Genomic DNA, 115343 nt, shown 5'->3' on the forward strand with positions numbered 1-115343 from the left:
AATTGCCCGTTCTCCAGCTGGACATTGGTATTCGTCGTCCCGCGCAATATAGATGAAGTCTGCCTTATCGAACCGGCCATGGAATTTCGCACCTGACGTCGTGGGCTTCGGTAGCATGACCGCAATCCCTGCATCCGAACACTTCTTGATCTGAGGCCCACTATAGTAGCCACGATCGGCGACGGCCCGCAGTCTGGTCCTACCCATAGCGTCGCGCGCAGCTTTAGCTATCGGACTGAGCTGTGCCCGGTCACTGCCAGAGTTTGTGACCTCGTGAGCCACGATGAGGTGGTGTTTCGCGTCAACTGCCACCTGTACGTTGTAGCCGACCATACCTGATCCTCTTCCGCTCGTCGCCATGGAACGTACGTCTGGATCGGTCATCGAGAGTTGGCCGTCTGGCTGCGTCTTGAGCTGCTCCTTGATCTGCTCAAGGTTTCGCATCTGCTCGCGCAAGCGTGCGATCTTGTCCTGCAAGCAGGTTGTCTTTGCTTCCAGCTCAGCGGGTTGCGTACGATCGGCGGTCTCCAGGGCGTTCAGATACCGCTGGATGCTCTCCTCGATCTGCTTCTGGCACTTGTCGACCTTACTCTCGGTGAAGTTGCGATCACGCGTATTGACTGCCTTGAACTTGCTGCCGTCAATGGCAACCAGTGCTTGCGAGAACAGCTTCAGTTCACGGCACAGCATCACGAAGAGGCGACACACGTTGCGAATGCCGAAGTCGTTGTCGCGACGGAAGTCAGTTATGGTCTTGAAGTCCGGCGCCAGACGGCCGGTGAGCCACATCAGTTCAACGTTCACCTTCTATGAATCGCTTCATCCGGTCACCCATACTGAATGAGTTAATCCAGTTTAGGCGATCAACGCGTTTTCACACGGGCTCGACCCACTCCGGACTCTGGACTAGGCGCCATCTAATCGGCAGCTTTCAAGGTACAACGGTCGTAACTGTTTAGGCTCCCCCCACGCCAGGTGAAATTCACTCTTTCAGTTCACAACGATGACAATGAAAAATTGACAACCTAAATTCGCGTTTAGATTGTTACCGGGACCGCCCGACAGCGCCACTCGCATGAATTGAACGGGCGCGATGGTCAATAGATATGACCGTTGAAAGGAACCCTGTTCGATCAAACAAAAATGTAGGATGCCTTATCACGTGAATCCAGAAAAATCCGATGGCCCCGGTGGTCGGAACGAAGCTCACGCCATATTGATGCATCCGCGAAGTGGCATGCGAGGCGACGACCTTACAAGACAGTGGCACATTCACATCGGAACAGATTATGAAATTAAAGCCTCTCTCACTCGCCGCCCTCGTTGTGGTTTCATCCGCAGCGCACGCCCAAAGCAGTGTCACCTTGTACGGTACGATCGACACGGCGGTCGCCTATTTTAGTAACCAGAAGGGAACGCACGGGTCGGGTGGAACGTTTCAGATGGTATCGGGCACGCTTACAGGCGATAACTGGGGTTTGAAAGGTAACGAAGACCTCGGTGGCGGCCTGTCCGCTATCTTCAATCTGCAAGCCGGATTTAACGTGAACAACGGCGAAGCCGGCCAGGGCGGGCGTATGTTCGGTCGTACCGCAATGGTTGGTCTTGCTGACAAGAGTTTCGGCACCGTCACCATCGGCCGTCAATACGACCCGCTCGTTGACCTGATCCAACCGCTGACAGAGGACGATACATACGGCTCGGCCTTTGCAACACCGGGTGACATGGATAACTACGACAACAGTTCCCGTGTCAACAACTCGATCAAATACACCAGCCCGACTTATGCCGGCCTCCAGGTGTCAGCCATGTATGCCTTCGGCGGGGAAGCCGGCGAAACTAGCGGCGGACAGACTTACGCGATTGCGGCGGCCTATAACCATGGCCCCTTCAATTTGGCTGCCGGTTATCTTCGCGCGAACAACGATGGTACGTCCTCGACATACGATGGCTTTACGTCGACCGGTCTTGACTCGACGGCCATCAATGGCGCGTTTATTTCTGCGACCACGCTGCAAATCATCCGTGCCGCCGGTACCTATGCAATCGGTCCGGTTACGCTGGGCGCTGCCTATAGCAACGTTGACTACGGCAACTACGCGGCTGCCCCAGGCTCGAACAACGGCACCAGGTTCAACACGGCGCAGGCGTTCGTTAACTACCAGTTGAACGCTGCCATCGAGCTCGGGCTCGGCTACAACTACACGAAGGGCAGCGGCAACAACGTCGACGCCAGCTACAACCAGGTCAGTCTTGGCGCGGCCTACTCGTTGTCCAAGCGCACTGACTTGTATGCTCTGGCGGCCTATCAAAAGGCCTCCGGCAACACAATTGACGCGGAAACCGGTCAGTTGGTGGCCGCAACGGCATCCATTGCCGACTTTGGCAATGATGCCAGCACCAACAATCAGACAATGGTAATGCTTGGCATTCGCCACCACTTCTGATTCGTCTAACTGAGTCGTATCGACGACCGACTCCCTTGCGGCCGCGACACAAAGGGCCCTGGGGGAGTTGCAACTGGCAACCGGTTTCATTTCCCGCCGCGTTGCTCCACGACGACGCACAGCCGGAGGCCGCGCACGCGCAGGTGCGTGAAGACGACAACGGCCGGATCTTTCGTTCTGGACTTGATGTTGCGATGGTCCTGCTCGATCAGATTGTTCAGGTACTTCGAGCACCGACCCTTCGTGTCCGCAGGCAGCAGACCATCGGCTTTCATCTCACGTACCGCCCGGTGTGAGGCGGCATACCCATCGAGCGTGATCGTCTCCGGTGGCTGGCCCTGATGCTGGATGGCCTTGCTAAAAAAGGCTTTTGCCGCAGCCACGTCGCGCTTTGCCCTGAGCGTGAAGTCCTCCGTCTGGCCAGCCCGATCCACCGCCCGGTACAGATAAACCCATTTGCCGCGAATCTTCAGATAGGTCTCGTCAACGCGCCATGACCGCCCTGCGGGTATGGCAAAGCGATTCCAGCGCTTCACGAACTCCGGTGTAAAACGCTTCACCCAACGCATGACCGTCGTGTGCGCCAGCGACAAACCCCTTTCGGCCATCATCTCGACGAGATCGCGCAGGCTGAGCTTGTAGCGCAGATACCAGCGCACACAAAGAATGATCACGTCACGATCAAAGTGACGGCCGGCGAATAGCCCGTCCAGACCCTTAAGCTTGCTCATCGCGGCCCTCGAATCGATCAGATCGACACTCTAACCGATTCGTTGATCGCGCTATTTGCACCACAGACCTCGCCCGCGTCGATGCGCGCGCGATAGAAGCGGGTTTTCTTTCGCGCCTCGGAGAGCGTCAGTTCCGGATAGCGGCCAAGGGTGATTTCACGCCGGCGACGGCCGCGGCTATACCGCAATATCCACGTCGCGGCACGGGTGTCCGAGAGTGTAAAGGTAAGTCCGTCACCATCGGCTTTGGCAACTGGTTCACCGGCGGCGATCCAGCGGCGCAGTTGGAGCTCGTCTAGAGCGTGATGCTTGCGTGCCATTTCGATTGATTCCGGAGTGTCGGCACGCGGATTATGTGAGCCCTCCAGCTACCAGTCTAGCTACCATTTGGCGGCTTAATGTACTGATCCGTCGTGTTCCCACGCGAACCATTTATCCCTAGGAAAATCAGGGGTTTGCTCGGAACCCTTGTTCGAACTGATTCGTTGTGATTCGACCTTGGACTTAAGGTTCTCTTAAGGAGGCGGCCCACATAGTTTGGCCACTCGCAGATCGCCCCGCCACGCGCGGCGACAACCTTCCCCGACACTTCTTTGCATTGACAGGCGGTCCTGGTACGTCAGACCGCCTGCTTTGCGTTGCCATCACGTCCATGAACACTTACCGAATTCTGGAGCGTGCCGGTTTGCGGCCTACGTTTCCACGCGTCCTCCTGCTGGAATTCTTTCAGCAGCACGCCCATGAGCACTTCACCGCCGAGCATCTCTACAAACGTCTGAACGAGGACGTGCGCAATTTGAGTCTGGGCACCCTCTACCGGGCGCTCGGGCTGCTGGTGGACGCGAAACTGCTGCACGGCGTAGCTTTCGGCGACGGACGCATGGTCTACGAACTGAACGACGGCAAGCAGCACGATCATCTGGTGTGCACGGCGTGCGGCGCGATCCGCGAGTTTTTCGACGAGGAGATCGAGAAGCGCCAGCAGGCGGTCGCGGACAGCTTCGAGTTCGAGGTGTCCGGGCGACAACTGGTGGTGTTCGGCCTGTGTGCCGAGTGCAGAAAGAGTGCGGTGCGGGTGAGGACGGTGATCAGGAAATAGCGCGTCGCGTGGCCGAACGTTCGCCGCATGGGCAATGCCATTTGCGCAGGGTCAACTGCGCGGCACACCTTGTCGTTCTGCACGACCATTGCCGTTTCGCGAAGCTGCCGTCGGTCTCCGAAGATAGGTGCCGCGCGCATGCTGTCGCCGTCAATGTTTGTTCCAGCGGCTAAAAGCGTTGCGGTTGTCCAGTTTCCGGACACGTGCAGTCGCACAGGCTTCCCAGCGTCGCGTTGGAACGACCGTATCACCCATAACGCATAACTTGTTGGAGTTTCCACACAAGCCATAAATGACGGGCTCACTATGGACCCGCTGTCCGCTACGGCAGCTAACCATATGGAGCCAAAAATGAAAAACGTACTTGATCTGACTGCACAGGGGCATCGCCGGCCGACATTGCCGGCTTTCGTCGCAACGCGTGTCGAACGCTATTACCGTGAGCGAGTGCAGGAAACCTGGGGCGGAGGGCATATCATGCGCGGCCGCACGGCTGGAGCCGATGCGCTGCATCTGTCGAGCAATGACTATCTCGCGATCGCTCGGCACCCGGACATCATCGGCAGCATGGCTGACACGCTGTTAGAGAACGGCAACGGCCTGTTGATGTCGGGCATCTTCCTGCACGGCGACTGTCCGCAGTTGCAGTTCGAAAACCGGCTGGCCACGTTCATGCACGCGGAGGCAGGTGTCTTGTGCCAGTCCGGCTATGCGGCGAATACAGGGCTGATCCAGTCGATTGCGTCGGCGCAGACGCCGGTCTATGTCGACATGATGGCGCACATGTCGTTGTGGCAAGGCATTCGCAGTGCGGGCGCGGTGCCGGTCGCGTTCCGGCATAACGACATCGCGCATCTGGAGCAGCAGATCGGGCGGTATGGGCAGGGCGTGGTGCTGGTCGACTCGGTGTACAGCACGACCGGTGGCGTTTGCCGGCTCGCCGCCATCGCGGACATCTGTGATCGGTACGGCTGCGTGTTCGTCGTCGACGAGTCGCATTCGCTCGGCACGCACGGTCCGCGCGGCGCTGGGCTCGTGGTCGAACTCGGGCTGGAGTCGCGCGTCGCGTTTCGCACGGCTAGTCTCGCGAAGGCGTTCGCCGGTCGCGCGGGCTTCATCACCTGCCCGCTGGAGTTCCAGGAGTACTTCAAGTTCGAGTCGAATCCCGCGATCTTCAGCTCGACGCTGCTGCCGCACGAGATCAGTGGACTCGACGCGACACTGTCGGTGATCGAACGCGCTGACGAACGCCGCGCGAGACTCACTTCGAGTGCCGCGTGGTTGAGGCAGCGGCTGACGGAACTGGGGTACAACCTGAACGGCAGCGAGAGCCAGATCATCGCGCTCGAGGCGGGCACTGAGCAGCGCACGATCGTGTTGCGCGACGCGCTGGAGTCCCGCGGCATTTTCGGCTCGGTGTTCTGTGCGCCCGCGACGGCGCGCAACCGCGCGCTGATGCGCCTGTCGATCCATGCGGCGCTGTCCGACGCTCAGGTCGAAAAGATCGCGAGCGTGTGCCGCGACATACGTAGCGAGGTCGAACTCGACAAATGGGCGTCCACGCGGCGTCTCGGTGACGAATTGTCGTCGCGCAGACGCAAACGCGAGAGCCATGAAGAGCGGACTGCCGTGACCGCCTGATAGGCAGTTCGACATGGAGTCCGCTTGCGCGGACTCCATGTCTTTTTCTTGCGCTTTACTTCTTGCCGTCGAGCCGTTCGAGGTACATGTCGTAGCTGAGCACCTGGCTCAGATCCAGCCCCGGCGGGTTTGGCACGATTGAGTACACGTAGTCCTGGCGCCCGCTGAACTGCGTCGCCGGATGCATGTAGCTTTCCCACGCCACGCTGTCCGCGGGGTAATGGCCGTCGGTTTGCCAGAAGTACGGCAGGCTCCGGCGGCTATCCAGCGCGTTCAGAAAGCCTGCGGGCGCGCCTTGTTCGACGGCGATTTCGCGCAGACCCCGCAACGTTTCGTTCGTGTGGACGATCAGCAGATACGCGCTGCCCGCGCTATCGAGCATCAGCAGCCCGCTCGGACAGTACGACAGATAGTGCTCTACGATACCCAGCGAACTGGACAGCTCGGCCACCCGTGCCGCCAGCGCTTCATCGCGCAGAAACGCGTACTCCGAGTCCGCGAGCGTGTCCAGGATCGACTGGCACACGTTGTCGAAATAGGCATTCTGCAGGTCGCGCACCGTGCGATTGAGCGTCGCGACCGCCGACGCATCCTGCTTGCGGATGAAGCGGTGAATGATGCCTTCGTTGAAACTCTGCACCGCGATGTGTTCGTCCGCCTTGCCGGTCAGCATGATCTTGCGCACCGCCGGGTCGGTCATGCGGCGGCAGAACTCCAGCCCGTTCATGCCGGGCATGTCGTAATCGACTACCACCACCGACGTCGCCAGAAACCGCTGCGCGTTGTGAACCTGTTTGCGGACCGTGTTCACGCTCAGCGCGATCACCTGATGCGCGACATCCTCGTCGGTGCGGTCACGAAACGGTGCGAACAGCGGCTCGTCCGAGGGGCCCGGCCGCGGGCGGCTGTTCACGTACTCGAGCGCTTCGCCCGGCGAACTGAACAGGCGGAACGCGAGCTGCGGGTCGAGCTGAAGGCACAGATTCGACAGGAACGTCGCGCTGTCGTCGACGAAGGTGACCGTGGTCGGAAAGTAGAATGGTTTGATCGTGTGCATCGTTAGGGCCGGGGAAAGGTCAATGCAAACTCGGTAAACATCCCTTCGACAGACCTGCAGTCGATGGCGCCGCCCACCGCGCGCATCACGTCGCGACAGAAAGCGAGGCCGATGCCGGTACCGATCGACGCGTCGTCGATACCCGCCGACGACGTATAGAAGCGGGTGAAGATGTGCGGCAGAACATCGGGCGCGATGCCGGGGCCGGTATCGCGGAACAGCAGCTGGCTGGTGCGCGGGCCGCTGACGAGCCGGATCGAGATCAACGCGCTATCGACGCTCGCGATCCCGCGCAACGCGTTTTTCAGCAGATTGAACAGCACGTGGACCATCAGCATTTCCGAACCGTGGAAGGTGAAGTCCGTAGCGAGGTCGGTGAGCACCCGTTCGCGCTCGCCGTCGCGAAACGGGTACCGTTCGAGCGCGCTTTTGACCGACTGCGCAATCGAGCACGTAGTGGCACCGTGCGAGAAACCGCCGGTCAAGCGCGCGTTCGCGAGCAGCATGTCGATGATCGCGTTCGAATGAATGGCTTCCTGCTCGATACGCGAGAGCACGCCATCCATCGACTGGAGATGCACGAGGCGGATCTTCGGCACCGGCAACTCGCCCTGTTGCGCGATGGAATACGTTTCGAGCAGCGACGGCAGATAACGGCCTAGACCCGACGCGCCGGAGCGAATCGCAAGAAGCGGCGTGCGCAGTTCGTGCGCGATGCTGCCGGCGGTGGCGAGCATCGCGCGCTCCTGTTCGATCCGGATGCGGTCCATGTCGTAGTTCGCCACCACGCCGATTGCGACCGCGAACGAGAAAATCGCCAGGTGGGCCGAATAGGCCGCATGGAGGACGACGGGGTCCGTGGTCAGCCAGTACGCGAGGAACGCCACGCCGATGCCGATCACGAAATTGAGCAGCAGCATGAACCAGTCCAGCAGCAGCACCATTACGAAGGCCGCGATCAACGCGCTTTCGATCCATACGTTGGAGCCGTTGTTCTTCAGTAGCATGAATGTGAAGAAGAACGGCAACGAATAGAAGATCGTTGCATACCAGTAGTAGGGCAAAAACTTTTTGGCCCGCGCCGGCCAGCGCTCGGAAAACAGAATGGGGATGAACAGCGCGGAGCCGATGAGCCGCAGCGGCAAGTTCTCGTAAGGCTGCGGAAATAGCTGGTGCCAGATGAAGAAATAAAGCGGGAAGCCGACGATCGCAACAATCGCGAAGGGGCGCATCCTGCGATGCATGTATTGCAGGTTGCGTGCGGCAGGGACGAATGCCTGGGCAATCAGCGGGCGCATCGACATCAGTCTGCGAATGCCCCACGGCGGTAATCTGGTTGTGCTCATTTGTGCGGAGTCAGCAATCTACCTGGAATGTCCAGAGCGGCTCTTGTCCCGACGATCGCTCCCCGTTCGCACGCTGCGTCTGAAACAGCAACGCATCCGGCGGCACTGCGCGACTCGGCCATTACGTGATGGCCGTTGGCGCGACATGCACGCAAATTCTGACCGACGGTGCCGTTAATGTCACGGTAAATGAGCAAATTCCGGAGAGGGTTGCAATGGGACATGCATGTACAGGATGTAGTAAAGGTCAATGAAGCGGCCGTCAATTATGCAAATTGGATCGGATAACCAGCATCGGAAATCTGGGCAAGCCGGATCTAATCGCCTATTGCCGGCCATTCAATAAGCGGGAAAAACCCCATTCTAAATGAGCTGTTCAGATTCGCCATGCTTGAATGAATCCGATTAAAGCACGCCCCCGAAGTCAGGCCGCGCGACGAGAGGTTCGCATTGAGCGAGGTGCGGCAGACAAGCTGCGTCGCAAACAGAATTACGACCGATCCGCGTTGTTTTTGAAGGGCTATCGGCGAAAACTCATGCCACAATACAAGCGAGCTACGACCAGAGTCGCCGGTCGTCAGGCAGTGCGTGTTACGTAGCCACGGGCTTGCAACATGACGATGAAGACTACCTGCGCGCTTCTCATCGCCGTCGCTGCCTTTTGCGTGGCACCGCCCCGAACGTTCGCCCAGGAGCTTGCGCTATACGCCGGTCCATTGACGGGGGAGCATAGCCATTCCTACTCATGGGCGCTCGACTATACCGAAGGATTCGGCCGTTACTTCGCGGGCAGCATCACGTGGCTCAACGAAGGACATATCCCCGATCATCACCGCGACGGCCCGATGGTTCAGTTGTGGGGCCGGCTGCCGCTATTCGAGCGGCGCTTCGTTGTCGCGCTCGGCGTCGGGCCGTATCGCTACTTCGACACCGAAGCTGCCGAGCAGGGCGGCGGCTATTCGAACACGCATGGTTGGGGCGTTGTCTATAGCGCGCGTGCGACCTGGTACTCGTCGCAGCGCTGGACGGCCAATCTGCAGGTCAATCATGTGCAGGTGACCAACGGCTCGTCGACCACCGCCGTGATGCTAGGCGTCGGCTATCAGCTTGACGCACCGGACACGCCGGGTCCGCGCGACTTCGCACTGCCGCGCACGAGCAAGGTCACGAACAACGAGATCACGTTGATGGCCGGCGTGACGATCCTGAACAGCCTCGATTCGCAGACCGCGGCGGCGCAGGCGATCGAATACCGGCGCGGGCTGACCAACTATCTCGACGCGACGCTCGGCTATCTGCACGAAGGCAGCAGCCTGTCCGCGCGGCGCGACGGCGCGACGGCGCAGCTCTGGCTGACGCGGGCTTTCTTCGACGAGCGCCTGACGCTGGGCATCGGCGCGGGCGCCTACGCGGCGATCCATCACGGCAATTCGGACGACAACAACGGCTCGGGCGACGGCGTTCTGTCGGGACTCGTGTCGATGTCGGCGTCGTATCGCGTCACGCGGCACTGGTCGGCGCGTCTGACGTGGAACCGCGTGATGACGCGTTATAGCCGCGACACGGACGTGATTCTGGCTGGCGTGGGCTACCGGTTCTAATGCACGGGCCGGGCCGCGCCAACAGCGAAAGTCAGCGCATGAACAGCCTGGTACGTGCGTCGCGAATCATAAATTATTCATTCACTCGCGCATTGCTATTTGGCCGGATTATTTAAAAAATCAATCTAATATTAGTAATAAAAAGCAACAGCGGTAACACATTCGCATGTCATGAAATCTGGCGATAATTCCGGTGATTTAGGTGCTGAATGTATTGGCGACCAGGCGTTAAAGGCTTTGAACTGCCATTCACTTTAATTAACAGACGCCATTCAGCATAAAAGCATTGAATATTAGTAAAAATACCGATGCTGTAGTCAGACTACATTCTTACATTACCTCACACGGAGGATCGCTAACAGCCAATCCGGCTGGCCCGATTCTCCGCTGGCAGGCATTCGTGTTCGCAGTCACCCTGCGTCGCCGGCCCTCGCGTCCGCTGTCAACCCATTCGACGCGCTCCGCTTTCGCATCGCCCCATCCAAGCTGAATTTCGGAGACACAGATATGCAGATCAAACTATGGCCGGCCGTCGCGTTAGCGGCGACCGTGTGCGTTGCTGCCCGAGCGGAAGCGCCCAATTTTCCACTCGATTTCGCGCCTACTTCAGCGGTGCTGAGCGCATTCGAATCGGCGGTCGCGCATCGGCGCGCCGACTCCCTCGTCGGCAAAATGACGCTCGACGAAAAGCTGCAGTTCATTCACTCGCAGTACGCGATGTCCAGCGTGCCGGGCGGCGGCGCGGGCTACATTCAAGGCGTGCCGCGTCTGGGCATTCCTGATCTGAACATGGTCGACTCCGCGACGGGCTCCGGCAGCACGACGCAGGCAAGCACGACCTTCCCCGCGACGATCGCGGTCGCGGCAAGCTGGGACCGCCGGCTGTCGTCCGAGTTCGGCAAACAGGTCGCGGTGGAACTGCGTGCGCAAGGCTTCGGCATGGGCCTCGGCGGCGGCACAAATCTCGCGCGCGAGCCGCGCGGCGGCCGGCTGTTCGAGTACCTCGGCGAAGACCCGGTGCTCGCCGGCGAGATGCTCGCCGAGCGCACCGACGGCACGCAGAGTCAGAAGGTCATCGCCACCATCAAGCACTACGCTGGCAACGAGCAGGAGCACAACCGGGGCGGCGGCAACAGCCAGATCGACGAGCGCACGCTGCGCGAGTTGTATCTGTTGCCATTCGAAATCGCCGCAAGGCGCGCCCAGCCCGGCAGCGTGATGTGCAGCTACAACCGGCTCAATGGCGACTATGCATGCGAAAACTCGCATCTGCTGAACGACGTGCTGAAGAACGACTGGCACTTCGAAGGGCAGGTCCAGTCGGACTGGGGCGCGGCGCACAGCACCGCGAAAGCGATCAACGCCGGACTCGACGAGGAAGAAGATGTCGGCTCGACCGTCTATCTGACGCCTGACCTGGTTCGCCAGGCGATCGCGAACGGCTCGGTGTCGACCGCGCGCCTCGATGACATGGTGCGCCGCAAGCTGTACGTGATGATTCGCATCGGCGTGATGGACGATCCCGCGAAGGGCGGCGCGACCATCGACTTCGCCCGCGCGAACGCATTCGTGCAGGCGACAGCCGAACAGTCGATGGTGCTGCTCAAGAACGACAACCAGCAGTTGCCGCTTTCGGCAGCGTCGCTGACCCGCATCGCGGTGATCGGCGGCCACGCCGATGCGGCCGTGTTGACGGGCGGCGGCTCGGGCAATACGCGCGATCCGGTCACCGGCTCGTTCGCCGGTTGCGGCGGCCTGACGTTCGGCACGTCGACGGGTTGCAGCTGGTGGACCAATCCGTGGCTGAAGCTGAATACGCCTATCGTCGCGGCGATCCGCTCGCTCGCGCCGTCGGCGCAGGTGAGCTTTGCCGGCAATAGCGATCAGCAGACGCCGTTCCGCACGTACACGCAAACGGAGATCGACCAGGCGGCGGCGCTCGCGAGCCATTCCGATGTCGCGATCGTCGTCGTCGCGCAGCCTGCCGGCGAGGACTTCGGCGATCTGCAGAGTCTGAGCCTCGCGAATCCGTCGAACCAGGACGCGCTCGTCGACGCTGTGGCGCGCGCCAATCCGCGCACGATCGTCGTCGTGGAAAGCGGCAACCCGGTGCTGATGCCGTGGAAGGACCGCGTGGCCGCGATCGTCGAAGCGTGGTATCCGGGCGAGGCCGGCGGCCAGGCGATCGCCAACGTGCTGTTCGGCAAGGTCAATCCGTCCGGCAAGCTGCCCGTCACGTTCCCGCTGCGCGATCAGGACACGCCGACGTGGGGGCAGAACGGCACGTTCGAACCCGATCCGGTCTACGCGGAGAAGCTGGACATGGGTTACCGCTGGTACGACGCGAAGAACATCACGCCGATGTTCGAGTTCGGCTATGGGTTGTCGTACACGCACTTCTCGTACTCTGGGCTGTCGGTTTCGCATCGGCATGACGGCTCGATCGACGTGTCGTTCACCGTGCGCAACGACGGGCGAGTGGCGGGCGCGGAAGTGCCGCAGGTGTATCTCGGCGTGCCTTACAGCGGCGAACCGCCGCGGCGTCTCGTCGGCTGGGAGAAGATCGGCATGAATCCTGGCGAAGCGCGCCACGTGCGCATCACCGTCACGCCGCGTATGCAGAGCGTGTGGGACACGTCGCGCAACGGCTGGCGGTATGTGCCGGGCGGGACGGTTTATGTCGGCGCGTCGTCGCGTGATATTCGCTTGCAAGGGAGTTAAGCGCCGTACTCTCGTTACGCAGCCGGGCGCGGGACGCTCCGCGCCCGGCGTAGTCCCGGCTTAAGGGCGTGCGAGCAGGAACGCAAACCATCTCGCTAGCGCGAGCCGGAATTTGATTCGGTAACCGAAGTAAAAGGCGGACTGCATTGCACTCCGCCTTTTTTCCCTGGGCGTGCACTGTCTATTTCAGATGATATCCTCGTCGCATTGCTCGATGCGGATGAGCTGTGACAACGTTCTCCGCGATTCGCCAACGACGAAGAAACAGGCTTGAAAGTCATGAACGACAAGCGAGATGCGGCGCCGGACAGCACGGCAGCGCGAGTCGCCCTTTGGCGCGCTCTGCATGTCGAGGCCGATGCGCCGCCACACGTGCTGGAAGACAAAGTCGGCCTGCAACTGCTCGCGCCTGACGACGGCTGGCGCAGTCGCGGTGACATGGACCCGCAATTCACGCGTCCTTTCCGCGCTTCGATTGTGGCTCGCGCGCGCTTCATCGAGGATCTGGTCGTGGAGCAGGCCAGCCGCGGGCTGACACAGTACGTCATTCTCGGCGCGGGCCTCGACAGCTTCGCGCAGCGCAGGCCGGAGATAGCGTCTCGCCTCACGGTGTTCGAGGTCGATCAGCCGGGGCCGCAGGCATGGAAGCGTCAGCGCCTGATCGAGCTTGGCTTCGGCGTTCCGGATTGGTGCGCTTCGTGCCGGTCGACTTCGAGGCGGGAGAAACCTGGCGAGACCGGCTCGCGACTGCCGGCTTCGACGGCAGGCAGCCGGCGATCGTGGTCTCCACCGGCGTCAGCATGTATCTGACGAAAGAAGCGAACGCGGCTGCGCTGCGGCAGGTTGCGGACCTCGCACCAGGCTCGACGCTCGCCATGACGTTTCTGTTGCCGCTGGAGATGGCGGACCCCGAGGTGCGACCCGGACTCGAAATGGCGGAGCAGGGCGCGCGAGCGTGCGGCACGCCTTTCCTGAGCTTTTTCACGCCGCCGCAGATGTTGGCGCTGGCTCGTGAAGCAGGCTTTAAGGAAACGCAGCATGTGTCGGCGGCCGATCTTACGCAGCGCTATTTCACTGGCAGACCGGATGGTCTGCGTCCGCCGAACAATGCGGAGGAACTGCTGGTCGCCAAAACCTAGCTGTTTTTGCGCGCGTTCCGCGCCGGCATGGCAATTCGAATGAGCGTTTCGTCCTGGAGCCGGCCGCGCGGCTATCGCGCCATCATTGCCGCCGGCTGTTGTTCTTCATCAGAAAGAACGTCAGTGCGGCAATTATCAGTGCTAGCGCGCCGCCAAAAGCAGCGATTTCACGCGTGCCGTCCCAGGCGACCGCCTCGCGCAGAAACAGAACGGCGAGGACCGCAATCACGACGCTGACCAGATTGCCCTTCAGGTCTTCGAGATTGTTGACTTCGAGCCACTTGGGCAACGGCAGCTTGTCGTCGATGAATAGCGAATAGAGGCCGATGCTGATGATGTAGACCGCGATAGCGATCAGAAAGACATCGACCGCCTCGACGATCCCGACCGCGAAGATCTTCACCGATTTAGCCGCCACGGGGCCGTCGCGCATCGCAAAGATGACACTCGAGAACAACACGATTGACTCGTACACGATCAACGTCAGCGCACCCAGAAACGTCCCGACGACGGGAATGATCATGATGTAGCGGCTCGAAGCCAGGATACGTCGCAGCATCGAAGGAACCTCTGTCTGGTAAGCATGATTGGGCAAGCCGCCGACCCATTAGATCCGCTAGACCTTCCCGATCCGATCATTGGCCGTATCGCAGAGTATAGGTCCCCGAAATGCGATGCTAGTCCATTGCGTCGATTTGGAAATCGCCGGTAGTGCCACTTTGGACCACGCGCGCGCAACAGCGGCTGCCACCCAATCCATCTGGCCATAATTTGTCGACCACAACCGGGAACTCATCCTTCGATGTCGAGTATCGCCAAGCTTCTTTCCATTCTCGAACTGTTTTCAGAGGCGCGGCCGTTTCTCTCCGCCGAAGAAGTCGCGGCGCAACTCGATTGCTCGCTGCCCACCGCCAATCGCTATGTGCGTGAACTGGTGGAGTCCGGCATGCTGGTGCGTTTCCCAGGCGGCGAATACGGGCTCGGCCCGCGCATCATCAAACTCGACTATCACCTGCGCGTGTCGGACCCGCTGCTCAAAGTAGGGCAGCCCATCATGCGCGAGCTGAGCGAGCATTCCGGTTTCGACGTGGTGATGTCGCGCTGGTACGGCGACGAACTGGTTGACACGCGGCACGTGGGCGTCGCTGCTTGCGGATTTCTTTCCGGTGCAGGTGCGCTTCAGCGGGATCGCGCTTGCTTATAACGTGTCTGTCGTCGTCTTCAGCGGCTTTGCAGCGCTGTTTGCGTCGACGGTGATCCGGGTCACCGGCTCCGCCGCGTCGCCCGCGTGGTATGTGATTGGTTGCTCGCTCGTCACGCTTGTCGCGAGTCTCGTGCAATACCGGTCGTGGCGTGCAGCGCATGCGCAGGCAAGCCTCAAGCACTCCGGCTGAACCCCAATCCTGTTACGCGACACCGCCGGCCCGGCTGCAGCGCATGCGCTGTCCGTGGCCGGCGGTGCGCTGTCCATTGGTCGGACGGCTGGTTTGAAAGCATCATCCCAGTGCGACGCCCCTCGCAACGAGAAACACTCCGCCGCTGACAACCATCGCGCCGACCACACGCGCGACGCGCTGGCCACCTGGCGCCAGACGCTCGCACGTAATGGCCGTTGCTACGACAGCCATCGCGCGCAGATCCATCACGCCGATGACCAGCAGCATCATCGTCAGTCCCGCACAGCAGTGGCAGCAGTGAAGACCGAGGCGCACCCCGTGCCGCCATGCGGCGAGCGCATCCGCCGGTAGCTTGCGGCAGTGGCCCCGCGACGCGCGGCAGCATGCGAGGTGGCGGGCCTTCCACGCGGTGAACTGCAGCGCGCCGGCGAGCAGCACGACCATGCCGACCGCGACCGGCACGGCGCGCGCCAGCGCGGGCAACCGCATCACGAGCACGGCAAGCGTGACGCCGAGCGCAAAAACGGCGATGCCAAACACGGCCCACACGCCAAAATATCCCGCGCTAACCAGCACGGTGAGCCGCCCGACGCGTGTCCCGCCAACTGCTTCGCGATAGCGCCACAGCATCGGCATGAGGGACGGCAGCATCATCGTCACCATCATGACGACCCACATACCGGCTAACGACGCAGCGACACCGGCCCACGTCTGTCCGCACATCGGCATCCACGCCCTCGACATCGTCCAGCCGCCGGGCATCGGCAATTCGCCCATCGCGGACATCGACGCGCTCCCCGCGATCGTCGCCGCCGTGCTGGCGGCGAAGCACAGCGCGGACACGCCGACGAAAACCGCGTCGGATGTCACGCGCCGCGCGCGTGGCACGGTCCCGGCAGCGTGAACGGTACGCGCGAGCGGGCTCATCGTTCGTCGTACTCGTCGTGGCGGCGCCACCAGATGCCCGTCTCGTTACGCCCTTTGGGCGCGCGGTCGAGCCACTGGTACATGCCCCACAGCGCGTCCACGCCGCGCGCGTAGGTGGAGTAGGTGTGATAGACCACGCCGTCCTCCAGTACGAACGCGCTCACGCCCGGCCGTTCGCGCGAGTAGGTGGCCGCGTCGGTACCGGACATGGCCGCGAATTCGGCGACGGGCGGCGGCACCGGCGTCACGTCCATCGCGTGGCCGCCGCGCGCGAAGTTGTATTCGATATCGCCCGTGCGCTGCTGTTCCTCGGTGAACGAGACGTTGAAGTCGAAGTTGAAGTCGGCGCCTGCCGACGACGCCCACGGAAATGTCCAGCCCATCCGCCGCTTGTACGTCTGCAGCTTCGCGAGCGGCGCGCGCGACACCGCGCACAGCATCACGTCGTGATTCGCCAGATGCACGGCGAAGCCGTCGAACCCGTCCGCGATCGACGAGCACGACGGGCAACCCGCCTTATAGTCCGGCCCGAACATGAAGTGGTAGACGAGCAGCTGCGAGCGTCCTCTGAAGAGCTCGGGCAGCGACGCGCGGCCTTCATCGGTCTCGAACCGGTAGTCCTTGTCGACCTTCACCCACGGCAACGCCTGGCGTTGCTGGGTCAGCTCGTCGCCGCGCCGCGTGAACTCCTTCTCCGCCTTGAGCAACTCGCGCCGCGCGGCCAGCCACTCTTCACGTGTTCCGGTCATGTGTGTCGTCATCATGGGTTCCTCCGTTGGTTGTGCGTCGCCGTGCGAGCCATTCCCGCTACGGCGTCGTGTACCGGTTGATGGCCGTGCTAGATTAGTACCGGACGTCCAGTGGATGGGAGTGACAAGTGTGGCGGGATTGGAATCACCCATGGACTCGCTGATCACGGCCGCGGCGCGAGCGCTCGCGGCGGGTGATCCGCTCGGCGCATTGAACCGTGTCGCGTTGCGCGGCGACGCGCCGGCGCTCGCGTTGCGAGGCATCGCGATGGCGCAACTCGGCGATTTCTCCCGGGCGAAGCTGCTCGTGCGAAGCGCGGCGCGAGCGTTCGGGTCCGGCGACGCCGCGGCTCGCGCGAGATGTGTCGTCGCCGAGGCCGAGATCGCGCTCGCCTCACGCGACCTGGGCTGGCCCACGAAGGCGCTCGACGCCGCGAGGGCGACGCTCGAGGCGCATGGCGACCGCGTGAACGCCGCGCATGCGCGCTATCTGCAGGTGCGGCGTCTGTTGCTGGTCGGGCATCTCGACGACGCAGAACGGGCGCTTGCCGGCCTTGTCCCGACACTTTTCCCGCCCGCCTTGAGGGCCGCTCACGAACTGGTCGTAGCAGGCGTCGCGCTGCGGCGCCTCAACACGAAGACCGCGCGCGCGGCGCTGGCACGGGCCGCGCGCGCCGCGCGCCAGGCCGGCATCCCGGCGCTGATGGCGGAGGTCGAAAGTGCCGCGCTCGTGTTGAACACGCCGGCGGCGCGTCTGATTGCGCGTGGCGAGGAGCGGCTCCTGCTGCTTGAAGAGGTCGAAACGTTGCTGGGGTCGAAAGCGCTCGTTGTGGATGCGTGCCGTCATGTGATGCGCGACAAAAGCACGATCGTTTCGCTCGCCAGCCGACCGGTGCTATTCGCGCTCGCCCGCGCGCTCGGCGAAGCGTGGCCCGACGACGTGCCGAGGGACACACTCGTCGCACGGGCGTTCCGGGCGAAGCGCGCCGATGAATCGCATCGCGTGCGCCTGCGTGTCGAAATCGGGCGGCTGCGCGCGGCGCTTGGAACGCTGGCTGGTGTGAGCGCAACGAAGCGCGGATTCGTGCTGATGCCGCGCCGCGCAAGCGAGGTCGTCGTGCTCGCGCGGCCGGTGGACGGCGCGCATGCGCAGGTGCTCGCGTTCCTCGCCGACGGCGAGTCGTGGTCGAGTTCGGCGCTCGCGCTGGTGCTCGGCGCGAGTCAGCGCACCGTGCAGCGCGCACTCGACTCGCTCGCGGCGGCGGGCAAAGTGCAGTCGTTCGGCCGCGGGCGAGCGCGGCGTTGGACCACTCCGCCCCTGCCCGGATTCGCGACGACCTTGTTACTCCCCTCTCCACTACCCTTTGATTAGGATGGCGACATGAAGCGATCGGCGGCTGAAATCATCCGTGAATATGGGCCCTTTCCGGATGTCGATAAAGTGCATGGGGTCACGTTTGACGGCCAGCAAGTCTGGATTGCCGGCGGCGACCGGTTGAACGCCTTCGATCCCGCGACGGGCAAAGCGCTACGCTCGATCGAGGTCGCCGCGGACGCGGGCACGGCCTTCGACGGCGAGCATCTGTTCCAGATCGCTGGCGGCCGCATCCGGAAGATCGATCCGAACACCGGCCGAGTGCTCGCGACCATCCCAGCGCCTGGCGGCGGTGCCGACTCGGGGCTCACCTGGGCCGAAGGGACACTCTGGGTGGGGCACTATCCGGAGCGCAAGATTTATCAGATCGATCCCGAAACGGGCGCGATTCTCCGCACGATCGAGTCCAATCGCTTCGTCACCGGCGTCACGTGGGTCGACGGCGAGCTGTGGCACGGCACCTGGGAAGATGACGCGAGCGAGCTGCGAAGGATCGATCCTCGAACGGGGGAAGTGCTGGAGAGCGTCGAGATGCCGGACGGAGTGGCCGTGTCGGGGCTGGAGTCCGATGGTGACGAGCGTTTCTTCTGCGGCGGCGGAAGCAGCGGCAAGGTGAGAGCAGTCCGGCGGCCAAAACGAGGGGACGCGGACAGTAGCGGCTCCGAGGTGCCTGTCGATTCGACGAGCGAGTGATCGAGCGTATTCGGCCTTGGCCGGAAGGTCAGTGACTATTGGCGCAACTTGTCGGCCGCGCACTCGTTCTATCCGCAAGGCGGCGTCCTCGTGCAATGTAGAAGCAACACGGCCCGTTCGAGAAACTCGAACGGGCCGTTCAAACAGATGTGTCAACGCAAGCTTCAGCATCAGTGCGTGCAGCCTTATTCACGCTGCACGCCATCGCTCACCCTGCTTACTGCGACGAACCCGTCCACGTCTGACCGGACGGCGACGAATCCCCAATGCCCGGAAAATCGACGTATGCGCTGCTGCAGTCCACCGCGCTCGCGGTGCTCAGCGACTGCGATGCGGTGCCGTTCAGCACGACCCGGTTCGCGGTCGACGGGAAGATCGGCAGGTTCACGTTGTTCAGCGTCAGGTTCGCGTCGGACGTGGTGACCGCCACGTTGCTCGGCGAATCGGCGAGAACGTTGGTGAGCGTCATGCCGAGCGGGAGCGCCGCATGGGTGATGCCGCCGCTATTCGCCTCGAATCCCTCGAAGATCGCCGACGTGCCACCGATGATGTGGATGTTCGACAGCGAAATATCGTGGAAGTCCGGATACAGCGGCGAGGTCGGATTCGGCAACGCCTTGGTGCTGTAGTACGGCGTGAAGAGCAGCGCCTGACCGCTATTGCGAATACAGATGTTGTTGTAGTTGATGTTGGTCACGATGCCGCCGCGCGCCCAGTCGGACTTGATGCGCAGCGCCTGTTCCGAGCCGTCGAACGAATTGTCGTAGACCTGGATGTTGGTGACGCCGGCATTGGTTTCGCTGCCGATCGAGATGCCGTGGCCCGCATAAATATGGTTGTGGGCGATCACGAAACCGTACTTCCGGTCGCTCGCGACGTCGCGATTACCGTCGATGCCGAACAGTCCTGAGCCAGCCGGGCTCGGGTTGTTCGATCCCTTCGGGGAAATGTCGTCGTCGCCGGTGCTGATGTAGTTGTAGGCGAACACGGCATTCTTCAGGTACCCGTCGAACGAGATCTTGCCGGCCGTCGAGGTCTTCGTGCTGCCGATCGTCAACGCCTGAACCACTGGCTTGGACGATGAACCCGGATCGAACGCGTCGGTGTTCTTGGCCGTGTCGATGGTCGGCACCATGCCCAGATAGTTGGGATTGCCGTTACCCGCCGGGTTCGCCGAGGCGGACAGCGACGGCGTCTGAACCTTGACGTTCCAGACCGTAAGGCCGTCGACGCCGCTAGGCACCACGTGGAAATTGGCGCTGTTGTTCAGCGTGATGCCGAACAGCGTCAGATTCTTCGCGTAGTTGAACACCATCATGCGGAAGTTCGACTGCGAACCAACGCCGCTCGTGCCGTTCTCGATCATGTTGCCGAGCCAGGCCAGATCCCACCAGGTCATGTGCCGGGCCGAGGCCGACGTGTTGACGAAGGTGCCGCCGTCGTCGCAAGGCGTGCCGGTGGTGGCCTGCAGACCCTTCGAATAGGCCGCGTAGGTGTTCGTGCAGGTCAGATCGACTCGCATCAGCGGATAGAGGTTGTTCGAGCTGACGATCTCGGACGCGGCCCGGCTGTCGATGCTGCCGCCGCCGACAACCGCCGAATTCACGAGGTAGCTGCCGCCGATCAGCGGCAGACAGTTACTGGAACTGCCGGCCTTGGTAGAACTGACGGCCGTGTTAGCGCAATACGGGCCGGCTGCATTGGGCGCGTAGGCCATCACGTCGCGCGTCGCGTAGACGGTCACGCCGGTGTCGACCCACAGCGTGACGCCGGAGGGCAGCGTGAGCGGTCCGGTGATGAACGCGTTGCCCGCGCCGGTGCTCGACACGACCAGACGCACGACGAACTGCGACGCGCGGTATTGGGGGGCGGCCAACTGTTGCGCGGATGCGCCGGCAATGTTTTTGTTGGGCACTGCAGCGGCAGTCTGCGATGCCGCTGCGGCGGCGTCGGCGGCGGAGATGGCCGCGCCGACCTGGGCGTCGACCGCGGCGCCGCACGCGTCGAGCGCAGCCTGGATGCGCGCCTGATCCGGGTTGAGAATGGCCGATGTCGTGCCGTTATCGGCCTCGGGTCCGAGCGCGCCGCTGGGCTGGCGCACCAGCGAGTTGCTTGCTTCGAGCGTGCTGCAGACCTGGGCGTCCGTAGGCAGTTGCGGCGCCGGCGGAAGCGCGGCATCGCTCGTCGTCACACCGACCTTGAACGGAGCCGGTGGCGCTGCGGGCGTTGTGGCGGTGTTGCCGGTCGCAGCGGACGGCGAGTTGTCACCGCTGCCGCAAGCGGCAAGCGAGGCGGCGAGTGTGACGACTAAACATGGGATAACGCCAAATCTGTAAAGCATGGACCATCCTTTTAATAAAGAATACTAACTATTTAGATGCTTCGTCGATTCAGTTCAACGGGGTTGCGGAGGCTCTATTTTTTGTTCTCGGCAAGTCCGGCGATCAGGGCCGTCGCCCGAAGTGATCGGTGGCTCTGGTCAGTTGTCGATCAAACCGGAGTCCACTTTGCAGCGCCGGTACGCGAGTCGGCGCATCGGTCACGTTCAAGAAAGCGCGCTAGATGTGACGACGCGAGGCGGGCTGATTGCCCCTTCGGGACATTGCCGGTCCCAGTCAGTGAATGGGGAGACTTTGCGTCCGTGCACGCGCCGTTCGGCAGAATCCCGCCCATAATGTCTCCACATGCTTGTTATACGATGACGTATAAATTCTATTGGACGCGAGCGCTGCCGTACATGCGGTATTTACCCGGAGTGTAAGACAGTTATTTGTTACATATCTGTAAATATGCGGTTCACGGCGGATTGATGCGTCTTTGGAAAGTTATTGAAGAATTGGTAAGTGGTAGGATGACATATAAGTAACCACCGCGCTAACGCCACGGGGCAGCCTCGTGACGTGACGATCGCAACCGGATTTGCACCTGGACCTTCAGCGGCCTTTCAATGGCCCTTCAGCGCTCAATGGCCGTCGTCGCGACAAGACAATCTGGTATCGTAAGACCGAGGAAGCGGAAGAATTGAGCGGCCGCAATGAACTCGAAAGCATGAACTCGAAAGTGGTGGCTCAACATGATCGAGCGGCTGCGTTATCCGGTTTCCTGCTCGACATGACTGGCGAGGCGACAAGCCACACGCGTGAGGCGATGAACATCACCATGTTTCGGCGAGTATCAGCGGCGCTGCACAACAACGCTTGCCCCGAGCCAGTCCACCTAGGGGAAGCCTGACGAGAGAGGGCTTGCGATGGCCAGACACAATCCGGCGCTTCATCGTGTCCAGAAAGCCCGCATGACGCGGGAGCGCCGGCGGCTTCTCATCATCTGCATGACCGTACTGTTGGTCGTGCTCGGCTGGGCGCTGGTGGCGGCGCTCAAACCCGCTCTTCAGCGCACGATAGTCATCACGACCGGTGCCGACAATGGTATCTACCGCGGCTTTGCGGATCACTATGCGCCGCTCCTGAAGCGAGCAGGCATCGCGCTCGATATCCGCAGTTCTTCCGGTTCGGTCGAAAATTATGAGCGGCTGACGAATCCCGACAGCGAATATCAAGTGGGCTTCATCCAGTCCGGCACCACGAGTCCCAAAGAAACAGATCAGTTGCAGACTATCGCCGCCGTTTCATACGAACCGATCTGGGTGTTCTATCGCGGCGATACCGTCATCAACAAGCTCGCGCAACTGCGCGGCAAGAAGGTTGCCATCGGCATTCCCGGCAGCGGGCTGCTTCATGTTTCGCTGGTCCTGCTCGGCTATAGCGGCGTCACCCGCGACAACACCACGCTGGTGGAAATGGATGCGTCCAACGCATATCGAGGCCTCGAAAGCGGTCAACTGGATGCTGCGTTCTTTATCGGCAGACCCGACGCTTCGATGCAGAAAACGCTGCTGAACAGCGACCTCAAGCTGATGAGCTTCGCGCAGGCCGAAGCGTTGGTGCAGAAATTCCCGTCGCTCTCGAAAGTTATCTACCCGCGTGCGTCGACCAGCATCGTCAACGATTTGCCGCGCGAGGATGTCACGCTGCTCGCCGCCACAGCTTTGCTGGTCTCGAAGGACACGCTGCACCCGGCGCTGGTCTATCTGCTGCTGGACGTGGCCAAAACGGTCCACGGCGGCGAAGATTACTTTACGCCGCTGGGCACGTTTCCCAATCTGAATACCGAGGAATTTCCCATCTCCGACGAGAGCACGCGCTATTTCAAATCCGGGCGGCCGTTCCTGCAACGTTACCTTCCCTTCTGGCTGGCCAGCCTGATCGAAAGACGATTCCTTATTCTGCTGCCGTTCATGGCCTTGTTGGTCGGTTTGCTGCAGGCGTTGCCGGGCATGGTAGAGACGCGGATCAAAAAAAGATTGGTCGTGTGGTATCGGGAAATCAAATCGCTGGAAGATGAAACGTGGAAAAACACGCAGCCGACCCTAAGCGAGATTGCGAAGTGGCGCGATGAAATCGACAGCATCGATGCGCATGCGAGCGAGATACGGATTCCGCATCGCTACTTTCAGGATGTGTATGCGCTCAAGCAGGCGATTGGCGTCGTGAGGGATCGGATTTCCCAGGTCGCGGCGAAGGTGAAGACATAGCCGCTGTGCCGAAACGAATGGCCTGAACCCGGCGCCGATGTGCCAATTGACATCGCAATGCGCTAAGGTGAGTGGCTCGCGCAGTCGGCGCAGGCGATAATCGCGGCTATCGGATTCGGCGATACCCCAACGCGAGCGGTTCGCAGATCAATGGAGCATTGACACATGACCGACAGATTGCAGGCGTCCGTATGCGTTGTCGTACTGCTGCTGATTGTGGGCTGGGTGCTCTACATCGGGCGCACCGTCTTCGTTCCCATTGTGTTCGGCGTCATTGCGGTCTATGTGATCGTCGGCTTCACGCGATTGCTGGAGCGCATACCGGTTATCGGCGAGCGGATGCCGATCCAGTTGCGTTATGCGCTGTCCGCGTTCCTGATCGCAGCCGGAATTTTCTTTGCTGTCGACATGCTCGTCGAGAACTACGACGCTCTCGTCGCGCTGGCGCCTCGCTATCAGGAGTCCGTGCTTACGCTGATCCAGAAAGCGGCGGTGCTTCTGCATCTGGAAACCGAGCCCACGTGGGATTCGCTGCGGCGTGACATGCTCGCACAGTTCAACGTTCAGGCGCTCGTGGCGAGCATGCTGACGTCGCTGTCGGCGGTGATAGTCAACGTCTTCGTCGTGCTGTTGTATGCAAGCTTTCTGCTCGTCGAGCATCGAACCTTCAACGAGAAGCTGGCGAACATATCGGCGAATTCAACTAACGCCGCGCGTATCAAGAGCGTCGTCACCGACATCAACCGGCGCATCGGCGCCTATCTCGCACTGAAGACGCTGCTCGGCGTGGTGCTCGGCGCCATATGCTGGGGCGCGATGCGCAGCGTCGGGCTCGAATTCGCCGGGCTGTGGGCGGTGCTGATTGCGCTGCTCAACTACGTGCCTTATATCGGCTCGGTGTTGGGCATCGTTTTTCCGACGCTGATGTCGGTGCTGCAATTCGGTGAGGTCAACGAAGTACTGATCGTGCTGTTGTCGCTGACCGCCATTCAATTCGTGATCGGCAACATACTCGATCCTTACCTGATGGGCAACTCCCTGAATCTGAGTCCGTTTGCGATCCTGGCGAGCATGGCGATCTGGTCGGCGATCTGGGGCGTCTCCGGCGCGTTTCTCGCGGTGCCGATCACCGTCATCGTGATCATCATTTTCTCGGAGTTCGAAATGACGAGGCCCGTCGCGGTCCTATTGTCGAAAAACGGCCGGCTGGATTACGGTGGAAATGCGCCGCTCGCGTGAGGCGGGCGAACAGTAACGAACGTTTTGTTGCGCGATATCGCGCGAGCCGGATGGAATCGGCAGACCGTCGGCGGTGATTCTTTTCATGAACGCGCATCATGACCAAAGGCGCAGCACCATGACTCCTTACTCCGCAGGAATAGACGCCAGCAGCCTGAATCTGGTCCAGATCTTCGGGCTGTTGATCGGCGGCCTCGCCCTGTTCCTTCTCGGCCTGGAGTTCATGACCGGCGGCCTGAAGGCGATCGCCGGATCGAGGTTGCAGGCGCTGCTGGGCATGTTGACCGCGAGCCGGTTCCGTGGCGTGCTGGCCGGCGCCGTCGTGACCGCGTTGCTGAATTCATCGACCATCACCACGGTCCTGATGGTCGGGTTCGTTTCCTCAGGCTTGATGACGCTGACCCAGTCGGTGCCGATGATCATGGGCGCGAACATTGGCTCCACCGTCACCGCGCAGATCATCGCTTTCGACGTATCGAAGCTGACGCCGTTCATGCTGGCGATAGGTTTCACGCTGCATGCGTTCGGCGGGCGCGATCTGTTACGGCAGGTCGGCCGGGTGCTGCTGGGGCTCGGTCTGCTGTTCCTCGGCATCGAACTGATGGGCGACGCGACGCGTCCGCTGCGCACGTTCCAGCCTTTCATCGACGCGATGCAGGACATGGAGAATCCGGTGGTCGGCATCATGGTCGGCGCGATTTTCACCGCCGTCGTGCAAAGCTCGGCGGCGACGCTCGCCATCGTGATCGCTCTGGGCGCCCAGGGTCTGATGCCGCTCGAAGTGGGCATCGCGGTGATCCTCGGCGCCAAGGTGGGCACGTGCGGCACGGCGCTGCTCGCGTCGATCGGGAAGGCAGCCGAGGCGGTCCAGGTGGGTGCCGTGCATCTGATCTTCAATCTGCTGGGCGTGCTGTTCTTTGTGTTCTTTATCCCGCAGATGGCGGACGTGGTGCGGCATGTCTCGCCGTCGTATCCGGAGCTGCAAGGCGTGGCGCGACTGGCGGCCGAAACGCCGCGCCAGGTCGCCAACGCTCACACGATATTCAGCGTGGCAAGCACGCTGATCCTGATCTGGTTCACCGGACCGATTGCCCGGCTTGCCGAGTTCATCGTGCCGAAGCGCGCGCACGAAGTCAGGCGGACAGGCGACCCGGTTTATCTCGACAAGTCGTCGCTGACAGTCCCTTCGGTCGGACTTCAACGGGTGCGCATCGAGCTGATGCGACTGGGCAAGGAGGTATTGAAGATCGTCCGGCGCGGCACCCAGATGGTGTCCAACGGCACCATCGAAGAGATCAACCTGCTGCTCGATCACGACAAGGAAACCGACCGGCTGGCTTCGGAGATTCTTCACTATATCGGCCACTTGTCGCAGGTGGAGCACTCGGAGGATGAAGGCCAGCAGATGGTCGGGTTCACGCAGGTCGCGTCCAACCTGGAGAGCATCAGCGGCATTGTCGGGACTAACCTGGTGTCGGCCAGCCAGCAGAGGCTGATGCACCAGATCGACCTCACCCGTTTGCGCGATCCGGCGACCACCCAGTTTACGGACGCCGTGATGCGCAATCTCGAACAGGCGATTCGCACGATCGACGAGGCCGGCGCGAGCGAAGCGTCCGAGGTCATCGCGGCGAAAGGCGAGATCGAAAAGCTCGCGTCGGCGGCCCGCCAGGTGGTGCTGGCTAAACTGCAACTCGCGGACAAGGCCGATGTGCAGACCTTCCGGCTGGCGATGGATCTGATCGAACACGGCCGGCAGATCGCGCAATTCGCAAGGGCGATAGCGAAAACGGCCGAAGAGTTGCGCTAGGGCGTTAGGGAGAGGACACGCAACCGGGGGCCGCGATCAGCGCGGTCCCTAACGTGCCCAACCGCCGCCAAGCCCCGTGCTGGCAAAATAAATCGCCAGAAAATAGCCGAGCACGTAGAGCGCGTAGGTCTGCGCGTCGCCGGTATAGACCCTGCGTATCCTACCCGCGGCGGCGAGCGCGAAATGCGACACGCCGCGCCAGAACATCATCGCAAATGGCGGCACCGTGCGCGCGAGGATCGGCCGGTAGAACCTGAAGAAGCCGGGGACGTTGTTGTCCTTTCGGCGCCGGCTGCGGTAGAACAGCACGAACAGCGCGAACAGCACAGCGGCCACGGCCAGCACGACGAGCACGACGGGTGTCGGATTCCAGAAACCGTAGATGCTCTCCAGCGACATGCCTTCCCACACCAGCGTCGAGGCAAACTGCGGATCGATCGCCGCCGAAACCGGTTCGATCAAAAGCTTCGGGAAAAAGGACAGCACGATGATGCCGACCACCAGAACCAGTTGCGGCACGAGCAGCAAAAGCGGCGCTTCGCTCACTTCGGACTGAACGGTCCGGCGACGCCCGAGGAACAGACCGCTGACAAAGCGGATCATGTAGAGAAAGCCGATGAACGTCGCCATCAGTCCGCACACGGCGAGGCCGTACCAGCCCTTGCTCGTCATCGCACTCAGCAGCAGCCACTTGCCGCCGAAGCCCATCAGCGGCGGTAAGCCCGACATCGAAACGAGGGCGACCAGCACCAGCGCGAAGGTGAACGGCATCGCGCGGGCAAGGCCACCCGTTTCGGCGAAGTTGTGCGTGCCCGTGCGCAGGATGATGCCCGCCAGCGCGAGGAACAGAATCCCCTTCACCAGCATGTGGTTGGCGACCAGATACAGCGCCGTGACCCAGCCGAGATGGCTCATCAACGCTATCGCAGTGACGACATAGCCGAGCTGGCTCATGCTGGAGTACGCGAGCAGCCGCTTGAAGTCGTTTTGCCGTAGCGCCATCAGTGCGCCTGCGAGGGTCGTCAGCATGCCGATCCACGCCATCACATGCGCGAGATCGAGTCCGACTTCGGAGCGTATCGTCAGATAAGTGCCGATCAGCAGGCCGAACATCGCCACCTTGCTGACGACCGCCGACAGCATCGCGGTCACGTCGTCTTCCGCTTCCGTGTACGCGCCCGGCAGCCACACATGCACGCCGATGGCGCCCGCCTTGATCAGAAAACCGGTGGCCAGCAACACGAATGCACGGCTCGCGTCCGGGCCCGATCTGACAAGCGCCGCCAGTTCGATAGTGCCGTCGAGCGCCGCGACGGCGGCGAAGCCGGCCAGCAGAAAGAACGCCGACAGCAGCGAGAACAGCAGGAAGGTCAGCACATGTGGTCCGGCGCTGCGGCATTTCGCGATCAGGAAGCAGGACGACAGCGTGATGATTTCCCAGCTATAGAAGAATTCGAGCGTCGTGGTGGAACGCAGCAGCGCCGGGATCGACAGCAGTAGAACCACCAGCATCGGATAGAAGCCCGAGCGCACATCGTTGCGATAGAGGCTCGCCGCCGCGATCACGAAGCTGCCGGCGAGCAGCAGCCACGCAAACAGCTGGGCGATGCCATCTGCGGCTTCGGCGAGCCACGGGCCCACTAGCGCGACGGCGATCAGCGTCAGCACGCCCTTGAGCCGGCCCGGCAGACGATCGCCCGCATAGAGCAGCGCGCCCGCGACGAGCGGGGAAAACATCCATGCCGATCCCGCGCCCGAGAACGAAGCGCCGGCGTAGCCAGCGGCAATCAGGAGCACCGCCACGCCGAATAGCGGCAGCAGCGCGGCCAGATCGGGGCCGGCCGTGATCTCGTCGTCGGACGGATGCAGCGCGCCCACGAACCAGTGGAACATGTAGGCCGCTTCGAGCAGCGAGCCGGTCAGAATGAGCACGATCCAGTAGGGCTTGCCGGCGACGGTCAACTGCATGACCAGTTCCCATTTCGCCCAGAAGCCGGGAAACGGCGGCAGCCCCGCAATCGCGACCATGAAGAGGCCGAGCAGACCAATCAGCAGCGGACTGCGCGACAGGACCGCGCGTGCATGGACGCCATGCCGCCTGAGAATGCCGATAAGCCAGAACAGCCCCGCCTTGGCGAACAGATGGTTGATGAACAGGCCGCCGACCACAAGCGGGATCGAGGTATCGGCGCCCACTTGCCGCAGCAGCGCGAGCGCCAGCATCAGCAGGCCCATCTGCCCGATCGACGAATAGCCGAGCACCCGCTGCGGTTTCGTCTGCTTGAGCGCGAGCAGATTGGAGAACAGGAAGGTCAGGCCGCCGGAGACCGCGATCAGACCGAGCTGGCGTTCGAACAGCGGCAGCAGCTTGAGCAGCGCGAAAAACACCCCAGCCGACACGCCGACCGACACCAGCGCGGCAATGCCGCTCGGCGCGGTTTCGTAGACATCGAGCCCCCACCCGTTCGCCGGAAACGGCTTGAGTTCGATCACGAGGCAGGCGAACACAAGCAGCACTGCCGTGACGGCGATCGGACTGTCGAGGCTCGCGCGGACGGCGATCAGATCGTCGATGTTCAGCGTCCCCGTCACGTAGTAAAGCAGCACCGCGCCGAACAGGAACAGGGTCGACGCGATGACCGTCGCCATGATGTACTTGAACGCGGCGGCCAGCGCGGCCGGCGTGCGATCCAGTCCGAGCAGCCCGTACGTGGCGATCGAAACGATCTCCAGAAACACGAACAGATTGAACAGGTCGCGCGTCATCACCATGCCGTCGATGCCCATCACGAGAATCAGATACAGCAGCAGCGCGGCGTAATTGCCGCGCAGACGGTCCCACAATTGCAGCGCGCCGAGCAGCGCCACCACGTTGACGCTCAGCGTGAAGAAGCCTTCCCACACGCCGAAGCGCAGATTGATCGAAACCGGCGGCTGCGCGCCCGCCGTCAGCACTTCGATCGTCTGGCCGCCGTCCAGCAGACCGAAGAACGACACGCCGCTCACGAGCACGATGCCGGTGAGCGCGATGAAGAAGCCGGCCGTCAGCCACGGCTTGCCGAGCCGGTACAGCAGCGGAATGACGAAGCCGCCCCCCAGGCCGAGAATGAAGATATGCAGCGGATGAAACAGCGCGGCTACCATTTCGACTCTGTGAACGCGTCGATGGAAAGCGTCTTTTTCGCCGCATACAGGCGGATCGCGAACGCCAGCATGACCGCCGTGACCGAAAGGCCGATCACGATCGCGGTGACCACCAGCGCCGACGGCACCGGGTCGATCGCGCGCCGCGCGGCGTCCGCCTTGCTCAACGCGGCGTCGATGATCGGCGCTGTGCCGCCGCGGATATAGCCGGTCGCGACCATCACGATATGCAGCCCCGTGTCGATCAGCGCGAAGCCGATGATGATGCGCAGGATATTGCGCTGGGTCAGCATCCCCCACAAGCCGATCAACGCGAGGCAGAAGCCCGTGATCAGCAGGATGGTCGAAACCGGCAGGCCCGTGGTCATGCGCTGTTCTCCTCGCTCAGCTTCTGAACCGGTCGATGATGACGCTCAGCTCCGCGCCAACCTTCACGCCGAGCAACGCCGAAATGAGGGGTATCGCGCCGGCGCTGAAAAACGCGCCGAACTCGCCGCGCGGCAGAAAACGGGCATCGAGAAAGCCACCCGCCAGCACCAGACCCAGAATGCCGATCATTACGTAGATCACGCCGGCAAACGATTCGACGACGCTCAGCAGTGCGACGTTCAGCGCCGCGCCGGGCCGCGCGAGCAGCATCAGCATCGCGCCGGAAGCGACGATCGCGCCGCCCTGGAAGCCGCCGCCGGCCGACAGATGGCCGTTGACGATCACGTACGCGCCGAAGGTCAGGATCATCGGCAGCAGCACCTGCATGCCGGTTCGCACGATCTCGCCGGGTTGCCTGCGCGGGACGCTGTCGTCGTCGGCTTCGGCTTCTGTTGCGGCTTCGGTTGCAGTTGCAGTGCTTTCGCTTTTCAACAGCAAGCCGACGCTCGCCGCGACCATGAACAGCACTGCGACTTCGCCAAGCGTATCGAAGCCGCGATAAGTGATCAGAATGCCGGTGACGATGTTCGGCGCGCCGAGTTCGATCGGTCCCTGCACGACGTAGTATTGCGCGAGCGGCCGCAGCGCCTGCAACTCGCTGTAGGCATCGATCAGGCGCCAGAACACCAGCGCGAACAGCGCGACCGTCACGATGACAAACACGCGGCGCATCACGACTCCTTCGGCGCGGCGCCGCGCTCGTCTTCGGCGGCGAGCGCGTCTGTCACGGTGGACGATGTCATCGGCGTGCGGATCAGCCACGCCGCGCGCGATAGTGCATGCGACGACACCGGGTTCGTCACCAGCACGAAATAGATGACGAGGATCAGCCTGAACGTCCAGCTCGGGTGATAGAACGCGAGCCCGATCAGCACCAGCATGTTGCCGAGCGTCGAGGCCTTGGTGCCGGCCTGGATGCGGGTGTACGCGTCCGGCATGCGCAACAGGCCGAGGCCGGCGGAGAACAGGAATATCGCGCCCGCCAGGATGAACACGCTGCCGATCAGTTCGATCATGCGCTAGCCCTTCTGATAGCCCGTTTTACGAATCGCGTAGAGAAAGATGAACGTCGCGAGTCCCGAGCCGATCGCCGCCTCGGCCATCGCCACGTCGGGCGCGGCGAGCAGCAGGAAAGCCACCGCCGCGAACAGGCTCGCGAGCCCCGAACTGACCATCGCGGCCATCAGGTTAGTCAGGCAGACGGCCAGGATGCCGCTGACGAGAATGCTGGCGCACACCAGCAGCACGAGCAGTTCGAGCACGGTTCAAAGCCCCCTTTCCAGAAAGCGAGCAATCGCGAGAACGGCTAGAAAGCTGAGCAGCCCGTAGACGAGTGCCACATCGATATAGACGAAACGGCCCGACACCTGTGCGTACAGCGCGATCAGCGAGATCGAGATGACGGTGAGCATGTCGATGGCGACGATCCTGTCGATCAGCGTCTTGCCGAGGACCAGGCGGATCACGCCGAACAGGATCGCGAAGAAGATCAATACCATGGCGATCCGCAGCATGATCTCAGCCAAAGACTTTCTCCAGATGCTTTTCGAAAGGGACCACCAGCGCTTGCGTGGCCTCGTCGATATCCGTTGTCTTGACGTCGAGCCAGTGGATGAATAGTGTCTCGTCCCGAATATCCATGACCAGCGAACCCGGCGTGAGCGCGATCGAATTGGCGAGCGCGAGGCGGCCGATCGGCGATTTCAGGTGGGTGCGGACCTTGACGATGCCCGGCTTGATATCGACGCGCGGCGCGTACACATACGTCATCATGTTGATATTGGCGCGCACCAGTTCGACGACGAAGGTGCCGCTATAGGCGACGAAGTGATAAAGCGCGCGAGGCGTCGGGCGCAGCCGGCTCCACGCTTCGCTGGAAGACGCAAAGACGTGGGCAAGGACGAACGTGATCGCCGCGCCGACGAGCGCCGGCTCCACGGCCAGCGACGCGTTGGCGATCATCCAGATGACGAACAGGATGACCCACAGGCCGGGCATGCCCTGAGGAACAAATGACGACACCGGTTTTCCGCTGTTCGAAGTCACGTGTTCAGGATCCAAAAGAGGGCGCCAGCAAAAATTCTAGGTGACAACCTATGGCAAATCAACCGGGGCCCGGATCGCGCGCGGAATTTGATGCCGCTCGAGTGTGACACGAAGGCATAGTGGTCCGACGTCAGTGCTTGCGTCAGTTCGCGCAAAGTGCGGTCTGGGTCTTGCGGGGTAGTGAGCAGTACTTCGTTGACTGCGCCGATTTTCGTGCCGACCGGCATCGGTATCAGGACCAGCGTCAGCAGCGCCAGCACGCCGGGGGCGATGTATGGCGTCATATGCCGGTAACGCGTGCCGTCCAGAATCCATGCTATCGAAAAAGCGAGCGACGGTGCCGAGTCGATGCAGGCCGACATCAGCCAGCTTTCGGTATCGAGGCCGATCACCTCGGATTCGATGCTGCGATTCAGGCTGCGCTGTCTGAAGAACGCGAAGAAGCAGAAGATGCCGATCGCCGCGGCGTACCACATGCCCCAACCGAATTCCAGTTGACGCGCGCCATCGAGCATGCGTTTGACCGCGTTGACGAATGCGTAAAAGCACAGCACCGCTAACAGACTGCCGTTGAAGGTCAGCATCAGCGGTTCGATATGCCAGAAGCCATGCTGGAAACGTCTGCTGGTCTGTTGGCTGAGCAGGCGGGTCACGAGCAGCGAGAGGCTGCACATGGCTGCCTCGATGGCCTAACTCAGATCGCCATCGGCAGACGGGGACCCGTTGGGAGCCGTGGCGCGAAGCGCGGCCAGGTCCGGTTACGGTTCGCTGCACACCCCTCGCACAACGAACCGGTTCCTGCACCACACTCCGGTCAGCGCGGCTTGATTGCCACCTTGAGAACTCCGTCTCTCTGATTCGCAAACAGATCGTATGCCGCGACGATGTCGTCCAGCTTGTAGTGGTGCGTGACCAGCGCGCCAAGGTCGACGCGCCCCGACTCCACCACGTTCATCAGGCGTCTCATGCGCTCCTTCCCGCCAGGACACAGCGCAGTGCTGATCTTGTGATCGCCGAGGCCCGCGGCGAACGCCGCAAGCGGGATCGTCAGATCGGACGAGTACACGCCGAGACTCGACAGCGTGCCGCCTGGTTTGAGGATGCGCAGCGCCGACTCGAACGTGCCCTGGGTGCCGAGCGCTTCGATCGACGAATCCACGCCGCGCCCGCCGGTGAGCTTCAGGATCTCGTCGACCACATCGCAATTCTTGAAATTGAGCGTGACGTCGGCACCCATCTTGCGCGCCATGCCGAGGCGATGGTCGTTGCCATCCACTGCAATGATCGTGGTGGCGCCGAGCAGCCGCGCGCCCGCCGTGGCGCACAGGCCGATGGGTCCTTGCGCGAACACGGCCACCGTGTCGCCGATACGGATGTTGGCGTTTTCCGCTCCCTTGAAGCCCGTCGACATGATGTCGGGGCACATCAGCACCTGCTCGTCGGTCAAGCCGTCGGGGATGGGCGCGAGGTTCGCCTGCGCGTCGGGCACGAGCACGTATTCGGCCTGCGTACCGTCGATCATATTGCCGAAGCGCCAGCCCGCCGTGGCCTTATAGCCGTGGCAACCGCACAGTCCGTTGGCGATCAGATAGCTGCCGTCCTGCGACGCGACCCCGTCTTGCGCAGCATAGGAATTGAAGTTGGGACAAATGGCGCCGGCGATCACCCGCTGTCCCTCCTGATAGCCGACCACCGCGTTGCCGAGCTTTTCGATCACGCCGACGGGCTCGTGGCCTACCGTCAAGCCTTTGGCGACGGGATATTCGCCTTTCAGGATGTGCACGTCGGTGCCGCAGATCGTGGTGGTGGTGATGCGCACGAGCGCGTCGTTGGCGCCCACGTCGGGCAGGGGCTTGTCGGCGAGTTCGATACGGCCTGGTTCGATGAATACGGCGGCTTTCATCATGGCGGTCATGAATGTCTCCTTCCGGTTTGGGTCAACGGCATCTCACAAGGGTGCTCGCACTTCCTTCGACAGACCGGTGCCGACAGCGAACACGGCGCGGCTGATTCGCGACTGCTGACGGACGTAGCCGCGTTTGCATCTTACTCCGCTGGGAATGGTGCTTGCCTTGACGCCGATCATCAAACTGCAAGCTTTGTGATCCACAGAAGTCCTGATGGAAATCAGCGCGCATCTGCAAAAACAGAAGAACGACGCGACGAGAGGCTCGGTGTCCTTCCCGTCGCATCGGCTAATCGAATCCGCATCCTCGCCCGGCTATCCGCAGCCGATGCAAGCGGCGCGCGCAATTGCGCCGAGCCGTCCGCGGCAGATGCCGTTGCCCGCATTGCGCGGTTCGCCGTCCTCCGCGGGCCAGCCGTCTTCGCCGACGAGCGGCACGAATCTCACGTCGCCGAGCCAGCTCCTGTCGAAGTCAGCTTCAGTGCGTCGGACAACCTTGATGAGCCGCTGATAGTGCTGATCGCGACCCACCGGCATGACGATCCGCCCGCCGAGCGCGAGTTGCTTGCACCACGCGTCGGGAACGCGCGGTCCGCCCGCCGCCGCAATGATCGCATCGTACGGTGCGTGTTCCGCGAGGCCGAGCGTGCCGTCGCCGAGATGAACCGTCACATTGGCGATATCCAGCCGTGCCAGGATTTCACGAGCCGTATCGACGAGCCCCGCGTGGCGCTCGATCGAGTGCACGTGAGCCGCGATCGCCGCGGCGACGGCGGCGGCATAGCCCGAGCCGGTGCCGACGTCGAGCACCCGGTCGCCCGGGCTCAGTTCCGCTGCGTCGATCATCGACGCGACCATCGCGGGCTGCGAAATGGTCTGTTCGTTGCCGATGGGTAGCGGCGTGTCCTCGTACGCGAATTGCCGAAGATCGGCGGCGACGAATTCCTCGCGCGGCACACTGCGCATCGCGGCCAGCACACGGGGATTGCCAATGCCGCGCCGAACGATCTGCCACTCGACCATCCACTCGCGGGCCTCCTTGAAGTCAGTCATAGCCACCTCCGTGTTGCGGCCGGCGCGCGCCTGCCCGCGCGCCGCATTCCAGTGCTTCGCCAGATGCGGGCAAATAGCGCGTGGCGGGCGAATGGATTGCCTAGAATCAGTTTACGCGCGGGACGGCCCTGTCAATACGGAAAATGAAATGGCGTCTTGCGGTGCCGGCGGCGCGCGGGTCCCAACACGTTTCAATCGTAAGGGGAATTACTATGGTGACTTATGTGGTTCTGGCGCAGTTTACGGACCAGGGCATCCGCGCGGTCAAGAACAGTCCTCAGCGGGCCGTTCAGGCGGCGGAGATGGCGAAAGGCTTTGGCTGTGAAATGAAAGAGATCTACTGGACGTTAGGCGAATACGACATCGTCACGGTCGTCGAGGCGGCCGACGACCAGAGCTTTACCGCCTTTGGTCTGGCGCTGGGCTCAGCGGGCAATATCCGCACGCAGACGCTACGGGCTTTCAGCAAGGACGAAATCGGCTCGATTATTGCTCGGCTCCCCTAACTCGCGCGACTTTCCTCAGGAGATGACGATGAATGCGGACAACAGGAGCGACACGCAAGCTTTCGTACAGACGGCCGAGCAAACCGGGGGCTTCGTCTGGGTTATCACGCTAGTCGACTTCGGCAGCCGGGAGGTGAAGCGTTCGCTCGTTTCGGACGGCACCTACGAAACGCGTGCCGCCGCGAAAGATGCTGGCGACGCGCATCTGAAAGCGCTGGCAGCAGATCATTAGGCCCGCGCCGGCCAGGTGTCGGCGCTCGCTGTCGCTCGATAAATCACACGCATGGCTACTCCTCGAATGCGCAGCGGCGCTGATTGCGCACCGCGCCACTCGCGGTGAAGCCCTACAGGTTTTGCCAGGCGTGATGCTTCGCACAGGGCGGGGGTACATTCGCGCCGTCCGGCATCCGCACCCGGACGAACGGCTAGCCCGGTGTCCGGGGGCGGGTCGTGTCGTCGTCGCGTGGACCCGCGTGGATTCCGATCTTCCAATGCGGCTTACTCGCATTCCATGAAGCGAACATGAGCCCCAACGGTAACGACAAGGCGTCGAACACCGACGGACAAAACCGCGCGCCCAGCAGCCGTATTCAGAATGAACCGGGCGGCGCCGGCAAACCCGCCGCCATGCGGTCCGCGATCACCTGGCTGGAGCGGGTCGATCCCGGCACGCATCGCCGGATCAAGGGGCTGCGTCTGGTCACCGCTTACGGTCTCGCAGCCGCGCTCGGGACCTTGCAGGACATCATGCACAACCTGCCCGGCGCGATGTCGGTCGGTTCGCTGGCCGCCGGCTTCGCGCTTTGGGCAAGTGTTTCGGAAGCACGCCTCACGCGCCCCGAATCCAGCCGCGACCTGACGCTGCTGTGCGCGGCGGCCGCGCTCGGCGCGGCGATGTTCATCGTCTTGTCACCGCTGTTGCAGCCGCTTGCGAGGGCGGCTGCGGAACTGACGCTCGTGAGCGGCGCGTTTCTGGTCGGCTATCTGAAGCGCTTTGGCATGCTTGGCGCGGGGATGGGCTCGCAGATCTACATCGGACAGCTGCTCGCCTATGGCGCGCATTTGACGCCCGTCGATCTGCCGGCGGTGGCGGTCGCGGGATTGATCGCGATGCTGGCGTCGATCGTTCCGCGCATGCTCAGCGGCCCGGCCGAACATCCCACGGCGGCCGTGCTTTCACCTGCCGACGTGCCGGCGCGTTGGAGACTCTCGCCCGAACTGATCATGGGCTTGCAGGCGGCGAGCGGCGCGCTGGTCGTTGTTGCGTTGAACGAAGCGGTCGGACTCAGGGAGTCGGCATGGGCGATCACCGCAAGCACCTACGTGGTCGCCGGTTCGGCTAGCGGCACGGCGCAGCGGGTGCGTCGGCGGATCGTAGGCACGCTGGTGGGCGTTCCGCTGGGGCTCGTGTGCCTGCCGCTCGTCGAGCACGCGCCGCTGCTCGCGTGGACCGCGGCCGCCGTCGCGATGATTGTCTACGCGATGGCCTTGCCCGAACGCTACGACATCGCGTGCGGAGCGTTTGCCTTTACGCTGATCGTGACATTGGCGATTGGCGGCGTGCACTCGATACCGCTCCTCGCCGCGCGCGCGTGGGAGACGCTCCTCGGTGGCGTGCTCGGGCTGGTGGCCGCGAAGCTGATCTTTCCGTTGCGCTCGTGAAGGAGGGACGCGGAGCCTGCGATCGATCGTCGCGTCGGGCAGCGATGTCGTCAGGCACGCAGCAACATGCCTCGACTCCCGATCGCCTCGCGATGAAGCCGCGAACGCTATCCCGTGGCGAACCATTCCGATCCAGACATCCTATACTGCGTCCGTCTGCGTGCTGCGTGCTGCGTGCTGCGTGCTGCGTGCTGCGTGCTGCGCCATCGCGGTATGCGTTCACATAACTATCCAGCAGCATCGATACGGGGAGCCTCACGGCGTTGTGCTTACCTCGGGTCCATTGCCAGGACCGGCCTTCACTTCATTTGCCTGCTGGACGAAAACCATGCTGACAATCGATGACATCCGGGCAGTCCCGCTGTTCGCCGCACTCGCCGACGACGAACTGGACCATCTCGCGCACACCTCGGCCGACCTCCATCTGTGCGCCGGCGAGTTCGCGGTTCACGAAGGCGGCGAGCGTGCGCTGTACGCGGTGCTCGCCGGCAAGATGGAGGTCATCAAGACCTTCGACGGCGTCGAGCGCACGCTCGGCTGGCGTCTGCCCGGGACCATCTTCGGCGAAGTGCCGCTTGCGCTGAGTTCGCCCTTTCCGGGCGCGTATCGCGCCGCGGAACCGTCGCGTGTGATGCGTGTGGACGCTCAGCGTTACTACGAGCTGGCTGCCGCGGCGCCGGACGTGGCCGTCAAGATGGGGGCACTGGCGCGTGAGCGCATCGGCGGCCTGCAAGGTTTGTCGGCCGAGCCGCCCAAGCCGCGCGTCACGATGGTCGGCAATCGCTGGGACAACGCGTGTACCGCGCTGCGCCAGTTTCTGGCCCGCAACCAGATCAGCTATGACTGGATTACGCCGGATGCGCCCGAACTGCCCGCGCGCTGGCCGGGAACCTGTCCGGTCGACGAGCAATGTCCCGCGGTGCGGCTATTCGATGGCACCGTGCTGAACCGGCCGGCGACGCGCGAGCTGGCCGAATTGCTCGGCTTGCAGACGCAGCCCCGCCTCGCCGAATACGACACGATGATCATCGGCGGCGGGCCGGCCGGTCTCGCGGCAGCCGTATACGGAGCGTCCGAAGGATTGCGTACGATCGTGCTCGAGCGCGAAGCGCCGGGAGGCCAGGCCGGCACGTCGTCGCGCATCGAAAACTACCTGGGCTTTCCCAACGGCGTGTCCGGAGACGAACTCGCGAGCCGTGCATTGCAGCAGGCAACGCGGCTCGGCGCCGAGATTCTGGTGACGCGCTCGGTCGCGCGGATCGCGGTCGAAGATCGTCAGGTTCACCTCGACGGCGGCGACGTGATCCGCGCGAAAACGATCATTCTCGCGACGGGAGTGACGTGGCGGCGTTTGCTGATAGAGGGCTTCGACCGGTTTATCGGCAAGGGCATCTACTACGGCGCGTCACGCAGCGAAGCGAGCGCGACGCATGGGCTCGATGTCTATCTGATCGGCGGCGGCAATTCGGCCGGCCAGGCCGCTTTGTACTTTGCCAATCACGCGCGCATGGTCACACTCATTCTGCGCGGCGATTCGCTCGAGAAGAGCATGTCGCGCTATCTGGTCGAGCAGCTTCGCGGCAAGTCGAACGTGGCGGTGCAACTGCGAGCGGAAGTCGTCGGCGCATACGGCGAAACGCATCTGACCGCGATCGATGTACGCGATGCGTCGAGCGGGGAAGTGCGCCGGCATGACTGCGGCGGATTGTTCGTATTCATCGGCGCCGATGCCGAGACCGGCTGGCTACCCGCGGAAATCGCACGCGATGCGCGCGGCTACGTGCTCACTGGCGACGACGTCGTGAAGGCGGGGCGCTGGTCGTACAGCCGTGATCCGTACCTGCTCGAATCAAGCGTGCCCGGCGTGTTTGCCTGTGGCGATGTGCGATTGAGCCCGGTGAAACGTGTCGCGTCGGCGGTAGGCGAGGGGAGCATGGCGATTGCGTTCGCTCATAAGTATCTACAGCAGGATGCGCGGTAAGGCTGAACGGAAGGTGGCGGAACGAAGAAAGCCGACGTGTTGCCACGCCGGCTTTTTTCCGCGTCGGTCCAACTGTGGATGCCGGTTTCCTTATCGGGCGTGATGTCGCTCGCGACGATCGTTCCGAACGGCGTCTCCAGCTTTGTCCAATGAGGCGGTATTCGGGCGCTTTGCCCGAGTGACGACGAGAATTTGCTCACGTCGCGTGGGACCGTCAATCTTCGTTGCTGCCGCCAGGCGCGAAGCCGAACAGCGTGCGCGGGGTCGTCCACAACACGCGCCGGCGTGCATCGGCGTCGGGAATGAGGCGCTGAACCAGCGTCAACAGCGGCGCGTAATCCATCCGCTGCGGCGCGCGCAGGAACGGCCAGTCCGAGCCCCAGACGCATCGGTCCGGCCCGAACACGCGAAGAAGCTCTCGTGCGAACACTTGCGCATCTTCGTACGGATAGGCGCGCCGCGAAAATTTTTGCAGCCCGGAAATCTTGACCACGGTGCGGCCGTTGTCGGCAAGACGCAGCAGCGCCTGGAAGCCTGGCTGATCGACGCCCGCCGTGAGTTCGGGGCGGCCGCAGTGGTCGATGAGAAGCCGCGTGCGGGTCCGTTCGATCAGCGGCTGCAACGCGACCAGCTGGTCGCCTGTGGTCTGGATCTGCGCGAACATATCGAGGTCGGCCAGCGTGTCAAAGAGGGCGCCAACGCTCTTCATCGAGTCGACACCTTCCATCGCCGGATTGAACGCGGCGCCTATCACGCCCGCGCTTTTCATCTCGACGAGTTCCACACGGCTCACGTCGTTTTCGACCACCGCGATACCTTTGAAGCGATCGCCGCCTCGCGCGATTGCATCGAGCATGCAGCGATTGTCGGTGCGGTAGCCGCTGGTCGGTCCGACCAGCAGCGCATGCTGAACGCCGCACGCGTCCATCAGGTGAGAGAACTGCGCAGCCGTGCCGATCTCCTGCAGCGCGGGCCGGTAAGCGGTGTCGTCCCGATACGCAAAGCGCGCGGGGTCGAACACATGGTTGTGACAGTCGATCTTCTGTTCGTCGAAGATGTTCATTGACGGGACGCTCCGAGTGATTCATCACGACGCCGCGCAACGTCGATAAGTGCGCGCGTGCTCTGGTACGCGAGTTCGAGCCGATCCTTGGCGGGCAACGAAGGCAGCGGCATTTCCACGCCCAGCGTCGTACCGGCAGGCAGTGCGGCCAGCAATCCGGTGAGGGGCAACACGCCGCTGCCTGGCGGCAAGCGGCCCGTGCGCGCTTCGAGGATTGTCGCATCATCGCCGACCGGTTCGTCTTGCGACGCGTCGCAAAGCTGCACGGCGCGTAGCATCCCGTCAGGCAACGCGCGAAGGTCGTCGGGGCTGCCGCCCGAGCGGGCGAGATGCAACGCGTCGACGAGAATCGCGAGATTGGCGCTGCCGGCTCGCTCGACCGTTGCGCGTGCCTGCTTCAGCGTGCCGACATGGCGCCAGCGCATGAATTCCAGATCGACACGCAAGCCATATTGGGCCGCCAGCTCGCACAACGCAGCGAGGTTCGCGGCGAGACGCGCGGCATCGGGATCGTCACCCGAGACCGTGACGCATTGGGCGCCGAGATCGGCCGCGGCATCGAACATCGGCGCGTACGACGCGACATCGATATCGGGCCGCACCGGAATGAACTCCACATCGTGCACCGTCATCCCCTCGTCAGCGAGCAGCCGCCGCAGCGCGAGATGCGCGTCGCTACCTGTACGGGACGGATACGCGATCGCACCCGCGGCGGTCGGGTTGAGCCGCAGTCCCACCGCGCCGAATCCCGCGCGCGCCGCGTGCCGTACCCAGTCCTGCGGCGCCAGTTCCAGCGCGGTCAGATGCGCGACCGCGAGTTTCGGCGCGATTGTTTGCGTGACCGTTGGCGCGTTCAATATGTAGCTCTCCCGCCGGTCAGATCGAACGTGAAGCCGGTCGTGAAACTGCATTCAGGACTGGCGATCCAGCTGACCATCGCGCCGACCTCGTCGATCTGAAGGAAGCGGCCCATTGGAATTTTTGCCTTGCTCGCCTCGATGTGCGTGTCCGACATCTCGCTGAACAGTTCGGTTTCGACCATCGCCGGCGCGACGCAATTGATCAGCACGTTGTCTTTCGCGAGTTCCTTCGCGGCGGACTTGGTGAACGCGATCACGCCCGCTTTCGCCGCCGAATAGCCCGAGATGAACTGCACGCCTTCCTTGCCCGCGATCGACGCCACGTTGACGATCCGGCCGCCGCCGCGCGCGCGCATGTGCGGAATCGCAACGCGGCAGCAGTAGAACACACTGTTCAGATCCACCGCGATCACGCGTTGCCACGCATCCAGCGAATACTCCCAGCACGGTGCCACCGGTCCGTTGATCCCCGCGTTGTTGACGAGAATATCCACCTGGCGCAATGCGTCGAGCGTGGCCGCGAAGGCTTGTTCGACGGACTCGGCGGACGCCACGTCAACCTGCTGGATGTGGTCCGGCGTGAAGCCGAGCCGTTGCGGCTTGCAGTCGCCGACATTGAGGTCCCACACGGCCACGCGTGCGCCATCGGCTTTCAGCTTTTGCGCGATGCCCAGACCGATGCCGCGCGCCGCGCCGGTGACGATGGCGACTTTACCGTCGAGAGAGCGAGTCATTGTTCGATGTTTCCTTGCGTTAAGAAATGGTGTTGCGCAGTTCGATGCGTTTGATGTCGCCGACTACGAAGAGGTATGAGAGCGCGCCAGCCAGCGTGACGGCCGAAATGAAGGCCAGCGCGTACACGAACGAACCCGTGGCGTTGACGATCAGGCCGATCACCAGCGGGGTAACGATCCCCGCTGCATTGGCGAACAGATTGAACACGCCGCCGCTGAGTCCCAGCAAACCCTTCGGCGCGATGTCCGAGACGATCATCCACGCGAGCGCCGACATGCCCTGCGCGAAATAGGCGACACAGAGAATCGCGATCACGGCCGCGGTGGATTCGACATAGTTCGCGAGCACGATGCTCGACGCCGCGAGCAATCCGACGATGACGGGCAACTTGCGCGACCAGTTCAGCGAGATGCCACGGCGCAGCATCGCGTCGGAGATCCAGCCGCCGGCGAGCGTGCCGACCGACGCGGCAATGAACGGCAGCACCGCCACCAGCCCGACTTTCAGCCAGGGCATATGGCGCTCCGCCACGAGGTAGGTGGGGAACCACGTCAGGAAGAACACATTGGTGGAGTTGCATGCGAACTGGCCGAGACAGATGCCCAGCATGCTGCGCCGCTTGAGCAGCGCGCCGAGGTCCGACCAGCGAAAGCGCGTCGCCTGCTGGCTGCCGTCCACGACGCCGCCGCCAACGGCGATGTAATCGAGTTCGGCCGCGTTCGCGCGCTTCGACAGATGCGGCTCGTGAAAGCGCGCGAGCCACACCCACGCGAACACGACCCCGACGGTCCCGACGATGCCGAACAGCGCGCGCCATCCATATTCCTGCTGCAGCCAGAACAGCAATGGACTCAGGAAAGCCAGCCCGACATACTCCGCGAAGGTGTAGACGCCCGTCGCGCGGGCGCGCTCGCTCTGCGGAAACCACACGGCGACCACGCGGCTGTTGGTGGGAAAGCACGGTGCTTCCGCGACGCCGATCAGCAAGCGCATGATGAGCAGCGATACGAAGCCGGCCGCGAGCCCTTGCAATCCCGTAAACAACGACCAGAGCGTCAGCGCGAAGAAATACGTCCAGCGGGTGCCGACGCGGTCCAGCATCACGCCGCCGGGAATCTGCGCCGCCGTGTAGGTCCACGAAAACGCGGAAAAGATCACGCCCATCAACGCCGGATTGAGGCCGAGTTCGTGGCTCATGCTCGGCGCGGCAATGCCGGCGACGCTGCGGTCCAGATAGTTGATCATCGTGCCGACCGCCAGCAGCGCGAGGATGCCGAAGCGGGTGCGCGTGCGCCGCGCGCTGATGCCGGCGTCGATTGCCGCGACGCCTGACCTGGTTGCCTGATTCATCGTGTCTCCTTCATTTTGCTTGTCGGCGGACTTCACGGCTCGCCGGTTTGCCCATGTCGAGTTGCGCTTCACGCGAGGCGAAGCGGTGCCCGGCGGGCAGTTCGGGAGGGCTGTCTCCCTGTAAGCAGATACTAGATAGATGTCGTCCGGCTGTCGTATGCCGAGTTTCAGTTACCCTATAACTTTTAGTTAATACCGACGGATACGGGTTCTGGAGGCCGCATGCGGTTCAAGCTCAGGCAGATGGAGGTGTTTCGGGCGGTCATGCTGACCGGCTCGATCAATGCGGCGTCGAAGATGCTTTATGTGTCGCAACCCGCGGTCAGCAAGCTCGTTGCTCACACCGAGACCACGTTGGGGCTGCGTCTGTTCGAACGCGCCAAGGGCAGGCTCGTGCCGACGGCGGAGGCGCAGGCGCTTTTCAGGGAAGTCGAGCAGGTGTATCAGGCGGCGTTGCGCGTGGATGAGTTTGCGCGGGCGTTGTCACTCGGACCCGCGAGCCTGCTGCGCGTGTCCTGCAGTCCGTCATTGGCGATGTCGATCGTGGCGCCCGCGATCGTCGAATTGAAGCGGCAATTGCCGGGCCTCAGCGTGGACTGGCACACCACGCTAATGGCCGAAATGCCGCTCGAAGTGCTGAGCAAGGCCGTCGATGTCGCGGTGTCCTCCACGCCGATGGAACATGAACATCTCGACGTGGTGCCGTTCATGCGCGGCCGGATGGTATGCGCGGTGCCGCCGGGCCATCGTCTGGCCGACCGGGAGCGCATTGCATTAGCGGACCTGGTGGACGAACCCATGATCCTCTTCAGGCGCGACATTCCGTTCGGCACGATGATCGCGCAAGCGTGTCAGCAAGCGAATGTCGAACTGCAGTCGATCGTGGACGTCACGCGTGCCGATCAGGCCATGGCGCTCGTGAAAGGCGGCCTCGGACTCGCGATCGTCGACGAGTTCGCAGCGCACGGACAGGATTGCGTGATCCGTCCGCTGATTGAAGAACTCGAACTGGTTTCGACTTTTGTCTATTCGAAGTTCTCTCCGCCTTCGCGCAATACCGCACTGCTGATGCAGGCGGTCTACAGGCAGGCGCAACGGATGAAACGGCATATCACCAGTGCATCATTACCGGCCTGAGCTTGCATCGCGCGCATGTTGTTGCAGCGCAAGTCTTGATTTGACAGTTCCGCGATTGACAGCGGTGCTAACAATCGAGCCAGATACCAGGACCGCCAAAAAACTTCGCGTCACGATGCGGATATAGGCTATAAAGTTTAAAGGATAGGTATCCATCGGCGAAAGCCTGATGAGAAGATGGAATGCGAACTCGCTCTCATGGTAAATTGCCAGCGCCACTGCGCTGACTGCGCGAGCGTCCATAGCGGGTGACCATACGTAGATATTTTGTTACGCCTTTCAATCGCAATCCGAATGACTGGAGAACAAGAATGCTCTTTGACGGTGGTTTCACATTCCCGAATTTTCTGGCCGACATCTTTTCCGTTTTCATGTTCATCCTGTGGTTCTGGTTGTTCATAACGGTGGCGAGCGACCTGTTTCGCCGTCATGATGTATCGGGATGGCGCAAAGTTCTCTGGGTGATCCTGCTTATCGTATTGCCCTATATCGGCATCTTCGCTTACCTGCTGACACAACACCGTGGCATGGCCGAACGCGAGCAGGCGCGAGCCAAACAGATGAGGGAAGATCTGCGCCAGGTGGTTGGCTTCAGCGCTGCGGACGAAATAGAAAAACTCGAGCGGTTGAAGGCGGCAGGATCAATCTCGGACGAGGAATACTCGCGCCTGAGGTCCCGGCTGGTGCAGTAATCGCAATTCATCCACGAATGCGGCTGGCGATCATCAGGCTCCGACCCTGATCAATGGCGTCACTCCGGACGTCACCCCGCGACACTCATGCAGTGCGGGGTGACTCGCGAACGGAACCGGCGACGCGGATGTTTTGGGTGTGATTACACCGCTCATCGCGCTACTCGACGTAACGGGAGGAACTCATGCTCGCCTTCTTTGCTCGTGTTGCCGACTCCACCGCGCCGGCGGCGCGTGCGTCGTTGCCTGTGCGCCGCGCCGCGGCGATCTGTGTTGCGGCGCTGACGCTGGCAGGGTGTGTACAGCCGTGGCAGCAATTTCACGCCGGCCAGGATCAGTCGGCGATCATTGCCCGCATGGGGCCGCCGCGCGAAGTTCATCAACTGCCGGATGGCGGGCGGCGGCTCATGTGGCCCACCCAGCCGATGGGCACGACGACAGTCGCTGCCGATATCGACTCATCCGGCAAGATCGTGAACGTGCGCCAGGTGTTGCAGATCAGCGAATTCAATCGTGCGCAAATAGGGATATGGACACGCGAAGATGTGCTGGTCAATTTCGGCCAGCCTGTGCAAACCGCCTTTTTCCGACTTTCGCAACGCGAAGTCTGGTCGTATCGCTACGTGGAGAACAACATCACGCATCTGCTTTTCAACTTTTCGTTCGACACCAGCGGCGTTTTGCGTGAAACGCAGCGAAGCCCCGATCCTTTGCGCGACCGGGATTTCCGGCGGTTCTGATGGTTTCGATCACGTGGTGGCTCAGCGGCACTTCTCGCAGGGCTCGCAACTGCACGGTGCTCGGCGCACCGCGCATTGCCCGGCAATTGCGCGTTCTCACACCTTGAGCGTGTTCTTGTGAATCGTCCCGTCTTTCATGATGACGAGCAGGTTCTTCGACGGATCGGCAAGGAGCGCGAGGTTCTCGACCGGATTGCCGTCGATCAGCAACAGATCGGCCATCGCGCCGTCTTCGATCACCCCTAGCTTGCCGGGATACGGATTGCGCGGTCCCGACAGCGCAAGCAGCTGGCCGTTGGTTCCCGTCGCCATCTTCAACGTCTCGGCGGGGGTGTACCAGTTCAGCAGGTGCGTCAACATCGTGCCCTGACGCTCGGCGAGCACGGGCGAGAACAGCAGGTCCGAGCCGAATGCCGTTTTGATCCCGTGTTTCTTTGCCAGCGTATAAGCGTTATTGGTGCCCGCGAAAACCGCGAGCATCTTCTCACGGCTGGGCCCGGTGAGCGGAACGGCGTCAGCTTCGCTGACGAATGGTTGAATGCTCAGCCATGTGCCGTTCTTCGCCATCAACGCGGCTGTCGCGTCGTCCATCAGATGAGCATGCTCGATGCACTGCGCACCCGCCGCGATGGCGCGCTGGACTGCCGGCGGCGTGTACGCGTGCACCATCACGTAGGTGCCCAAATCCGCGGCGGTCTCGACGGCCGCGCGTAATTGCGGCTCGGTGAAAGTGAGCATGTCCAACGGACTGCGGGGGGTGGACACGCCGCCACTGCCCACGATTTTTATCTGCGAGGCGCCCTGCAAGAACTGTTCGCGCACACGCTGCCGGACTTCATCGGCATTGTCCGCGATGATGCTGCCGCCCGTTTGCTCGGAGCTGCTGACCTTGCCGCCGGATCTGGGGATATCCGCAAGCGAGCGGAAGTCGCCGTGACCGCCCGTGGAGGTGATCATCGCGCCGGACGGATAAATGCGCGGGCCCGAAATGATTCCCTGGTCGATGGCCTGTTTCAACGCGAACGCGGGGCCGCCCGCATCGCGCACCGTGGTGAAGCCGCGCATCAATGTGCGCTGGGCCTCGGCGCTTGCGGCCAGATGCAGGAAGGCGATGTCGGCGGTCAGCGCGATCTGTAGCGGCAGCGCGGCGAGTATCGCATGCCAGTGCATATCGATGAGGCCGGGCATCAGCACCCGGCCGCCGCCATCGATGGTCTGCGTGCCGTCGGCCACCGTCGGCTTGCCCGGCGTCACGCTGTGAACGCGATTGCCGTCCACGAGCACAGAGAGACCGTCGCGCAATGTGCCGGTTTTTCCGTCGAACAGCCTGATGTTCGTAAAGAGGACAGGGCGCGTGGGGCTGGCGGGTAGAGGCGCAGTTTGCGCACTGGCGAGCTTCGGCAGGACGAGCGTCAGCATGGAGGCGGCCATGCCGGTGACGAAGCCACGCCGCGAAAGATCCGCGCTGATCCGGTTATTCAGGAATTCGATCTCCGACTTCTGGCAGAAGCAGGCGAACGGGTGAGCGGAGTCTTCTTGATTGCCTGGCTTGCGAGAGAACATCAATCTCCTCCAGATAGTTTTTTGGACTTTCCGTGCGGCGGCGAGTAGACAGTATAGGTAGGCGGGATCAAAAGTGAAATGCGATCGCTGACCATTATTCGACTGAAGATCGGATTGCGGTGTTTCCAAATACATACGATCGATACGTCGCAGCCTGATGCTTACAAAAGTGACTGCAAAAACGATTACAGAATCGATGGCAAAAGCGATTACAAAAGCGATTCAATCGGCAGAATAGACAGCATCCACACGCCCAGTCGCCCATACCAGGTCGTATTGGGTTCCGTGTCGTGGCGAATTTCCTTGTCGCCGTTTTGCTCGATCCAATAGAGCTTGCCGTTCTGGTCGAGCCGCACCGAATAGGCGACTTGCGGAACGAGCGCGAGGAAGGTCGCCTCGATCTGGCTGGCGAGTTCAGGGCTGTCGATCACGAGCCCGAGCTCCGTATTCAGATGCGCCGAGCGCGGATCGAAATTAAACGACCCCACGAATACGCGGCGAGAATCCACCGTGAAAGTTTTCGCATGCAGACTGGAGCCCGAACTGCCGAATGGCCCCGGCGACTGTTCTTTCTTCTGATGGCTGAGCGGCGAGCGCCGCAACTCGTACAGGTGCACTCCACCGGTCAGCAGTTCGACACGCCGTTTCGCGTAGCCGGAATGAACCGCGGCGACATCCGTCGCTTCGAGCGCATTCGTCAGCACTAGCACTGTGACGCCGCGCGCGGCGAGCCCTGTCAGGTACTGCGTGCCCGATGCGGCCGGCACGAAATACGGCGACACCAGATCGAGTTCATGCGTGGGCTCGCCCAGCACTTCCCTTAACTGATGCGAAATGAGCGCTTCTGGTGGCGCGTTGTTCAGGCCTTTCGCGGGGTCATCGCTGATCATCTCTGTCTTTGCCCATTCGAACGGCAACGTCTCGTCCAGCATCTTCTGCACGACATGCGGACCGCGCAACGCGTCAATATAGGCTTCGGCTGCCGGGTCCTGTTCGATGGCCTTTGCCTTGCGTTCAAGCGCGTCGAGTTGGCCCGCGTCCGCGTGCGCCAGAATCCGCTCAACGGGATATGCCGACGCACTCGCCCAATACCGGTCGAAGTCTCGTGCCACGTCCGCCGCGGCGGGTCCGACCGCCAGCACGTCGAGGTCCGCGAAGACGATCCCGTCGGTGGCATCGAAGTACTCGTCGCCGATGTTGCGGCCGCCGAGAATGGTCGCCGTGCTGTCCGCGGTCAGCGACTTGTTGTGCATGCGTCGATTGGCGCGCGGGAAGTCCGTCAGGAAGCCGATGAATTTGGGCTTGCGAACCACGAACGGATTGAACAGGCGAACTTCGATGTTCGGATGCGCTTCGAGCGCGGCCAGCGTCGGGTCGAGAGACGAGGGGATGCCGAGGTCGTCCAGCAGCAGGCGCACACGCACGCCGCGATCGGCGGCTTCATGGAGTTCTTCGAGCAGCAGGGTGCCGGTCAGGTCGTTGCGCCAGATGTAGTACTGGATGTCCAGCGTGCGCTGCGCCGAGCGGATCAGATCCATGCGAGCCGCAAACGCCACATGCGCATCGGAGAGCGGATAGATGCCGGTGGAGCCCGCATGCGTTGCAAGCCCGGGGGCGACGGCACGGCCGAGATTCGTGGTAGCAGCTTGCGAGGGCGTCAGCGCGCTCGACGCCGTGCGATTCTCGAGCGATGGCAAGGCACAGCCCGTTAGCATGCCCGCGCAAAGCAGCAACGCTGAAATCCCGCCGATGGATCGACGAATCGAATGGAACGGCTTGTGTTTCAGCGATCGCATACGGTCCATAACTTCCTTCAGGTCATTACCATCCGTCTGGTTTTACAATGAGTACGTCGGGTGAACTGGCAAACATGGCAAGATCGCAGCGATGATGAGCCACGGGCGGCTGTTCAGTCGACTCGTGCCCAATCCGGCGCGTTGCATTGTGTGATCAGAATACTATGACTGGCGGATTGCCGGAATTGGCAACAACGCGTCATTCCCGGTCGCACAAACGGGTTCACCTGATGTCGGTCGAGCGTTTCGCACTATCCGGAGTCGAGCAACGTGAAGATATCCCGCTTGCTGCTTGGCAGTGTTCTGCTTTTCGCGATCGGCGCGGCATTGCAGTTCGTATGGCCGCTTTCGCAGCCGGCGTCTTATCATCACTTCGCCGATGAGCGCTCGCTAGGCATGCTTCCCAATGCTTCGGACGTGCTGTCGAACCTCGTCATTCTGGCTGCGGGTCTCGTCAATTTCTGGTGGGTGATACGGCATGCGCCACGCCCGCCGCTCCAGTTTCCCGCGATGGTGGTCGCAGGCCCCGGCCTGATCCTCACGGCGTTCGGCTCGGCCTATTATCACGCGGCGCCTTCGGATGCGACGCTGGTGTGGGATCGATTGCCGATGACGATCGTGTTCGCCGGAATCCTTGCGATGCTCTGGACCTCGGTGACCAGACAGCGCGTGGGCTGGGTGCAGATGCTGATCCTCGTTGCCGTATCGCTCGGCACCATTGAATACTGGCTCGCGTTCGACAGCCTTTGGCCCTATGCGATATTGCAGTTCGGCGGACTCGCCGTCGTCGTTGGCATGACGGTCGCTCGCAAGGTCGATGCGCCGTTCGCATGGGCCATGGTTATCGTCTTCTATGGGGTTGCGAAGGTCTTCGAAAGTCTCGACTGGCAGATATGGGCATTGACGGGTCATCTGCTCGCGGGGCACGCGTTGAAACATATTGCAAGCGGATTCGCCGGCGCTGCGCTGCTGCTGATCGCGCAAGCGTCGCAACGATCCGGCGCATCCCTATCCCTATAGCTGCGATTCGATCGGCAACAGTCCCAGGAACCAGATGCCGACGCGTTTGAGGGCCGACACGCCGGGCTCGTCGAGTTCCGTTTCCGTTCCGGTGGCCGTGGTGTCGATCCACACAATCCGCGTCTTGCCGTTGGCATCGGGCCGCTCTTCAAGCCGCCAGGCAATCTGGTCGAGCCTCGGTTCAAGTCCATTGACCACCTGCGCGGCGAGCGCAGGGCTTTCGCAATACACGCCGATTTCCGTATTCAGGCTGATCGAGCGCGGGTCGAGATTCATCGAACCGATGAAGATGCTGGACTGGTCGAACACATAGGTCTTCGCATGCAACGAGGCCTTCGACGAACCGAGCAGCGACTTCTTTTTCCCGCGCGACTCCTCGGACGCGACGGGTTTCAGCTCGTAGAGATGCACGCCCGCATCGAGCAGAGCTTTGCGGTAGCGCTGATACCCGGCATGCACGGCCGACACGTCCGTGGCCGCCAGCGAGTTGGTGAGGATGGTGACGCGAACGCCGCGTCCGGTTTCCTTGCGCAGCCATGCGACGCCTGCTTTCCCGGGCACGAAGTAGGGTGAAACGATGAGCATCTCCTTTTGCGGCTGGATGCTCAATGTCATGAGCTGCGGTAGCAGATGTCCGGTTGGATCGTCCGGAGAGCGCGTGATTTTTGCGGGATCGTCGTAAAGCAGGGTCGCTTTCCCCCAGGAGACATCGATGTCGCGCAGCTTCAGCGTTTCGTCATAGCGCTGCCTCGCCTGCGTGACGTAGGGCGTGTCGCGTTGCGACTCGATGAATGCGGCCAGCTGCGCGCGATGGCCGGCGAGCGCGTCGGGGTCCGCCGGATGACCCATCAGGTTCTCGATCGGGTAGGCCGCGTCCGAATTCCAGAATTCGTCGAACGCGGTAGAGATTTTGCGGACCACGGCGCCATACGTCAGCACGTCGAGATCGCCGAATGACACGTCGTTCGACGCGTTGAAGTACTCGTCCCCGATGTTGCGCCCGCCGACGATTGCGGCTTCGTTATCGGCGATGATCGACTTGTTGTGCATACGCCGGTTCACCCGCCTGAACTCCAACGCGGTGCCCAGCGTTTTGAAGCGGCGGCTCGCGACCGGATTGAACAGCCGTATCTGAATGTTCGGATGGGAGGCGATGGCGAGCAGCACCTGGTCGTCCGCGCCGGTGCCGAGGTCGTCCAGCAGCACGCGCACTCTGACGCCGCGATCCGCCGCGCGCAGTACCGCATTCGCCAGATGCCGGCCGGTCAGATCGTCATGCCAGATGTAGTACTGCAGATCGAGCGTGCGATCCGCGGCCTCGGCGAGCACGATGCGGCTGAGCAACGCGTCGACGCCGTCGGGCAGCAGATGAAAGGCCGTTTCGTTCGGGTGCAGCCGCTCCTGCGGCGTAAAGGCTGCGCCGAGGCGCGTGCTGTCCGACGGTTCGATCGCGTGCGTTTCGATGCGGCCCGTCTGCGGCGGCAAACCCACGCAAGCCGACAACAGCGCCAGCAGCAGGACCGCGAAGACCACGCGCAACTTTGCCATAGCAGAACTCCAGACCCTTATGCCGCCAACTTCACGCGGCGAAATCAGCCGCCATGTCGGCATCGGTGCGCGCTTCGAGTTGACCGTTGCGGCACGCGTGGCGGAACTTCTCGTAGTCCTGTTCCACCTGGTCGGCGTAAGCGCGTGAATAGCTGACGAGCGCTTCCGCCATCTGGTCGCCACTACCCAGATAGCCGGCCACTTCCGTGGCCTGTCCACCCGCTTTCGCGTGCGCTCGCGCGAGCACCCATCCGCATAGGCCTGCGTACTCGCGGAACGTATCTTTCTCAAACAGTTCGAGCGTGGCCGAGATCTTCATGTCGCGCAGTTGGCGCCCGTAAATGGTTCGCCCGAACGGGCCCGAGGTCCAGCCCAGGAACGGATCGCTCGCGCCCTGCATGAGCCGCTGGCCGTGGACCACGCGGTGGCCGTGATGCTTCGGCGCCGGCGCGTCGAAATATCGCGAGATGACCGAGGTCGACGCTTCCTTGAACTGGATGAAGAGCGGCTTCTCGTGGGGATCGACCATCAACAGAATCAGACATCGCGTGCCGACGCTGCCGACGCCGACCACCTTGAACGCGACATCCTGCATCTCGAAGTGCGCGAGCAGATTGCCCCGCACCTCGCCGAGGGACTTCAGATAGTGCTTGTAGATCGGCCCCATCAGCTTGCGCCAGTCGCCGAGGCCGAGCCAGTCGTCGTCGTGCGTGAAAAGCGTGGTCTTGCCGTGCACGTGGAAGATGCCCGGCGGCGTGTCGCGAATCTGCCATGTGCCTTCGCGACGGCTGGCGAGCTTGGGGAGCATCGTGTCGTGCGTGCGGCGCGAGGCTCTTTCGACCACGTTGCGAATGCGCTGCCGCGAGTCGTCCGTGGTCACGATCCGTTCGAGTCGGTCGAACGTGATGAGTTCGTACCAGAGTTCGAGCGGGCTCATCGCCGAATACCTCTCGGTCCAGTACTGATAGCTGTGCACCGCGAGCGCAACCACCTCGTCGGCAAGTTTGTCGCCGTGGCCGAGGTGCCTGATCGCAATGTAAAGGCTGGCGGTCAGGCGTTTGAGATCCCACTCCCACGGGCCGACCGCCGTTTCGTCGAAGTCGTTGATGTCGAAAGCGAGCGCCCGTTCCGGCGTCGCGAAGCCGCCGAAATTCATCAGGTGGCAATCGCCGCAGATCTGGAAATGAAACCCGCTATTGGCGGTCGTCGAGAGATCATGCGCCTGGATGATCGCGCTGCCCCGATAGAACGTGAACGGTGACGCAAGCATGCGTCCGTAGCGCAATGGAACGAGGGCTTCGACGCGTCCCAGGCTGTTCTCGCGCAACAGATCGACCGGGTCGCGATCGGTGTTGCCGATGTTGGCATGCGCGCTGCGCGGCGTCTCCTTGCGCGCCGAGCGGCCCAGTTCGCGGCGCTCCGTGAGCAAATCGGACGGCGTCATCATTTGCTCCCGGCTAATGCGGCGAGGCAACCTGCCCGAAAGCCGCGCGACAAAGCGCGGATCAGAGCGGCATTAGCTTTGGGCGTGGGTGGTCGGAACGTTTGGGCAATGGCCGGCGCGCCGCCGTGGGACGACGCGCAGAGGCCCGGCATTGCGCGGCCTGGAAGGGAGTGGGTGAACACGCTTGCGGCAGTCCAGCGGGCCAATGCGGCGATCGTTCTCATCTGTTATTCCCCTTGCATTGACGCTTGCATGCCGCAGCGCCCATGCGCCGCGATCTGATAAAGGCGTTCTACGAGTAAGACGGGAAAGCGACTGATAAAGACTGCGTGCCGGACGAGTCCGTTTGCCTGTTCAAACTCTAGCTTGTCTCCCTGATTATTTCCATAGGACCCGCTCCGGGGCTCCGTGGGCCTCAGAGCTGCATCCAGAGCCGTCAGGCAATGTCGTCGACGGCATCGTCCCGTCCCGCGGACGCGCGTCCCTGAACGCTCGACAGATGCTCGCGCATGGCACGGGCCGCCGCTTCACCATCACGGTCCTTCATGGCGCTGACGATGGCCTGGTGCTGCTGGGCGAAAAACTGGCGCGTCGTCTGGGCTGCCGTCTTCTCGCGCAGCGTCGGTTTGACCCGCATGCCGTTGATCACTTCCATCAACGCGATGAGCGCTGGATTGCGCGTGGCCTGGCCGATTAGCAAGTGGAACCGGTGATCCCATTGCTGCCACTCGTCGTCATTCTTCGCCGCGGCGTTCTTGCGCGCGCATTTTTCCAGCTCCAGCAGATCATCGCGGCTCGCTTTCGTCGCGGCAAGCTCGGCGAGCGCAGGCTCGAAAAGCAGCCGCATTTCCGCAATGTCCGCCGGACTGGCTCCAGCGCGAAGACCGCGCAGCGTGGGCGCAAACTTCAGCGGCCGCGCGCCGAGGTAAGTGCCGCGTCCGACACCACGCCACACCTGCCCGGCCGCCTCCAGCGACGCGAGCGCGGCGCGCAGCTCGCGCCGGCTGACGCCAAGCTCTTCGGCGAGCTTTCGTTCCGGCGGCAGCGCGTCGCCGTCCCGAAGCTGATGATCGGCAATGTATTGCCGCATGCCGTCCAGTACTGAGTTTTCCATGTCTCGGCTGAACCAATGTGAATTGGTATCAAAGATAGCAGAATCTGGCGGTTTCTCGCCACGTCGTTTGACGACGCTTTTTGATCTTGTACTATCTTGAATATATCGGGTTAACACCGGATGAAGTTCACCGCTGTTAGCCGTACCCTGACACCTTATTTTTGTTGAACCTTTGTTTATTGGTTCGCCAGATCATCGTAATTCGTCGCACTGAGGAGTCGAGCATGTCGTTTACAACCCGTCCGGAACTGATTGGCACATTCGGCATGGTGGCCTCGACGCATTGGCTGGCCAGCGCGTCGGCAATGGCCGTGCTCGAAAAGGGCGGCAATGCGTTCGATGCCGCGGCCGCAGCCGGGTTTGTTCTGCAGATCGTCGAGCCGCATCTGAACGGTCCGGGCGGCGAACTGCCGGTCGTGTTCTACAGTGCGCGCGAGGACCGGGTGCGCGTGCTGTGCGGCCAGGGCGTGACGCCGGCGGCGATGACGATCGAGCGGATGCGCGGGATGGGACTCGAAGTCGTTCCGGGGACGGGCTTGCTGCCGGCCGTGGTGCCCGGTGCCTTCGGCGCGTGGATGGCGATGCTGCGCGACTACGGCCAACTGCCGCTAGAGGACGTGTTGAGCTATGCGATCGGCTATGCGGAGAACGGCTATCCGGTGCTGCCGCGCATGACGTCGTCGATCCTCGCAATCAAGGATTTCTTCCAGACTGAATGGCCCACCTCGGCCGAGCAATGGCTGCGCGACGGCGATGCGCCGATGCCGAACCGGCTGTTTGCTAATCCGGCGATCGCGCAGACTTACCGGCGCATCCTGCAGGAAGCGAAATCGCGCGGCGACCGTGCCGAGCAGTGCGAACGCGCACGCGAAGTTTTCTATCGCGGCTTCGTGGCCGATGCCATCGACCAGTATTTCCGCTCGACCCCGGTGCTCGACACTTCCGGCCAGCGCAACCGCGGCCTGCTCGATGCGGACGATCTCGCGCGCTGGCAGCCCACTTACGAAGACCCGGTCTCATACGACTACGAAGGCTTCCGTGTTCACAAGACAGGTCCGTGGGGCCAGGGGCCCATGTTCCTGCAGCAGCTCGCATTGCTGAAGGGCTTCAACCTGGCTGCGATGGATCCGCTGGGGCCCGACTTCGTGCATACGGTGATCGAATGCTCGAAGCTCGCGTTTGCCGATCGGGAAGTGTTCTACGGCGACCCCCTGTTCGCGCAGGTGCCAATGGACACGCTGCTGAGCGACGCGTACAACGACCAACGCCGCAAGCTGATCGACCCCGCTCGCGCGTCGTTCGAATTCCGTCCCGGCATGCTCGGCGACAGCGAACGGCGCGCCGCGCTAATCATCGCCAATGCCGGCAAGGAGCAGTCCGGCGGCTCGGGCCAGGGCGAGCCGACTTTTGCCCCGCTGCCTGAACTGCGCGGCGACACGGTTCATCTGGACATCGTCGATCGCTGGGGCAACATGGTCTCGGCAACGCCGTCGGGCGGCTGGCTGCAGGCGTCGCCCGCCGTGCCCGGTCTTGGCTTCAACGTGACCACGCGGGCGCAGATGTTCTGGATGGAAGAGGGCTTGCCGTCGTCGCTGGGACCGGGACGCCGCCCGCGCACCACGCTGTCGCCGACGCTGGTCACGCGCGCGGGCAAGCCCTACGCGGCCTTCGGCACACCAGGCGGCGACCAGCAGGATCAGTGGTCGCTCCAGCTGTTCCTGCGGCACGTGCATGGTGGCATGAATTTCCAGGCGGCCGCGGACGCACCGTCGTTCCAGACCGCGCATTTTCCTGGCTCGTTTTACCCGCGTTCGATGCAACTGGGCAAGATGTCCGCCGAGTCGCGCTTTCCGGAGCACACGCTTGCCGGGTTGCGCGCGCGTGGACATGACCTGAACGTGGCCGAACCCTGGGCGTTGGGCCGCGTCTGCGCGGTTGGGATCAGAAACGGGCTGATGCGTGGCGCGGCAACGCCGCGGCAGATGCAGGCCTACGCGGTCGGGCGATAAGTTTCGCGGCCCGCCAATCGCCTATTTGTCCTTGGGGAGAAACGCCGTGTCTGCTGTCGCCGCCCGTCTTGAAAGACTGCCGATCTCGGGCTTTCATCGCAAGCTCCTGCTCATCGGCGGGCTGGGGTATATGTTCGATGGACTCGATTCGTCATCGCTTGCATTTCTGCTGCCGCTCGTGAGCAAGCTGTGGCACCTGACGAGTGCCGAGAGCGGCCTCGTCGCGAGCAGCACCTATATTGGCTACTTCTTCGGCGCGTTCCTGTCGGGCGTGCTCGCCGATGTGATCGGCCGCCGCCGCATCATGATGTCGGCGCTGGCGATTTATTGCGCCGCGTCGCTCGCGAGCGCCGCCGCCACCGACTGGCACACGTTCTTCGCGTTGCGCATCGTCGCGGGTTTTGGCTCCGGCGCGGAGACGGTGGTGATCGCGCCGTTTCTGGCCGAGTTCGTGCCCCGGCGCTACCGGGGCATCTTTTGCGGCGCGCTGGTCGGGTTCATGTCTTTCGGCTATCTGGGCTCGTCGATTCTCGGCTTCACCGTTGTGCGCAACTTTGACGATGGCTGGCGATATCTCGCCGTGGCGACTTCATTGCCGGTCGTGATGCTGCTGTGGTGGCGCAGGACGCTGCCCGAGTCGCCCCGCTGGCTGGAAAGCCAAGGGCGACGCGGCGAAGCGAACCGGATCGTAAGCGATATCGAAGCGTGGTTTGCAAGCCGCGGCATTGCGCTGGCGCCCGTCGCTTCCCTCGTTGCGATTCCCGCGTCCGCACCGGCACCCGCGAACGGCGGCGCGTTGCGCAACGTGCTGACGCTGTGGTCGCCACGGCTTGCGCGCACGACGGCGGTCAGTTGGCTGATGTGGTTTTCGGTCGCGTTCGCGTACTACTCGTTCTTTTCGTGGATCCCGAGCCTGCTGCTCAAGGAAGGGCTCACGATGACGAAAAGCTTCGGCTATTCGATCGCAATCTACGGTGCGCAGATTCCGGGCTATTTCTCGGCGGCTTGGCTCAATGAACGGATCGGCCGCAAGGGAGTGGTGGCGTCGTACATGCTGCTTGGCGGCGTGGCGGCGATTACGCTGGCGTTCTCGCACACGGGCATACAGATCATGGCCGCCGGCATCGCGTTGTCGTTCTTCATGAACGGCGCGTTCGCCGGGGTCTATGCGTACACGCCGGAAGTCTTTCCGACCACGGTGCGCGCGACCGGTACCGGTTCGTCGTCATCGTTCGGCCGGATCGGCTCGGTGAGCGCGCCGATTCTGGTCGGCCTCGTCTATCCGGCGCTGGGTTTCCTCGGCGTGTTCACGATGACCACGACGGTCCTGCTGATCGGGGCCTGCGTGGTGTTCTTCCTGGGCATCGAGACGCGCAACCGCTCGCTCGAAGACATCGAAGTGGATAGCGCCGAAGCGGCGCTGGACGTCCGCGCCCCGCTCAGCTCCACCGAAATGCGCGGCTGAGCGTTCGTCATTTCTCAAATCGGCACACGGACTATGCAAGACGACCTTATCGAGCAGAACGCGCTGGAACTCTCGGACCTCGAACGTCTCGCCAACGCCCAGCGCGTGAAGGATCAACCCGCAGAAATTTTCCGCGCAGTGCACGCGGTGGCGGCAAGCGCGATCGGGGCGAGGCTGTTCACGATCATGTCCTACGATGCGCGGCAGCAGGAGGTCGAACGCGTCTATACCAACATGCCCGCCGTCTATCCGCTTGGCGGGCGCAAGCAGAAGCGCGGCACCACGTGGTCGAAGCAGATCTTGCAGGACCTCAGGCCGTTCCGTGCGGAAACCGCGCAAGGTATCCGCGACGCGTTCGACGATCACGCGGTGATGACCGGCATGGGGCTCGGATCGATCCTGAACATCCCGATCGCGTACGACGGGGTCTGTGTTGGCACGATGAACATGACCCACGTAGAAAGCTGGTATACCCGCAGGCATGAGGAAATCGGCGTGCTGATCGGCAGCTTTCTCGCCCCCGCTTTGCTCAATCTGCAACTGACTCGCGCCGACGGTCTCACGTCTTACTGACATCAACGACAACTATGGCTTCCACCACACCGTCAACCTTGACCACGACTTCCGAAGCCCAGGGTCGCTGGCTGCTCGTCTTCATTCTCGGCTACCTTGCGCTGATCGCCGACGGCGCGGATGTGATGATGTACGGCCTGACGCTCACACGAATCAAAAACGAATTCGGACTGACCAACGTCGAATCGGGCGCACTGGGAAGCTTGACATTGATCGGCATGGCGATCGGCGGAATCGCGGGCGGCTGGGCGAGCGATCGATTGGGGCGGGTGCGGGTCATTGCGTGGGCGTTGGCGCTCTTTTCGCTGGGCGCCGGCTTGCTGGGGCTCACGCATAACTTCGTGGAATTCGCGGTCGTGCGATTCATCAGTTCTCTCGGCATCGGCTGCATGGTGCTGGTGACCACGCTCGTCGCCGAATATGTGCCGACGCAGCGGCGCTCGCTGATTCTCGGTATGTTGCAGACGGGCATTTCGTCGGGCTACATCGTCGTCATCGCGTTGAGCAACTGGATCTTGCCGCATTACGGCTGGCGCACGCTGTACTACGTATCGGCGCTGCCTGTGCTGCTGGCGCTGGCAATCAAGTTCGTGGTGCCCGAACCGGCAAACTGGCAGGCGATCCACGCGGCCGCCCGCAATGGCGAACGTCGGCTCGTCGACAATCGCTACTATCTGATCTTCAGCAACCGGCAGTCGCGAACCATGTTCATTCTGTGGACCTTGGCCTCGGTGTTCGCGCTGTCCGGGTTTTATGGACTGAACAACTGGTTGCCGACTTACCTGGAAAAGGAACTGCACGTCAAATTCAACGCGATGGCGGGCTACATGATCGGCACGTTCGTGGTCGCCTTTGTCGGCAAGATCGTCGCCGGATGGCTGGGTGACCGCTGGAGCCGGCGCGGTGTGTATGTGCTCGGTTGCGTGGGCGCGGCGCTTTTTCTGCCCGTCATCATCTTCTTGCATACGCGCGAGAACATCCTGTATCTCATGCTGCTGTTCGGCTTTTTGTACGGCGTGCCGCTCGGTACGATCGGCACGTTCATGTCCGAGAGCTTCGCGACTTCCGTTCGCGGCACGGCGGTGGGCGGCTCCTACAACCTCGGCCGCTTCTGTTCGGGCGCGGCGCCGATCGTCATCGGTTATCTGGCTACCCAGTTTTCGATTGGCGCTGGTTTTCTTGTGGTGGGCGGGGTGTTCTTTTTGAGTGGTGTCACCGCGCTGTTCGTGCCCGACCGGTTGTACGACACACAGAAGTAAGCCGCTTTGCAGCACCACGGTTGCATGGAGGTGGTGCTTGCGTTTCATATGGCTCGCGCCATTTTTGAGGAAGACGGGCTAGTCAACAAAGCTTCGCGCAGAAGGATGTTCGCGATGATCGAGCTTTTTCGAATCTTGCGACCTCGTTATCAATAAGGTACCCGAACGAAATTGGGCGACGCTATCGGATAGCGCTCAACAAATCTTCTTGTTCGGTTCGACGCATTGAAGCGGTGGACATGATCGCTCCTATGCGCGCCGTGCAGCATGGACGAACTTCATTCACCGTCCATGAAACGGCCTGTCGCAAATGGCGGTTGTAGAATGGAAATTCGTACGATCTGCGCGAAGCCCGCGCCAAATCGGATTTCCGCAAGTGAACAAGCCCGCCCATCCCACCCTCGAAGCACTTCTTGCCGACGTGCGCAATTGCCGCGCATGCGAACGCGATCTGCCGCTGGGTCCGCGGCCCATCGTGCATGCTGCGGACGAAGCCCGTATCCTCATCGTGGGTCAAGCGCCCGGTGCGCGGGTGCACGCGTCGGGCATCGCATGGAGCGACCCCAGCGGCGAGCGTCTGCGATCCTGGCTCGGCGTCGACGTCACGTCGTTTTATGACGAGACGCAGTTCGCCATCATCCCAATGGGGTTCTGCTATCCCGGACGAGGCACTAGCGGCGATAAGCCGCCGCGCCGCGAATGTGCGCAACTGTGGCTCGATAGCCTGCTGGAGAAGTTGCATAACGTAGAGTTGACGCTATTGATTGGCCAATACGCGCAGCGTCATTTCCTCGGCGAGCGCCGCAAGCCGTCGCTGACGGAAACGGTGAGGGCATGGGGCGAATACGCGCCGGCCTTCATTCCGTTGCCGCACCCGTCGCCGCGCAATCAGGCATGGTTCAAGCATCACCCGTGGTTCGAAAGCGAAGTACTGCCGATGCTGCGGGCAAGGGTGCAAGCAGTCTCTCCCGGGACGGGGGTGAACAGATAAGCCGGATCGGCACATCCTGTAGAGCGGAGGAACGGATGCCGCGTGCGAACAGCAAGAGCGCGAAGATCGTGATCCAGCGAGCCTACGAAGAGCCGGGCCCGGACGACGGTTATCGCGTGCTGGTCGATCGCGTATGGCCGCGCGGTCGCAGTAAGGAGACGCTTAAACTGGACCAGTGGGCGCGTGAGCTTGCGCCGAGCGCGCAGCTGCGCGAATGGTTCGGGCACGATCCGCAGCGATGGACGGCGTTTCAGCAGCGCTATCGCGATGAACTGGATAGCGATGAGATGCGAACGCGCATGCAGCAACTCATGAGCGATGCGGCCGGTCACCGGATCACACTTGTCTACGGCGCCAAAGATGAGGAACACAACCAGGCGATCGTGTTGCGCGACGTTCTATTGCATTTGCACAAAGGCTGAGTCCGCGTGCGGCTGGCGAGAATGCATGTATGCCGGGTTTACGCGGCGTGTTGCCGGCGCGAGCCTCTTGCGGGCCATTTTGTGTTCCGCAACGCAGGAAGCGATGTGGGATTTGTCGATTGCCCGGCGGCGCTCTTCGTGGCCGTCTGGCGCCTGGCGGTAGTTTCAACCCATTGCCGGTTGGCACGGGCTCCTTGAGGCAGCGACGCGCTCGCCAATTCCTGATGCCGTGAGCATGAGCCCGGGAGGACTGAATAGCGTCCTATAGCGAGACGGATTGGTCAATAGAGAGGTGTGCTCTGTTGATCAATGGCAACGGCCGTCCGATACTGGAAGTATCGTCGCTCCGCTTACCGGGTGACGACGACGCCGGCTACCGGAGCGAATCCATTCGCGGCGGGTATTTCCCGGTTCACGCGTGGAACCGGCCGAAAAAAATGACAGGCCGCGCCGTCATATCCGGGCGGATAGCTCGCCGCACTGACCGGTCGCGCGGAAAGCCGAATTGGCAACGAAGGGCGTGAGGTGGATATTCAGCCGGGTGCGCGCCAGCGGGAACGGTGCGTTTTTCGGTTGGAGTGCAGGGGAGTCCGGCTTGTAGCCAGGATGGCCGGCGAGATCCCGGAAATGACGGTCGAACCATGAGCGACACAGAAGGGGGCCTGATATGGCGAACGCTGATCTGGCAGTACTCTGGGGCGTCGGGATTCTCGCACTGGCCTGCCTGGTCGTGTGCGGGGTCTATGTGTTCTGGAGCAGCGCAACGTACCGCGGCCGGAAACAGCGGTTCGGCAAGCAAGTGAGCGGCATTCGGGCGATCAGCAAAAGCAAGGCACCGCTTTCGCAGACGGAGGCAACCATGGGCACACAGCTAAGCCATCGCTGCAGAACCTCACTCTATCGGGCCGTATTCGACAACACCCACCACGAAAGCATCGTGTTTCTGCTCGCTGGCAGCCGCGACGACGCGCGGGAGCGCGTGGTCGGCGCGCTCGCTGCGATCCACGGCATCGCGGTGCAAAGTGTGCGTTTGAGCAACCTCGCGTCGTTTCAGGAAATGATCGACATTGGCATCAGCGAGGATCGGGATTTGCGCGTATTCGAACTGGCCTGGAAGGGGCCGAGTGTCAGCGCATGGGTGGGACATCCGCTGTTCCTGACCGACGACTGCACGTTGCTAGGCAAATGGGCCGAGTTATACGCGGATCTTGCGCGGGAACTGGCGCTCAGTATGATCGACCGGGCGCGAGGCTGACGCCCGGCAGGGTGTAGGAGTAAATCGTCGTATCCCGGCTGTCCCGGCAGCATGACGCGCCCGGCGACGGGCAGTTGCCGTTTGCTGAACCGACTGTTTGGTAGCAGTCCACGAAGCAGACAATGTCTGCGGGATCGTGGATGCATCGTATTGCCGTTCGCGTCGCTCGACGAGAGCGATCTGGCGCGGATGCCGCTGTCGACGCAACGCTTCGCGCTTCCTTTGACGCTGTGCGCACACCTTGTGCTGCGTGACAGCGCCGGTTTCCACGGTTTCCTACGGCATGTTGACCACGGGATTTCCCGGATGCGCGGCGTTGCCGAAACAGGCGATCCCGCGCCACAGCGTCAACGCCAGCCAAACCCCCAGGCACCCCGAAGACACCCTCTATCCCAACGACAGCACACTCCCGGCTTGACACGAATATACTCCACGAAGTATATAAGAGATATGGAATCGACATTTGCCATCATCGCCGAACCGAGCCGCCGCGCAATCCTGAGTCTGCTCGCCTCTTCGGAGCAGTCCGTGGGTGAAATCGAGGAGAAGCTGAACCTCTCGCAGCCGTCGGTTTCGAAGCACCTGCGGGTGCTTCGCGAGGCTGGCTTCGTGGAAGCGCGCGTTGACGCACAGCGGCGTCTGTACCGGATCAAACCGGAGCCGCTGATGGAGATCGACGCATGGCTCGAACCGTTTCGCCGCTACTGGTCGGTTCACGTCGATGCTCTCGAACGCCACCTCGATCAGCTGGATCCAGCATCACACCGCAAGGGGAAGAAAGCATGAGCAACCGAGACGAATACATGCCGGGCCCCGCCGCCGGCGCTGAAGTCAGAAAAGACGGCGAAAAATGGACACTCGTTCTAGTTCGCGAGTTGCGCCATTCGCCGCAGAAAGTCTGGAATGCGTTGACCGATCCGGCCAGTCTGCGGGAGTGGGCCCCGTTCGACGCCGACCGGAGTCTCGCCTCTGTGGGACCCGTGAAGCTTTCAACGGTCGGCACGCCGACGCCGCAAGTCTCCGAGACACAGGTGACGCGCGCCGACGCGCCCACGCTGCTCGAATACCGCTGGGGCGACAACGACATGCGATGGGAACTCGAACCGCTCGGCAACGGCACGCGGCTCACGCTGTGGCACAGCATCGATCGCGGCTTCATCGCGATGGGCGCAGCCGGCTGGCACATCTGCCTCGATGTGCTCGATCGGCTCGTTGGCGATGAGCCGATCGGACGTATCGTCGCCGGCGAGGCGATGAAATTCGGCTGGCCTCGCTTGAACGAGGAGTATGCGAAGCGCTTTGGTATCTGAACCTGCAACTCATGGGACGAGAGGCCCGGCTCACTGAACACGGAGAAAGACTTGCTCCGCAATCGGCGCGATGCTTGAAGTCCAGGAGAACAACATGAAAAAGTCGGATTCGCCCGAGGGCCAGCCGGCATCTGAGTTGATCGACAAAAGAATCGCCGATCTCGCGGATTGGCGCGGCGAGACCTTGAGCCGGATGCGCAAGCTCATCAAGGAAGCGGACCCGGATGTCGTGGAGGAATGGAAATGGATGGGCACGCCCACGTGGTCGCATGATGGGATCGTCTGCACCGGTGAGTCGTACAAGTCGGTCGTGAAGCTGACCTTCGCCAAAGGGGCTTCGTTGCAGGACCCGCGCAAGCTGTTCAACTCGAGTCTCGACGGCAACGTCAGGCGCGCGATCGACATCCATGAAGGGGAGCAGGTCGACGCGAGCGCGTTCAAGGCGCTCATCCTCGCCGCGATTGCTGTGAATACGGCCAACGGAAAAGCAAAGGCAAAGCCGAAGCCGAAGCCGAAGCAGGTCAAGTAGGCGGCGGCACGTGAACGCCTCATGCTGCTCGAAGCGCCATCGCCAATGGCCGCGCTTCGAGCAACGACATGCTCGCCTACTCCGACGCGCTCAGTCAGAAATCTCAGGTTCGACCAGCTTCGCCAGCTGCATCAGCGACTCCTGCCAGCCGAGGTAGCACATCTCCACGGGAATGACCTCGGGCACACCCTCCTGCACGATCGTGACCTCGGTTCCGCAGGACACTTGCCGCAATGAAATGGTGACGTGCATCTGGCCTGGCAGGTTCGGGTCGTCGAACCGGTCCGAGTAGCGGATCTTTTCGAACGGCACCAGTTCCACATATTCGCCACCGAACGAGTGGCCGTTGCCGGTGCTGAAGTTGCGAAAGGACATCTTGTGGGTGCCCCCGACGCGGGCATCCATGTGATGGACCTGACAGGTGAAGCCATAGGGAGGAAGCCACTTCGCGATTGCATCGGGTTCGAGGAAGGCACGGTAGATGCGCTCGGGGGTCGTGCGCAAGACGCGATGGAGATGGATGGTTCCGGTAGCCATGGTGTGCTCGCTTTTCACTAAAGAAGTTGTAGATACTTCCACGACGAATCGACGACTGCGGTATCGACATCGTCACGACCAGGGAAAACCCATGGTACTGCTCGCGTTCCTGCCGCGCGATGAACGCCGGTCGCTTGTGCATCGCTCACCTACGCAGTGAGCTGCGCTAGCGATCTTCGACAATCTCATACCACGGGCTCACTCCTTTCCGGCGGAAGTGGTAGCGTTGACATGTCACAGGAACGCTGCCGGTGACGCTGCCTGGCAGCGGCCCGAGCCGCATGAAGGAGACGCCACCATGAACGGCTATCAGGTCACCTTCTTTACCCAACAGGATCGCCGACATCGCGGCAAGCCGCTGGCCGACTGGCTCGTCCATCTCGCGGGTGAACTGGGTCTGCGGGGCGCCACCGTGATACCGGCTTCCGAAGGCATGGGCCATCATCATCGCATTCATTCCGCGCACTTTTTCGAACTGGCGGACCAGCCCCTGTCCATCGTGATGGCGGTGACGAGCGAAGAAGCCGACCGGTTATTCGAGCGGCTTCGCGCGGATGGCGTCCATCTGTTCTACGTCAAGACGGCGGTCGAGTTCGGCGTCGTGGGAAATGACGACGGGGACACTAAAAAATCGTAGCGTGCGATCTTGCCGTTGCCGCGAACAGCTATCGCGGAGATCGACGGTCATCTCCCCGGCTGTTCCCGCTGAAGACACGACGGCCATCGCATGCCGTTCGCGCCGCACGCCGTTCGGCATGCAACCGGCTGCGCGTCGCAGTCAGCGATATGTCGGTATGCGTGATCTGCATGAAATGATTTTTTTAATGCATTTGTATGGTTGGGCAGATTAGGCTCGAATGTCGGGCCCGCGCGCGGGATGAGGCTCCATGAGCTAACGGTCTCGGTACTGCCGAGCCGTCCGAGCTTGCCCGTTCGATCACGCCGCACATTTTTTCTAAAAGAGTGACAAAGGAGAAACATGAAAGCCATGCTTGCAACCCTGACGGTTGCGCTGCTCGCCGTATCGTCCGGCAACGCGATCGCTAAGGATTGGCCGACCGTGCGGTTCGGTGTCGACGCGAGCTATCCGCCGTTCGAATCGAAGGCCGCCGACGGCAAGCTCGTCGGCTTCGACATCGATCTGGGCAACGAGATTTGCCGGCGCCTGGATGCGAAATGCGTGTGGGTCGAGAACTCCTTCGATGGGATGATTCCCGCCCTGAAGGGACGCAAGTTCGACGGCGTGCTCTCGACGATGTCGATGACGCCGGCGCGCCAGGCGCAGATCGCGTTCTCGGCGAAGGTGTTTCGCATTCCGACGCGCCTCGTCGCGAAGAAGGGTTCGACGATCGTGCCGACGCCGGAAGCGCTGAAGGGCAAGCGAATCGGCGTCGAGCAGGGCTCGATCCAGGAAACCTACGCGAAGACGTATTGGGAGCCGGCCGGCGCGACGATCGTGTCTTATCAGGACCAGGATCAGGTGTACACGGACCTGATCGGTGGGCGCATCGACGCATCGCTGCAGAATGCCGTGCAGGCCGACGTCGGCTTCCTGCGCACGCCGCGAGGCAAGGACTTCGGATTCGCCGGCAATCCGCTTTACGATGCGAAGACCTTGGGCAGCGGTACTGCGATCGGGTTGCGCAAAGAGGATACCGATCTGAAGACGAAGATCGACAAGGCCATCGCCGACACGCGCGCGGACGGCACGTACGACAGGATTGCGAAGAAGTACTTCGACTTCGACGTCTACGGCCAGTGAAATATGGCCCGGCGCACGGCATCGAGCGGTAGGCCGGGCTATTGTCGTTGACCGGATAGTAGTTGATCCTCGAAATCCGCGAGGAGGCCGTGAGCGGTCCATAACGAAAACAACCGAGAGACGATGCGATCACCCGAGGCAGACCTGCCCAGTTCTTTGGAAGCCAGCGTATGGCGCCTTGGTTTGAGTACACCTTGGTGGCTCATGATTCCTCTCGCGTTGCTGGCGACCGAGCTATTGCCATTGCCGTTCGACTACGTCGCCGACTTTTTCCTTCCACATCAGCTGTTCGGTGGCCCGAATATCAGGTCGCACGGCATCGTCTATGCACTGATCGTGACTTGCCTGATCGCGTCGCTCGTCGAGACGGCGGTCAATCAATGGGGATGCATCACGTTGCTGCGAAAAAAACTGGGTGCCGGCCCTGGAGTGGCGGTCATCGTGTCAGCGGCCCTGTTTGCGGCGATGCATTTCTATAGCTGGAAATATGTAATCACCACGTTTCCCGTTGGGCTCGTACTGGGTTACGTCTTCGTTGTCGAACAGATGCGGCGAGGGCGAGCCTTCGCGATCGTCGCTGCGATCCATGCGTTACGAAATGCCATTTCCATCGCACTGATTTTTGGCTTGCAGTGAAACCATATTGTGATGTCGGCGCGGCGGCGCGGCGGCGCGCATGCCGTCGGCGTCATTCAAGCAGTATTCTCCACACGAGTTAACGGATCATAAATATCACAGTATTTATGATCCAAATAATGGCAAAATACCACTCGTCAAGTTTCTGGAGACTCCTACATGGCGGATACCTTCGAACTGGTCGCGCTTGCGCTGCCGGCGGATGTCGCGCCCGAGACGCTGCCGGCAGCGGTAAAGCGACTTGTGGCCGATTGCTGGCCCGGCATGAGCCGCGGCCAACTCGTTGCGCGCGCCCGGCGCCACGCGTTAAAGCCCTCTCTTCGTGCACACGGCCCGAGCGCTCCCGGTGAAACCGGGCACTTCAGCCTGACGCTGACCGCCGCGGGCGGGGTGGTGCGGCTCATTGCACATCTGCGCCGTGTCGCGAAGCGCCGTGCCTCCGCTCGCGCTGCGGTATCCGCGAAAACGTCGAAGCTGTCGCGGCCACCTTTGCGCGATCCGCGCCAGGCGTCGCTGTTCTGAGAGCTTGGAGGAATAGACCATGGGCCGACCGCGCATCGAATGGACCGACACGCAGTTGCGACAGATCCTGGCGGCGCTGCCTCGGCTCAACCGCGACACGCAACAAGACAACGCGCGCTTCCTGGACGGCGTGATCGCAGTGGTGCGCGCGGCGACCGGTCGCCTCTATGGTGCGACAACCTATAGCAAGCTGCTGCGGCACGTCGCGCCGCAAGCGGGGATCGAACGCAGTCCCAGTTCGTCGACCGTACAGGCCGCGGTATTGCGCGCGCAGTCGTTTGCGGCGGCGCAGCCGGGTGCCCGCCTTGGTGCGGCCGAGGGGGCGCAATGGGCCGGGCCGACTGGCGGCAGCCGCGACGGCAACGGCGTGACGGTGACCCGTGCGGGCAAGTCGGCGGCGAAGCGGGCACGCGCGAGTGCGAATGCCGGAGTCACCGCCGATACACTGCAGTCCGCGCTGGTTCCCGCGATTCGCGATGTGCTGACGCCATTGCTCGGGCAACTTCAAACCGCGTCGGCGCGGGGGCGTGCGCCCGCTCGGCATGACGACGCGCTGCAACTGCGATTGACCGAAGCGGCACTGGCCGACGCGCATGCGCGCATCCGGGGTCTCGAGCAAGAGGCTGCTCATCTGCGGCGCGAGTTGGGCCGGGCCGAGGCCGCTCGCGATCTGGCGGGCAAACACGTGAATGCGATGCTCGAAGGACTGCACAACACGATCACCGGGTCAGGCGGTAGCGCTGCCACGTTGACGCAGGCGGTGAAACGGCTCGACGGGACCGGGCGATTTCTCAAGACGCAGAATGAAGCGATGCGCCGTCAGGCCACGCATGAGGCTGCGGCGCTGCGCGAGCAGAACCGGAAATTGTCGGAGCACATCGACCACTTGCTGCTCGACAACAACCACTATCGGCAGGTGCTCGCGGCGCAGCCAGGGCGTCGGCGAGCCGGGGCGTGAAGTACGTCCAGCGGCTGACTGGCGAAGTGGTGGAAATTTTCGCCAATTCAGCAGTGCAACGTCAAAACCTTGGCACCCGGCGTTCCGGCTTGTCTTCGCGTCGCCATCGAAGGGCGCAGCGGTTACTGCTCCGGCGCGATTCGCTGCCGATTTTCCGCACAGAAGCCGCACCAGGAATCGAAGCGGCGTTGTATCGAAGTGAGCGTCTGCGGAGTGTTGGGAGGCGTTCTCCCAAAAGGCGAATGGGACACTTGGGTGACGGTTCCACCCCGAGCCCGGACGCGACCACTCGTCACCGGCGTTGCGCCGTCCAAATCATCAGCTAGCGCGAGGGCTACGTCTTGGCAGTTGCAGACGTGCTCGCATCACCGTCCGTAAGAACGAGCGCCGTCTTCATCGAGCAGGGCAGGTTGTTCAAGGTGGCCACCACTTTTTGCAGTGCGTCGAGCGACACGCCGTCGACCTGCACAGTCAACATTTCGATCGACTCCGAGGGCTTGACCTGGACTCGCAAGGTCGTGATACGCGCACCGCAACTGCGTAGACCCTTCCACACCGCTACCACGTGCAGCGCGCCGGGACCAGCCGTTACAGTGAGATGGTGCGTTGTCATGAGAGCTAGTTCGCACTCCGCTTTGGGATGTCAGGAGAGGGTGCATTCATGCAGAGCGTAGCGCAATGCAGTGACGTTTTGAAGTGTCTGCGCAAGCCCGGCGATAGTCGTTTTCGGACACCCTGAAGCGTCTACATATCAGCGGCAGTGCTACGATTGAAAAACAGCCAGAGGAAGGAGGCGATATGGCAACATTTGCTATCGACGCCGTGCGTATCGATCCGCAGGACGGAAAAATTTCCCACGTGCGCCTTGGAACCGTCGATCCCGCCACGCGCGCCTGGCAGTCCCCGGCCACCATCGTCGAAGTCGGCGAGGTGATCGACATCATGCGGCGCGGCGACGACGTGTGGTCCCTCTTCACGCTAGGCGGCACGCGTTTCCTCGGGCCCAAGATTCGCCCGGTTCCGCACACCGATGGGCGCGACGGAATTGATACTGACGTTCCGGATGGACACATCGAGAAATGTATCGACGACCTGCCGCGGCTCTGAAACGCGAGCCCACGCGTGCCACGCCCCAAGGCGTGGCGAGGCCCCTGAATCCATGCGCGTGACAGGCGCCGCTATCCGATAGTCTGCACGCGCAGCGCGCGTCTTTCACGCTCGGCCACCGGATTTATCGTGCAACGCGACAAATGACCGCCGGCCCATCGCTGCTGAAGATCCCTAGCAAAGAATGGTGCTCGTCACCCAAGGCATGTTGTTAAGCCGCGTGACGATCAAATCCAGCGCCTCTCGTGGAGTCGGGCGCAGCGCTATCGTGACCTGCTCGAAGCCGTGCTCCGGAAGCGTCATGATGTTCACTTTCTCGATATTGCGGGAAAACGGCAGTAGCACCTGCCAGATAGCTGCAATGCGCGTCCCTTGAACACGCGCCCGCACAATAAGCCGGTGAGCGCTCGCTGAATGCATCAATGGCAATTTACCCCCCGTTTCGAACGGTCCACTATTCATACCACCCCTCCTGTTCTTTTGACTGACGCCCGCATGAAGTCGATCTTATTTTTCGGTCTCTCTTCTTTCTGATGAAATATGGACTATTCCGTGCAGTCTTTCTTTCACGGCCTGAGCATGTTTTCGATCAGCGCGAGAGAGATCCTGCCGGTCAAGCAGCATTTCAATGCGCCGGCGCCAATAGTCCGGATCGTTGATTACGGACGTGGAAGCAATGCCCTCGCCAGTTCTAGCCATTCGTTCGAGCGTGGCGATTATCGCTTCGATGTGCAACAGATCGCTCTTATAAGAACCGTCGATTCCCATCACACTCCCTATCTCCTGGTCCTTTTAAATGTCCGGGTCGCTGTTATTCCGGTTCGCGCCTGATACCACCAGTCCTCGTGGTTGAGGTTCCGAAGGAGCTGGCCGCGACGCCGTTCCCGGCGGTAGTGGCTTACGATCAAAGGCATTGCAACCAGCATTGCAACGCCGCTGATTGTCAGTCCCATCCATGTTTCGCTCATAGTGACCTCGTCTGATAAGAGTGTGACGTTATCGGGCGATTCTGGTCGTCAGTGACCCGCGCAACATCGTGTTCAATGAAGTCGCGCGGCGCATATCCGGTGAACGGGACGGCAATCGCACCCCTGCCCTCGCGCAGTTGAACTGGCGAGAAAATGGGTAGCGCGATGCGACCCTTGTCGATCCCGAATCACGCGATGCTGACGGCCTCTCCGGAAACGGCTGAATGACCTGGCAGCGTTTGTCTGGCCTATGCTGCCGAAGTGGCGACAGGCTGATTTCCTCGCGCTATGGCGACGGCTTGCGTGGCAGCCTTGTGGATCGTTTCATAGCCGACCCCACCCATTGATACCGCCGACTTCAACACGGTGACGGCCGCCTCGGAGCCCACGGGAGCATTCCTGGCGAAGCCGTCGACGAACTCTCGCAGTTTGAGTTGCTGCTGCTGGAATTGGGCATCGACGATTTTCAGAAGCTCGGCCTGCGTATGAGTCGCAATTTCGAGCGCCTGACGGCTATGCGCGAGCATTTTCTCCGCGACCGGCCGTGCGCTGTTGGCTTGATGAACCCATAGTTCGAGGGGCGTCTTGTCCGATAGCGCCACCTTTACGGCCGGTTCACTTTCGGCGAGCGCCGTCTTGACTATCTGCTGGTTCAATTGCACCAGTTGTTCGAAACCTTTGAAGGTTTCGCGGGCCACGGAAAACACGGTGGAAACGTTGCCACTGTGCGTCCAGCCAAATTGCTCAGTCATCGATGCGTACACCGTCAACTCCTTTAGTTATACAAATCAATTTATAGACGGTAGTATGAAAAAACCGATCCCGATCCCGATCCCGATCGCGGCGGCGAGAGCTGCTGTTCTATGCGAGGCTCCCGCTTCTGCAATGCAGCATTAGATGGTTCATTCTAACTTTGTTAAATATGCCTTTGGGGAGCTGGTTTGTAGGTGATTACCCTTGGTGCTGGCTATGCTTGAGGGTGTATTGCTTTTTGTCAGAATTAAGCAGGATTGTCTGATTCACCTGCTGATCAACGGGAACGGTAGGCCAGAGGCCGAATGTCGGGCGCTCGGGCTTTCCGGTATCAGGCGGTTGCCGCCAGCGTGCGCGGTTTTCGGCGGATAGTTGCTAGAGCGAGTTTTGGGCCTTCGACGGAAGGGTGCGGCCATCGTCCGGCAGCTGTCTCCTCTGACAATTACCGTGTCTATCAATGCCGCCAGTGACTCTGCCCCGGCTCGGTCTGAACGATATCTTTAACCTAGGCGGTGAGCCAAGTCCTTGAGATCTGGCGACAAACGTCTCGGGTCGCAAGGCCGGGACGGCCCGTATTCGGTGCCTTGAGGTTACTGGACCGGCGCGCCGTCTACACGCGTAACGGCGGAGCAGGCGGTCAAGGTGGAGCGACCTACAACCTGTTTAGCGCGGGATTGGATTCTTTCCTGCCGAAACGCACGGACGTCTACGCGATCGCGGTCTATGAGAAAACAAGCGGCATTGGCTCGCTGGGGCAGAGCGCTCTGGCCCAGATCATCGGCTTGACGCCATACACAACCGACAAACAGGTTTCATGCGCGTTGGCATCCGTCATAAATTCCGACGGAGAACGGGGTCGCTCACGCGTGCTGCGGATCGACCCGTGCATACACATCGACGCCGCCGTATGTGATAACGCCGTCGACGGATAAGAAGCGGCTTTGCACGACCTTGGCGCCGCCAATCGTGGCGGCGTCACGCCACGCCGCCACTTCACTACCCGATCAGAACTTGTGGATCATACCCACGCCGACAGCAACCTGGCTGCGCGACGACGACGGTGCGCCGTTCTGACCGTCACCGATGTCAGCGGTAGCGTTGATGATGCTGCGGCCGTTCGTGCCAATCGTCTGGCCGCTCGCGCGCTGATACGCTTCCAGCGCATACAGACCCGTGCGTTTGGACAGGCTGTAGTACTGCGAGAGATTGAACTGCTGGTAGCGAGCCGAGCTCGAGATGCCGTTCGACTCCGTTGCGCGGGTGTAGCTATAGCCGGCGGCCAGGTCCAGCGCCGTGATCGGCTTGAAGTGCAGCACCGTGCCAATCGTGTTCCAGATCGCCGTGTCGAGGAACTTCGAGTTGGTGCCCGGGATGTACTGCACGTTCGAGTACGCGAACGAGATGTCCCACTGCGAGTTGAACGCGTAGCCGCCCGTCACTGCGACGCGCTGCTGCGCCTGCGCCGAGATAAAGCCGTTGTTGATACCCGAAATGCCAGCCTGTGTGCCGTTGTTCGAGGTCGTGGAGTTAGCGCCCCAATCGCCGCCGCCCGGCGTCGAGTTGTTGATGCGCTGGAAGCCCGCCGCGATACCGAACGGACCATTCAGGTATTGCAATGCCGCGCTCCACGTCGAACCGGCGTTGAAGCTGCCCGGCACGCCGCCCAGCGAGTACGAGCCGCTAACCGTCAGACCGTGCAAGCTCGGCGACGTGTACACCAGCGAGTTGTTCGCCCGGTACAGCGTGTCCAGCGAGTCGATATCACCCGGGTGCGCGCCGTATGCGCCGGTCAGCCACGTGGTCGGGCTATATGGCGACAGCAGCGTGTAGTACGACGTGTACTGGCGGCCGGCCGTCAACGTACCGTAGGCAGCATTGGTCATACCGACATAAGCCTGGCGGTTGAACGCGAGACCCGTCACGCCTTGCGCGCCGGTCGCGCTGTTGAAGCCCTGCTCCAACTGGAAAATAGCCTTCGTACCACCGCCCAGATCTTCCGCGCCCTTCAAGCCGAAACGGCTGCCGGCCCAGACACCGTTGACCATCTTGACGACCGAGCGGCCGCCCGAGTTCGAACCCAACGCTGCCGAACTGCTTTGGTAGCCGATACCCGCATCGACGATGCCGTACAACGTCACGCTGCTCTGTGCATGCGCGCCCAGGGCGACCAACCCCAGGGCCGAGGTTACCAGTGCCTTTTTCATTGCTACTCCTGTGTGAATCTCTGTGAATGTGTTTTCTTGATCTCTGTCACTAGTGATCGCCCGGTAATCCAGCGCGCGGTGTGTGGCCGGCGAGCATGCCGGTGCCAATGCGCAAGGGGAACACAGAGTCGCGCTCAGTATTTGAGAACAGCCCGGAGTGTCGATTAAACGCAATATCGCGTCTTTCGGGGTTTATCCTAATTTGTACGATCTAGTTAGTTTGCTGTGATTTCGATCTGAGGGCGCGGACCATGGCGCATCGGATCGCTCGCATGCGCGATGCCTTAGAGCAAGCCGATGCGACGCTTCGATGGCAGAAGCCCGATTGGCCGGGGGATTTACGCTGTCGCGCCTTTCAAGTCAGTTTTTCGCGGCAGGTGCAATAGGCCGAGATATGCATCCGCCGTGGTGGGAAGCGGACGCCAACGACGGCTGACTGGCTCACGCGCGAGAAGTCCGTCAGCGGTCGAACGCGCACCATTTGCGAAGGACCTCTGTCTCATTTCAGACACACGCGCGCAGGCTCGCGTGGCGAAGCAGCTCGCGACGGCCGGTCCGCAAGCGTCGGCGGCGTTGCGTTGTTCGTGATCAGGCTGCCTCCACGAGCTGCTTGCGTTCGAGTTCGCGCGCGAGCGGCAAGACGCGCTTGCCGAAATATTCGACCTACTCGTTGAAGTGGAGAAAACCGGCCAGCACGAGATCCACGCCGACCGATTTCAATTCGACGATGCGCTCCGCGATCTGCTGCGGCGTGCCGATGAGGTTGGAGCGGAAATCGTCGTTGTAGTGCACCAGGTCTTCGAAGCTCGATTTGGCCCAGTTGCCTTCGCCCTCCGGGCGAAGCCCTGCCGGCCTGTTTGACGGCGTCGCCGAACGCACGCGCGGCCTCGACGTGCGCCTGCCTGAGGATGTCGTCGAGCACGGCCCGCGCCTCTTCTTCCGTATCGCGTGCGTTCGACTATGACCAGCGTTCGCGAAGACCACTCCAGTCAGCCGGAGACGGCGACCATTTTCAACTTCTTGCTCATTCCAATGGTTCTTCGGTAGAAGCAAAGTTAATCTGCAGTGCGACCTATTTAGTGAATGGCATGACATCGTCTCCGTCGGCGGTACGCTGTGTCATATCGGCGCATCGGCAAGCGCGATAGCTGGTCAGAATATTCTGCTCAGAAAATCAGTGCGCGCGACACCGACTGTTACCGCGAAGTGGGCGATGCTGGCAGCGGCTGTTCGTAGCGAAGAACGCAACGGGTTTCATCGAAGATCCCGATTCTGGGTGGATTTGCTTTAGGCGATTCACTATAAGCAATCCCCGAGCGCTTGCTTCTAACGATTCGTGCATTGCAAATGACGCGGCTTGCGAACGCTCGCAGCGGCGCCGTGAGCGCGGATCGATGCAGCACGAAAACCGGCGCGCTCCGGAAGAAACAAAAACTTCCGGTTGATCTCGCCGTAAGCGTGGACTACAAATCTATGCTGAGCGTCGTTGTGTCAGACAAGGAGAATCCCACCATGGGTATGCGTCCAGATCCCACGTTCCACGCGTCGCCGAAACTCGCGATGGATGCGCCGGCGGAAGATTACACGTACACGCTGCTGCTCAGCCCCGATTTCTCGCAGCCCGACGCGCTCGCCGTCGTCGACGTGAAGCCCGGCTCGCCGACCTACAGCAAAGTAGTTCATACGGTGCAGGTGCCGAACAAGGGCGACGAGTTCCACCATTTCGGATGGAATGCGTGCTCGTCGGCGTTATCGCCGCTAACCGGCCACGCCTTCCTCGAACGGCGCTACCTGATCATTCCGGGGATGCGCTCCTCGCGCATCTACATTGTCGATACGAAACCTCATCCGACCCAGGCGCGCATTCACAAGATCATCGAGCCCGAGGAAATCTTCCGCAAAACGGGCTACTCGCGTCCGCATACGGTCCATTGCGGGCCGGAGGGCATTTACGTCAGCACGCTGGGCGGCGGTGGGAAAGACGGCACCGACGGGCCGCCTGGAATCTTCATCATGGACTGCGAGACGTTCGACGTGCTCGGCCGCTGGGAGATCGACCGCGGTCCTCAGGAGAAGCACTACGATTTCTGGTGGAACCTGCCGCGCGACTACATGGTGTCGAGCGAATGGGCGTTGCCGCCGCAATTCGAAAACGGGATTGTCGCCGCGGATCTTCTGTCCAACAAGTACGGGCACCGTATCCACTTCTGGGACCTGCGGGCAAGGCGCAACGTGCAGACGATCGATCTCGGCGCGAATCACCAGATGGCGCTCGAAGTACGACCCGCGCACGACCCCCGCCGCGAGTACGGGTTCATCGGCGTGGTGGTCGACACGACCAATCTGGAAGGGTCGATCTGGACCTGGTGGCGCGAGGGTGGACAGTTCCACATCGAGAAGACGGCGACCATTGCGCCCGAGCCCGCAGCGGCGGAACAACTCCCAGCGTTGCTGCAGGGCTTCGGCGCGGTGCCGCCGCTCGTCACGGATATCGATCTCTCGCTCGACGACAGATTCCTGTACGTCGCCTGCTGGGGAACCGGCGAGATGCGGCAATACGACGTGACGGAGCCCCGCAAGCCGAAGCTGACGGGTTCGGTCCACGTGGGCGGGATCACTCGGCGCGCGCGTCATCCGAACGGTGAAGCCTTCGCGGGCGGCCCGCAGATGGTCGAGATCAGCCGCGACGGCAAGCGCGTCTATTGGACCAACTCGCTCTATTCGACCTGGGACAACCAGTTCTATCCAGCGGGGGTGCCCGCGGCGCAGGTCATGGCGCGGGCCGAACCCGGTGGCGGCCTCACGCTGGCCGACGACTTCTGGGTGAGCTTTCCGGAAGGCTACCGGGCTCATCAGATCAGGCTCGAAGGTGGCGATTGCTCGACCGATTCGTTCTGTTATCCGTCGGTGGGAATTTGATCGGGGAAGGCTGGTCGCGAATCGGCCTTTGGTTAGCGATCCTTGCGAGCGGTCTTTATCACGGGATCAACCCGGCGATGGGATGGCCGCTCGCCGTCTCGAACGGTTTGATTCAGCGGCGCGCGGGGGCGCTGCTCGCCGCGCTTCTGTATCTGGCGGCGGGGCACGTGCTGGCGATGTTCGTCGTGATGCTGCCGTTTGCGATGCTGGCGATCCTGCTCGAATGGCAGCGCGGGATACAGATCGGCGCGAGCGTGCTCGTCATTGGTTTCGGCGCGTATCTGCTGGTCTGGCGTCGCCATCCGCGTATGCTCGCGCGGATTCCGCCGTCGCGTCTCGCGCTGTGGTCGTTCACGATTGCTGTTGCGCACGGCGCGGGGCTGATGCTGGTGCCGATCTATCTCGGGCTGTGCCGCTCTTACGGAATGGATCACGCGCACCGGGCCGCGCAGGCCCTGATCGGTGACAACCTGCGCATGGCGTTGTTGGTCTCAGCTGTGCATGGCGCTGCGATGATCGGGGCGGGCGGCCTGCTCGCGTGGCTGGTCTATCGCTATCTGGGGCTCAAGTTCGTATCGCGAAGCTGGTTCAATCTGGATACGGTTTGGGCGTGCAGCCTCATCATGGTGGGCGCGATTTCGTTGGCGAATGCGGGGCTCGGCTGATCGTGTCCGTTCGCCGCCGAGCCGGTTCAGCGCAATTCGAGCCACATTGGCTGATGATCGGATGAGCGGCTGTGCGGGTCTACATCGCACGACATGATGCGCGGTTCGAGATCTTCCGTGACGAAAAGGAAATCGCATGCGAAGGGTCCGTCGGCCCATTGCTCATGATCGTACAGTCCGACGGTCGCCGCGCGCGGCTCGCCAGGATGCGCGCAGGTCCATGCATCGACAAACGCGGGGGCGTGCGCGATCGGTTCGAGCATCCGGCAATACGCCGCGTCCTCGAACGCGCTGTTGAAGTCGCCGCAGAGAACGGCGTTCGTCGGGCGACCCGTGTCGGCGAACGGGCTGTCCGGCTTTTCAGCGCTGGCGGGAAAGCGTGCGTGATCGCACGCTTCCCGATGCAACTCCCGCAGGCGCTCCACTTGCGCAAGCCGCTGCTTTTCCGAATAGAACTCCAGATGCGTGCTGATCACGCGGAGCGGGCCGATGTCGGTTTCGAGCACCGCTTCGAGCGCGACGCGCAGCATCGATGGTTTGGCGGGATCGGCGAGCCATGGAAGCGAATGGCGGAGTACCTGCCGGACCGGCAAGCGGGTCACGATGGCGTTGCCGAACTGTCGGCGATGCCGGCTGTCGCGCAGGGATGGAAGGTCGGAGCCGATCGCGTCGATCACGGTCATCCCGGGCAGCAAACAGCCAAGCTCGACGAATTGATCGGAAGATGGCGAGCCCTTCAGTCCGCCGGCCGCCGGCTCTTCATTGAAGCCGCGCGTCACTTCCTGCATGCACAACACGTCGAAGTCGCACAGGTCGCGCGCTTCCCGAACGATCCGGGTGAGGTCGACGTGGCCGTCTACGCCGCATCCCCATTGCACATTCCAGTCGACGAGTCTCATGATGTTCTCCTTGGAGAAGCACAATGTCAGTTTATCGCTGCGCCGTTGATGCGTTGCGGCGTAACCGGAACCGCTGTTTGGTACGAGGCTTGCGGCCCCCTCCTTGTCCGCGTCTCCGGTGCGTTTCGTTACGACGCGGCGTCCTCGAAATGCAGTCCGGTTCCCCCTCCGCACAGAGAACGACGCATGGCTTCACCCGGTGGTTTGGGTGCGTACTGCGCAGCGGCATTCACGAGGGTCTCGGGTAAATGCCTAGGTATAACCCTCTTATGCCGGTACCATGCTGCAACGCAACGTGCCAAATTTGTCCACGTGCCGGTTTGACCTGCCACCTTCGGGCGAAACCTGTCTTCTGTCGAAGCGCACTGAATGTGTACGTGCAGGAGGCTTATCAACTCGCCAGTTCATGGGTAAAGCTTGCCGAAGCGCTGCTCGACATACTGCGGAATGTTGACCGGCGTAACGACCACCACCGACGACGACGGGCCGACGGCGGAAGCAGGCAGCAGCTTATGGAAATGCATGATGTGGTGGCAGGCGGTTCGCATGTCTTGCCGAAGGTCATGATGCAGGACCGCACTGAGCTTCCCGTCGCGCAGCAGATGAACGTTGTCCCTGTCGAGGTCGTGTCCGATGAAGCATTCCGGCGTCTGGCCTATCGACTGCAGCGCGCGAAGTATCGCAACGTTGCCGCCGCCCATCGAATACACGGCTGCGATTTTCTTCCTTCGGCCCACGGCGCGTTTTACGCGCTTCTCGGTTTGCGTGTCGAGACCGTGACCACCGCTAGCATCGACGAGTTTCAGCTTTGGAAAACGTCGGCGTAATTCCTCGCGAAAACTGATTTCACGCTCCTCCTCGCCTTTGAAGCGCTCGTTGCTCATCGTAACGAGAACATTGCCCTCCGGACGCACGAGCCATTGGCCAATGAGGTACGCCGCCGTCGCCCCTGCCGTCCGGTTGTCGAGTCCCGCATAGGCGATCCGCCCGGACCGTGGAATGTCAGTGAAAATGGTAATGACAGGGATGCCGCGCTGCTGCAGTTCCGCAATAGCGTGCGAAATCTCGGGGACATCTCGCGCCTTCAGCAATATCCCGTGGCTGCCTCTGCGGCAGATCGCTTTCAACGCGTCCACGACCTCGGCGGTCGGCATGGTGTCCCGCATCAGAAAGCGCGGCCTGAACACCGCGGGGTGCAGACCCGGCAATTCCGACTCCAGGGCTTCGCGTATCTCGTCGGAAAACCTGGGCGGCGCCTCGACAACTACATCGACAACCAGCTTGCGTCCGCTGGTCGCCAACTGGAACTGCTGTTTCTCCAGTTCTTTGATCGCGTGCTGGACGCGCTGACGCGTGTGCTCGCGAACATGTTCCCGTCCGTTCAGCACCCGGTCGACCGTGGCTAGCCCAAGGCCTGCCTGGAGGGCGATTTCCTTCATCAGAAATCGATGAGCCACGGCTGGCGTTTCCCTGATTGATGTGTTTTTGAGGTGTTTATGGTACCGCAAGCGCCCGCTGGAGGACTATTGTCGATACCAGACAAGGAGGAGGCGCCATGAACAGCACCGACCAGCGCAACGATGCGCCGGCACGCCATGCGTATCGCGAGCAGGATTGTTCGCTGCGGGACTTTGTCGCCGTGCTGAAGGCCCAGCCGGAGGACGGCGATCTGAAGTTCGCTACCGACATATGCGAGCACGTGCCGATCTACGACTGCCGCGAGCTTCGCAATGACCTGGAAGCCCCATTGTGTCGCGCTGACCTGCAAGCCGAGTGGGCAAATGTATTGAATCGTGGGGCGGGCGTACTGGTGCTGAAGCGGGTTTATGCCGACACCACGCCCGTTGACGACGCTACAAAGGTCTTCGAATCGATCATCCGCGAAGAGCACGAAGCCGGTACGGCAGCCGCTGACCACTTCGCGAAAGCGGGCGCAAATGACCGGATCTGGAACGCGCAGGAGAAGCTGTGCCTGCGTGCTCCATTGGTGTTCGCCCGCTACTATTCGGGCGCGGCGATTCTCGCCATGGCCGAGGCGTGGCTCGGTCCTCGCTTTCAGGTCACGTCGCAGGTCAATGTCGTGCGTCCCGGTGGCCAGGCGCAGCAGGCGCATCGCGACTACCATCTCGGCTTTCAGACCGTAGCGGAAGCCGAACGTTACCCAGCCCATGTGCACACGATGTCGGCCTTTCTCACGCTACAAGGCGCGATCGCGCATAGCGACATGCCGGTGGAAAGCGGGCCAACCAAGCTTCTGCCTTTCTCGCAACGATATGCCGAAGGCTACCTTGCGTGGCGTCGCCAGGACTTTCGCGATTACTTCGAGACGCACTTCGTGCAATTGCCGCTCGAGAAAGGCGATGCGCTTTTCTTCAATCCGGCGCTCTTTCATGCAGCCGGTTCGAACCGGACGGCGTCAGTGCAGCGCATGGCGAATCTTCTGCAGATTTCATCGGCCTATGGCCGCGCAATGGAGTCGTTGAACCGCGCGAGGATGTGCGAGGCGCTGTACCCGGTCCTGCTGGAGTGCCTTGGAGCATCGGACATGACAAGAGCTGAAGCGGACGCTGTGGTTGCTTCGTGCGCGGAGGGCTACCCCTTTCCGACGAACCTCGACCGAGACCCGCCGCTCGGCGGCCTTGCGCCGGAGAGCCAACAGGGCTTGTTCTCGCGCGCGCTCGATGAATCGTGGCCCGTCGCCAGATTTCGCGCTGCAATCCGCGAACAGGTCTCGCGCCGCGAAGCCTAGATGCTGCGAGCAGACCGTCGCCTGACGGTTCGCTTCCGATGGGCGGAAAGAAGGTTCATCACCGGAACAAGTTCGAGGCGGTTCGGGAGAAAGGTTCATTTGTACGGCGAGTACTCCAGGAATCGCGCAGACGGTTCCGTCATCACGGTACACAAGAATCTTTGGGCGGTGACCTATGACGCGGATCGCTGGGGAATCAAGCAACGGTCCTATTGAGGTAACGAGTAATGGCTCGGCGGCTATCGCATGAGTAGTTCGCCGTTTGTTTCTGACTCCTGGGATCGAATGATATGTCGCCGAACGCCTCAACCGCCGGCCGGCGATATGGCCGGGCCGTGCGTTTCTTTTCTAGAAGTGGGTGTATCGAGCGATGGTTGACGAGTAGCACTCAGCACTTTGTCGCGCTATGGCCCGAAACCCTCCTTTGAAAATAGTCGGATCGGCCTTCTGAACGTATTCACTGATTGTGCGTTTTTGCCGACTCGTGTGACGCATTCCAATGGGGGATGACCGCTGCGCTGCTGTTGCCCCGTGGCCAAAAGATCGCAACAGGCCTCTATGACGCGCGTGCAACGCACCCACGCCGCCAGTCCAACTGCCCGGCGTGGGCGCGCACGAACGCATGGGCGATTACTGCGCGACCGGTTGGGTCACGTCGGTGCCGAACCAATGCACGGATATCTTTTTCAGCGTACCGTCCTGCTTCAGTTCGGTCAGCGCATCATTGATCGCTTTCGCAAACTTGGGATTGTTCTGGCGGAACGGGATGCCCATTTCCTGATCCGCTCCCTTGAGCACGGCCCCCGGACGAAGCGGCAACTGTGAGGTCTTGATCATATACGGCAACATCAGCCGGTCGTCGATCGTCGCGTCAATACGTTTGCTTGAGAGATCGCGCAGCTTTTCGGGCGCGCCTGGGTAGGTCTGCACGTTAATGCCCGGGACCGCTCGTGCCATCTGGTCATAGTTGGTGCCGAGCGTCACGCCCAGTTTCTTGTCGCCCTTGAACTCATCTAGCGACTTGAACTCGCGCTTGTCGTCTACCCGCTGGATCAATTGCGCAGCCGAGTACGTGTATGGCTGGCTGAAGTCGAGCGCCTGTTTGCGTTGCGGTGTGATGGTGACCTGGTTGACGATCACGTCGAATTTCCCGGCCTGAAGCGCCGCGATGATGCCGCTCCACTCAGTGGGAATGAATTGCGGCTTCACGCCGAGCTTGGCTGCAACAGCCTTCGCGACGTCGACGTCGAAACCTTCGAGTTCACCTGCGCTGTTGCGGGAATCGAACGGAGGGTAGGTGCCCTCCAGGCCAATCTTGAGTACTCCAGCCTGCTTGACGCTGTCCAACAGATCTTCGGCATGCGCGGCAACAGAAGTCAAGCCAATGGCCGATAAGGCAAACACATTTACGAGCAGGAGCTTCGACAATTTCATTAGATGTCTCCTCTTTGATTGAGTTTCGGGTTGCGCAATCATTCCACTACCAGGGAAACGATTTCGGTCCTTCGTGAAGGCTGGTTAACCCGGTCAGTAGTCTCCATGATGATCAACAACCACCAGTGCTGCTTTGCGAAAAAAATACGACGATTCGCAGGGCTCATCGTAGCACTCGCGGTGTCGTCTGAAGACCATTTCAAAAATCGTGGCTGCCGGAACAGTACGCGCCATTCGTGCTCGCGTTTTCACACTTTGATCGGTTCCGCGAAAACGATTCCACAAACGCTTCTTTGCCCTTCGCCGCGTGGATGGCTAGATTCAAATAACGATGAATCGAATCGATGGAGGCCGCATGTTGGCAAATTTACCGCTGGCTATCTGGGACGGACTTCGGCACACGCGTACTTTTCTTGTGGATCGGATAGCGCGAGGACGCGAGCCGTCCGCGCACTCGCCGCAAGGCGGGCCGCCGCCACAATGCGCATGCAATTCGCCCGAGAGGCTTGAACGCATTGCGGCCTACGCGCAATCCGGCTACTTTCACATGGAATACCCTGCCGGCATGTTCGTGGTGCCGCTCGATATTCCGTCCGACTGACGCTCGGGTGATGGGTAGAGGGGCGGTCACGCAAGCAGGCAATCGTTCTGACGCGCGCACCCCACGCCCGAGAGACCAACCTGATGCCGCGACGCGTCGCGTGCCGCGGCTGTGTGCAATGGAGATTCCGATGACCGAACCCAGTGAACAGAAACACGAGCCTAGGCATATTGCGTGGATAGCCGGTGTCGGCGCGAGCGCCGGCCTGGGCGCCGCGCTCGCGCGTCGCTTCGCGCGCGAGGGGTTGACCGTTGCCGTGACGGGACGCTCGCGCGAGCGGCTCGACGCGCTGGCCGATGAAATTCGCGGCGCTGGCGGTCATGCGCTCGCGTTGCCCGGCGATGTCACCAGTGAAAGCGATCTCGCCGCGATCACACGGCAACTGACCGGCATAGGCACACTCGAAGTTGCCATCTTCAATGCCGCCGCCGCGACTCGCGCGCCGACGCTCGAACTCACCGCCGAACAGTTTGAAGCCGCGTGGCGTGTCACGACGCTCGGCGGCTTCCTGTTCGCCCGGGCGGCTTTGCAGCCGCTGCTGGCGAGCGGGCGTGGCTCATTGATCTTCACCGGCGCCACTGCGTCGCTGCGGGGGCGTCCGCCTTTTGCGGCATTCGCGTCGGCGAAAGCTGGTTTGCGTTCTCTTACGCAGAGCCTTGCGCGCGAATTCGGGCCGCGCAATATCCATGTTGCGCATGTCGTGGTCGACGGCGGGATCGACGGCGAGCGTCTGCGCACGTCCGCGCCGCAACGTGTTGCCGAGCGGGGACCAGAGGGCTTGCTGAATCCCGACGATATCGCCGACGCTTATTGGTATCTGCATCGGCAGGGCCATAGTGCGTGGTCGCAGGAAATCGATCTGCGCCCCTTCAATGAATCTTTCTAACGTGACGAGGACTTGAACAAAAGATTGCCGATACGTTCTATCGCGCAGGTCTTTTGCCTGCGCCGGTCGATACTGGCTCGGCGCAACGCTGGAACTTCAGCCCGAAGCGGGCTGAAGCCGCGCTCACGTCGACTACCGCTTCCGGTGGATAGGACGGCAGCAGCAGGCTAGTCATCGTGCGCGGTCCAATTTTCAAATATAGGCATGTGGGGCTCGTTGGCGCCCAACGAGCCCCACGCTGCCGTGCGATCATTCCGGACATGGCGTTGAACCCGGAGATCATGATGACCAGCAAATGGTTTTCGCAGTTTTCCAGCTACCTTTCCACGATGACCGGCAGGCCGGCCACCTTCGTTCTTGCGGCCGCTCTCGTGCTGATCTGGGCGATCACCGGCCCGTTTTTCCATTACAGCGACACGTGGCAACTCGTGATCAATACGTCGACCACGATCGTCACGTTCCTGATGGTCTTCCTGATTCAGAACACGCAAAACCGCGACACGGCCGCGATGCAGATCAAGCTCGATGAGCTGATCCGCGCGATCGAGGGTGCGCACAACGCGCTACTCGATCTCGAAGAGCTCGAAGAGAAAGACCTGAACCGTTTTCGCAAACACTACGAGAAATTAGCGGAAGATGCGCGGACGGCGCTGCGCGCTGGCGGCAGCGATACCGATTCGCCGTTTGTCGATAGTCGCAATGAAGGCGGCTAGAGCGTGCCAGCTTTCCCAACATCGCGACGAATGCAGTAATCAACTACCGATCGAAACATACAACAGCACCATCGGCGCTTTCGATCCACCCGGGGTCGGCGCGCGCAGCGGTACGCCGTACGTGCAGCGAAAGTCGACGAATCGCGACCACTGGAAGCGCACCCCCGCGCCGACGCTGGCGAGTGAACCGCTACTGGTTTCCGCGGGCTGATCGATGCGATTCCACACATGCCCGGCATCGAAAAAAGCAAAAGCTTGAACGATCGCACTGCTTGCACCGAACGGCAGTCCGGGCGCACGCAATTCGGTCTGCACGTTCCAGCCGCGATCGCCGAGCGCGATGTACGGCGTGTACCCTCGCACGCTGGACTCTCCGCCGAGTCCCATTTCCTCGCTGGGCAACAATGTGTTCGGTGTCCACTGGAACGCGCCGCTTGCGCTCAGCGTGAAGCCGCCGCCGAGGGCGAGCGTGCGCAGCGCGGCCAGTTGCAGATACATGTAACGGGGCGTCGCCCCTTGTCGCGCGGCGTTGAACGCGGCTTCGTTGTTCGCGCTATCCAGTGCCCCCGGACTGCCGACGAGCGTCGCCGATGCGTGCGCGGCTCCCGCATCGGTCGGCTTGCTGACGTTGTAAGTCAACAGGAATTGATGCACGTGGGTATTCGAGTTAAACACCTGAAAGCCGCCGAATTCCAGATCGTTGTTGCTGCGCTTGAAGTCGTAGCCGAACTGGATCTGCTGCGCCGTGTCGGTCGTGCTCGGCAGACGCCAGTCGTAGCGCACACTCATCTGCGCGGAGATACCTGTTTGCCCATAACTCTCGGGCAGCCGTGGCGTGCTTTGCGCATAGACCCCGAACAGTTCGATACTGTCGCCCCACGGTAATGGCGCGACGTAGTTCAGCGCATGCGCGGTGAAGCGCGCGCGATCAGGCCGCCCTTCGATGTCCGGATTGCCGCTGAAGAAGTCGTTGCTCGCGGTGAACTGATATGCGATCTGCTGGTCGAGTCCGAACAGGTTGCCGTAGCCGATGCCCGCGAAGAAGCGATCGCGGCCGAGCTCGGGCACGCCGGCGTTGTCGTAACCGGCGTTCACGCGCAGCGGCAAGCGATCTTCCGTCTGCAATATCACGTCGGTCGAGTTCGCCGCATCGCCGGGTGCAAAGACCGCGTCCACCCGCCGATACGGATTCGCGTTGAGCACGGTCAGTCCCGACGACACCGCCGATTGCAGGATCGCGCCGCCGGGTTCGAGCGGCATTTCGCGTTCGAGCAACGCGTCGGAAAAGTAGTGGTTGCCGCGAGTGCGAACCTGGCCCAGCCGGAATTCGGCGACCGCGATATGCACGACACCCGAGCTCACGTCCTGCTCGGGCACATAGACATCCACCAGCGGTTTGCCCGCCGCGCGATAACGCTCGACTACCGCGCGGCGGATCTCGGCGAGACGCGCGAAGCTCAGCGGCTTGCCGAGATCCGCGTCGAAGGTGTTTAGAAATTGGGCGTCGAGTACGGGCAGATCGGTGGCGGCAATGCGTTGCGGCGGCGCTAGCGCCGCTGACGCATTGGTACCCGCAGGTTCAAAGATCAGCCCTTCGAGCCTGCCAACGGCGATCTGTGCAGGTTGCGTGTCGGCTTCGGGAGACTGCTGGGGCGGCGCGCTGCGAGGCGTCGTCGGGGCAGGCTGCGGCGCGAGGTCCCGCCACGCCTGCGCCGATGCCGGAGAACACTGAACGGCGGCTGCAATGCCTAGCGCGATCAATGCACGACGCAAAGGCCCGAACACGCGTCGCGTTACGCGCGCCGTTTCGGCGCTGGAAGAGCCGACTCGCCTAGTGCGCAAGCTGCCAGCGCAGCACGGGGTGGGTGGCGCCGGTCGGCATCGCCCATACGCCATTCGGACCCAGGTCGTAACCGGCAAAGCTGGCGGGTTCGCTCATCTGCGCGGTGGTGAGCCCGTTCGACAGCGGCAGCGCCCCGCCGCTCAAAGCCTGCCCCGTGGTTTCCGTGTTCCAGTAATCATCGGGCGCGAGGGTGCCGGAACCGAAGGCGATCACGCCGTGGGTCGCCATCAAGCGAGTCTGAACCGCGCCCGTAGCGAACGACTGGCTGATCGTCCCATCGTTGATGCCGGCCAGCCCGCCGCCGAAGCCTGTTGAATAGGTCGGGCTGACGTTCCCGGTCGCATATGATTGCGTGATCGAACCCAGGTTGTAGCCCACGAGTCCGCCGTTCGCGTCCGAACCCGATACCGCGGCGCTGCTCCACGAGCGCTCGACGGTGCCCGCGTTGCGCCCCACCAGGCCGCCGAACGTGGTGCCTTCCTGCGTCGATTCCGCGGCCACGCCTGTCGTGTGAGCAGATGTGATCAAGCCCTGGTTGACGCCGGCCAGAATGCCGCTGCCGAGAAAGCTGGTGCTGACCGAACCATTCTCCACGCCCACATCACGCAGCACGCCCGCCTGTCCGACCACACCGAACAAACCGGCCGAATAGTCGTGACTGAAATCGGCGATCTGGACCGTGGCGTTGAGCACGCTATGCCACATGCCGTCGAACTGGCCCGTGAAGGGCGTCGCATGGTTGCCGATCGGCGCGAGCATGACGCCCGCCGCGTCGACATCCTTGCCGAGCGCGTAGTTGCCCGCCAGATCCTGCGAAATGTTTTCCAGGTCGTTGACGCTGTTGATCAACTTATAAGCTGTGATCTGCGTGATCTGGCCACTGCCCGGCGCGCTGGTCCACGCCGAATTGGCGAGCACCGTGCCCGCGCTGTAAGTCCCGTTCATGTCGTACAACGCATCGACGATCCCGGTGCTGCGCGACCAGTCGACGACGCCGTGGTTGACGACCCCACCACCGTTATCGAGGCTCGCGGCATCCGCGCGCAACGTCAGGTTGCCGCTGCCTCGATTGCCGATGGTTGCGCCTTGTCTGACTGTCAGCGTGTGATAGGCCGCGAGGGTCAACGACGCGTTTCCTTGCCAGGTGATCCCCGAATTCACGTTGAGGTCGCCGCTGTTGCCGCTCGCTCCCGTCGTTTGCACATCGACCGACGTGCCGTTGCCGAGGCCCGTCGAAAGCGCGCGTGCCGCCTTGCCGTCGACCGTGAAGCCCGCTGTCGAGATGTTCCATTGGCCGGCCTTCACGGACGTGCCGCCCGCGGGGAAGGTGACCTTGTCCGCGCTCATGTCGACGGTGCCGCCTGTCGCCTCGATCGAGCCGCCGGGCCGTACCTGGCCATGCCCGGCAACCAGCCAGACGTGGCCGTCGCGCGTGGCCGTGCCGGTTGCACGTAAGGCCTCGTGATTGCCGGCGAGCGCATAGATATTGCCGTCCATCGCTTGCAGGTTGACCTGCGCGGCTTGAATCAAGCCGTTATTCAACAGCATTCCGCCCGTGCCCGCCTGAACGAACACCTGCTTGCCCGACGAGGAATCCTGCAGCAACACCTGCTGCGCGACGGCCAGTTCCGCCGTGCCGTTGGGCGCACTGACGGTGCCCGCGTTGACCACGTCGCTTCGCGCGATGAGGAAGACGTCACCGCCGCTCGACGCGATCGTGCCGAGATTGACGATGCCCGCATTGGAATTGCCGAACAGTGTCAGCGGTCCGCCGTTCATGAAGGCGGTGCTGTCCACGTCGAGCGTCGACGCGACAAAGCGTCCATTGGTGGAGATGACACCCTTCGGTCCGACAAGGACGCCTTGCGGGTTGATCAGGTAGACGCTGCCGCTTGCGGTGAGCGTGCCGAGAATCGCCGACGGCGAGCCGCCCGTCACGCGATTGAGCGTGGCGCCGTTGTTGTTGGCGAATACGACGTGGTTATTTCCGCCGATCGAAAAGCTGTCCCAGTCGACCACGCCGCGGCCGGAGGTCTGGTTGATCGTCAAGGTGGCGCCGCTGCCGCCGATCGACCCGGTTCCGCCGACGAAGTGTCCGCCGGCCGGCAATGGTCCGGCCGCTCGCGCATGCAATGGCGTGACGCAGCAAAGGACAGCGGCGGCAACGGGAAGCAGCGCGACGAGCGCGTTGCGGCGACGTACATCAGGTCCAGCATCAGATACCGGCGGAACATGGTTCATCATGTCTCCTTGTCGCCTGTAGATGGTGTCGCTTGCCACGCTGGACGTGCAAGGACCGGCGCTTTCTGGTTGCCGTTCGCGCTGATTCAACCGGCCGCACGTTGACGGCATTATCTCCGACGAATCCCAACCTCGCAGGGCGCGATGCGGCTCCAATATCAACGTTTTCGGCCTAAACATCTGCGCAATGGGACATGCGTTGGCGTCATGGTCGGGCCTTGGGGAAAGCCCGCAGCCGTTCGGCAATTGCCGGCGTTATCGTTCATGGGACGCAGCGGCACATTCGCTGGGCCGATGTCTGCGGAGCCAGGCATATCGGCGCAAGCGTAAGGTTGTCCGCAAGTTTGTCGATAGCGCGTCGGAGAGCATGCCGCGCGCGTTGCCCTCGCGCGCCGTAGGAAAAACAGTCGCACAAGACTGCTGCGGAACAAGAGAGAGGGCCGATGACGGGTGTCTATAACCCGCTGTTGGTCTGCCTGTCGCTGGCGGTCGCATTCCTCGCGTTCTATACGGCCGTGGAACTGTCTGCCGGCCTGAATGCGCTCGCGAGCGCGAAATGGCGGCCGCTCTGGCTCGCCGGCGGCGCGTTGTCGATGGGGCTCGCCGTCTGGTCGATGCACTTCACCGGCGTGCTGGCGTTCTCGCTGCCGGATGCGGTCGGCTACGGCCTTGCCATCACCAGGGCATCGCTGTTCCTCGCAATCGGCATGTCGCTGATCGCGCTTGCCACCACGAGCCGCGGCGTGCTGTCCCGGCGGCGCACAAGCGTCGCCGGAACGATCATGGGCGTCGGCATAGCCGCGATGCACTTCACCGGCATGCAGCGATGCCGATGTCGCCGGCCATCGAATACACACCCTTGAAAGTCGCGCTTTCGGTGGGCGTGGCGATCGCCGGTCGTCGCGGAAGGTGTCGAGACTGAGTCGCAATTCGGCCCGCTCAGCGAACTGGCCTGCGATCAGATGCAGGGCTTCCTGTTGAGCAGGCCGTTGCCCGCGTCGGAGTTTCTGGCGTCCTGCGTTGCTCCGCGGACCGCATCGTTGCCGCGAGTAATGCCGTCTGCGCAGCGCCCGTAGCTTGAGAAGCGCGCTGTCAAAATAATCAGATAGTGAACGCAAATTGGCTGGATAGTTCGACTCGCTGATTGGGTATCCAATACACCTCATCGAAACGATTGAGGCGAAGGAGAGGGCCTATCATGAGCGAGAAGCGAAGTGCCTCCGAATGGAGCGAGTTCGTTAGTGGCTGCCTGGACTTCCGGCCGGCGGAAGGCGTCTACCGGATAGCCCGCGAGATGTTCACGGAACCTGAACTCTTCTCTCTGGAGATGGAGTTCATTTTCGAAAAGAGCTGGATTTACGCCTGCCACGAAAGCGAAATCCCGAACAAGAACGATTTTCTGACGATACGCGCAGGTCGTCAGCCGCTGATTATTTCCCGCCGTCCCGTCGAAGTGCTAGCTGATTTTGAGCTGCCGCCACAGGCGGTGTCGGTCGTCCATCGCGGCAATCGTCGTACGTCGGTGAAGGTACGGACGATTGTGGATTTTTTGGTGGGGAGCGGGGCGGCGCACGACTGAACTCTCGGCCCGGGCGAATTACAGGAACTCCTCGGCGTTTGAAATCCCTAGCGATATTTATACCCGGATATTATTGACAATATTTGTATCCGGGTATAAATTGTCGATCATTCCAGATTCGAGATCGCTGCCGTGTCACACACGTCCTTCCATTCCTACACGTCCTTCAACGGTCATCGTCGTATTGCGTCGGGTTCATTGGAAACGGTGGCTTTGGTCTTTAAGCAGGCCATCGACAGCGGTGCCGCCGGCCCCGTCCTGATTTTCGATGACACCACCGGGCGCTCGATCGACATCGATACGAGAGGTTCGAACGAGGAGATGCTGGCTCGCCTTGCCACGCATCCGGCAGCGCAACCCGGCTGCCCGCTTCCAGCCGTTCCCGATCCGACCGCTGCTGACACCCCGGCTAACCCGCCTCGCGGTCGAGGGCGTCCCAAACTTGGCGTGGTGGCCCGCGAAGTGACGCTGCTGCCACGTCACTGGGAATGGCTGACGGCACAGCCCGGCGGTGCCTCTGTGGCACTGCGTAAGCTGGTCGACGAAGCAAGACGAGCGCATGGGGAGAAAGACCGGCGTCGCCAGGCGCAAGAGCGTGCGTACCATTTCATGACCGCGATGGCTGGAGACATGGCGGGTTTTGAAGAGGCCGTACGCGTGCTTTTTGCGGAGGATCAGCTGCGCTTTCGCAAACTGGTTGCTGCATGGCCGGCGGACGTGCGCGATCACGCCATCGCGCTGGCTTTCGGCGATGGGCACGATGCTTGCCACACAACAGGCTGATAGAGGCACTCCCGGCATGCCCACGATCAACCTGAATTCCGGTGCGACAGCGCCCGTCATCAATGAAGTCGACCTTGCCGATCTTTCCGTTGCTGTGCGACGAGTCGTGCCCGGAACTATCGGTAAAGACCGCGTGCGAAGGTTAACCGGACTGTCGTTAAGTGACGACTAATCTCGGAACAGGTCAAATACAGAAAAACCTCGAATACGATTCTGGTACACGAAGTCATATCAGCCAATCGTGTGGACTTGCCTTGCTTGTTCTTTGCCTTCTTCGCTGTCACCCACCACGCTGCCAGCGACTGCCCAATTGCATAACCCAATCAACCCCCTTTCCCGCCAGGAATATCGCGATCAAGGTGGCCAACATACTTGCCCATCCAAGAAAGGCGCCGGAAATCACGATCACCACCGTATTCAAGAGAAGCGAAAGTTGGCCAATGCTAAAACGTGGGTACCTGCGAGACAGCACCACGCAGACGATATCCATCCCGCCGGTCGATCCACGACACATCAGGATTACGGCAATAGCTGCGCCGTTCAGTAAGCCACCGAGCAGAGATCCGAGGACTAGTCCATGAATGCCCGGTACTCCACTAAAAAGCTTGAGAAAAAACGACATTGCCACGGTCCCTGCCAGACTGAGCAGCAGGAAACGCAATCCGACTACACGGAATCCGAGCAGAAACAGCGGGATATTGACTGCGAAATAGACGACATCGAACGGCAGAGCGAATTGACGGGAGGCTAACGCCAGTAGTCCCCCGAGGCCAGGAGGCAAAATCTGGTTCGGCTGGAGCAAGACGTAATAGTTCAGGGCGATAACGGCGGAACCGAGCGTAACCAGAACTATCTCCAGCCCCGTGCGCCACCATTGCGCGTGCTCGAGGATCGGCTTGTTCATAGGCCACCCACGCCAGGATGCGAACGCTCAATGTACTGTTCTAGCTCGTACTGCAACGCATCGACGGACCGGCTTGTGGCGGCGAACCGGCGAATCAGGGTCATCCGAAGGAGCGGGCGGATTCTTGCGAAGAGAGCGCACGCGCGCCGTATCCCAGTCATCAATCCTGGCCGTCCACCAACACGAAATATCGTTGCTCGGCACTGAGGATAAATTCGAGCATCGTAGTCCTGACGCGTTTCGCATCACGCTCAAGGAAGCCGTTCAGCAAGTCTTGCATTCCATCAAGCGCGATTTTCTGGGTGGACGAATCAGTCAACGTTAGCGATCTGACCTGTTGTGCGTGATCGGTAAAGCGTCTGATGGTCTCCTGCAGCCGTCTGTTCTGCACTGCTCCGAGCCAAACATCGCGAAACTCCACATTGGCAGCAATCAATGCGACCCCGTCCTGCTTTTCATACGCTCGACGGGCGTTCTGGTAGGCACGCTGTAACGCAGCATCATGCTTATCCGTCAGCGCAGCGGTCGCGCCGGCTGCTGCACTCGGTTCAAGTAACCGGCGGACTTCGAAAATCTCATGGATGTCGCTGTTCGTCAGCATGGGCATGACGAAGCCGCGCGTGGTCCCGACCAGGTATCCCTCGTTGACCAGCCGTAGAAGCGCCTGACGAACAGGCATGCGTGTGCAGTCGAATTCGTTTGCTATTTCATAGTCGAGAATGCGTTCGTTCGCGCCGATGTCTCCGCGCTGTAGCCGACCGCGGACCTCCTGGTAAATCGTTTCGGTCAACGTAGTCTGTTTGAGCTCGGTTCGACCGGGCGTCTTTGCAATTTTTGCGACCTGCGTTGTCATGTTGGCCGGTTCCTCAATCTGAATTCGGAATTCTCTAATTCGCTCATCTTCGCTGTCTTGCATGCCCATTGTCAAGAGACTCGTCCAAGCGGTGGAACGGTCCTGAAACGTCAGTGAAAACCCCCTCCGGTAAAACCCTCCGACATTGATAGATAAGGGTTACGCCGCTCGTTGGCCAGATTCTGGCGGCCGCAATTAGTTGACATCTAAATTTTTCCATCTTAAGGTTTCGCCAACCTCAAAACTGAATTCAGTTTGCAAAAATAGACCGGGGCAGCGGCTCGGTGGACCAAACAGATAACCAAGGATTCAACCGATGTTTTTTCGCTCGCTGAAGCCGGGCCTGGTCAGTGATCGACACCTCGACCTGATATGGCTGGCGCTTGGAAGCACGCCGATGGTGGAGTTTGCCGCTCATGCGCACCCGGACGCACTCGTGCTTGATCTTCAGCACGGCCTGTGGGAGCGCGGCGCGCTTGAATCGGCGATTGGCGCCGTCGGTGCGCAGGTGCCGGTGATTGCCCGCTGCGCCGAAAATTTACACAGCGCTATCGCACAGGCGCTCGACGCAGGCGCCGCTTCGGTGCTGGTGCCGCTCATTGAAACTGCGGCCGACGCACGGAAGGCTGTGTCGGCAGGGCGCTACCCACCGGTGGGAGTGCGTTCTGCTGGCGGCGTGCGCCCATTGCTGGCCGGGCTCGATGCGATGCTGGCCGCCGATCGCGAAGTGGCAATCGGCCTGATGATCGAAACGGTCGAGGGAGTCGAGAACGTCGAGGCCATCGCCGCGGTGCCGGGCGTCGACTACCTGTTCATCGGAACCGGCGATCTTTGTCTGTCACGCGGCACGAGCGACAGCGAGGTAATCGGCCGCGATTGCGAGCGGGTCCTGCGTGCCGCTACAGCGCGCGGTTTGCCGTGCGGCATCTTCACCGGCGACGCACGTACCGCGCGTCATGCGATCGAGAGCGGATACCGGATGGTCGTGTGCGCCAATGACATTGAATTGGTGAAGCAAGGATTCCTGACGGCAAGAGAAGAGGTGCGCCGCTCATGCGCGACGCCTGCCTCTCATATCGGTCAGAACACGCTGAGGAAGCCATGAGTATGACGAGACAAGCGATCGCGACGATGCCTGATTCGCCCATCATCGACGTCTGGCGTCTGGGCGTTGGCCGGAGTGACGTCATTGGTCTGTGGGCGGGGGAAAGTGATCTGCCGACGCCGCAGGCCTTTTGCGACGCGGCCAGTCGTGCGCTGGCAGCCGGACACACCTTTTATTCGGCCAATCGCGGCATCCCCCAATTGCGGGATGCGATCCGCGCCTACTACGACAGGCTGTGCGGCATCCGCGTGGCAGACGAGCGCATCGCTGTCACTTGCGGCGGCATGAACGCGGTGATGCTCGTCGCGCAAGCAATCATCGAACCGGGCGACAACGTCGTGTGCGTGACGCCGTCATGGCCAAATATTCTGCGCGCCGTCACGATTACCGGCGCCGAGGTTCGCAGCGTGCCGCTTATCTGCGGCGATGAGGGATGGCATCTCGATCTGCAGCGGCTGTTCGACGCTTGTGACGCACGCACGAAGGCAATCTACTACGCCTCGCCCGGCAACCCGACTGGCTGGATGATGGAAGCCGACCAGCAGAAGCAGTTGCTCGAATTCGCGCGTTCACGCGGCATCTCGATCCTTGCCGACGAGGTCTACCAGCGCATCGTGTATGACCGGCCCTACGCGCCTTCGCTGCTGGAAATCGCCACGCCGGACGATCCGGTCTTCGTGATCAACAGCTTTTCCAAAGCGTGGCTGATGACCGGCTGGCGTATGGGTTGGCTCGTGTATCCGCGCGCAATGCTCGACACCTTCGAGAAGCTGATCCAGTTCAACACCAGTGGCGGTCAAGCGTTCCTGCAGGCAGGGGCGGCGGCGGCCCTCAACGAGGGCGAGCCGGTCGTCGAATCGTTCGTGTCGCGCTGCCGTGGGGGCCAGCGGATCGTGCTCGATCGTCTGCGCACGCTGGAGGGGCTGCATGTGATGCCGGCGAGCGCGTCGTTCTATCTGATGTTCAGTATCGACGGCATCACCGACACGCTCGAGTTCTGCAAGCGCGCAGTGCGCGAGGCCGGCGTGGGACTCGCGCCGGGCATCGCGTTCGGCGAGGAGTCGGCGCACCAGATCCGCCTGTGTTATGCGCGTAGCGACGCCAGCCTGATCGAAGCCATGGATCGACTCGAAACGCTATTGCGCAGCCAGCCCTAGACCAGCCTGTGCAGCCAGGATTTTGCAGCACCTATGATCGGCCGTCGACGCCGCTCTGGTTATCCATCCAACAAGAGAGACTCGTAAATGATGCAACGCAAACTCCACGCCGCGATAGCAATCCTGGGGATCGGGTTAACGGGGGCCGCCTTCGCACAAGGCGACGTGACGCTGTACGGCATTGTCGACCAGAGCGTGCGCTTCACGAATAATTCGAATGCGGCGAACGACAACCAGGTGCAGCTGACCAACGGCGCCATCACCAACAGCCGCTGGGGCTTGAAGGGAGACGAAGACCTCGGGGGTGGCCTGAAGGCGGTGTTCCGCCTCGAAAGCGGCTTCGATCCGCAGACCGGCAATCTCAACCAGGGCGGCCGGCTCTTCGGCCGCTATGCGTATGTGGGGCTGTCGGGCAACCTCGGCACCTTCACGCTCGGCCGCCAAGGGACGGAAGCATTCAACTTCTTCGGTGACTTCGATCCGTTGACGGTCGGCAACTATACGGCGAACTCGTGGCCGTTCTTCATGACGGTGGGCCGCATCGACAATGCCGCGACCTATGCCGGGCAGTTCGGCGGCCTGCATCTTGGCGCGACCTACGGGTTTGGTCAGCAGCCCGGCAGCCTGAGCAGGAACTCGTCCTGGAGCGTGCGCGCGTCTTACGACATGGGTCCGGTGAGCTTCGGCGGCACGTACCAGGAAACGCGCGACCTCAGCAACAACATCCAGCGCATGTGGGGAGCGGGCGCGAAGTATTCCGTCAGCCTGGCCACGCTGTTCGTCGGCTACATGGGCGGCCAGGATGGCACGGGCTTTGTCGACGGCGCGCTCAACGATCCGAGCCGCACCGTCACCACCGGCTCGTTCTCCGACAACAAGCGCCGCGACATGACGTTCTACACCGGGCTCACCTATCAGGCGTCGCCGGCGTTGAGCCTGACGGGCGCCGCCTACTACGACGACATGCACAACATCAACGGCCTTGGCGGCAACACGGGCCAACGCTACACGGGCGTGCTGCTGGCCGAGTACGCGCTGTCCAAGCGCACGCAGGTCTATGCGACGGTCGACTACAACCACGTCAATGGCGGCGCGTTCACCGAGCTGCCCGGCAAGGATAACCAGACGGGCGTTGCCGCCGGCATTCGCCACCTGTTCTAAGGCGCGCTCGCCGAATCATTGAAAAGGAACGACTCATGACATATTCCGCCGAACCCGATCGCCAGGGGTGGCTGCTGTACCATTCGGTCGGCATGTTTCCGGGGCAGGAAGACGCCATGCGCACCGCGCTCGACACCTTCGCGTCGAACTGGTGCCGCCCCGATCTCCAGCGCTGGGACTACGGTCTCGCCGCTCGACGGCAAGTGCTCGATCAATGGGCCGCGTTGGTCAACGCTCCATCCCATGCCGTCTTCGCGTCAGAGAACGTCACCGAAGCGTTCGCGCGCTTCGTCGGCGCGCTCGGTCGTCGGCGTCTGGCTGGCCGGCGCGTGTTGATCGCCGGGGATTGCTTCCCGAGCCTGCACTACATGCTGCGCGGCCTAGAGCCCGTGCTTGGCTTTACGCTCGACACGGTGCCGGTCGCAGCCGGCGAAGCGTTCGTGACAGACGATGCATTCATCGCCCGTTGGCAGGAAGACGTGGCGCTGGCCGTCGTCACCTGGGTCACGTCGACCGCTTCGAAGCGAGCGGATGTCAAGCGGCTCGCCACGCACGGTCGAGCACAGGGCAGCCTGATCGCAGTCGACATCACACAAGGCGCGGGCATTCTCGATTTCGACGTCATGCAGCCGGCCGTCGATTTTGTCGCGAGCACCACGCTCAAATGGTTGTGCGGCGCGCCGGGCACCGGGCTCGCGTACCTCAATCCGGGGTTGCTCGACAGCGACATGGCTCCGCTCGTGCAGGGCTGGTTCAGCCAACCCGATCCATTCAACTGGGATCTCTCGCGCTTCTCTTTGGCCGCCGATGCGCGTCGCTTCGACACCGGCACGCCATCGTTTTTGCCGTTCGTCGCATCGAGCCCGGGCCTCGCGTGGCGGCTCTCGACCGCGGCGGCCGGCATGCGCGAGCACAACCTTGCGCTGTCGCGCAGGTTGATTGCGCAGGCCGACGCCAAGGGATACCGGTTGCGATCACCGCGCGACGATGCGCAGCGCGGTGGCAGCGTGATGGCGGATTTGCCCGCGCATGTCGATCCGCACGAACTGGAGGTTTCTCTGGCGAAGCACGGCGTTCTGGTGGATACGCGCGGCTGCACCGTGCGCATGTCACCCGGCATGCTGACTTCCCACGCGGCGCTCGACACGCTATCGACGCTGCTCCCCGAAGGCTGACCCACTGACGCAGCACAACTATTACACGGGACCGCAGACATGGAAGAGACGAGTATTACTGCACGCGAAAAGGGCTTGCACAAAGCCCTGACGCAACGCCAGATCACGATGATCGGAATCGGAGGCGCCATTGGCACGGGCCTCTTCATGGGCAGCGGCATTGCGATCGGTTACGCTGGCCCAGCGGTGCTGATCAGCTACGCGATCGCCGCGCTGATCGCCGTGATCATGGTGTTCAGCCTCGCTGAGATGGCAGTCGCGCATCCGACCGCGGGCTCGTTCGGCACGTACGCGGAGATGTATCTGAGCCGCGGGGTCGGCTTCGTCGTGCGCTACACGTACTGGATTATCGAGGTGGTCGCGGTCGGCGGCGAAGCTATCGCTGTCGGCGTCTACATGGGCTTCTGGTTCCCTGGCGTTCCAGTGTGGCTGTGGTCCATCGCGTTCGGCATAGCGCTCGTCTACGTCAACTGCCGGTCGGTGACCAACTTCGGCTCGTTCGAGTACTGGTTTGCGTTGATCAAGGTGGTGGCGATCCTGGGTTTCATCGTGGTCGGACTTGCGAAAGTGTTCGGTCTCGGAACGGGGACGCCCGCAATCGGTCTGCACAATCTGACCGGCTTGCCGGGCGGCTTCATGCCGCATGGCTTCGGCGGCGTGTGGATGGGTGTGCTGATGGCGATTTTCTCGTTCTACGGCGTGGAAATCGTGGCCGTGACGTCGGGCGAGGCGAAAGATCCGTCGCGCGCCATTCCGCATGCGCTGCGATCGATGGTGGGGCGCCTCACGCTTTTCTATATTCTCGCGCTCGGCCTGATGGTCGCTTACCTTCCCTGGACCGAAGCCGGTGCGAGGGTGGTGCAGCAAAGTCCGTTCGTGAAGCTTTTCGCGCACGCAGGTATCGCGCACGCGGCGGGGCTGATGAACTTCGTCGTGATCACGGCGGCGCTCTCGAGCATGAACACCAACATCTACCTGTCCTCGCGCACGTTGTTCTCGCTCGCGCGCGGCGGTTACGCACCGCGCTGGATCGGCGCGCTGACCGCGAACGGCACTCCGCTCGTCGCTACGCTGATTTCCGGTGCCGGCGTGCTGGCGGCAGCAGCGGTGTCTTTCTTCAGCCCGCTCGCGTACAACTATCTGTTCGGTATTGCCTTGTTCGGCGGCATCTTCGTATGGATCGTGATCCTCGCTACCCATCTGCGATTCCGTCGTGCATGGCGAGGCCGCACGCTGCCGGTGCGCATGCCGCTGTTCCCGATTGCGCAAATTACCGGCATTGCATTGCTGAGCGCGATTCTGGTGACCATGGGGCTGGACACCGAATTCTGGAACATCTCCTGGATCGTCGGTGTGCCGTGGCTGGTCGTTATTTCGGTGGTGTACTTTTTCTACCGCAAGCGGCTGGCGCAGTCGGTGGTCGCTAACGCCGCTAACGCCTGAATGTCTTGAGCGCTGGGTCGTGCAATCGCGCACAGCCCGGTGGAAGGGCCAGGGACCGGCCCTTCCATCGCGGCGCGAATTCGGGGGCATGGCTTCAATCAGCCGTGCCGGATCGGATCACCAACAAGGAACACCATGGCCGAGCGGTCATTTGTCGAAGAAGTGAAGAAGCTGCGCTTGGGCGCTGGCGAGGTTTTCAGCGGCGAGGGGATTCTCGCGGTGACCAAGGCGCTGCTGGAGTCGGGCGTGGCGTATGTGGCCGGCTATCAGGGCGCGCCGATCTCGCACTTGATGGACGTGCTCGCCGATGCCCAGGACATCCTGAGCGATCACGGCATCCGCTTCGAGAACAGCGCGAGCGAAGCCACCGCAGCGGCTTCGCTCGCCGCCTCGGTGAACTATCCGCTGCGCGGCGCGGTGACTTTCAAGGCCACGGTCGGCACCAACGTCGCTTCCGACGCACTTGCGAACCTCGCCTCGGGCGGGGTGACGGGTGGGGCGCTGATCATCGTCGGCGAAGACTACGGCGAAGGCTCCTCGATCATGCAGGAGCGCAGCCACGCCTTCGCGATGAAATCGCAGATCTGGCTGCTCGATCCGCGACCGAACCTGCCGTGCATCGTCCAGGCGGTGAAGGACGGCTTTGATCTCTCCGAGGCGAGCAACACGCCGGTGATGCTGCAATTGCGGATTCGCGCGTGTCACGTGCACGGGCAGTTCGTCGCCTCGGATAACCGCCGCTCGGCATTTTCGATCAAGGATGCCCTCGAGAACCCGAATCGCGACGTGAGCCGCATCGTGCTGCCGCCCGCGAGCTTCCTGCACGAGCAGGAGAAGATCAACCAGCGGTGGCCCGCGGCGGTGAAGTTCATCGAGGAGCGCCAGCTCAACGAATTTTTCTCGGGCGACGCCGCCGATATCGGCATCGCCGTGCAGGGCGGCAGCTACAACACGGTGCTGCGCGCGCTCGAACGCCTCGGTCTCGCCGATGTGTACGGAGAGTCGAAGGTACCGCTCTACGTGATGAACGTCGCGTATCCACTCGTCGATTCCGAGTGGCAACGGTTCTGCCAGGACAAGCGCGCCGTGCTCGTCATCGAGGAAGGCCAGCCGAACTTCGTCGAGCAGAACGCCAGCGCGATCCTGCGCCAGGTCGATTGCGCGGCCATGCTGCACGGCAAGGACATGCTGTCGCTCGCCGGCGAATACAGCACGGCAACCGTCATGAAGGGTCTGCGCGCGTTCTTCGAGCGTTATGGCATGCTCGCGCCGGAGCCGGTCAAGCCGGTCGCGCGCAAGGTGATTCCGCTCGTGGCGGTGCCCGCCGCTGCTTCAACCGCTGCCGGTTCAGCGCCTGCGGCGGAGCTGGTCGCGCAGCTGGATGAAAACGTCCATTCGCGGCCGCCCGGCTTTTGCACCGGTTGCCCCGAGCGGCCAATTTTCACCGCGATGAAGCTGGTCGAGCGCGAACTGGGCACGCACCACGTGAGCGCGGATATCGGCTGCCATCTGTTTTCGATCCTTCCGCCGTTCAATCTCGGCAGTACGACGATGGGCTACGGTCTCGGCAGCGCGAGCGCGGCGGCACTGAACGCACCAGCAGACAAGCGGGCGATCTCGGTCATGGGCGACGGCGGGTTCTGGCACAACGGCCTGACCAGCGGGATCGCAAACGCGGTCTTCAACAAAAGCGACAACCTCACCGTCATCGTCGACAACAGCTACACGTCGGCCACAGGAGGGCAGGACATCCTGTCGTCCACCGCGCTCAATCCGACCCGCAGCACCGGGCACGAAATCGAGCGGGCCGTGCGCGGCGTCGGCGTTGACTGGGTGCGCACCGTTCGCCGCACCTACGACCTGAAGTCGATGATGGCCACGCTCAAGGAAGCGCTCACCACCCAGGCCAAAGGCCCGAAGGTGCTGATCGCGCAAAGCGAGTGCATGTTGAACAAACAGCGTCGCGAGAAGCCGAAGGTGCGCAAGGCGATCGCGGCCGGCGAGCGCGTGGTGCGCGAACGCTTTGGTGTCGATTCCGACACCTGTACCGGCGATCACTCGTGCATCCGCCTGTCCGGTTGCCCGTCGCTGTCGGTCAAACAGAACCCGGACCCGTTGCGCACCGATCCGGTCGCAACCGTGCTCGATAGCTGCGTGGGCTGTGGGCTGTGCGGGGAAGTGTCCCATGCCGCCGTGCTGTGCCCGTCGTTTTACCGCGCGCAGATCGTCAGCAATCCGACCCGCCTCGACCGTCTGCGGCAACGCGTGCGCGACGGGCTGATCGGCTGGCTGCAGCGACGTGACGAGGCGCGCCGCGCGCGCTACGCGTTCTGATCAACGAGAGTTCCACTATGAAAGCCCAACCGATCAAAATTGCCATTCTCGCCATGGGCGGAGAGGGCGGTGGCGTGCTAGCCGACTGGATCGTCGATCTCGGCGAACACAACGGCTACTACGCGCAGACCACCTCCGTGCCGGGTGTGGCGCAACGCACCGGCGCGACCATCTATTACGTCGAACTGTTTCCACGGGAACTCGCGGACCGTGCCGGCCGCGCGCCCGTGCTCGCGCTGATGCCGCTGCCCGGCGACGTCGACGTTGTGCTCGCGTCCGAGTTGATGGAAGCCGGTCGTGCGGTGCAGCGCGGTCTCGTGACGCCTGATCGCACCACGCTCGTGGCCTCTACCCACCGCGTCTATTCGATTGCCGAGAAGACGGCGATGGGCGACGGGCGAGTGGATAGCGACGCGCTGATCGCGCATGCCGGCAAGGCGGCGAAGCGCTTCGTGCGCTTCGATATGGCTCAGGCGGCCGAAGCCTCGGGCAGCGTGATCAGCGCTGTGCTGTTCGGCGCGCTGGCCGGCACGGGCGTGCTGGCGTTCAGCCGCGAGCAGTTCGAGGCGACGATCGAGCGTGGCGGCGTTGGCGTAAAACCGAGCCTGCACGCGTTCGGCGTCGCATACCTGAAGGCGAACGAAGTCGAACAGCCGGTTGACGACACCGCAGAATTCGCGACTGTCGGCAGCGACACGCAGCCACGCGACGCGATAGTGGCGGCTCTCGTCGAACGCGTTCGCACTCGATTCCCCGTCGAGGTTCAGCAAATTGTGACCGAGGGTGTGCGCCGGCTGATCGACTACCAGGACCCTGACTACGCAGGACTCTATCTCGATCGCCTTGCCGAAGTAGGGCGCGCGCTCGGGCAGCAGGACATCGCGCTCATGCGCGAGACCGCGCGCCACCTGGCGCTGTGGATGTCGTACGAGGACACCATCCGCGTGGCCGATCTCAAGACGCGTGGTTCGCGCTTCGAGCGGGTACGCACTGAAGTGCGCGCACAAGTGGATCAGCTCCTCGCGATCAACGAGTTCATGCACCCGCGGATCGAAGAAATCTGCGAGACGCTGCCTGCGTCGCTCGGCAGATGGCTGATGCGTCCGCACTGGGTGCATCGCCTCGTGCGCCGTTTCACGCAGGAGGGCCGTGTCGTTACCACCAGCTCGCTGCGCGGCTACCTGATGCTTTACGCGGTGTCGCGCATGCGCGGCTTGCGCCGCGTGACGCTGCGCTACCAGGTGGAAAATGCGCGCATCGAACACTGGCTGAGCCAGGTGCTCGATGCGGCGCGGCGCAATACGGCGCTTGCCGTCGAGGTCGCCGAATGTCAGCGGCTCGTCAAAGGCTACAGCGACACGCACGCGCGCGGGCTGGCCAACTATGAGAAGGTGATGGCCGCCGTGGCCCGCGCTGGCGCGCTGCTCGCGCCCGCCACACTGCGTGAGCTGCGCGGAGCGGCGCTAGCCGACGAGCACGGCAAAAACCTCCAGGAAGCACTCGTACGCCACGGATTGGTTTGAACAGCTATCACGGTGTGACCGGCGACTGCAGGATCGGCATGCCGACCGTGCATCTCGAAGTGGATTTCAGGGCGATTAGCCGCATGGGCGATCAGGTGTGGCTATCGCTCGATAGCCATTCCTGGGGACTTGCGTGCGGCGATCGAACGCGGAGTTTCCTGCGCGATGGTATCTGCGTGACGATCGCAGCGCCGCGGATTCTGCTCGGCGTGACGGCAGAAGACTAAGTAGTACGATATTTTTTGGGAGGTTCGGGCAACACGGCAACTCTGGGTGTTTGGGTGCTTCGCGCAGACCAACGACGATGGTTCACATATCACAGATACGAATGACATACTCCATATGACAACAGTCCTCGATCAACTCATTCGCGAAATCTCGGTCGGAGGAGTTCGTGTAGTCGATCTGACGCAGACGCTTTCGCCGGATTTCCCCGCCTTGCAGTTGCCGCCTGAATTCGGGCAAGTGTGGGATTTCAAGATGGAGCAGATCAGCCGGTACGACGAAAAGGGTCCTGGGTGGTACTGGAACAATTTTTCGTGCGGTGAGCATACCGGGACCCACTTTGACGCTCCGGTTCATTGGGTTACCGGCAAGGATCACGCGCGCAACGCAGTCGACACGATTGACGTGACGAACTTCATTGCGCCGGCAGTCGTGATTGACGCCAGTAGAGAGGTGGCGGCTAATCCTGACTGGTTGCTCACGAAGGAATTCCTCGAGCGTTGGGAGTCGCAGCACGGCAAAATACCTGCGTCTGCTTGGGTGTTATTCCGCACTGATTGGTCCAGACGTACAGACCCAGCCGAATTCGTCAACTTGAGGGAGGACGGCGCACATACACCGGGGCCGACGCAAGAAACTGTGGAGTGGCTGATTCGCGAACGGGACGTCCATGGCTTTGGCGTTGAAACGATCAACACCGACGCGGGCCAATCATATGCGTGGCCAATTCCGTATCCGTGCCATACGCTGATGCACGGGGCCAACCGTTACGGGTTGCAGTGCCTGAAGAACCTGGACGAACTGCCGCCGACTGGGGCCGTGATTCTTGCCGCGCCGCTAAAAATTCAAGCAGGCTCTGGTAGTCCGCTTCGGGTACTCGCCCTGGCTCCGACTCGATGAGCAATCTGGAGAGCACGACTGCCTGGCACGCTGCCGCCGTCGGAGAATCGGCGGCATTGCGGGTTTTAGATGCGACGCAGCACTGCGAAGCAGAAGAAGTTCCAAACGAGCGCTTCCAACGCGTGTTCTTTAGAAGTCCCGTCTGGTCCCCGTTAGTGCTGACCGAGCGCCTGCGCACGCTGTTCGGCGACGACTCGACCCGCTTGCTGAGCATTGGCGGGGTAGTGCTCAAAATTAATTGGCGGTTTGAATCCTGCGGCTCGCCAGGCGGCAAGGTCCACTTTGACGTCAGCGCGTGTTAGGGGTGCAGACGGATCGGGCGACGTAGAAGGGGACGTCTGTGCGATCGCGGACGCGATGCTTCCCGCGCCGAGTAGAATGCCCAGTACGGCCACAGTAACATTCTTCATGACGAATCCTCCTGAGAGGTGGTGCCGATCTTAATCGTAGACTTTTTTTACCGCTCGTCCAGTCGAATTGACTTTCCTTATGACGCATGCGTCACTCCCCCATTGCAGGTTGGCTGCGTGACTGAGTCAATGAGCCATCGACTAAACACGTCTCCGCCGAGGCTACTAATTAAATGGGCAACCCATTACCGCCTCAGGGCGTGACCTGCCACAAGGTCGGCCGGTTTATAGGCATGAGGCCTGTCTTGTCTCCACCGTGGCGAGTGGTCCTGACGTATGGAATTGATCTATGAATGTAACGGTCAACCGATCTTGCTAAATCGGGGAAGTCCTTATGAGCGTGGGTCCCCGAAAGTTGATGGGAATTCGACGCGGCTTGAGCATGGATCGCCTCATCGACTAGCTCGCCACGTGCCGTCCGCTTGAATCCGCCGCCCCTCAACGGACGCTCCTCTCGGCGGTGCGATTGTCGGCTCAGGGTCGACGTGAGGCGGTCGCGTCAGGCAGCAGTAGGCCGGGTTTGGCTGAAGCTGCCGGCCGCGGCCTCTCGTACACAGACTGGCTGTCTCCGTCCTACGGTTTGTTGCAGTTAGCTCGACGAGGTATTAAGGGGTGGAGACGCGGTGCTGTTTCGCCGGTGATGGCAAGTGCAGTGAGCATCGGACAAAATTTCCAGAAAAATACTAAGAACGGAGGCAGCTTGCGGACGGTCGAATACCGCTTTTCCACTATTTGGCGCATCGATGCGCCAGTGCAGGAAGTTTGGGCGGCAATCCAGGATTCGGCGCGCTGGCCCGAGTGGTGGAATAACGTCGAGCGCGTGGACCAGCTAGAGGCAGGTTCCGATCAGGGCGTGGGCGTCGTACAACGCTATACGTGGAAAGGCTGGTTGCCCTATCGCCTCGTGTTCGATATGCGGGTGACGCGTGTCGACCCGTTGGTCGCGCTGGAGGGGGAAGCCAGTGGCGACGTCGAAGGGGCCGGTCGGTGGACCTTTTCGACCGACGGACGCAACCTGACCGTGGTCCGCTATGACTGGTGCGTGCATACGAACCGTGCATGGATGAATGCATTGGCGCCGTTGTTGCGACCGGTTTTCCAGTGGAACCACGATGCAGTGATGCGCGAAGGCGGCGCGGCGCTAGCGCGGCGGCTGGACGCGCGTCTGCTTGGCATCGAGCATGGATGAAGCCAGCGCGGCAATGGATTGAACGCTCTGCAACGTCTCCCTTTACCTCGATGGTGTCTCTTGGCATCGAGGCAGATGACGCGCTTGAGATGGTGCAGCACACTGGCGTTTGAACCCGGGCGGCGCCGGATGCGATGAACCATCGGTCGCTGTCCGGCCACCAAGCGACGTTCACCAAGACCTTCACACGGACGTTCGAACAACGCTCCGCCCCGGACAGCGGACTTACGCCCGTGATCATGTGATCGACGTTCGGCCTCCCTGCGCTGCCATGATCATGTTGGTGACGTCGGTGTCCACCGGCATCGCGAGCACCGGCGGCCTCCGTATCGCGATAGGTCGGGGAAGTGACCCAATCGTCAGGCAGAAGGCACGGGAATTAAAGGGCCGAAAACCTGCGCTCAAGGACGGGCTCCGCGCCACTCATGGCAAGTGCCCTGCCGAGCGTGAGCCCATCCGGGACTCGACTCCCGTCGGCGGCGACGACGATGTTCAGATCAGTCTCGACGCCGGCCGGCACGGCTCCGCCAGCGGTATAGAGAATTTTCATGGTGCCGGTGCAATCGGAGTTCACCGTGTAGGTTCCATTCTGGTTCAGATTAAACGTAGTCTGCCCCCCTTTCGGCAGCCCGCCGATAACCCCGAAGTCGGTCCGCGTAAAATCGCCTGCGCCGTCGAACGTCAACCAGGGCGACCGCCGGGGCCGTCGGCCTGCGCGGCGCCACTTAGCAAGGTTGCTGACAGAATGCCCAATTGCTTGATCTTCATGATCATCTCCTTGTCACCCAATCAGACGCGTAACATGACGGCGCGCAGGAGCCCATTGCCTGGCGGGATGAGGCGCCCAATTCAAACAAATGAAATTAAAAAATCAGTGCAGTGATACCTGGCTGCCGCTGTTTGCGGAAACGAGCGATAAGCGAAAGAGGGGTCGTCGATGCGATCGGCTTTTCCCGCGTGAGATGCGAGAAAGCCTCGGCGTTGGCCAAAGTAATTAGCTGGCGAAACGCTTAACCAAGCAGTCATTTTCTGCTCGGTGTCGGCAGGCACGTGCAGAAGGGGCGCACGAAAGTCCGCGAGAACCGATATCGATGCCGGTAACTGACATGAAAGGCATGTCCCGTTCGACTATGCACGCGGTAGCGAAGCGGTTCCCTATGGACCTAGCCTCATTTGGCAAATGACATTTGCCAAATGAGGCCATTCCGTCGGTCCGCTGCCACGTGGCAAGATGCACTCAGCCCACGAAGAACACGACGAGTGCCTGGACGACTTCGTCCAGATGCGTCACGCGATGTCGACGCTACCGAACGGCACAACCTGTCGAATTGTTCTTCGGATCGCCATATAATATGGAGAACGAATTGTTTAATTTTTTTGATATAAACAGCATACTCAGTCAATTCCCGGACGAGGCGGATAGTACAATTGTTGACGTCTATCTCACCGATGAACCCTCTGCAAGCTCAAGAATCTTTCGTGTTTATTACCCGATTCCTCGGCACTACCACGAAACGTGCGAAGAACATCTCTACCTCCTGACCGGTAAGGTTGCCTTCGCGATTGAGGACGAAGCGCCTCGCGTCCTCACTGCGGGCCAGTTAGTGACCTTTGAGCGAAACACCGTACACGCGATAACTGAAATACTCGAGTCGCCAGCAATCTTCTTTACAGTTGACGCTCCTCGTCGTGTGCCGACCGATGTCGTATATGTGAATCCGGATGACGAAAAAATCCGACCTTTTGTGACCCACCTGGGAAGCTACTAAAGGTCAGCGTGTGGCGGCAGGAAATCAGACTATCAACCTGCCGTTTCCTGCTAGTGAACGACCGGTTTAGAGAAACGCGAAGGGCTGCTTCCCCTGCTTGAAGTGCGTCAGGTGCTCTACAGGACGTTTCTCAAGCTTGATAACGAAGTGAAGGCCATCGTCAGAATTGATCCGGTCTGCCGGCGGCGCATGACGGTGCCCGGTGTAGGAGTCGTTACCGCGCTGGCCTTCAAGGCCGCAGTTGATGACCCGAGCCGTTTCAAGTCTTCTCGAACCATGCCTGCCCATTTCGGGGTGACGCCACGGCGCAATCAGACTGGCGAAGTGGACAATCCGGGAAGAATTTCAAAGGCTGGCGACCCTGATGTGCGCTCCGCGCTCTACATCGCCGCACATGCGCTGGTTTCCCGAAGCGCCGCCTGGTGCGCACTTAAGGCCTGGGGGCGTGCGACTGGCCAAGAGTCGCGGGCATCGCCGTGCCGTGGTTGCCGTCACGCGCAAACTTGCTGTCATTCCGCATCGCATGTGGATCGACGGCTCCGACTTCCGCTGGGAATCATTGTAGGTGACGGCATGATACAAACCGCTCACCAACATTGACTTCCACTGAGAGCGTCCGAAGCGTGGACGATGGTCTGGAAGAAGCCCCAAATGACGGCGGCGCCCCGAGTGCGTCCATAAGCGAGGCTCTCCATTCCTGTCGGACCAATGCGTGCAGCGCGCCGTGACTCTCGAGCCGACTGCGAAAAGAAGCGTGACCCGCGCCAAGGACGTTTCCTAAACCCAACCACCGGAGATCGACCCTTGACATCACCGCCCAATTAAAGAGGCGGTTCTTTGCGGTCGCATGACGAACGTCTCTTGATGCGTGACGACCCGCCATTTGGCGAAGTGACGTGGATCGGCGATTCGTAGGGGTTGGGCCCGTTTGGTGTTCAGGCGCCGTGTGAGGGGGGCAAACTTCGATTGCCACCTGGTGAGCAGCCGGCTCCCGTATGCGACGATAAGCACGAGCGCCGCGAAATACCAGCCGCGAAGGCCCCGGGGCGCCCAAGGTCTGCTGCTCAAATAAACCAAGCGCGGACGTAACGGTCTCCAGAAGCGCATTGTGCGGCCCTGATCCACGAAGTCGTCATCGTCGACGTTGACAACTCGACGAGCCAGATCGTGCTCGTCACCGATTGGAAGGGCAGAGTAGCGCTTGTTACCCATTCGTCCGAGCTGAACGACGGAAACGCTGACCGTCCAATGGCGACGTCGACACGAATTAACAGCGTGACCCTAATCTAGATCAATCAACGAAGCAGTTTTTGTTTCCGGCATCCAAAGGTAACAAATAAGGGAGAAGAAAATGCAGAGCGAAACATACCAAAAGAACCAGTTTTCATGCCCAATCTTTTTAGTCCACAGCGCGATATATTCTACCGTTCCGCTAAAAAGTGAAACACTAATGGCATAGGGAACCGCCAGGCCGAAGGAGCGGACTTCGACAGGAAATAGCTCAGCTTTAGTAATGGTGCTGACTGACGAATACATTGCCACAATTGCAAGTGCTGTCATAACCAAGGTGAAAACCATGAACGGGTTTTTTATGCCAGCGAGAAACGTGAAAAAAGGAACGGTTCCGAAGGTTCCTACCATTCCGAAAGTTAGGAGCAGGGGGCGACGCCCGATACGATCTGATAAGGCTCCAAAAACCGGTTGAATTACTGTGAACCCAATTAACGACAGCACGGAAATAAGGCTGGCCGTACTTCTGTCCATGCCTGCACTGTTTACGAGGAATTTCTGCATATAGGCGGCAAAAGTATAGTTCGCGACAGAACCACCCAATGTCAAACCAAAAACCATCACACAGGCCTTCTTATGCCGCATCGCCTCGCGAATTGCGCCCACTTTTCGTGGAGTCTTGGCGTGTTTGGCAAAAGACTCAGTTTCTTCCATGTTCCGGCGCAGGAAAATGCCAATGAATGCAATTAATGCACCAATAAGAAAGGGAATGCGCCATCCCCAGCTTTGCAGCTGCGTCGACGTCAAAAAGAACTGCTGAAGCAATACGAGGGTCGCCATCGCCAGAAGCTGCCCAAGAGAAATTGTGGTGTATAAGAAACTTGAATAAAATCCACGCCGCCCCTTGGGCGCTGTTTCGCTCAAATAAGCGGCCGCGCTTCCGCCTTCCCCACCAAGGCTGAGACCTTGTAAAATTCTGGCGATAAGCAAAATGATGGGTGCCGCGATCCCGATGGTCTGATACGTCGGAGTCGTGCCAATCATAAGCGAACCAAAACACATCATTGAAACGGACACCAGCAGCGCTGATTTACGGCCTTGACGGTCAGCGTAAATCCCTAATATCCATCCTCCAATCGGGCGAACGAGAAAACCAATGGCAAACACGGCCGCGGATTTAAGTAGTGCTACGGTCTGGTCACCATCCGGGAAAAAGCCTTTGACAAAATAAAGCTCGAGCGCTGAATAGATAAACCAGTCATAATATTCGAGCATATTGCCTATGGAGCCACTAAAGATACCCCATAGCCGCCTTCGCATATTCATATCAGCATTGAAATTGCCATGCGACGACTGCTGTTGATTTTGTCTTTCCCCGCCAACATAAATACTTCTTTCTGCTTGTGGTTCTTGCATCATTCCGTCTCTTTCCATGTAATAACGTAGGTTGGTCAGCATCTCGCGCACGTGATCCGGTTTCGTCCTGCCGTCGCTGTCCGGATCGTAGATGCGGTAGTGAATGATTCAGTGCTCCTGCGTCAATGCGATAGCGGTCACGAGCTCGACTACCTGGTTCAGTACCTTGTCAGTATTGTTCAATTTTCAAACGCGCTCAGAAGGTTTGGCAGTCCGCAGCACCGGTATCCGTCGCCACTGTGATGGTCCTGTTCGCGGGAGTGACTGGTGCCGTCTCTTCCTTTTTCAGCGTTGGACGACGGCGCGTGCGAATCTTCGGTGTCGGCACCGACCGACACGGTTTGTTCTCCCCGCCAATTACCCGTGATTCGGGTGGCTCCCTAAAAGCTGTCCCATTCTTCAGCCTGGGCGGTTTGCACCACCCGCACGGGCTGATGTGCGGACCGCTTCACGGCTGCCATGGCCGGCGTCCTGGCGCGCGTCGGCGCCGCCGTGTGCGTCGGCGCGACGGAACGGCTGGCGTCGGCGTCGCGCGAGGCGTTCAGCCTGAACATCGATACGGACGCTTTCAGATCGTTCGCCTGCGACTCGAGCGAGCTGGCCGCGGCCGCCGCCTGTTCGACCAGCGCCGCGTTCTGCTGCGTGACTTCGTCCATCTGCGTGACGGCCTGGTTGACCTGGCCGATGCCCTTGCTCTGTTCCTGTGATGCGGCGGTGATTTCACCCATGATGTCTGTCACACGCCTGATCTCGTGCGTGATCTCGCGCATCTTCGCACCGGCTTCCCGTACCTGGCCGGCGCCTGCCCGCACGCGCTCCACGGAATCGTGGATCAACTCCTTGATTTCCTTGGACGCCGCCGAGGAGCGCTGCGCGAGCGAGCGCACTTCCGAGGCGACCACCGCGAAACCCCGCCCCTGTTCACCTGCCCGCGCGGCTTCAACAGCCGCATTGAGTGCAAGGATATTGGTCTGGAAGGCGATACCCTCGATGATGCCGACAATGTTGGCGATTTTGTCTGAGCTGGCGTTGATGCCTTCCATGGTTTCGACCACGCGCGAAACCACGGTGCCACCCTGCTCCGCCACCGAAGCAGCCTGCGCAGCGAGCTGGTTGGCCTGACTGGCATTGTCGGCATTCTGGGTGACGGTCGAGGTCAGTTGCTCCATGCTGGACGCCGTTTCCTCGAGCGAGGCGGCCTGCTCTTCGGTGCGCTGCGACAGGTCCTGATTGCCCGCCGCGATCTGGTGCGTGGCGGTGGCAATCGAGTCGGCCGACACCTTGATCGTGCCGATCGTCTGTGTGAGCTGCTCCTGCATGCGCTTCATCGAGAACAGCAGGCTTGAGCGGTCATCCGGCGCCGTCTTCACCACAGCAGTCAGATCGTTATCGGCAATCCGGTTGGCGATCTCGGCGGCATAGGACGGCTCGCCGCCCAGTGAGCGGAGGATGCCGCGGTTGAGCAGCACCACCACAGCCGACAGGGCACCTGCCAGTACCACCAGAATCCCCAGGCTCTGGTACAGCGACGAGCGAAATGCCGCGTCGATGTCGTCGACATAGAGCCCCGTCATAACAATCCAGTCCCACGGCTGATAGGCCAGGCTGTAGGCAATTTTCGGAGAGGCCTCGGGGGCTCCCGGCTTCGGAGCGCTAAATGCGGTAAAGCCCTTGCCGTCGCGCTTGATGACGGCAACGATATCCCTGAAGAGGTAAACGCCGTTCGGATCGTGGTAGTCGTCGGCGTCCTTGCCATCCAACTTCGCGTTCGCCGGGTGCATCAAGACCCTCCGCTGCGAATTGATGATCTCAAAGTAGCCGTCCTCGCCATACCGCATGTTCCGGAGGCGGTCCATCGTCCGCTTCTGAGCTTCCGCCAAAGGCATGACGCCGGCGGACACGTCTTGGCCAGAGGACTTGACGACACTCAGGGCGATTTCCGCCGCGTGTACCAGGTCGGCTTTGCGCTCCTCCAGCCGCATTTCTCTCGTCTGGTAAGCGTTATAGATCGATATTCCGGCGAGACACAGCAGGCTGAGGATCAGTGGCAACCAGAGTTTTTGTACAAACGATAGTTTCATAGAATTACGAATCTTTCAGTTTAATAATTGTAAGCAACTACATACAAAACTGTATAACGGCACTTTAACCGGAAAACTTCAGACAAACATGCGGGTTGTGCACCTCGCGATGATTCGATGAACTTCAATCTCAGAGATAGTCCAGCCACCACGCCGACGCCCACTGGCTCTTGCTCCCGGGCCTGCATCCAAGCGCCCAGCTGCCACGTCCGTTCCCGCGAAGCGCCCGCCAGGGCAAGGTACCCACGGGGAAGCACGACGCTGCCCGTTGCGTACGGCTCCGTCCGAATCGCCGCGACGCCACGATTTGCAAAACGCCTGTGATCATCGACAAGCCCGCACGCCGACATCGCGATCTGGCCTCGGCTTGCTGCGGGTGCGTCGTTGGACAAACGGAGGTACAACTTCATCCGGTGTTCGCTGCCGCGACCGTTCGTCGGGATAGGGCTAAACGTTAGACGTCGGGTCGCTCGGGGCCTCCGGTGGGCGTTCGTAGTCGCGCGGGTGAACGGCCGTGTTTCGGCGAGGTTGGGCCATTCGGAGAAGCTCACTGAAAGGCTGCAACGCGATCGCAGCCTGGCGAGGATTGAAGCTGCGCATGCCCATTGCATGAGGCAGCACGCGGCCACGCAGCGACGTTCGCCAACGCGCTCGCAGGTCCGGCCGATCGGCTGGTCCCGTTCGAGGTTGTGTAAAAACGCCCTGGTCACCTAAGTCCTGATCGCCTGGACTGAGTCAACGGATTCGGCGAAGGTGGCGGGATGAAACGATGCATAGAAGGCGAAGACCGCAGGCAGGCTGCGGTTCTTCCGACTGTCTGGATGACTTCGTTGCCGGGGATAATCCTGTCAGGATTCGCACAAGCTGTCGTAGCCATCGACAGCAGTAAGTTCAAGGCGGTAAATAGCCGCGACCGTAACTTTGCCCCCAACAAGATCGCGAAGCGCCAGGAGCAGATTGAACAAAGCATCCAGCGCTACCTGGACGCGATGGAAACAGCGGACCGCACCCAGCCCGCGGAGGCTGGAGCGACGACTGCGCGTCGCTGTCCTAAGCTGGTCGACCAGCTACCCGGAAGTCGAGCGCCTTCACCCCTTGCGGAACACAGGCGCTCCCCATGGCGCACCGATCGTGCCGCCGTCAACGACGATTTCCGCCGCCGTGATTCCCGAAGCATCGTCGGACGCGAGGAAAAGCACGGCCTTGGCAACTTCTTCAGGTGTGGCGAGGCGAGCCATCGGAATGCGCGGCGCGAACGCTTCTTCGGTCCCGTCGATCGTTGCGCCGGCCCGTGCGCCGCGCGTCCAGATCGGTGTGCGCGTGCCGCCGGGAATCACGGTGTTGACGCGAATGCCACGCTGCACGAGTTCGGACGCAAACACCTTTGCCATGCCGGTGATGCCCGCCTTCGTTGCGGAATAAGCGGCCGACCCGGGCGAGCCCAGCTCGCGCATCACGGAACCGTTCAATACGATCGAGCCTCCGGCGGTCATCAACGGCAGCGCCGATTGAACCGTGAGAAAAACAGCGGTGAGATTGGTGCGAAGAATCGCCTCAAATGCAGCAGCGGTCGTGCCGCCGAGCGGCGTCGGACCGGAGATTCCGGCGTTGGCGAACACGATGTCGAGGGATCCGAATGCTGCCTGGATCCGCTTGAACATCGACTCGATCGCGGTTTCATCATCGAGATCGGCCTGAATGCCAAGCGCGTTCTCGCCGAGCTCGGATACTGCCTGATCCAGTTTTGCGCGATCGCGGCCGGTGATCGCGACACGGGCGCCTTCGGCGATCAAAAGCTTCGCTGCAGTCAACCCAATGCCGCTGTTGCCGCCAGTGACGAGTGCTGTCTTTCCAGTAAAACGCATATCTTTCTCCTGTGCATTACGCCGCGAGATCACGTCCAAAGCCACCCCTGCTGACGGCGCGAAAATCTCGCAAAATCTCTGTTAAGCAGCGCAGGACAGCCGCTGCATCGGAACCGGCACGAGCGTCGTCAACACCTCATTCTGTATGTTGATCATCATGCTGAAATTCAGTATTATGCTCATCATGCAGATTGTCAAGCGTGATGAGGCGAAACAATGGGTTACTCGCAGGCACAAAAGGCTGAAAGCAGGCAGCGGGTTGTGGAGAACGCGTCACGACAGATTCGCGAACACGGCATCGGAGCGCTCGGCGTCGCCGACTGCATGCGCAGCGCGGGGCTTACACACGGCGCGTTTTACGGCCATTTTTCGTCGCGTGATGCGTTGATCCTGGAGGCGCTCGAGCACGCGGTTAGTCAGAGCGAGAAGCGCATTGCGTTTCACGCAACCGGTTCGGGAAAGCGTGGGGAAACGCCTCTGCAGTCTATTGTCGAGGTTTTCCTCAATGTGCGTCACGCGAAAAATCCCGGCAATGGATGTGCGCTGTGCGCGCTCGCCGGGGGAGCGCGGCATGCGAATCCGGACGTCAGGGAACGGCTTACGGGTTACGTGCGCAAACTGGCGTCAAAAATAGCGCAAGCCGCATCTAGTGATAGCAAAGACGCTGCCCTCGGTATCGTCGCGACCATCGTGGGGGCCATTGCGCTTGCGCGCGCCGTGGATGACGACAAACTGGCGAAATCGATTCTCTCCGCGTCGCTCGCGCTGGTCATGAGAAGCTGAGCAATCTCTCTCTGTGCGCCCACGCCTTTTCTTGATTTGCGTCCGCCTGCACCGTTTGGTCGTCGTTCGGACTTTCGGATGTCGGATCCGCATCACCAAACGGCCGTTCGACTGATCCAGGCGAGCGCTGCTTCTCCGGCCAATCTAAGGTTAAGGCTGGCCATTGACGTGTGCGAACGACTGCTTGCAGATGCGCCAGGGGAAATCGATCTCTGCGGTTTTCCAGACGTCAATCAACCGTGCCATGCGACTCGCGTTCCATACCGCCTGCCACGGAAGCGCGAGCAAATCGCATTTGATACTCGCTCGGCGAAAGACCGGTCTTGCGCTTGAACAGCTCCCGAAACGTACTGATGTCTCCATAGCCAACACGCTGGCTTACTATCTCAAGCCCGATGGGCCTGGACTCCAGCAACTGTTTAGCTACTTCGATGCGCAGGTTCTGCAGATACGTCAGTGGCGCAAGGCCTACTGCCTGCTTGAAACGCCGGTTAAGCGTCCGTTCGCTGACAGCGAGCCAGGCCGCGAGCTCGCTCAGCCGAAACCCCTGCTGAAGTGTCGCCTCCATGCGCTGTTGAGCTCGCGCGACGAGCGAATCGACATGTCCGTGGTCGTCGAGCAACTTCGCGTAAGACGCTTGAGAAGTCCGGTTCATGTCGATCAGTAGCGACCTGGCGGTCATCGCGGCAAGCTTCTCGCCGGCGAACATCTCGACCAGCCGTACGGCGAGATTGAGATACGACGTCACCGAACCGCCCGATAATGCCGTCTTGCCAGGTCAAGACTTCCCGGGCACGAAGTTCGACACGGGGATACCGTCGGGCGAAGTCAGCCGCGTTGGCCCAATGTGTGGTGGCGACCCGACCGTCCAGTAAGCCTGCCTCTGCAAGCAGATA

At 61.6% G+C, this 115343-nt stretch carries 103 protein-coding genes and 8 pseudogenes; 62 read left to right on the plus strand and 49 right to left on the minus strand.

The annotated features are described in order from the left end of the window. A pseudogene (locus tag P0D89_RS16065) lies at positions 1–801 on the minus strand (transposase); the annotation flags it as partial. A 488-nt stretch (positions 802–1289) separates the two neighbouring features. Between P0D89_RS16065 and P0D89_RS16070 the strand changes: the two are divergent. Further along, a complete protein-coding gene (locus P0D89_RS16070; RefSeq protein ID WP_408376908.1) occupies positions 1290–2447 on the plus strand; it encodes a porin in 1158 nt (385 codons plus the stop codon). A gap of 176 nt (positions 2448–2623) precedes the next feature. On the opposite strand, the pseudogene P0D89_RS16075 reads toward P0D89_RS16070, so the two are convergent. Both P0D89_RS16075 and P0D89_RS16080 read right to left on the minus strand, forming a co-directional pair. Next, positions 2624–3178: pseudogene (locus P0D89_RS16075) on the minus strand (IS6 family transposase); the annotation flags it as partial. Positions 3179–3195: 17 nt separating this feature from the next. After that, positions 3196–3498, minus strand: coding sequence for an Arm DNA-binding domain-containing protein (locus P0D89_RS16080; RefSeq protein ID WP_408359109.1), 303 nt, complete (start codon positions 3496–3498; stop codon positions 3196–3198). 332 nt (positions 3499–3830) lie between these two features. Between P0D89_RS16080 and P0D89_RS16085 the strand changes: the two genes are divergently transcribed. After that, complete coding sequence (locus P0D89_RS16085) at positions 3831–4277, plus strand: Fur family transcriptional regulator (RefSeq protein ID WP_408359108.1); 447 nt, start codon at positions 3831–3833, stop codon at positions 4275–4277. A gap of 351 nt (positions 4278–4628) precedes the next feature. After that, positions 4629–5918, plus strand: coding sequence for an alpha-hydroxyketone-type quorum-sensing autoinducer synthase (gene cqsA / locus P0D89_RS16090; RefSeq protein ID WP_408376911.1), 1290 nt, complete (start codon positions 4629–4631; stop codon positions 5916–5918). A 55-nt stretch (positions 5919–5973) separates the two neighbouring features. On the opposite strand, the gene P0D89_RS16095 is transcribed toward cqsA, so the two are convergent. Beyond that, positions 5974–6975: a response regulator gene (locus P0D89_RS16095; RefSeq protein ID WP_408359104.1), complete on the minus strand. Its 1002-nt coding sequence runs from the start codon at positions 6973–6975 to the stop codon at positions 5974–5976. Positions 6976–6977: 2 nt separating this feature from the next. Continuing rightward, the gene (locus P0D89_RS16100; protein WP_408359102.1) at positions 6978–8321 is read right to left on the minus strand and encodes a sensor histidine kinase; all 1344 of its coding nucleotides are present in this window, start codon (positions 8319–8321) and stop codon (positions 6978–6980) included. A gap of 620 nt (positions 8322–8941) precedes the next feature. On the opposite strand from P0D89_RS16100, the gene P0D89_RS16105 reads away from it, so the two are divergent. The 3 genes and pseudogenes from P0D89_RS16105 (at position 8942) to P0D89_RS16115 (ending at position 13782) form a co-directional block, all read left to right on the plus strand. Further along, positions 8942–9922 carry a hypothetical protein gene (locus tag P0D89_RS16105; protein WP_408359121.1) on the plus strand — a complete coding sequence of 327 codons (981 nt, stop codon included), beginning with the start codon at positions 8942–8944 and terminating at the stop codon, positions 9920–9922. Between the two features lie 507 nt (positions 9923–10429). After that, positions 10430–12643, plus strand: a complete 2214-nt coding sequence (locus P0D89_RS16110; protein ID WP_408359100.1) for a beta-glucosidase — start codon at positions 10430–10432, stop codon at positions 12641–12643. A 279-nt stretch (positions 12644–12922) separates the two neighbouring features. Further along, a pseudogene (locus P0D89_RS16115) lies at positions 12923–13782 on the plus strand (class I SAM-dependent methyltransferase). A gap of 82 nt (positions 13783–13864) precedes the next feature. On the opposite strand, the gene P0D89_RS16120 reads toward P0D89_RS16115, so the two are convergent. Then, positions 13865–14341: a YqhA family protein gene (locus P0D89_RS16120; protein WP_408359098.1), complete on the minus strand. Its 477-nt coding sequence runs from the start codon at positions 14339–14341 to the stop codon at positions 13865–13867. Between the two features lie 243 nt (positions 14342–14584). Here P0D89_RS16120 and P0D89_RS16125 point away from each other — a divergent pair, with 243 nt between their 5' ends. Together P0D89_RS16125 and P0D89_RS16130 are read left to right on the plus strand one after the other, a co-directional pair. After that, entirely contained in the window at positions 14585–14986 is a 402-nt protein-coding gene (locus P0D89_RS16125) for a helix-turn-helix domain-containing protein (protein ID WP_408359096.1), read from the plus strand. A 1-nt stretch (position 14987) separates the two neighbouring features. Continuing rightward, a complete protein-coding gene (locus P0D89_RS16130; RefSeq protein WP_408359094.1) occupies positions 14988–15176 on the plus strand; it encodes a hypothetical protein in 189 nt (62 codons plus the stop codon). Positions 15177–15278: 102 nt separating this feature from the next. Here the strand turns inward: P0D89_RS16130 and P0D89_RS16135 are convergent, their stop codons facing one another. Both P0D89_RS16135 and P0D89_RS16140 read right to left on the minus strand, forming a co-directional pair. After that, complete coding sequence (locus P0D89_RS16135; protein WP_408359092.1) at positions 15279–16106, minus strand: DUF2182 domain-containing protein; 828 nt, start codon at positions 16104–16106, stop codon at positions 15279–15281. Then, complete coding sequence (locus tag P0D89_RS16140; RefSeq protein ID WP_408359119.1) at positions 16103–16867, minus strand: DUF899 domain-containing protein; 765 nt, start codon at positions 16865–16867, stop codon at positions 16103–16105. Before P0D89_RS16140 ends, P0D89_RS16135 begins: the two co-directional genes overlap by 4 nt. Positions 16868–17006: 139 nt before the next feature. Here P0D89_RS16140 and P0D89_RS16145 point away from each other — a divergent pair, with 139 nt between their 5' ends. After that, the gene (locus P0D89_RS16145; RefSeq protein ID WP_408359091.1) at positions 17007–18227 is read left to right on the plus strand and encodes a helix-turn-helix domain-containing protein; all 1221 of its coding nucleotides are present in this window, start codon (positions 17007–17009) and stop codon (positions 18225–18227) included. Between the two features lie 9 nt (positions 18228–18236). Continuing rightward, the gene (locus P0D89_RS16150) at positions 18237–18923 is read left to right on the plus strand and encodes a Vgb family protein (RefSeq protein ID WP_408359089.1); all 687 of its coding nucleotides are present in this window, start codon (positions 18237–18239) and stop codon (positions 18921–18923) included. Positions 18924–19140: 217 nt separating this feature from the next. Here P0D89_RS16150 and P0D89_RS16155 read toward each other — a convergent pair whose 3' ends face one another. After that, positions 19141–21264: a glycoside hydrolase family 28 protein gene (locus P0D89_RS16155; RefSeq protein ID WP_408359087.1), complete on the minus strand. Its 2124-nt coding sequence runs from the start codon at positions 21262–21264 to the stop codon at positions 19141–19143. 578 nt (positions 21265–21842) lie between these two features. On the opposite strand from P0D89_RS16155, the gene P0D89_RS16160 reads away from it, so the two are divergent. From P0D89_RS16160 to P0D89_RS16175, 4 genes are all read left to right on the plus strand, one after another. Further along, positions 21843–22154 carry a hypothetical protein gene (locus P0D89_RS16160; protein WP_408376912.1) on the plus strand — a complete coding sequence of 104 codons (312 nt, stop codon included), beginning with the start codon at positions 21843–21845 and terminating at the stop codon, positions 22152–22154. A gap of 61 nt (positions 22155–22215) precedes the next feature. Beyond that, a complete protein-coding gene (locus tag P0D89_RS16165) occupies positions 22216–23514 on the plus strand; it encodes a TAXI family TRAP transporter solute-binding subunit (protein ID WP_408359117.1) in 1299 nt (432 codons plus the stop codon). A gap of 165 nt (positions 23515–23679) precedes the next feature. After that, positions 23680–24753, plus strand: coding sequence for an AI-2E family transporter (locus tag P0D89_RS16170; RefSeq protein ID WP_408359083.1), 1074 nt, complete (start codon positions 23680–23682; stop codon positions 24751–24753). Between the two features lie 118 nt (positions 24754–24871). Beyond that, on the plus strand, positions 24872–26563 hold the full coding sequence (locus tag P0D89_RS16175; RefSeq protein ID WP_408359081.1) for a Na/Pi cotransporter family protein: 1692 nt from the start codon (positions 24872–24874) through the stop codon (positions 26561–26563). 48 nt (positions 26564–26611) lie between these two features. On the opposite strand, the gene P0D89_RS16180 is transcribed toward P0D89_RS16175, so the two are convergent. The 10 genes from P0D89_RS16180 to P0D89_RS16225 all read right to left on the minus strand — a co-directional run bounded on the left by P0D89_RS16180 (position 26612) and on the right by P0D89_RS16225 (position 35141). Continuing rightward, on the minus strand, positions 26612–29707 hold the full coding sequence (locus P0D89_RS16180; protein WP_408359079.1) for a complex I subunit 5 family protein: 3096 nt from the start codon (positions 29705–29707) through the stop codon (positions 26612–26614). Further along, positions 29701–30075 (minus strand): sodium:proton antiporter, encoded by a 375-nt coding sequence (locus P0D89_RS16185; RefSeq protein ID WP_408359077.1) that lies wholly within the window; start codon positions 30073–30075, stop codon positions 29701–29703. The genes P0D89_RS16180 and P0D89_RS16185 overlap by 7 nt, the downstream gene beginning before the upstream one ends. Positions 30076–30091: 16 nt before the next feature. Then, on the minus strand, positions 30092–30808 hold the full coding sequence (locus P0D89_RS16190) for a Na(+)/H(+) antiporter subunit B (RefSeq protein ID WP_408359075.1): 717 nt from the start codon (positions 30806–30808) through the stop codon (positions 30092–30094). Further along, positions 30808–31152 (minus strand): monovalent cation/H(+) antiporter subunit G, encoded by a 345-nt coding sequence (gene mnhG, locus P0D89_RS16195; RefSeq protein ID WP_408228115.1) that lies wholly within the window; start codon positions 31150–31152, stop codon positions 30808–30810. The genes P0D89_RS16190 and mnhG overlap by 1 nt, the downstream gene beginning before the upstream one ends. A 3-nt stretch (positions 31153–31155) precedes the next feature. Next, the gene (locus P0D89_RS16200; RefSeq protein ID WP_149674841.1) at positions 31156–31398 is read right to left on the minus strand and encodes a hydrogenase subunit MbhD domain-containing protein; all 243 of its coding nucleotides are present in this window, start codon (positions 31396–31398) and stop codon (positions 31156–31158) included. Positions 31399–31401: 3 nt separating this feature from the next. Next, positions 31402–31662, minus strand: a complete 261-nt coding sequence (locus P0D89_RS16205) for an MrpF/PhaF family protein (RefSeq protein WP_408359073.1) — start codon at positions 31660–31662, stop codon at positions 31402–31404. Beyond that, complete coding sequence (locus tag P0D89_RS16210; protein WP_408359071.1) at positions 31655–32158, minus strand: Na+/H+ antiporter subunit E; 504 nt, start codon at positions 32156–32158, stop codon at positions 31655–31657. Before P0D89_RS16210 ends, P0D89_RS16205 begins: the two co-directional genes overlap by 8 nt. Before the next feature lie 20 nt (positions 32159–32178). Beyond that, the gene (locus tag P0D89_RS16215; RefSeq protein ID WP_408359069.1) at positions 32179–32856 is read right to left on the minus strand and encodes a cation efflux transmembrane domain-containing protein; all 678 of its coding nucleotides are present in this window, start codon (positions 32854–32856) and stop codon (positions 32179–32181) included. A gap of 140 nt (positions 32857–32996) precedes the next feature. After that, positions 32997–34097, minus strand: coding sequence for an NAD(P)-dependent alcohol dehydrogenase (locus P0D89_RS16220; protein WP_408359067.1), 1101 nt, complete (start codon positions 34095–34097; stop codon positions 32997–32999). Between the two features lie 306 nt (positions 34098–34403). Further along, positions 34404–35141 carry a protein-L-isoaspartate(D-aspartate) O-methyltransferase gene (locus P0D89_RS16225; RefSeq protein ID WP_408359065.1) on the minus strand — a complete coding sequence of 246 codons (738 nt, stop codon included), beginning with the start codon at positions 35139–35141 and terminating at the stop codon, positions 34404–34406. Positions 35142–35353: 212 nt separating this feature from the next. Between P0D89_RS16225 and P0D89_RS16230 the strand changes: the two genes are divergently transcribed. The 4 genes from P0D89_RS16230 to P0D89_RS16245 all read left to right on the plus strand — a co-directional run bounded on the left by P0D89_RS16230 (position 35354) and on the right by P0D89_RS16245 (position 39290). Next, positions 35354–35647, plus strand: a complete 294-nt coding sequence (locus P0D89_RS16230; RefSeq protein WP_408359063.1) for a GYD domain-containing protein — start codon at positions 35354–35356, stop codon at positions 35645–35647. A gap of 28 nt (positions 35648–35675) precedes the next feature. Next, the gene (locus P0D89_RS16235) at positions 35676–35879 is read left to right on the plus strand and encodes a hypothetical protein (protein WP_149674847.1); all 204 of its coding nucleotides are present in this window, start codon (positions 35676–35678) and stop codon (positions 35877–35879) included. Between the two features lie 290 nt (positions 35880–36169). After that, positions 36170–37309, plus strand: a complete 1140-nt coding sequence (locus tag P0D89_RS16240; protein ID WP_408359061.1) for an FUSC family protein — start codon at positions 36170–36172, stop codon at positions 37307–37309. A 328-nt stretch (positions 37310–37637) separates the two neighbouring features. Then, entirely contained in the window at positions 37638–39290 is a 1653-nt protein-coding gene (locus P0D89_RS16245) for an FAD-dependent oxidoreductase (RefSeq protein WP_408359059.1), read from the plus strand. Between the two features lie 214 nt (positions 39291–39504). Here P0D89_RS16245 and P0D89_RS16250 read toward each other — a convergent pair whose 3' ends face one another. Genes P0D89_RS16250 through P0D89_RS16265 form a run of 4 tightly spaced genes read right to left on the minus strand, consistent with a single transcriptional unit; the run spans position 39505 to position 43298 of the window. Continuing rightward, the gene (locus P0D89_RS16250; RefSeq protein ID WP_408359057.1) at positions 39505–40353 is read right to left on the minus strand and encodes an amidohydrolase family protein; all 849 of its coding nucleotides are present in this window, start codon (positions 40351–40353) and stop codon (positions 39505–39507) included. Beyond that, positions 40350–41210, minus strand: a complete 861-nt coding sequence (locus tag P0D89_RS16255) for a sugar phosphate isomerase/epimerase family protein (RefSeq protein ID WP_408376914.1) — start codon at positions 41208–41210, stop codon at positions 40350–40352. The genes P0D89_RS16250 and P0D89_RS16255 overlap by 4 nt, the downstream gene beginning before the upstream one ends. Next, a complete protein-coding gene (locus P0D89_RS16260; protein WP_408359053.1) occupies positions 41207–41947 on the minus strand; it encodes an SDR family NAD(P)-dependent oxidoreductase in 741 nt (246 codons plus the stop codon). Before P0D89_RS16260 ends, P0D89_RS16255 begins: the two co-directional genes overlap by 4 nt. A gap of 19 nt (positions 41948–41966) precedes the next feature. Continuing rightward, a complete protein-coding gene (locus P0D89_RS16265) occupies positions 41967–43298 on the minus strand; it encodes an MFS transporter (RefSeq protein WP_408359051.1) in 1332 nt (443 codons plus the stop codon). A gap of 222 nt (positions 43299–43520) precedes the next feature. Here P0D89_RS16265 and P0D89_RS16270 point away from each other — a divergent pair, with 222 nt between their 5' ends. After that, a complete protein-coding gene (locus tag P0D89_RS16270; RefSeq protein WP_408359049.1) occupies positions 43521–44435 on the plus strand; it encodes a LysR family transcriptional regulator in 915 nt (304 codons plus the stop codon). Here the strand turns inward: P0D89_RS16270 and P0D89_RS16275 are convergent. Continuing rightward, on the minus strand, positions 44424–44678 hold the full coding sequence (locus tag P0D89_RS16275) for a hypothetical protein (protein ID WP_408359047.1): 255 nt from the start codon (positions 44676–44678) through the stop codon (positions 44424–44426). The genes P0D89_RS16270 and P0D89_RS16275 overlap by 12 nt on opposite strands. 68 nt (positions 44679–44746) lie before the next feature. Here P0D89_RS16275 and P0D89_RS16280 point away from each other — a divergent pair, with 68 nt between their 5' ends. Both P0D89_RS16280 and P0D89_RS16285 read left to right on the plus strand, forming a co-directional pair. Then, positions 44747–45127 carry an SHOCT domain-containing protein gene (locus P0D89_RS16280; protein WP_408359045.1) on the plus strand — a complete coding sequence of 127 codons (381 nt, stop codon included), beginning with the start codon at positions 44747–44749 and terminating at the stop codon, positions 45125–45127. 185 nt (positions 45128–45312) lie between these two features. Then, entirely contained in the window at positions 45313–45867 is a 555-nt protein-coding gene (locus tag P0D89_RS16285; protein WP_408359044.1) for a hypothetical protein, read from the plus strand. 96 nt (positions 45868–45963) lie between these two features. Here P0D89_RS16285 and P0D89_RS16290 read toward each other — a convergent pair whose 3' ends face one another. Beyond that, on the minus strand, positions 45964–47430 hold the full coding sequence (locus P0D89_RS16290; RefSeq protein ID WP_408359042.1) for a metal-dependent hydrolase family protein: 1467 nt from the start codon (positions 47428–47430) through the stop codon (positions 45964–45966). A gap of 209 nt (positions 47431–47639) precedes the next feature. Then, positions 47640–49145, minus strand: a complete 1506-nt coding sequence (locus P0D89_RS16295; protein WP_408359115.1) for a phospholipase D family protein — start codon at positions 49143–49145, stop codon at positions 47640–47642. Positions 49146–49496: 351 nt separating this feature from the next. On the opposite strand from P0D89_RS16295, the gene P0D89_RS16300 reads away from it, so the two are divergent. Continuing rightward, positions 49497–50246: a hypothetical protein gene (locus tag P0D89_RS16300; protein WP_408359040.1), complete on the plus strand. Its 750-nt coding sequence runs from the start codon at positions 49497–49499 to the stop codon at positions 50244–50246. Here P0D89_RS16300 and P0D89_RS16305 read toward each other — a convergent pair. The 3 genes from P0D89_RS16305 to P0D89_RS16315 all read right to left on the minus strand — a co-directional run bounded on the left by P0D89_RS16305 (position 50241) and on the right by P0D89_RS16315 (position 54352). Beyond that, complete coding sequence (locus P0D89_RS16305; RefSeq protein WP_408359038.1) at positions 50241–51794, minus strand: phospholipase D family protein; 1554 nt, start codon at positions 51792–51794, stop codon at positions 50241–50243. The genes P0D89_RS16300 and P0D89_RS16305 overlap by 6 nt on opposite strands. Before the next feature lie 31 nt (positions 51795–51825). Continuing rightward, complete coding sequence (locus P0D89_RS16310) at positions 51826–53238, minus strand: DUF2252 domain-containing protein (protein ID WP_408376921.1); 1413 nt, start codon at positions 53236–53238, stop codon at positions 51826–51828. A 436-nt stretch (positions 53239–53674) separates the two neighbouring features. Next, complete coding sequence (locus P0D89_RS16315) at positions 53675–54352, minus strand: FadR/GntR family transcriptional regulator (protein ID WP_408359034.1); 678 nt, start codon at positions 54350–54352, stop codon at positions 53675–53677. A gap of 224 nt (positions 54353–54576) precedes the next feature. Between P0D89_RS16315 and P0D89_RS16320 the strand changes: the two genes are divergently transcribed. The 10 genes from P0D89_RS16320 (at position 54577) to P0D89_RS16365 (ending at position 64165) form a co-directional block, all read left to right on the plus strand. After that, positions 54577–56361, plus strand: a complete 1785-nt coding sequence (locus P0D89_RS16320; protein ID WP_408359032.1) for a gamma-glutamyltransferase family protein — start codon at positions 54577–54579, stop codon at positions 56359–56361. Positions 56362–56407: 46 nt separating this feature from the next. Beyond that, positions 56408–57826, plus strand: coding sequence for an MFS transporter (locus P0D89_RS16325; protein ID WP_408359030.1), 1419 nt, complete (start codon positions 56408–56410; stop codon positions 57824–57826). A 33-nt stretch (positions 57827–57859) separates the two neighbouring features. Then, positions 57860–58399: a GAF domain-containing protein gene (locus tag P0D89_RS16330; protein WP_408359028.1), complete on the plus strand. Its 540-nt coding sequence runs from the start codon at positions 57860–57862 to the stop codon at positions 58397–58399. A 14-nt stretch (positions 58400–58413) separates the two neighbouring features. Further along, a complete protein-coding gene (locus tag P0D89_RS16335) occupies positions 58414–59658 on the plus strand; it encodes an MFS transporter (RefSeq protein ID WP_408359026.1) in 1245 nt (414 codons plus the stop codon). A gap of 310 nt (positions 59659–59968) precedes the next feature. Continuing rightward, positions 59969–60649, plus strand: a complete 681-nt coding sequence (locus P0D89_RS16340) for a uracil-DNA glycosylase family protein (RefSeq protein ID WP_408359025.1) — start codon at positions 59969–59971, stop codon at positions 60647–60649. A 35-nt stretch (positions 60650–60684) separates the two neighbouring features. Further along, positions 60685–61071, plus strand: a complete 387-nt coding sequence (locus P0D89_RS16345) for a DUF488 domain-containing protein (protein ID WP_408359023.1) — start codon at positions 60685–60687, stop codon at positions 61069–61071. 667 nt (positions 61072–61738) lie between these two features. Beyond that, positions 61739–62326 carry a hypothetical protein gene (locus tag P0D89_RS16350; RefSeq protein ID WP_408359021.1) on the plus strand — a complete coding sequence of 196 codons (588 nt, stop codon included), beginning with the start codon at positions 61739–61741 and terminating at the stop codon, positions 62324–62326. A gap of 150 nt (positions 62327–62476) precedes the next feature. Then, complete coding sequence (locus P0D89_RS16355; protein ID WP_408359019.1) at positions 62477–63112, plus strand: ArsR/SmtB family transcription factor; 636 nt, start codon at positions 62477–62479, stop codon at positions 63110–63112. Beyond that, positions 63109–63636, plus strand: coding sequence for an SRPBCC family protein (locus tag P0D89_RS16360; RefSeq protein WP_408359017.1), 528 nt, complete (start codon positions 63109–63111; stop codon positions 63634–63636). Before P0D89_RS16355 ends, P0D89_RS16360 begins: the two co-directional genes overlap by 4 nt. A 94-nt stretch (positions 63637–63730) precedes the next feature. Next, positions 63731–64165, plus strand: a complete 435-nt coding sequence (locus P0D89_RS16365) for a DUF1801 domain-containing protein (protein WP_408359015.1) — start codon at positions 63731–63733, stop codon at positions 64163–64165. 90 nt (positions 64166–64255) lie between these two features. Here P0D89_RS16365 and P0D89_RS16370 read toward each other — a convergent pair whose 3' ends face one another. Further along, positions 64256–64702 carry an SRPBCC family protein gene (locus tag P0D89_RS16370; protein ID WP_408359013.1) on the minus strand — a complete coding sequence of 149 codons (447 nt, stop codon included), beginning with the start codon at positions 64700–64702 and terminating at the stop codon, positions 64256–64258. A gap of 298 nt (positions 64703–65000) precedes the next feature. On the opposite strand from P0D89_RS16370, the gene P0D89_RS16375 reads away from it, so the two are divergent. From P0D89_RS16375 to P0D89_RS16395, 5 genes are all read left to right on the plus strand, one after another. Continuing rightward, positions 65001–65339, plus strand: coding sequence for a DUF190 domain-containing protein (locus P0D89_RS16375; RefSeq protein WP_408359011.1), 339 nt, complete (start codon positions 65001–65003; stop codon positions 65337–65339). A gap of 342 nt (positions 65340–65681) precedes the next feature. Further along, a complete protein-coding gene (locus P0D89_RS16380; RefSeq protein ID WP_408359009.1) occupies positions 65682–66464 on the plus strand; it encodes an ABC transporter substrate-binding protein in 783 nt (260 codons plus the stop codon). Positions 66465–66647: 183 nt separating this feature from the next. Further along, the gene (locus P0D89_RS16385; RefSeq protein ID WP_408359007.1) at positions 66648–67100 is read left to right on the plus strand and encodes a CPBP family intramembrane glutamic endopeptidase; all 453 of its coding nucleotides are present in this window, start codon (positions 66648–66650) and stop codon (positions 67098–67100) included. Between the two features lie 159 nt (positions 67101–67259). After that, on the plus strand, positions 67260–67622 hold the full coding sequence (locus tag P0D89_RS16390; protein ID WP_408359006.1) for a hypothetical protein: 363 nt from the start codon (positions 67260–67262) through the stop codon (positions 67620–67622). A 19-nt stretch (positions 67623–67641) separates the two neighbouring features. After that, on the plus strand, positions 67642–68580 hold the full coding sequence (locus P0D89_RS16395) for a hypothetical protein (RefSeq protein ID WP_408359004.1): 939 nt from the start codon (positions 67642–67644) through the stop codon (positions 68578–68580). 334 nt (positions 68581–68914) lie between these two features. On the opposite strand, the gene P0D89_RS16400 is transcribed toward P0D89_RS16395, so the two are convergent. Then, on the minus strand, positions 68915–69193 hold the full coding sequence (locus P0D89_RS16400; RefSeq protein WP_408359002.1) for a hypothetical protein: 279 nt from the start codon (positions 69191–69193) through the stop codon (positions 68915–68917). 185 nt (positions 69194–69378) lie between these two features. Between P0D89_RS16400 and P0D89_RS16405 the strand changes: the two genes are divergently transcribed. Further along, the gene (locus P0D89_RS16405) at positions 69379–69687 is read left to right on the plus strand and encodes a hypothetical protein (protein WP_408359000.1); all 309 of its coding nucleotides are present in this window, start codon (positions 69379–69381) and stop codon (positions 69685–69687) included. Positions 69688–69861: 174 nt separating this feature from the next. Here the strand turns inward: P0D89_RS16405 and P0D89_RS16410 are convergent, their stop codons facing one another. From P0D89_RS16410 to P0D89_RS16430, 5 genes and pseudogenes are all read right to left on the minus strand, one after another. Continuing rightward, positions 69862–70149 carry a hypothetical protein gene (locus tag P0D89_RS16410; protein ID WP_408358998.1) on the minus strand — a complete coding sequence of 96 codons (288 nt, stop codon included), beginning with the start codon at positions 70147–70149 and terminating at the stop codon, positions 69862–69864. Positions 70150–70194: 45 nt separating this feature from the next. Next, a complete protein-coding gene (locus P0D89_RS16415) occupies positions 70195–70458 on the minus strand; it encodes a hypothetical protein (RefSeq protein ID WP_408358996.1) in 264 nt (87 codons plus the stop codon). A gap of 445 nt (positions 70459–70903) precedes the next feature. Further along, positions 70904–71407: a TIGR01841 family phasin gene (phaP, locus tag P0D89_RS16420; RefSeq protein WP_408358994.1), complete on the minus strand. Its 504-nt coding sequence runs from the start codon at positions 71405–71407 to the stop codon at positions 70904–70906. 1005 nt (positions 71408–72412) lie between these two features. After that, positions 72413–73612, minus strand: coding sequence for a porin (locus P0D89_RS16425; RefSeq protein ID WP_408358992.1), 1200 nt, complete (start codon positions 73610–73612; stop codon positions 72413–72415). 588 nt (positions 73613–74200) lie between these two features. Next, positions 74201–74564 (minus strand): annotated as a pseudogene (locus tag P0D89_RS16430) (dimethylsulfone monooxygenase SfnG); the annotation flags it as partial. 560 nt (positions 74565–75124) lie between these two features. On the opposite strand from P0D89_RS16430, the gene P0D89_RS16435 reads away from it, so the two are divergent. Next, on the plus strand, positions 75125–76531 hold the full coding sequence (locus P0D89_RS16435) for a selenium-binding protein SBP56-related protein (RefSeq protein WP_408358990.1): 1407 nt from the start codon (positions 75125–75127) through the stop codon (positions 76529–76531). Beyond that, positions 76528–77196, plus strand: coding sequence for a hypothetical protein (locus P0D89_RS16440; RefSeq protein ID WP_408358988.1), 669 nt, complete (start codon positions 76528–76530; stop codon positions 77194–77196). The genes P0D89_RS16435 and P0D89_RS16440 overlap by 4 nt, the downstream gene beginning before the upstream one ends. A 26-nt stretch (positions 77197–77222) precedes the next feature. Here the strand turns inward: P0D89_RS16440 and P0D89_RS16445 are convergent, their stop codons facing one another. Further along, entirely contained in the window at positions 77223–78095 is an 873-nt protein-coding gene (locus P0D89_RS16445) for an endonuclease/exonuclease/phosphatase family protein (protein ID WP_408376915.1), read from the minus strand. Positions 78096–78499: 404 nt separating this feature from the next. After that, positions 78500–79552 (minus strand): LacI family DNA-binding transcriptional regulator, encoded by a 1053-nt coding sequence (locus tag P0D89_RS16450; protein ID WP_408358984.1) that lies wholly within the window; start codon positions 79550–79552, stop codon positions 78500–78502. Between the two features lie 98 nt (positions 79553–79650). Between P0D89_RS16450 and P0D89_RS16455 the strand changes: the two genes are divergently transcribed. Continuing rightward, complete coding sequence (locus tag P0D89_RS16455) at positions 79651–80844, plus strand: phytanoyl-CoA dioxygenase family protein (RefSeq protein WP_408358982.1); 1194 nt, start codon at positions 79651–79653, stop codon at positions 80842–80844. 630 nt (positions 80845–81474) lie between these two features. Here the strand turns inward: P0D89_RS16455 and P0D89_RS16460 are convergent. Next, the gene (locus P0D89_RS16460) at positions 81475–82278 is read right to left on the minus strand and encodes a transporter substrate-binding domain-containing protein (RefSeq protein WP_408358980.1); all 804 of its coding nucleotides are present in this window, start codon (positions 82276–82278) and stop codon (positions 81475–81477) included. Between the two features lie 355 nt (positions 82279–82633). Here P0D89_RS16460 and P0D89_RS16465 point away from each other — a divergent pair, with 355 nt between their 5' ends. The 4 genes and pseudogenes from P0D89_RS16465 (at position 82634) to P0D89_RS16480 (ending at position 84478) form a co-directional block, all read left to right on the plus strand. Then, positions 82634–82879 (plus strand): hypothetical protein, encoded by a 246-nt coding sequence (locus P0D89_RS16465; RefSeq protein ID WP_408358978.1) that lies wholly within the window; start codon positions 82634–82636, stop codon positions 82877–82879. A 130-nt stretch (positions 82880–83009) separates the two neighbouring features. Beyond that, positions 83010–83765: an SDR family NAD(P)-dependent oxidoreductase gene (locus tag P0D89_RS16470; protein ID WP_408358976.1), complete on the plus strand. Its 756-nt coding sequence runs from the start codon at positions 83010–83012 to the stop codon at positions 83763–83765. 8 nt (positions 83766–83773) lie between these two features. Then, positions 83774–83917, plus strand: a pseudogene (locus tag P0D89_RS16475) (aliphatic sulfonate ABC transporter substrate-binding protein); the annotation flags it as partial. A gap of 129 nt (positions 83918–84046) precedes the next feature. Beyond that, complete coding sequence (locus P0D89_RS16480) at positions 84047–84478, plus strand: low affinity iron permease family protein (protein ID WP_408358974.1); 432 nt, start codon at positions 84047–84049, stop codon at positions 84476–84478. A 39-nt stretch (positions 84479–84517) separates the two neighbouring features. On the opposite strand, the gene P0D89_RS16485 is transcribed toward P0D89_RS16480, so the two are convergent. Together P0D89_RS16485 and P0D89_RS16490 are read right to left on the minus strand one after the other, a co-directional pair. Beyond that, complete coding sequence (locus tag P0D89_RS16485; RefSeq protein ID WP_408358972.1) at positions 84518–86263, minus strand: ShlB/FhaC/HecB family hemolysin secretion/activation protein; 1746 nt, start codon at positions 86261–86263, stop codon at positions 84518–84520. A 46-nt stretch (positions 86264–86309) separates the two neighbouring features. After that, entirely contained in the window at positions 86310–88565 is a 2256-nt protein-coding gene (locus tag P0D89_RS16490; RefSeq protein WP_408376916.1) for a two-partner secretion domain-containing protein, read from the minus strand. Between the two features lie 440 nt (positions 88566–89005). Here P0D89_RS16490 and P0D89_RS16495 point away from each other — a divergent pair, with 440 nt between their 5' ends. The 3 genes and pseudogenes from P0D89_RS16495 to P0D89_RS16505 all read left to right on the plus strand — a co-directional run bounded on the left by P0D89_RS16495 (position 89006) and on the right by P0D89_RS16505 (position 90924). Next, positions 89006–89425, plus strand: a complete 420-nt coding sequence (locus P0D89_RS16495) for an MHYT domain-containing protein (protein ID WP_408358968.1) — start codon at positions 89006–89008, stop codon at positions 89423–89425. A 335-nt stretch (positions 89426–89760) separates the two neighbouring features. After that, positions 89761–90003: pseudogene (locus P0D89_RS16500) on the plus strand (anthranilate 1,2-dioxygenase large subunit); the annotation flags it as partial. A gap of 270 nt (positions 90004–90273) precedes the next feature. Further along, a complete protein-coding gene (locus P0D89_RS16505; protein WP_408358966.1) occupies positions 90274–90924 on the plus strand; it encodes a DUF2239 family protein in 651 nt (216 codons plus the stop codon). A 280-nt stretch (positions 90925–91204) separates the two neighbouring features. Here the strand turns inward: P0D89_RS16505 and P0D89_RS16510 are convergent, their stop codons facing one another. Together P0D89_RS16510 and P0D89_RS16515 are read right to left on the minus strand one after the other, a co-directional pair. Then, a complete protein-coding gene (locus P0D89_RS16510; protein WP_408358962.1) occupies positions 91205–91828 on the minus strand; it encodes a YitT family protein in 624 nt (207 codons plus the stop codon). Positions 91829–91988: 160 nt separating this feature from the next. Then, a complete protein-coding gene (locus P0D89_RS16515; RefSeq protein ID WP_408358960.1) occupies positions 91989–92744 on the minus strand; it encodes a GntR family transcriptional regulator in 756 nt (251 codons plus the stop codon). 253 nt (positions 92745–92997) lie between these two features. Between P0D89_RS16515 and P0D89_RS16520 the strand changes: the two genes are divergently transcribed. From P0D89_RS16520 to P0D89_RS16560, 9 genes and pseudogenes are all read left to right on the plus strand, one after another. Then, positions 92998–93786, plus strand: coding sequence for an HpcH/HpaI aldolase family protein (locus tag P0D89_RS16520; RefSeq protein ID WP_408376917.1), 789 nt, complete (start codon positions 92998–93000; stop codon positions 93784–93786). Further along, positions 93783–94943, plus strand: a complete 1161-nt coding sequence (locus P0D89_RS16525) for a pyridoxal phosphate-dependent aminotransferase (protein WP_408358956.1) — start codon at positions 93783–93785, stop codon at positions 94941–94943. Before P0D89_RS16520 ends, P0D89_RS16525 begins: the two co-directional genes overlap by 4 nt. Before the next feature lie 87 nt (positions 94944–95030). Further along, positions 95031–96104: a porin gene (locus P0D89_RS16530; protein WP_408358954.1), complete on the plus strand. Its 1074-nt coding sequence runs from the start codon at positions 95031–95033 to the stop codon at positions 96102–96104. Between the two features lie 35 nt (positions 96105–96139). Next, positions 96140–97279: an aminotransferase class V-fold PLP-dependent enzyme gene (locus P0D89_RS16535; RefSeq protein ID WP_408358952.1), complete on the plus strand. Its 1140-nt coding sequence runs from the start codon at positions 96140–96142 to the stop codon at positions 97277–97279. Between the two features lie 39 nt (positions 97280–97318). Further along, positions 97319–98722, plus strand: a complete 1404-nt coding sequence (locus tag P0D89_RS16540) for an amino acid permease (RefSeq protein WP_408358950.1) — start codon at positions 97319–97321, stop codon at positions 98720–98722. 135 nt (positions 98723–98857) lie between these two features. Beyond that, positions 98858–101056: a thiamine pyrophosphate-dependent enzyme gene (locus tag P0D89_RS16545; RefSeq protein WP_408358948.1), complete on the plus strand. Its 2199-nt coding sequence runs from the start codon at positions 98858–98860 to the stop codon at positions 101054–101056. Between the two features lie 17 nt (positions 101057–101073). Beyond that, positions 101074–102579, plus strand: a complete 1506-nt coding sequence (locus P0D89_RS16550) for an indolepyruvate oxidoreductase subunit beta family protein (RefSeq protein ID WP_408358946.1) — start codon at positions 101074–101076, stop codon at positions 102577–102579. 2 nt (positions 102580–102581) lie between these two features. Further along, positions 102582–102689, plus strand: a pseudogene (locus P0D89_RS16555) (acyl-CoA thioesterase); the annotation flags it as partial. Positions 102690–102921: 232 nt separating this feature from the next. Next, positions 102922–103704: a cyclase family protein gene (locus tag P0D89_RS16560; protein WP_408358944.1), complete on the plus strand. Its 783-nt coding sequence runs from the start codon at positions 102922–102924 to the stop codon at positions 103702–103704. A 152-nt stretch (positions 103705–103856) separates the two neighbouring features. Here the strand turns inward: P0D89_RS16560 and P0D89_RS16565 are convergent, their stop codons facing one another. After that, on the minus strand, positions 103857–104114 hold the full coding sequence (locus tag P0D89_RS16565; RefSeq protein WP_408358942.1) for a DUF4148 domain-containing protein: 258 nt from the start codon (positions 104112–104114) through the stop codon (positions 103857–103859). Between the two features lie 700 nt (positions 104115–104814). Between P0D89_RS16565 and P0D89_RS16570 the strand changes: the two genes are divergently transcribed. Further along, the gene (locus tag P0D89_RS16570; protein WP_408359113.1) at positions 104815–105303 is read left to right on the plus strand and encodes an SRPBCC family protein; all 489 of its coding nucleotides are present in this window, start codon (positions 104815–104817) and stop codon (positions 105301–105303) included. Positions 105304–105682: 379 nt separating this feature from the next. Here the strand turns inward: P0D89_RS16570 and P0D89_RS16575 are convergent, their stop codons facing one another. Then, on the minus strand, positions 105683–105988 hold the full coding sequence (locus P0D89_RS16575; protein ID WP_408358940.1) for a hypothetical protein: 306 nt from the start codon (positions 105986–105988) through the stop codon (positions 105683–105685). 667 nt (positions 105989–106655) lie between these two features. Here P0D89_RS16575 and P0D89_RS16580 point away from each other — a divergent pair. Together P0D89_RS16580 and P0D89_RS16585 are read left to right on the plus strand one after the other, a co-directional pair. Continuing rightward, positions 106656–107072 carry a cupin domain-containing protein gene (locus tag P0D89_RS16580; RefSeq protein ID WP_408358938.1) on the plus strand — a complete coding sequence of 139 codons (417 nt, stop codon included), beginning with the start codon at positions 106656–106658 and terminating at the stop codon, positions 107070–107072. A 111-nt stretch (positions 107073–107183) separates the two neighbouring features. Continuing rightward, positions 107184–107672, plus strand: a complete 489-nt coding sequence (locus tag P0D89_RS16585) for a transposase (protein ID WP_408358936.1) — start codon at positions 107184–107186, stop codon at positions 107670–107672. A 681-nt stretch (positions 107673–108353) separates the two neighbouring features. Here P0D89_RS16585 and P0D89_RS16590 read toward each other — a convergent pair. Beyond that, positions 108354–109628 carry an MFS transporter gene (locus P0D89_RS16590; RefSeq protein WP_408359111.1) on the minus strand — a complete coding sequence of 425 codons (1275 nt, stop codon included), beginning with the start codon at positions 109626–109628 and terminating at the stop codon, positions 108354–108356. 470 nt (positions 109629–110098) lie between these two features. Continuing rightward, positions 110099–111799: a methyl-accepting chemotaxis protein gene (locus P0D89_RS16595; protein WP_408358934.1), complete on the minus strand. Its 1701-nt coding sequence runs from the start codon at positions 111797–111799 to the stop codon at positions 110099–110101. A gap of 866 nt (positions 111800–112665) precedes the next feature. On the opposite strand from P0D89_RS16595, the pseudogene P0D89_RS16600 reads away from it, so the two are divergent. Beyond that, positions 112666–112842, plus strand: a pseudogene (locus P0D89_RS16600) (IS5/IS1182 family transposase); the annotation flags it as partial. A gap of 45 nt (positions 112843–112887) precedes the next feature. Here the strand turns inward: P0D89_RS16600 and P0D89_RS16605 are convergent. Beyond that, complete coding sequence (locus P0D89_RS16605; RefSeq protein ID WP_408358932.1) at positions 112888–113664, minus strand: SDR family NAD(P)-dependent oxidoreductase; 777 nt, start codon at positions 113662–113664, stop codon at positions 112888–112890. A 216-nt stretch (positions 113665–113880) separates the two neighbouring features. Here P0D89_RS16605 and P0D89_RS16610 point away from each other — a divergent pair, with 216 nt between their 5' ends. After that, complete coding sequence (locus P0D89_RS16610; protein WP_408376918.1) at positions 113881–114447, plus strand: TetR/AcrR family transcriptional regulator; 567 nt, start codon at positions 113881–113883, stop codon at positions 114445–114447. Between the two features lie 229 nt (positions 114448–114676). On the opposite strand, the gene P0D89_RS16615 is transcribed toward P0D89_RS16610, so the two are convergent. Then, positions 114677–115156 carry a helix-turn-helix domain-containing protein gene (locus P0D89_RS16615; protein ID WP_408376919.1) on the minus strand — a complete coding sequence of 160 codons (480 nt, stop codon included), beginning with the start codon at positions 115154–115156 and terminating at the stop codon, positions 114677–114679. Positions 115157–115343: the final 187 nt, after the last annotated feature.

It is taken from the genome of Paraburkholderia sp. RL18-085-BIA-A (genome assembly GCF_046027075.1).
Taxonomy (GTDB): Bacteria; Pseudomonadota; Gammaproteobacteria; order Burkholderiales; family Burkholderiaceae; genus Paraburkholderia.

Coding starts and splice junctions, on each gene's coding strand:
- P0D89_RS16335 (WP_408359026.1), top strand. CDS start 58,414: ATGGCTTCCACCACACCGTCAACCTTGACCACGACTTCCGAAGCCCAG.
- P0D89_RS16605 (WP_408358932.1), bottom strand. CDS start 113,664: ATGCGTTTTACTGGAAAGACAGCACTCGTCACTGGCGGCAACAGCGGC.
- P0D89_RS16565 (WP_408358942.1), bottom strand. CDS start 104,114: ATGAAGAATGTTACTGTGGCCGTACTGGGCATTCTACTCGGCGCGGGA.
- P0D89_RS16180 (WP_408359079.1), bottom strand. CDS start 29,707: ATGGTAGCCGCGCTGTTTCATCCGCTGCATATCTTCATTCTCGGCCTG.
- P0D89_RS16535 (WP_408358952.1), top strand. CDS start 96,140: ATGACATATTCCGCCGAACCCGATCGCCAGGGGTGGCTGCTGTACCAT.
- P0D89_RS16525 (WP_408358956.1), top strand. CDS start 93,783: ATGAGTATGACGAGACAAGCGATCGCGACGATGCCTGATTCGCCCATC.
- P0D89_RS16250 (WP_408359057.1), bottom strand. CDS start 40,353: ATGAACATCTTCGACGAACAGAAGATCGACTGTCACAACCATGTGTTC.
- P0D89_RS16220 (WP_408359067.1), bottom strand. CDS start 34,097: ATGACCGCCATGATGAAAGCCGCCGTATTCATCGAACCAGGCCGTATC.
- P0D89_RS16235 (WP_149674847.1), top strand. CDS start 35,676: ATGAATGCGGACAACAGGAGCGACACGCAAGCTTTCGTACAGACGGCC.
- P0D89_RS16515 (WP_408358960.1), bottom strand. CDS start 92,744: ATGCAAGACAGCGAAGATGAGCGAATTAGAGAATTCCGAATTCAGATT.
- P0D89_RS16380 (WP_408359009.1), top strand. CDS start 65,682: ATGAAAGCCATGCTTGCAACCCTGACGGTTGCGCTGCTCGCCGTATCG.
- P0D89_RS16590 (WP_408359111.1), bottom strand. CDS start 109,628: ATGAATATGCGAAGGCGGCTATGGGGTATCTTTAGTGGCTCCATAGGC.
- P0D89_RS16350 (WP_408359021.1), top strand. CDS start 61,739: ATGGCGAACGCTGATCTGGCAGTACTCTGGGGCGTCGGGATTCTCGCA.
- P0D89_RS16135 (WP_408359092.1), bottom strand. CDS start 16,106: ATGAGCCCGCTCGCGCGTACCGTTCACGCTGCCGGGACCGTGCCACGC.
- P0D89_RS16120 (WP_408359098.1), bottom strand. CDS start 14,341: ATGCTGCGACGTATCCTGGCTTCGAGCCGCTACATCATGATCATTCCC.
- P0D89_RS16540 (WP_408358950.1), top strand. CDS start 97,319: ATGGAAGAGACGAGTATTACTGCACGCGAAAAGGGCTTGCACAAAGCC.
- P0D89_RS16425 (WP_408358992.1), bottom strand. CDS start 73,612: ATGAAAAAGGCACTGGTAACCTCGGCCCTGGGGTTGGTCGCCCTGGGC.
- P0D89_RS16310 (WP_408376921.1), bottom strand. CDS start 53,238: ATGACGCCGTCCGATTTGCTCACGGAGCGCCGCGAACTGGGCCGCTCG.
- P0D89_RS16185 (WP_408359077.1), bottom strand. CDS start 30,075: ATGACCACGGGCCTGCCGGTTTCGACCATCCTGCTGATCACGGGCTTC.
- P0D89_RS16095 (WP_408359104.1), bottom strand. CDS start 6,975: ATGCACACGATCAAACCATTCTACTTTCCGACCACGGTCACCTTCGTC.
- P0D89_RS16545 (WP_408358948.1), top strand. CDS start 98,858: ATGGCCGAGCGGTCATTTGTCGAAGAAGTGAAGAAGCTGCGCTTGGGC.
- P0D89_RS16390 (WP_408359006.1), top strand. CDS start 67,260: ATGGCGGATACCTTCGAACTGGTCGCGCTTGCGCTGCCGGCGGATGTC.
- P0D89_RS16345 (WP_408359023.1), top strand. CDS start 60,685: ATGCCGCGTGCGAACAGCAAGAGCGCGAAGATCGTGATCCAGCGAGCC.
- P0D89_RS16340 (WP_408359025.1), top strand. CDS start 59,969: ATGGCGGTTGTAGAATGGAAATTCGTACGATCTGCGCGAAGCCCGCGC.
- P0D89_RS16140 (WP_408359119.1), bottom strand. CDS start 16,867: ATGACGACACACATGACCGGAACACGTGAAGAGTGGCTGGCCGCGCGG.
- P0D89_RS16105 (WP_408359121.1), top strand. CDS start 8,942: ATGAAGACTACCTGCGCGCTTCTCATCGCCGTCGCTGCCTTTTGCGTG.
- P0D89_RS16370 (WP_408359013.1), bottom strand. CDS start 64,702: ATGGCTACCGGAACCATCCATCTCCATCGCGTCTTGCGCACGACCCCC.
- P0D89_RS16490 (WP_408376916.1), bottom strand. CDS start 88,565: ATGATGAACCATGTTCCGCCGGTATCTGATGCTGGACCTGATGTACGT.
- P0D89_RS16285 (WP_408359044.1), top strand. CDS start 45,313: ATGCTCGCCTTCTTTGCTCGTGTTGCCGACTCCACCGCGCCGGCGGCG.
- P0D89_RS16470 (WP_408358976.1), top strand. CDS start 83,010: ATGACCGAACCCAGTGAACAGAAACACGAGCCTAGGCATATTGCGTGG.
- P0D89_RS16110 (WP_408359100.1), top strand. CDS start 10,430: ATGCAGATCAAACTATGGCCGGCCGTCGCGTTAGCGGCGACCGTGTGC.
- P0D89_RS16405 (WP_408359000.1), top strand. CDS start 69,379: ATGGCAACATTTGCTATCGACGCCGTGCGTATCGATCCGCAGGACGGA.
- P0D89_RS16410 (WP_408358998.1), bottom strand. CDS start 70,149: ATGAATAGTGGACCGTTCGAAACGGGGGGTAAATTGCCATTGATGCAT.
- P0D89_RS16165 (WP_408359117.1), top strand. CDS start 22,216: ATGACGCGGGAGCGCCGGCGGCTTCTCATCATCTGCATGACCGTACTG.
- P0D89_RS16610 (WP_408376918.1), top strand. CDS start 113,881: ATGGGTTACTCGCAGGCACAAAAGGCTGAAAGCAGGCAGCGGGTTGTG.
- P0D89_RS16435 (WP_408358990.1), top strand. CDS start 75,125: ATGGGTATGCGTCCAGATCCCACGTTCCACGCGTCGCCGAAACTCGCG.
- P0D89_RS16530 (WP_408358954.1), top strand. CDS start 95,031: ATGATGCAACGCAAACTCCACGCCGCGATAGCAATCCTGGGGATCGGG.
- P0D89_RS16445 (WP_408376915.1), bottom strand. CDS start 78,095: ATGAGACTCGTCGACTGGAATGTGCAATGGGGATGCGGCGTAGACGGC.
- P0D89_RS16550 (WP_408358946.1), top strand. CDS start 101,074: ATGAAAGCCCAACCGATCAAAATTGCCATTCTCGCCATGGGCGGAGAG.
- mnhG (WP_408228115.1), bottom strand. CDS start 31,152: ATGATCGAACTGATCGGCAGCGTGTTCATCCTGGCGGGCGCGATATTC.
- P0D89_RS16320 (WP_408359032.1), top strand. CDS start 54,577: ATGTCGTTTACAACCCGTCCGGAACTGATTGGCACATTCGGCATGGTG.
- P0D89_RS16230 (WP_408359063.1), top strand. CDS start 35,354: ATGGTGACTTATGTGGTTCTGGCGCAGTTTACGGACCAGGGCATCCGC.
- P0D89_RS16080 (WP_408359109.1), bottom strand. CDS start 3,498: ATGGCACGCAAGCATCACGCTCTAGACGAGCTCCAACTGCGCCGCTGG.
- P0D89_RS16240 (WP_408359061.1), top strand. CDS start 36,170: ATGAGCCCCAACGGTAACGACAAGGCGTCGAACACCGACGGACAAAAC.
- P0D89_RS16175 (WP_408359081.1), top strand. CDS start 24,872: ATGACTCCTTACTCCGCAGGAATAGACGCCAGCAGCCTGAATCTGGTC.
- P0D89_RS16150 (WP_408359089.1), top strand. CDS start 18,237: ATGAAGCGATCGGCGGCTGAAATCATCCGTGAATATGGGCCCTTTCCG.
- P0D89_RS16465 (WP_408358978.1), top strand. CDS start 82,634: ATGTTGGCAAATTTACCGCTGGCTATCTGGGACGGACTTCGGCACACG.
- P0D89_RS16400 (WP_408359002.1), bottom strand. CDS start 69,193: ATGACAACGCACCATCTCACTGTAACGGCTGGTCCCGGCGCGCTGCAC.
- P0D89_RS16245 (WP_408359059.1), top strand. CDS start 37,638: ATGCTGACAATCGATGACATCCGGGCAGTCCCGCTGTTCGCCGCACTC.
- P0D89_RS16595 (WP_408358934.1), bottom strand. CDS start 111,799: ATGAAACTATCGTTTGTACAAAAACTCTGGTTGCCACTGATCCTCAGC.
- P0D89_RS16365 (WP_408359015.1), top strand. CDS start 63,731: ATGAAAAAGTCGGATTCGCCCGAGGGCCAGCCGGCATCTGAGTTGATC.
- P0D89_RS16375 (WP_408359011.1), top strand. CDS start 65,001: ATGAACGGCTATCAGGTCACCTTCTTTACCCAACAGGATCGCCGACAT.
- P0D89_RS16295 (WP_408359115.1), bottom strand. CDS start 49,145: ATGCTAACGGGCTGTGCCTTGCCATCGCTCGAGAATCGCACGGCGTCG.
- P0D89_RS16155 (WP_408359087.1), bottom strand. CDS start 21,264: ATGCTTTACAGATTTGGCGTTATCCCATGTTTAGTCGTCACACTCGCC.
- P0D89_RS16145 (WP_408359091.1), top strand. CDS start 17,007: ATGGACTCGCTGATCACGGCCGCGGCGCGAGCGCTCGCGGCGGGTGAT.
- cqsA (WP_408376911.1), top strand. CDS start 4,629: ATGAAAAACGTACTTGATCTGACTGCACAGGGGCATCGCCGGCCGACA.
- P0D89_RS16395 (WP_408359004.1), top strand. CDS start 67,642: ATGGGCCGACCGCGCATCGAATGGACCGACACGCAGTTGCGACAGATC.
- P0D89_RS16510 (WP_408358962.1), bottom strand. CDS start 91,828: ATGAACAAGCCGATCCTCGAGCACGCGCAATGGTGGCGCACGGGGCTG.
- P0D89_RS16225 (WP_408359065.1), bottom strand. CDS start 35,141: ATGACTGACTTCAAGGAGGCCCGCGAGTGGATGGTCGAGTGGCAGATC.
- P0D89_RS16070 (WP_408376908.1), top strand. CDS start 1,290: ATGAAATTAAAGCCTCTCTCACTCGCCGCCCTCGTTGTGGTTTCATCC.
- P0D89_RS16520 (WP_408376917.1), top strand. CDS start 92,998: ATGTTTTTTCGCTCGCTGAAGCCGGGCCTGGTCAGTGATCGACACCTC.
- P0D89_RS16315 (WP_408359034.1), bottom strand. CDS start 54,352: ATGGAAAACTCAGTACTGGACGGCATGCGGCAATACATTGCCGATCAT.
- P0D89_RS16275 (WP_408359047.1), bottom strand. CDS start 44,678: ATGGACGCTCGCGCAGTCAGCGCAGTGGCGCTGGCAATTTACCATGAG.
- P0D89_RS16460 (WP_408358980.1), bottom strand. CDS start 82,278: ATGAAATTGTCGAAGCTCCTGCTCGTAAATGTGTTTGCCTTATCGGCC.
- P0D89_RS16190 (WP_408359075.1), bottom strand. CDS start 30,808: ATGCGCCGCGTGTTTGTCATCGTGACGGTCGCGCTGTTCGCGCTGGTG.
- P0D89_RS16480 (WP_408358974.1), top strand. CDS start 84,047: ATGATGACCAGCAAATGGTTTTCGCAGTTTTCCAGCTACCTTTCCACG.
- P0D89_RS16330 (WP_408359028.1), top strand. CDS start 57,860: ATGCAAGACGACCTTATCGAGCAGAACGCGCTGGAACTCTCGGACCTC.
- P0D89_RS16290 (WP_408359042.1), bottom strand. CDS start 47,430: ATGTTCTCTCGCAAGCCAGGCAATCAAGAAGACTCCGCTCACCCGTTC.
- P0D89_RS16455 (WP_408358982.1), top strand. CDS start 79,651: ATGAACAGCACCGACCAGCGCAACGATGCGCCGGCACGCCATGCGTAT.
- P0D89_RS16085 (WP_408359108.1), top strand. CDS start 3,831: ATGAACACTTACCGAATTCTGGAGCGTGCCGGTTTGCGGCCTACGTTT.
- P0D89_RS16305 (WP_408359038.1), bottom strand. CDS start 51,794: ATGGCAAAGTTGCGCGTGGTCTTCGCGGTCCTGCTGCTGGCGCTGTTG.
- P0D89_RS16360 (WP_408359017.1), top strand. CDS start 63,109: ATGAGCAACCGAGACGAATACATGCCGGGCCCCGCCGCCGGCGCTGAA.
- P0D89_RS16100 (WP_408359102.1), bottom strand. CDS start 8,321: ATGAGCACAACCAGATTACCGCCGTGGGGCATTCGCAGACTGATGTCG.
- phaP (WP_408358994.1), bottom strand. CDS start 71,407: ATGACTGAGCAATTTGGCTGGACGCACAGTGGCAACGTTTCCACCGTG.
- P0D89_RS16265 (WP_408359051.1), bottom strand. CDS start 43,298: ATGAATCAGGCAACCAGGTCAGGCGTCGCGGCAATCGACGCCGGCATC.
- P0D89_RS16495 (WP_408358968.1), top strand. CDS start 89,006: ATGACGGGTGTCTATAACCCGCTGTTGGTCTGCCTGTCGCTGGCGGTC.
- P0D89_RS16125 (WP_408359096.1), top strand. CDS start 14,585: ATGTCGAGTATCGCCAAGCTTCTTTCCATTCTCGAACTGTTTTCAGAG.
- P0D89_RS16215 (WP_408359069.1), bottom strand. CDS start 32,856: ATGTGCAGCCTCTCGCTGCTCGTGACCCGCCTGCTCAGCCAACAGACC.
- P0D89_RS16280 (WP_408359045.1), top strand. CDS start 44,747: ATGCTCTTTGACGGTGGTTTCACATTCCCGAATTTTCTGGCCGACATC.
- P0D89_RS16560 (WP_408358944.1), top strand. CDS start 102,922: ATGACAACAGTCCTCGATCAACTCATTCGCGAAATCTCGGTCGGAGGA.
- P0D89_RS16260 (WP_408359053.1), bottom strand. CDS start 41,947: ATGACTCGCTCTCTCGACGGTAAAGTCGCCATCGTCACCGGCGCGGCG.
- P0D89_RS16270 (WP_408359049.1), top strand. CDS start 43,521: ATGCGGTTCAAGCTCAGGCAGATGGAGGTGTTTCGGGCGGTCATGCTG.
- P0D89_RS16580 (WP_408358938.1), top strand. CDS start 106,656: ATGGAGAACGAATTGTTTAATTTTTTTGATATAAACAGCATACTCAGT.
- P0D89_RS16170 (WP_408359083.1), top strand. CDS start 23,680: ATGACCGACAGATTGCAGGCGTCCGTATGCGTTGTCGTACTGCTGCTG.
- P0D89_RS16615 (WP_408376919.1), bottom strand. CDS start 115,156: ATGTTCGCCGGCGAGAAGCTTGCCGCGATGACCGCCAGGTCGCTACTG.